The organism is Gilliamella sp. wkB112, assembly GCF_001690685.1.
Lineage (GTDB): Bacteria > Pseudomonadota > Gammaproteobacteria > Enterobacterales > Orbaceae > Gilliamella > Gilliamella apicola_J.
Genome location: NZ_LZGL01000017.1, coordinates 288,358 through 403,700, shown reverse-complemented (window position 1 = coordinate 403,700; position 115,343 = coordinate 288,358). Strand labels below are relative to the sequence as shown.

The window sequence follows — 115,343 nt, the reverse complement described above, 5'->3', positions numbered from 1 at the left end:
AGACATGATAAGAACTTTTTTCAATCTGCCATGGTAACGTTTTTCTACCATATTGCTCGTACCATTGCAGTACTGCTTGCGAAAAATGTTGTGTTGTCACAATAATTATATTACCGCCGCAATCGAATCACTTGGGTAACAACCTAACACTTTTGAAAATAAAGTAATTGCTGATAATTCTTTTAACGCAGTTTGCATTTCATAAGAATTTATATTGCCTTGTAAATCGATATAAAACATCTCTTCCCAAGGGTTACCATGAATTGGACGAGACTCAAGTTTAGTCATGACAATATTATGTTCACGCAGGACTAATAAAGCATCGACCAGCGCACCTGCTTGCTGTCCGGTTTTCATTAAAATAGTGGTTTTTGCTGGTATTTGATCGGAAACATCAACTGGTTTACGGGCTAGCACAATAAAGCGAGTAATGTTTTCTTTTTGATTAGCTAAATTATGTTCTAGCACTTGTAAACCATATAATTCACCGCCGTCTTTATTGCCCATAGCAGCAACTTTAGGGCTATTCAATTTAGCCACTGTTTCCATGGCTGATGAGGTGCTATCACAATAGACAATCTTCCAATGAGGGAAACTTTCTAAAAAATGACTGCATTGTTGAAAAGGTTGGGGATGACTATAAACGGTATCAATTTGTTCAAGCTGAGTATTTGGTATTGCCAATATGCAGTGATCAATAGGTAGTGAAAGTTCGCCGATTATATGCAAATTAGTTTTTTGTAGTAAATCATAGACCTCGTTAATAGAACCAGAGCTTGAATTTTCAATCGGCAAAATACCATAGTCAACAAATCCCTTTTCAACTTGTTCAAAGATATCTTTAAAAGTGGTACAGCCAGATTCAATCATTTTTTCTAAGTGTGTACTAGCATAACGACGAGCAGCTGAGTGCGAATAAGACCCTTTTGGTCCAAGAAAAGCCACTTTAGCGGCAACAATCGCACCATGATTCAGTTTTTCTTGCAGAATTTTTTGTTGCAAAAGCACGGAATCTTCAATGATGATCTGATATAAACGTTTAATAAATAGTTCATCGAGATGATATTCTTTGCCTTGATTAATTAAGGTTTTTATCAATGAACGTTCACGTTCTGTATCACGAACAGGAATGTTAGCAGCAATTTTGGTATGAATTACCTCAGTAGCTAGTTCCCGTCGTTTTGCTAAAATAGCTAACAAGGATTTATCAAGTTCGGTAATTTTGTCTCGTAATGGTAGTAAAGGATTAGCAGTCATTTTTGATTTATATTATTAACAAGCGATGCAATATTATAACAAGCAAAAAAATAAAGGCACTCTTAAAGTGCCTTTTTAAATTAAATTTATTGGTATGATCTAAACTATTCTTCTTCAGCTACCGCTCCTTTAATGCTGTCAAATGCACGGCGAGATTCACCTTTATGTTGAAGTTTATTGAGCTGTTTTTCAAGTTTACCAATAAGATCATTAATTGCAGCATACATATCAGTATGCTTGGCAGAAGCAACTAATGGAGATCCTTTTGTAGCAATCGTTGCATCAATAATAAATCCATCAGGTTCTTTAGATAAAATAAAGTGAGGATTTATTAACTGTGCTCTCCATTTATCTAATTTAGTAAATTTATCTTCTAGATAACTACGAATTGCTGGAGTTATATCCATTTGTTTACTGGTAATACTTAAAGTCATAGTAGATCTCCTTATAGTTGTTAACCAATATTGCTAACATGTTTAATGTTGCTTGTGACTACATTGGCAAATTATTTGTATTTCGTCAATAAAAAAATTATAACAATCTGATTATTATATAATTAAAGTGAAAACTGTTTTGTTAATTTGTTATATATATTAAATATAATATTGTTTTAAAAAAAGCAGCATCAATAAATAATTATTACTATAAGTAATATCGTACAAATGTGGCCTTGTTTTAGTATATACTAGCTAAAATTAGCAGTTTTAAGCGTGATAAATGAGGATAATGTGCATTATTTAGATAATATCAAAATAGTTTTAGTTGAAACATCTCATACGGGCAATATGGGTTCAGCCGCAAGAGCTATGAAAACTATGGGATTAACCAATCTTTGTTTAGTAAACCCGATTATTAAGCCTGATTCTCAATCAATTTCGTTAGCAGCAGGCGCTAGTGATATTATTAAAAATGCGCATATCTTTTCATCACTAAATCAAGCGATTGCTGATTGTAATCTCGTGATAGGAACCAGTGCTCGTTCTCGTAGTTTACAATGGCCTAATTTAACCCCCAAACAATGTGCTGACAAAATTGTACAACAAGCAGTTAACAGCAAAGTAGCTTTGGTATTTGGTCGTGAACGCGTAGGGTTAACTAACGATGAACTACAAAAATGTGATTATCATGTTAGTATTCCTGCTAATCCTGATTATAGTTCTTTAAATTTGGCTATGTCAGTTCAAGTGCTTTGTTATGAAATTCGCATGTCGATGTTAAATACTCAAGAACATACCTGTAAGTCGATTGAAGCTACCGAAGTTGATTTCCCTGCTAATGCTGATATTGAACGCTTTTATAAGCATTTACAACAGACTCTATTAGATACAGGTTTTATTAATGCTAATCACCCCGGGCAAATTATGGGGCGTTTGCGGAGGTTATTTAGTCGTGCACGTGTTGAACAGCAAGAATTAAATATTTTACGTGGAATTTTAACTTCAATTGATAAGAAATTGCGATAATTTTTAATAACAACACCCACTGGAATGTGGGTGTTTTAATATCCATATACTAATGGATATTTATTAATTTTTTTTACGCCAAGTAGTGCCATTGGCACCATCTTCAACAATAATATTCATGGCATTTAATTTGTCTCTGGCATCATCAGCTAAAGCCCAGTTTTTATCAGCTCGGGCTTCATTACGTTGTTTAATCAAAGCTTCAATTAAGTTGGCATCAACATTATCTTGGTTTTCACCTTGCAAAAATTTAACAGGATCTTGCTCGAGCAGTCCAAGAACTGAAGCTAAATAACGTAATTCAGCGGCTAATTCATTGGCTGATGACATATCATTATCAGCTTTAGCCTTATTAATCTCTCTAGCTAAATCAAATAGGGTTGAATATGCTTCTGGCGTATTAAAGTCATCATTCATAGCATTACAGAATTGCCGATAATAATTGCTATCTGGAGTAGTGTGAGGGTGGTTAGCATCGGTATCTCGTAATGCGGTATATAAACGTTCAAGTGCTATTCGGGCTTGTTTTAAATTCTCTTCAGTGTAATTTAATTGGCTACGATAATGACCTGATAGTAAAAAATAACGGACAGTTTCGGCATCATAATGTTTTAACACATCCCGGATAGTGAAAAAATTATTTAATGATTTTGACATCTTTTCTTGATCAATCATTACCATGCCAGAGTGCATCCAATAGTTAACATATTGCCCGTCGTGAGCGCAGGTTGATTGGGCAATTTCATTTTCATGATGCGGAAACATCAAATCAGAACCACCACCGTGAATATCAAAATGGTGACCTAATTGGTGACTGTTCATAGCAGAACATTCAATGTGCCATCCGGGACGACCTTTACCCCATGGTGAATCCCAACTAGGTTCATTGGGTTTGGACATTTTCCAAAGTACAAAGTCCATTGGATTACGTTTTACATCAACCACATCTACGCGAGCACCGGCTTGAAGCTGTTCTAAATTTTGACGCGATAAAATTCCATAATTGGGATCACTATCTACCGCAAACATAACATCACCGTTATCGGCAATATAAGCATGATCTTTTTTAATGAGTTCATCGACTAGCTGAATAATTTGGGGCATATGGCGAGTAGCTCGTGGTTCAGCATCAGGACGTTTAATATTGAGTGCGTCAAAATCGGCATACATTTCTTGTAACATACGGTCAGTTAGTTGATCACATGTTTCACCATTTTCAAGTGCACGTTTAATAATTTTATCATCAACATCGGTAATATTACGGACATAGGTTAAATCATAACCTAAAAAACGCAAGTAGCGAGTGATGACATCAAAAGCGACAAAAGTACGGCCGTGACCGATATGACAAAGATCGTAAATAGTCACTCCACATACATACATCCCGACTTTATTGGGAGTAATAGATTGAAATAGTTCTTTTTCACGAGTGAGAGTGTTATAGATCTTAAGCATAAAATATCCTAATGATAAATTGACATATTTACGGAATATGAAATTGTTGGCAATATAACAAAAAAAGGATATTTACTCAATCAACTTGCAATTACAGATAATAATAATATAGAACAGTAGTAGGTTAATTTTAGGTAAAAAAGAAAATTTAACTGATTAATCACAGTTTATTGAATTAGTATTATATAGTGCTGAAATAGTTTAATATTGATTCCGTCGGCGGATACTGACGGAATCATTGTAGCTAACAAGCATTAAACTTATTTTTCGAAAATATTGTGATGCAATAATTTTATAATAGTATCTGCTTCATTATTTTTTACTAAAAAGCAAGCATTATGGGTACTTGCTCCATAGCAACAAAGGCGAATACTGAAGTCATCTAAGGCGCCAAAGACTTCTTTGGCAACACCTTTAGTGGTTGTAAGGTTATTGCCTATAATTGCAACTAATGCCAGATCTTCTTGTACTTCAACAAGACAAACTGTAGAAAGTTCATCAAAAAGCGCTTTGGTTAATAAGCTATTGCCATTGGTATTAGTACCAGTAGTATCGATTGTTAATGCGACACTTACCTCAGAAGTAGTAACTAAATCTACTGAAATATTATGTTTGGCTAAGATGGTAAATACATTAGCTAAAAAACCTTGAGCATATAGCATATTTAGACTTGTTAGGGTCAGTAATGTTTGTTTGCGTCGCAGTGCCAATGCTCTAAATGAAGGCAATTCTGAGGTAATACTATTGGTATTGTAAACAATTGTGCCTCCAGCTTGCGGGGCTTTACTGGAACCTACAAACACCGGAATATTACTACGCACAGCAGGGACTAAAGTGGCTGGATGTAAAACTTTGGCACCAAAAGTTGCCATTTCCGCCGCTTCGGCGAATGAGATTTCATCAATACGCTTAGCTGCTGGTGTTATACGAGGATCGGTAGTATAAATACCTGCTACATCAGTCCAAATATCAATTTGTGTTGCATTTAATGCTTCGCCAAGTAACGCGGCAGTATAATCACTGCCACCTCGTCCTAACGTGGTGGTTTTACCTGAGCTTTCACTACCTATAAATCCTTGCGTAACAATAATGCTATTATTAGTTAATGATTTAAGATGGGCACAGCAAAGCTGTTTAATTTCTTCAATTTTAGGTACAGCTTTGCCAAATTTATTATCAGTACGCATTACTTTACGAACATCAAACCAAATAGCATGTTTTTGTTGTTGTTTCAAAATTTCGACAAAAAGCTTAGATGACATTATTTCACCATGACTGACAAGTTCATCAGTTAATGCTGGTGAAGTAGCAAGGCTAGCTGCCTCAGAAAGTGAAGCAATATTGGCGATGATCTGATCAATTTCAGCACGTAATTGTGGGTTTTCGGGTAGTTGTTCTAGGATGCTGTATTGTATAGTTTGAATTTTAGCAAGATGTTGTGCGCGAACATCAGGGGTTCTCCCTTCTGCTAGTGCAACTAATAAATTAGTTATACCCGCGGAAGCTGATAACACCACAACTTTAACGTTAGGATTTGCTATAACAATGTTAGCGCTATTTACCATTGCAGAGTAATCTGCAACACTAGTACCACCAAATTTGGCAATTACAAATGATGTTTCCATGGATTCCTCATATTAAAAATTTTTATTTTTAAAAGAGATAGAGCGAGAGGAATGTGCAATTTGCAGATGAAAAAGTACAAACCATGAAGCGCTCCACCTGTTAGGGTGACAACCCAAGGGATTCAGCCCTTGCAGTCGATTTGATTGGTTGCTGGATTAGCAATCAAACCTCGGCATTACATCCCCTTAATCATTTGTCAGCGGTTCCAGTCCCTAAAATGATCTACCTGAGTAATGCGCCTCTTCGTTTTTATAAAATCTCATTTATTTGAGTAATCATAAGATTAACTGTTTTGTTAACTATGTCAATAGATTACATATCAAAAATTATTTATTATTAGGCTGTTTTTTACGCATATCTATAATTCACGTTCAAATAATTCGATGATAGTTTGATATAACTTTTTGACAGTGCATTCTTTTGTTGGTGTACTAAAGATGGTGTCATCGCCAGCAATTGAACCCAAAATACCTTCAGATTTACCAATTGAATCAAGCAATCGAGCAATTAATTGTGCCGCACCAGGGCTGGTTTTTATAACTACCATGGAACTATTATAATCAATATCAATTACTAAATTTTTTAATGGGCTACTAGTCGTAGGTACGCTCATTTCAGCAGGTAGGCAATATACCATTTCTGATTTAGCATTTCGGGTACGGACAGCTCCAAATTTAGTTAACATTCTTGATACTTTGGATTGATTAATATTATCAAATCCTTGTTCTTGTAAAGCTTGAACTATTTCAATTTGTGAACTGAACTTTTCTTGTAAAAGCATTTCTTTGAAAGTTTTTGTGAGTTCATCTTGTTTCATAATATTCCTTGGAAGGTTCTTACTTATTCTTTTCAATAAAAAATGTAATGTCGTATATTTTATTAGTAATAGCAAATAATACTAAAAAGATATTGATATGTAATTATACAATAATATTACATAATTATGCATTAAATCTGCATAAAATTATAAGTTCTATTTATGTGCATTTTTAGGCCGAAAAGCTTTAACGATTTGTTCGTGGGTTTCTATATATGGTCCATCTAACAATTGGATACAATAAGGGACACTGGCAAAAATTCCACTAACAATTACATTCCCTTGCTTATCTTTAACACCTTCAAGTGTTTCTTGGATCGATTTAGGTTGACCTGGAAGGTTTAAAATCAGGCATTTATTGCGGATGACTGCAACTTGTCTTGATAAAATCGCTGTAGGTACAAAATGTAAGCTAATTTGCCGCATTTGTTCACCAAATCCAGGCATAACACGATCAGCAATAGCTAATGTTGCATCTGGCGTCACATCACGCAGAGCAGGTCCTGTACCACCGGTAGTTATAATGAGATCACAGTGTAAATTATCAACCAGATCACATAATGTTGTTTCAATGATAGTTTGCTCATCAGCAATGACTCGATTTTCTGTTATAAAAGGGGTTATTAACGCGGTTTGTAACCATGTTATTAGTGTTGGAATACCTTGGTCTTGATAAGTACCATTCGATGCCCGATCTGATACAGAAATTAATCCAATTTTAAGCATACTATTTAGTCCTTAATAATCTTATTCACTTTTAAATTTATTACCAAACTTAAGTTATTAATACCGTGTTATAAAATTATGATTGGCATAGTTTTATTTTAGTTACTTTCAATAATACTAAAAATACCTTTACAACAATAGATTAGATTGACTATATTGGTAAATTTATTAAAAAACGAACTCAAAAATTATTAGCAAATTATTCATTTAGGATAAATTTATGTTAGTCACTCCAGCGTTAGAATTAGTCGCGCTCAAAAAAGTTTATAAAAATGGTGTACAAGCATTAAAAGGTATCAATTTGACAGTTCAAGCTGGCGATTTTTATGCTTTGTTAGGGCCAAATGGTGCAGGTAAATCCACTACAATTGGTATTATTAGTTCTTTAGTTACTAAAACTTCAGGTCAAGTGAAAATTTTCGGTTATGATTTAGATACTGATGTAGTAAATGCTAAAAGGCAATTAGGGCTTGTGCCACAAGAATTTAATTTTAATCAGTTTGAAGAAGTGATACAAATAGTGGCTAATCAAGGTGGTTATTATGGTTTGCCGCGTAAGTTAGCTTTAGAGCGAGCGGAGAAATATCTAAAAATATTAGATTTGTGGGATAAGCGTCATAGTCGAGCCGGTATGTTGTCTGGTGGCATGAAAAGGCGTTTAATGATAGCCAGAGCTTTAGTCCACGAACCTAAGTTATTGATTCTTGATGAACCTACTGCAGGAGTCGATATTGAGCTCCGTCGGTCAATGTGGGATTTCCTGCGTAAAATTAACCAACAAGGTATAACTATAATTCTTACAACACATTATTTAGAAGAAGCGGAAATGCTTTGTCGCCATATTGGTATTATTCAACATGGTGCATTAATTGCTAATTCGTCTATGCGAGATTTGTTAGCTAATAGTCAATCAGAAACAATTATTATCGACTATTTACCCACTCCAACTCCAGTTGTATTAAACGATTATTGTTTTTCTGAAATTGAACCCGGTGAATTAGAAGTAAAAATTGATAAACAGTTGGGATTAAATTATTTATTTGAACAACTTAATCAGCAACAAATTAAAGTAATTAGTATGCGTAATAAAGCTAATCGATTAGAAGAGTTATTTGTAAGTCTTTTGCATGATGACAGTCAAGGAAAAGGGGAATTTCATGAATAATTTATACTGGATAGCCTTAAAAAGTATTTGGCGTAAGGAAGTTACGCGATTTTTAAGGATATGGATTCAAACTTTGATTCCACCTGTTATTACCATGTCACTGTATTTTATTATTTTTGGAAATTTAATCGGTTCACGAGTTGGGAATATGGGGGGCTTTAGTTATATGGCATTCATTGTGCCGGGACTGATTATGATGTCGGTGATAACTAACTCTTATACTAATGTTTGTTCATCGTTTTTTAGTGCAAAATTTCAGCATAATATTGAAGAGTTATTGGTTGCGCCAGTGCCAACACATATTATTATTTGGGGATATGTTGGCGGTGGTGTTATGAGAGGAATTTTAACAGGAATTTTAGTTACTGTAGTATCCTTACTTTTTGTTAGCTATCAAGTTCACTCATGGTTTTTTGTTATTTGTACTCTATTATTAACTTCCATTTTATTTTCATTAGCGGGCTTACTTAATGCAGTTTTTGCCAAAAGTTTTGACGATATTAGTATTATACCAACCTTTGTTTTGACACCTTTAACTTATTTAGGTGGGGTATTTTATTCAATATCTATGTTACCAGATATTTGGCAGTGGATATCTAAACTTAATCCTATTGTGTACATGATTAATGGATTTCGTTATGGATTTTTAGGTATTAGTGATGTGTCATTATGGGTAACATTTTCGATGTTAATTTTATTCGTTTCAGTGCTTTATTTGTTAGCTTGGCAGCTAATAGAGAAAGGCAAGGGATTACGTAACTAATGGGAATTTACAGCATTGATAATCTATTATACCGCTGATACTTCTCAGCGGTATTAATTCTTATTGTGCGCCAGCAACTGCTTCTTTAGCCATTTGAGTGATTTTGGCAAAGTCACCTTTAGCAATAGCATCAGTTGGGATAAACCAAGTACCACCTACACAAAGTACATTATTTAATGCTAAATAATCGCGGTAATTTTTAGAGTTTACACCACCCGTTGGGCAAAACTTCATATAGCCACAAGGACCGGCAAAGGCTTTTAATGCGGCTACGCCACCATTTATTTCTGCAGGAAAGAATTTTAATGCGGTTAAACCGTATTCTTGAGCAGTTAATAGTTCAGAAATAGTCGCAATACCTGGAATAACAGGTACCGAACCTTCAACAGCTGCTTTTAAAATTCCATCAGTAATGCCTGGAGTAATTATAAATTCTACGCCAGCTTCGGTGACTTGTTTTAATTGTTCAACAGTAGTCACAGTACCAGCTCCTACAACGGCTTCAGGAACTTCTTTTATGATTTTCTTGATGGCATCTAGTGCACATGCAGTTCTTAATGTAACTTCTAAAACTTTAACTCCACCAGCGATAAGAGCTTTAGCTAATGGAACAGCATCTTCTAAGCGTTCAATTACAATAACAGGAACCACTGGGCCCATAGTTAAAATTTCTTCAGCACTTTTTTTCCAGTTTTTCATTTCTTCTTTATCCATATTTTATTGAGAGTTAAATATCTTATTAATCCATAATAAAAGAAATTATTTGATTACTCATAAATGCCTAATTTCTTTTCCAAATAGTGAATATTAGTGCCACCCTTTTGGAAATTTTTATCATTCATTATTTCAATATGAAGTTCAATGTTGGTTTTAATACCATCAATAACAAGTTCAGCTAGTGCATTTTTCATGCGTGCAATTGCAACAGCTCGAGTTTCACCATAAGCAATTAATTTACCAATCATTGAGTCATAATAAGGTGGTACAGCATAACCTGCATAAATATGGGATTCCCAACGAATTCCAAAACCTCCAGGTGCATGGAAACGAGTAATTTTACCAGGAGAAGGCATAAATGTTTTTGGATCTTCAGCATTTATTCGACATTCAATGGCATGACCTTTAATATGAATATCGCTTTGTTTTATTGACAGCGGTTTACCTGCTGCAATTAAAATTTGTTCTCTAATTAGATCTACACCAGTTATCATTTCTGTAACTGGATGTTCTACTTGAATACGAGTATTCATTTCAATGAAATAAAATTCACCATTTTCAAATAAAAATTCAAAAGTACCCGCACCACGATAACCGATTTCAATACATGCATTTACACAGCGCTCACCAATAAATTGACGCATTTTAGCTGTTATACCCACAGCTGGCGCTTCTTCAACAACTTTTTGGTGGCGTCTTTGCATTGAACAATCACGCTCACCCAAATAGACAGCATGACCTTGCCCATCGGAAAGAACTTGTATTTCAATATGACGTGGGTTTTCTAGAAATTTCTCCATATACACCATGTCATTATTAAAAGCGGTTTTAGCTTCTAATTTGGTCATTTTAATTGATTGTTCTAGCTCTTTCTCTTCACGAACAATGCGCATTCCACGACCACCACCACCACCTGAAGCTTTGATAATAACCGGATAGCCAATTTGTTTTGCAATTTGCTTATTGGTTTCCATATTATTACTTAGTGGACCGTCAGAACCAGGGACACAAGGAACACCAGCTTTTTTCATGGCATGAATAGCTGAAACTTTATCCCCCATTAAGCGAATAGTATCTGGTTTTGGACCAACAAATATAAAACCTGAACGCTCAACTTGTTCCGCAAAATCAGCATTTTCAGATAAAAATCCATAACCGGGATGAATAGCTGCTGCGCCAGTTACTTCAGCTGCTGAAATTAACGCAGGAATATTAAGATAACTTTTAGCTGAAGCTGCCGGACCGATGCAGACAGTTTCGTCAGCTAGTAATACATGTTTTAAATCTTTATCTGCCGTTGAATGAACTGCGACAGTTTTAATACCAAGTTCTTTACATGCTCGTAAGATGCGTAGAGCTATTTCTCCACGGTTTGCAATAAGAATTTTATCAAGCATATTCAATCTCTTAATCGTATAAGTAAATAAATTTGTATTATTCAATAATGAATAGTGGCTGATCAAATTCTACTGGTTGACCATTTTCAACTAAAATAGCTTTGACAGTACCAGCTTTTTCCGATTCGATTTGGTTCATCATTTTCATTGCCTCAACAATGCAAAGTACATCACCAACATTTACAGTTTGGCCTACTTCAACAAAAGCTTTTGATTCTGGACTTGGGGTACGATAAAAAGTTCCAACCATTGGTGATTTTATGGTATTACCTGATGTTGTAGCAGGATCTGCAGGTTCACTAACAACTTCAGTTGAAGTGTTAGGTGCAACAACGACTGGCGCGGCTTGAGGAATTTGAATATTTTGTATTGGCGCAGAATAGTTTGTTGTTGGAACAGTACGACTGATTCTAACTGATTCCTCTCCTTCAGAAATTTCAAGTTCAGAAATACCTGATTCTTCAACTAACTCAATTAATTTTTTAATTTTGCGTATATCCATGAATTACACCGTGTTTGTTTGATATAAATAACAATTATTGTAATGCATCCTTTTTATACCAAAAAGCATTGCTCTAGATGGTAATAAGGCTATAACTAAGCATTACCGCGGAAGGATACACTGTTAAACACAATTTGTCATTATATATCTCCTTTACAAACTATTGCTATACTATTTTCTAGGTATTATTTTATAATTGCGATACAATATGAACCCTCAATTATTATTGGGGTAGATGATGGCATGAAAGCACTGAATAGCATATATTTGGTGTAATTAATAAAATTGATAATAAGTCGTTTTTATTCCATATTCTGCTTCTGAGTAGTCAAATAGACTTAAACAAGATTAATTCTAGGAAGAGTTTTTATTATGTTCAAAAAAGTTCGTGGCTTGTTTTCTAATGATTTATCGATAGATTTAGGTACAGCTAATACACTTATTTATGTAAAAGGTCAGGGTATTGTTCTAAATGAGCCTTCAGTTGTTGCCATTCGTCAAGATCGCACCGGGACACCGAAAAGTGTTGCTGCTGTAGGGCATGCTGCGAAACAAATGTTAGGGCGTACACCTGGTAATATTGCTGCAATTAGACCGATGAAAGATGGTGTTATTGCTGACTTTTCTGTAACTGAAAAAATGTTGCAATATTTTATACGCCAAGTACATAGTCATAGTTTTTTAAGACCTAGTCCACGGGTACTTGTTTGTGTGCCTGTAGGTGCAACTCAAGTTGAACGTCGAGCTATTCGTGAATCAGCGTTAGGTGCAGGAGCTCGTGAAGTATATTTAATTGAAGAGCCAATGGCTGCGGCAATAGGGGCAGATTTGCCAGTTTCTGCACCAACAGGGTCTATGGTTGTTGATATTGGTGGTGGGACAACAGAAGTTGCCGTTATATCACTAAATGGTGTGGTTTATTCTGCATCTGCGCGCATTGGTGGTGATCGCTTTGATGAAGCAATTATCAATTATGTTCGTCGTAATTATGGCGCATTGATTGGTGAAGCTACGGCTGAGCGAATTAAACATGTGATCGGCAGTGCCTATCCTGGTGATGAAGTTCTTGAAATTGAAGTTCGTGGTCGTAATTTAGCTGAAGGTGTTCCACGTAGTTTTAATTTAAATTCAAATGAAATTTTAGAAGCATTACAAGAACCACTAAGTGGTATTGTAAGCGCTGTTAAAGTTGCGCTAGAGCAATGTCCTCCAGAACTTGCTTCTGATATATCAGAACATGGCATGGTATTAACTGGTGGTGGTGCTTTATTACGTAATATTGATAAATTATTGTCAGCTGAAACAGGTATTCATGTAGTTGTTGCTGAAGATCCACTTACCTGTGTTGCAAGAGGTGGAGGAAAAGCTTTAGATATGGTTGATATGCACGGTGGTGATCTCTTTAGTGAAGAGTAAACTTTAACCCAACTCAATATTAATTTAGTTACAATTAATTCCGTGGTTGGTATTTTAAAACCTTACTATCTTTCCCGTCGATATTAACGACGGGTTCATATTTTCATTTAATTAGAGCTTGAGTTTAAAACAGGTAAATATTGAACAATGAAATTACTTTTTTCTAAGCGTTCGCCTTTAAGTGTGCAATTATTTATTTCTTTACTGTTGGCCCTAGTTTTGATTGTTTTAGATGTAAATTATCGCCCTTTCAAAGATATCCGTTATTATTTAGATACAATTATTTCGCCAATTTATCATATATCTAATGCACCAAAAGCTACATTTGATCAACTTTATGAAATGTCTAAAACTCGAGATACGTTAGTTAATGAAAATACAAAATTGAATGAAGTGTTACTGCAAAAAAAAACTGATCTTTTATTATTGGAACACTTAAGACATGAAAATAATCGTTTGAGAGAATTACTTGGCTCGCCGTTGCGACATGATGAACATAAAATGGCAGCTCAAGTATTATTAGCCGATACCGATCCTTATGTTTATCAAATTGTTTTGAATAAAGGTAAAAGTGATGGTGTTTATATTGGGCAACCAGTAGTAGATGAAAAAGGTATTGTTGGGCAGATTTACGAAACAGCCCAAACAACTAGTCGTGCGATTTTAGTGTGTGATTATCAGCATGCTATACCAGTACAAGTTTTAAGAAATGATATTTCTATGGTAGCGGTGGGTAATGGTTGCAATAATGATTTAACTTTGGATTTTTTGCCAAATAATGTTGACATAAAAGTAGGTGATATATTAGTTACCTCAGGTCTTGATGGCCGTTTCCCTGAAGGATACCCTGTCGCAGTTGTTAGTTCGGTTAAACTGGATATTAGCGATTCAACTCCTATTATTTCAGCAACACCGACAGCAGATTTAAAACGATTACGTTACCTATTATTACTATGGGGCGATCAAGGAGTAAAACATGAGGGGTCGTAACCGAATTTTAATTATATGGCTAACATTAGTAGTTGGTTTATGTTTGCAAATAATACCGTGGTCGGCAGCTTATTATATGTTTAAACCTCATTGGCTAATGTTAATTTTAGCTTATTGGTTAATAGCTTTACCACATAGGGTCGGTATTGGCACTGCATTTATTTTTGGCTTTCTTTTAGATTTATGTACAGGAACCATACTTGGTGTGCATGCATTTATTTTTTCTTTAATTGCCTATTTGCTTGTATTCAAGTTTCAATTGATCCGCAATTTAGCATTGTGGCAACAGTCGTTTATCTTATTTGGTGTTTCGGTATGCTACAATTTGTTAGTGTTTATATTTCAGATTAGTATTTATCATACAATAACTATGTCACTACTTATATTATTGTCGAGTTGTGTTGATGGTTTTTTATGGACAGGAATATATCTATTGTTACGACAAATAAGACGGAGTTGTGCAATTAATTAAAAGGAATATTTATGTCTGTTGAATTATTAATGAATGTCACACCGTCCGAAACACGAGTAGCATATATTGAAGATGGTGTATTGCAAGAAATTCATGTAGATCGTGAATCAAAACGGGGTATTGTTGGTAACATCTACAAAGGTAAGATTATTCGGATTTTGCCTGGTATGCAGGCCGCATTTGTTGATATAGGACTTGAAAAGGCAGCTTTTTTGCATGCATCCGATATTATGCCTCATACGGAATGTGTGTCCGATACTGAGCAGGAACAATTTCAAGTAAAAGATATTTCTGAACTTGTTCGCCAAGGGCAAGACATAATGGTTCAAGTAGTTAAAGATCCATTAGGAACTAAAGGGGCTCGATTAACCACTGATATAACTTTACCTTCACGTTATTTAGTTTTAATGCCGGGACCAAACTCAGCTCATGTGGCAACTTCACAACGAATTGAAAGTGAAGAAGAAAGAGAAAGACTTAAACAAATTGTTGCACAGTATGTTACTGATGAAGGTGGATTTATTGTTAGAACAGCTGCCGAAGGTGCTCACGCTTATGAGTTAGAACAAGATGCTAATTTTTTGAAGCGGTTGTGGGCAAAAATACAACAACGCATGGCTCGCCCTGTTAGTAAAAATCTTGTTTATGGCGAGTTAGAATTATCACAACGTGTACTCCGTGATTTTGTTGGCGATCCGATTGAAAGGATTTTAGTTGATTCAAAATTAACTTATGATCTTTTGGTTGAGTTTACGCAAGAATTCATGCCTGAAGTTACCAGTAAATTATCGCATTATCGAGGTAATATTCCCATTTTTGATCTCTATGATACCGAGAATGAGATTCAACGTGCACTAGATCGTAAGGTAAAATTGAAATCGGGTGGTTATTTAATCATTGACCAAACTGAAGCGATGACGACAATTGATATTAATACAGGGGCGTTTGTTGGCCATCGAAATTTAGAAGAAACGATATTTAATACTAATATTGAAGCCACAATTGCTATTGCAAGGCAATTAAGATTGCGCAATTTAGGTGGAATAATCATTATTGATTTTATTGATATGCAAGAAGATTTACATCGAGAAAGGGTTCTACAATCATTGAATGATTGGTTAGCAAAAGATCGAGCAAAAACTACGATTAACACTTTTTCTGGATTAGGTTTAGTGGAGATGACGCGTAAGCGCACTCGTGAAAGTATTGGTCATATTCTGTGTGAAGAGTGCCCTGCATGTAAAGGTCGGGGAATTGTTAAATCTGTTGAAACAGTTTGTAATGAAATTTTACGTGAAATTGTACGTATTTACAAAGCTCACCGTTCAGAATACTTCTTGGTTTATGCCTCAGCTGCGGTAGCTAATGCATTAACCACTGATGAGTCCCATGCCCTTGCCGAAGTTGAAGTATTCGTTGGTAAACGTGTGGAAGTTAAAATAGAACCACTGTATATTCAAGAACAGTATGATGTGGTGTTAATGTAGTGTAACAAGCTTTGTTAAAATGTTTCAGGTCAGCTATATGTTTCAGTATAAAATATTTTTAATACAAGGTTATGAGTTAAGGAATCTATGATAATAACAGAGGTGAGTGAGCGTTTGCTTGATGCAAACAATCTAAGTCAACACGATCTTTCTAATTTATTAGATACATTAAGTTCTAGACAAATTGACTTTGGTGATTTTTACTTTTTATCTGGCTATTATGAAAGTTGGTCACTTGAAGATAGTATTATTAAAAATGCATCATTTCACCGCGATCAAGGTGTTGGTGTACGGGCAATTGTTGGCGAAAAAACAGGATTTGCCTATACAGATCAGCTTTCTTTGGCTCGTTTAGAGCAAAGTGCGTTAGCTGCTAACTCAATTACTAAACAAACAATCCCATTAGTTATTACACCTTTTAAAACATCTGAAACTATTTCTATATATCAATCAGTTAATCCAATTAATAGTTTTACTCAGGAACAAAAAATTGCTTTATTACGGCAGATTGACCATTTAGCTCGTTCGATTGATTCACGCGTTATAGAAGTTACTGCAAGTTTAATTGGTAGTTACGAAGATATATTAATTGCAGGTACTGATGGCACTTTGTGCGCTGATATTAGGCCATTAGTACGCTTGTCTATTTCAGTGTTAGTAGAACAAGATGGTAAACGTGAACGAGGTAGTAGTGGTGGAGGTGGTCGTTTTGGTTATGAATATTTTTTAACTACCGAACCCAAAACCAATGAAAGTTATGCTGATAGTTATACCCGTGAAGCGGTAAGATTGGCATTAGTTTCTTTATCAGCTAAACCGGCACCAGCAGGAACTATGCCTGTAGTGTTAGGTGCAGGTTGGCCGGGAGTGTTATTACATGAAGCAGTAGGGCATGGATTAGAGGGCGACTTTAACCGTAAAAATAGTTCCGTTTTTTCTGGTAAAATAGGTGAACAAGTGACCTCTGAACTTTGTACTATTGTTGATGATGGAACTATTCAAGATCGTCGTGGTTCAATCTCTATTGATGATGAAGGCACTCAAAGCCAAAAAACCGTACTTATTGAAAATGGTATTTTAAAAGGCTATATGTTTGATAAATTAAATGCCAAATTAATGAATTGCTATTCTACAGGTAATGGTCGTCGTGAAGGATATGCTTATTTACCAATGCCAAGAATGACTAATACTTATATGTTAGCGGGTACATCAAGTTTTGCTGATATCATTAGCAGCGTTGATTATGGTCTTTATGCACCTAATTTTGCTGGTGGGCAAGTAGATATAACTTCCGGTAAATTTGTATTTTCTACCTCTGAGGCTTATTTAATTGAGAAAGGTAAAATAACTACACCAGTAAAAGGTGCCACCTTAATCGGATCTGGAATTGAAACTATGCAACAAGTGTCAATGGTGGGGGACGATCTAGAATTGGACTCTGGAGTCGGTGTTTGTGGTAAAGCTGGTCAAAGTGTTCCTGTTGGTGTGGGGCAACCGACTTTAAAAGTAAATAATTTAACCGTTGGCGGCACAATTTAGCTGCTAACAAATAAACCTATATTGATGGGATTTTAAAATCGATGGAAACAATACTTACAATTTATCATGCTTTTCTTGGTATGGATATGGCTGTATTAAAGGATCCTAGCATAGTCTGGATCCTCTATAGTATGCTGTTTGTTATTCTTTTGTTAGAAAATGGTGTATTACCTGCAGCATTTTTACCAGGTGATAGTTTACTATTTTTGACCGGCGTATTTATCAGTGAAGATGTATTCCACTTTGGGTTAATCAATATAGTGTTAATAGCTGGTGCTGCAGTTGGCACCTGGTTAGGCTATATACAGGGATTATGGTTAGGCAATACCAAGATGGTACAAGGCTGGTTAGCTCATTTACCAGTTAGATACCATGATAAGGCTAAGATGCTTTTTCATAAATATGGTTTACAAGCATTATTTATAGGTCGTTTCATTGCTTTTGTACGAACATTACTGCCAATAATGGCAGGACTTTCAGGATTACATAGTAGACGTTTTCATATTTTTAATTGGATTAGTGCAACACTCTGGATTTTCTTTATTACCGGTTTGGGGTATCTTTTTGGCTTATCTCCTTTATTTAAAGCTTACAAAGAACAATTTATGCTGATCCTTATGATGATCCCTGTGATTTTAATAGGAATTGGTTTAGCCGCGTCAATTTTATTAGTAATAAAACGTGCAATTAATAAAAAGAAAAGAACTAAAAAGGTTAATACTAAAAGTTAGAAAAATAAGTTATCAATATAAAAATTTGACGCCTTAAGGCGTCAATTTATATATAGATGAAATTAACCGATAAGCCGGGTTCTGTCGTGGACAATCATTCCTCTAGGCTAACACTCACGCATTAGCTCAAGCAGTCTACCCGGATCCAACGCGGGCCACGTCAATGGATCCCTATTTGACCTTGCTCCGAGTGGAGTTTACCATGCCACAATTGTTGCCAATTGCGCGGTGCGCTCTTACCACACCCTTTCACCCTTACCTGATCTTATAAAATAAGCCATCGGCGGTATACTTTCTGTTGCACTGGTCGTAAATTTTAGCTCTCGCCAAAACTCCCCAGGTGTTACCTGGCACTCTGCCCTATGGAGCCCGGACTTTCCTCCCCTCTGTTTGTCTCCTCATTTTATAAAGGACAACAACAGAGCAGCGATTGTCTGGTTAATTTCGTTGATGAGTATAACTTAAAGTAATATTTTGTCTACAACTAGCTTTTATTTAAATTGTAACAGGGTAATCTATAAGCGATTTTGATTTGCTTATTAAATATCTTTATGATCTATTAGATACTAAATTAGTAGTAATATTGGTTTTTCATTAGGGATTTTATAAGAACTAAACATAGTTTTTATAAAATATAACTACCTTATTAAGGTACTATTAAAATACCTTAATAAGGTAAATTAGTTAATTGTTACCATTTTTTCTGTTTGTGATTTTCATCATAGTTGAACCATGTCACAACACCTTTAGATATTAATATATCTAGTGTCCCTTCAATAATATTATATTGAGTTTCACCAATTAATATATGACTAGTAGAATTTTTCTTTATGTAGGTATAAGTCCACTGAGTTTCATTTGTATTAATTACTTTTTTAGTAGTTGGCTCACCAAACAGATTAAGTATTTGTGATTCAGTAGTTGAGCCTTCTACTATTTTACTAACCTTTTCTTTATTTAATGGTGTGCCTTGTTCTACAAGATTAGTTTGTGAACATGCGGTTAACATTGTAATTAAACATAATGTCATCATGATTTTATTGATTATTTTCATTGTATTACCTGTGGAGGTTAAAATAAATTAATTTAAACATTAATCTTAACATAAGTTGATGAACGTTCAAGACTAAGTGAGATAGTAAAATATTTAGCAAAAATACTATTTATCAATATAAATACTAGAATAATTTATACAAGATCATAAAAAAAATGAAAACTTTTTTAAATTTCGGTTTCTATGTTTCCATATTTCTATATTGTTTCTATTTTTGGCTTTATCTGTTTTTTATTGCTTCTTAATACTCTTTTAATTGGTTGATTAGTATTTGAATTAATATAGCGACTAGGCCAAATTTCAGATGGTTGTAAATTTAAAGCGTTTGCAATAATAACCTCGCCTTTAGTCCAAGGTCTAACTAATGCATTACTAAGAGTTGATGAACTAAAGCCTGATTGGCGAGATAATTCAGCAAGTGTTGTACCTCTTTTTTTTAGAGCTGCAATAATGTCTGCTTTATGCCAGTCATTAGATTTTATTTCCATTTTTTATTCCTTCTTAGTTTATAACCTTGTTTAACTATGTTATGCTTTTTAGTTATTAGAACAAGTAAGTTCTTTATCGTTAGTAATTTTTGTTTCTTATTGATTGTATCAAAATTTCTTTAATTTCTATAACTTTTTCTAGTTATTTGTGAGTGGGATGATTAAAATGAAGGAATGGTTCTCACCGAAAGAGCTATCAAGTATTGCTGGGATGCCTTCAACAACACAAGGTATTAATCGAAAAGCGCGAGCTGAAAATTGGACCGTCCGTAAACGAACCGGTGTGCGGGGTAAGGCTGTTGAATATTATATTGGTAGCTTACCTTTTGATGTGAAAAAGGCTTTATTTTTTGAAGAAGATAGTGCAACTTATATGGTTTCGCCGATTGAACCATTACAACTGTGGATGACTGCTTTTGAACAGCTTACTGGAGATGAAAAATCTCTAGTTGCTGCATGGTTAATGCGAAATGGTATTAAAGATTTTATTAGTTTTATTAATGAACAGCAAAAAGATAATTAGTGTTATTGTATAAGCTGATATATACTTTAACGTCAGAAAAATTTAGTAGCTACGGAAAAACGAATGCAAAGTCAGTTAACAAATAGTAAAGAGATCATTGTTTATTTAGCTCAACAATTTCCAAATTGTTTTACCCTTGATGGGGAAGCTAAACCATTAAAAATTGGTATTTTTCAAGATATCTTGTTGCATTTAGAAAATAACGATTTGTTAAGTAAAACTAAATTGCGAGTTGCGTTACGAGCCTACACAATAAGTTGGCGCTATTTATATAGCATTAAAGAAGGGCTTTATCGTGTAGATTTAGATGGTAACCCAACTGATGTGATTACTAAAGAACAAATGGAACATGCCCAACAACTGTTAAAAGATAGCAAGCAAAAAGCTAAAGAACGGTTTAAACAGAGAGAGAAAGAAAAAACCAAAAATTCTCGGTCTCCATTAAAAAAAGTAAAGGCATTACAATTAGGTGACTTTGTTAAAGTTCAGTTAGGTAATAAATTGCTAAAAGTACAAATAATAAATATTGAAAAAGAACATATTAAAGTTAAAGTTGGCTCTGGTATGGAATTAATGGTTAAACCTGAGCATATCATTAATAGATAGAGGGTTTGAATGAATAAATTACTGAAAGGTATTATTAAATTAAGCCTTGTATTGTGTATTGTTAATCAAAGTGCTCAGGCTAAGCAGCCCACTACGGAACAATTACCAGTATTAAAACAAGATGAAATCCATCAAGTTGTTGCTAAACGGGTTACAAATTTTTTTACCCAATCACATTATCGTAATTTTGCTTTAGATGGTGCATTTTCAGCTAAAATTTTTGATCGTTATTTCAAACTGCTAGATGGTAATAAAGCTTTATTTATCCAGAGTGACGTAGATAGTTTCAGGAATAGACAAGAGCAATTAGGTCAAGAGTTAACTAATGGCAACCTTCAGACTGCTTATGAAATTTATAATCTTTCAATGCAGAAACGTTATAATCGCTATACATATGCCCTTGAAGTTTTAAAACAACCAATGGATTTCTCAGCAAATGATGAGATCGACTTTAAGCGTGATGATATAGCCTGGCCAACAACCGAAAACGAGTTAGATGTATATTGGAATAAGAGAGTTAAATTTGATGAACTTAGCTTATCTTTATCTGGAAAAAATGAAACTGAAATCAGGGATATATTATCCAAACGCTATAATCGTGTTTTAAAAACTATAATACAATCCAATAATGAAGATGCTTTTCAAGTATTCATGAATGCATTTGCTCGGGAAATAGATCCTCATACTAGCTATTTAGCCCCGCGTAAAAAACGTGATTTTGATTCGGAAATGAGTTTATCCTTTGAGGGAATTGGGGCGACACTTAGCCAGCAAGATGATTACACGGTAATTATGTCTTTTGTTACCGGAGGACCAGCTGAAAAAAGTAAATTATTATCTGTAGGTGATAAGATTATTGGTGTGGGACAAAGTAATTCAGCGATTGAAGATGTTATTGGTTGGCGTTTAGATGATATTGTCGATAAAATTCGAGGACCTAAAGGAACAGTTGTAAAATTAGAAATCTTACCAACTGGTAATAAGAGTAAATCTAAAATTATCGAACTCACACGTGATAAAATTCATTTTGAAGATCGTGAAGCCAAATTAAAAATTATCAATAATGCTAGAGGAAAAATCGGCGTTCTTGAAATACCAAGTTTTTATATGGGATTGACCGAAAAAGTTAGCTCTTTACTATTAGAAGCCAATAAAGAAAATGTACAAGGTCTTTTGATTGATTTACGTGATAATGGCGGTGGTTCGTTGGCAGAAGTTATTGCCTTAACAGGTCTTTTTATTGATGCTGGCCCTGTTGTTCAAGTTCGTGATAATTTACAAAAGGTCACGGTTTATGATGATAAAAACTTAGGTATTGAATTTTCTGGCCCTATGGTTGTTATGGTGAATCGTTATAGTGCATCAGCATCAGAAATCTTTTCAGCCGCTATGCAAGATTATGGACGAGCAGTAATTGTTGGTGAAACCACTTACGGAAAAGGCACAGTACAAACCTCTCGTAATATATCTTATCCTGTGGATGCGAGATTACACCCTAATTGGCCAGAACTTGGTGGAGTACAATACACTGTTCAAAAATTTTATCGTATCAATGGCGGTAGTACTCAGCTAAAAGGTGTAGAACCTGATATTGAAATGAGTAAAACTAAATATGTTGATGAAACTGGTGAGCGTTTCTTAGATAATGCTATGCCATGGGATAAAGTACCATCAGCAGATTACCTTACTGCGGCCAATGTACAGCCATTGTTATCTGATTTACGTTCTCAGCATTTAGCGAGAATTGCCAAAAATCCTGAGTTTATCTATATTGAAGAAGATATTAAGCAATTTAATGATAAAAAAGATCGCCAATATATCGTTTCTTTGAATAAAAAAATACGCGATGCAGAACAAAAAACAAATGATAATCGGGAACTGAAAAGAATGAATGAGCGTTTAAACCGAGCAGGTTTATCGCCTATTACCAAATTGGATGATCTACCTAAAAATTATAAACAGCCTGATGCTTATCTGGATGAAGCCGTTGAAATTCTTTTAGATCTTTCAACTAATTATCCAAATATTCAAAGTCGTAGAACTAATAATGGTATTAAGTCATTTGATATTTCGGTTAAATAGTATTAATAATTAATGATGAAATTATTCGGAAGAAGGTAAGAAAAATGAGTACAAATCTAAAATATTCTTTAATGACCGTAACTGCAATATTAGTTGTTTTAGCTAGCTTTGGTGCTATTGTTGTGATGAATTAAAACTTGATTATTTATCTTATGATCATTATAGTATGCGACCTGTTTGTAAGAACAGGTTATAAAAATTAGGTGAGGTGTCCGAGTGGTTGAAGGAGCACGCCTGGAAAGTGTGTATACGGCAACGTATCAAGGGTTCGAATCCCTTCCTCACCGCCAAATCCTTTAAAGGCTAAGAATAGTTAAGTTTGAACATTACTTTAATAATTGGTCTCAAAATTAGCTATCGACAGTGATAAATAATACCTTCCTCTCCGCGATCATTTGGAGTTACTATGGAGAACTTAAATACCGTTCAGGACTTTATCCGCTGGACAACATCTCGAATGTGTCAATCAGATATTTATTTAGGACATGGCACTGATAATCCGATTGATGAAGCTAAGCAACTTATTTTAGCAACACTAGGTTTATCGTTATTTATTCCTCCTGAATTTTATGCAGCAAATCTTACCAATGACGAAAAACAGCAGTTGTTTGATATTATACAAAAACGTATTGTAGATCGAGTTCCCACACCTTATTTGACTAATCAGGCTTGGTTTTGTGGGCATCGTTTTTATATTGATGAAAGGGTGTTAATTCCTCGTTCTCCCATCGGTGAATTAATTAGTGATAACTTTCAAGAATTACTATCTTGCAACCCTAAAAATATTTTAGATTTATGTACCGGAAGCGGTTGTATTGGTATTGCATGTGCTTATGCTTTTCCTGAAGCTCAAATTGATATTACGGATATTTCCTTAGAAGCTCTTGATGTCGCTCAAACCAATATTGATTTGCATGAAATGACTTATCAGGTAACCCCAATTTTATCAGATTTATTTAACTCGATGCCAGTGAAGCAATATGATTTAATTGTGTCAAATCCGCCTTATGTTGATGATGAAGATATGAGTGATTTACCTGATGAATTTTTATATGAACCTAAATTAGCTCTTGAAGCGGGTTTAGATGGTTTAGATATAGTAAAACGTATTTTGCTCGATGCGATAAACTATTTAACTCCACATGGAGTGTTAGTTTGTGAAGTAGGTAATAGTTGGGTCAGTTTACAAGAACAATATCCTGATGTGCCTTTCAATTGGATTCAATTTGAAAACGGTGGACACGGAGTTTTTTCTTTAACATGTGAAGAATTAATTAAATATCGTTATTGTTTTGAATAACTAGTTTGCAATAATTGGAATAAAATTATTATGTCAGGAAATTCAATCGGAAACTTATTCAAAGTTACTACATTTGGTGAATCACACGGTGTTGCATTGGGTTGTATTGTCGACGGAGTTCCCCCTGGACTAGCTTTGGCTGAAACAGATATGCAACATGATCTCGATCGTCGTCGCCCAGGTTCGTCTCGTTATACCACCCAGCGCCGTGAAGCAGACCAAGTAAAAATACTTTCAGGTGTATTTAATGGATTAACTACTGGTACTAGTATTGGTTTACTAATTGAAAATACGGATCAGCGTTCACAAGATTATAGCCAAATCAAAGATATTTTCCGTCCGAGTCATGCTGATTATACTTATCAAACAAAATATGGAATTCGTGATTATCGTGGAGGAGGGCGTTCTTCCGCTCGTGAAACAGCTATGCGTGTTGCTGCTGGTGCTATTGCGAAAAAATATTTGCAAGAAAAATTAGGCATAACTGTACGTGGTTATTTAGCGCAGATGGGGGATATTGAATGCCAACTTAAAGATTGGCAATTAGTTGAACGAAATCCTTTTTTCTGTGCAGATGAAAGTAAACTAGATGAACTAGATCAATTACTAAGATCGCTAAAAAAGGATGGAGATTCAATTGGAGCTAAAGTTTGTGTGCTAGCTGAAAATGTTCCTGTTGGATTAGGTGAACCAGTATTCGATAAACTAGATGCTGATCTTGCTCATGCATTAATGAGTATTAATGCGGTAAAAGGTGTCGAGATAGGTGATGGTTTTAAGGTGATAAATAAACGTGGTAGTGAAAACCGTGATGAAATGACTAAACAGGGTTTTTTATCTAATCATGCGGGTGGTATTTTGGGTGGTATTAGTTCAGGTCAAACTATTTCAGCTAGTATTGCTCTTAAACCAACACCAAGTATCGAAAAAGCTGGTAAATCCATTAATATTTATGGAGAAACAGTCGAGGTGTCTACTCATGGAAGGCACGATCCTTGTGTAGGTATCCGAGCCGTACCAATAGCTGAGGCTATGATGGCAATTGTACTTATGGATCATTATCTTCGTTATCGGGCTCAATGTGGTGATGTAAATTAGTGATGAATTATGAATTATTAGTTTTACTTTTTGCTGTTGCAACTCTGGCTGGTTTTATTGATTCAATCGCTGGTGGTGGTGGTTTATTAACAGTCCCTGCATTGCTAGCTGTTGGTTTACCTCCAGCTAGTGCATTAGCCACCAATAAACTCCAAAGTTGTGGTGGATCTTTTTCTGCGAGTCTCTACTTTATTCATCAACGGATGGTTGATTTAAAACAACAAAAATGGGCGATTTGTTTTGCTTTTATTGGTTCTGCACTAGGTACAATATGTGTGATGCATATTAAAACTGATTTTTTACGGTTGCTACTGCCCGTGTTAACAATTAGTGTTGGGCTATATTTTTTGCTTTCCCCAACAATTGGGGAAGGAGATCGTAAAAGCCGGCTTTCTATTTTTCAATTTGCCTTAGTAGCAGCTTTAACAATAGGTTTTTATGATGGTTTTTTTGGTCCAGGGGCTGGTTCTTTTTATGCTTTAGCTTATATTACTCTTGCTGGTTTTAATCTTACCAAAGCAACAGCTCATACTAAAGTGTTAAACTTTACTTCTAATTTTGCTGGTTTACTTTTTTTTATTATTGGTGGCGAAGTTGTTTGGTCAATTGGTTTGGTTATGTTAATTGGTCAATTTATTGGTGCAAGGCTTGGTGCTAAAATGGTTATTGCTAAAGGGCATAAATTAATTAGACCAATGTTAATTACCGTTTCCACCATTATGAGCATTAAATTAATTTATGAGAATTTCTTTTAAGTGCATAATTGTAATTATTACTTCTATTGGAAGAATTTATAATTTATTAGATAATTAATCTCATATTCCTAACTTAAACAGTATTATGAAACTTCAACAATTACGTTATATTATAGAAATTGCCCGCTCAGGTTCAATTAATGAAGCTGCAAAAAATCTATATATTACCCAACCAAGTCTTTCAACTGCCGTTAAAGATCTTGAAACTGAATTTGGTATAGAAATTTTTGTAAGGACGTCTAAAGGTGTTTCTTTATCTAGCGATGGTGTTGAATTTTTAGGTTATGCCAAACAAGTTTTAGATCAAGCTGAGCTGTTAGAGCAACACTATTCTAAAAAAGAACCTTCTAAACAATTGTGTAGCATTTCCACTCAGCATTATGCATTTGCTGTTAATGCTTTTGTTAATCTGATAAAAAAAAATAACACTGATGAATATGAGTTTACACTCAGAGAAACAAGAACTTATGACATCATTACTGATGTGGCTAATTTACGTAGTGAAGTTGGAATATTATACCTTACTGATTTTAACCAAAAAGTTATCTTAAGATTACTTAAAGAACATAAGCTAACTTTTAATCCATTATTTGAAGCTGATCCACATGTATTTATTAGTACACATCATCCATTAGCAGCGATGAAGTCCTTGACGCTTATTGATTTAGAAAATTATCCATATTTATCTTTTGAACAAGGTGAATATAATTCTTTTTATTTTTCAGAAGAGATTTTAAGTACCGTTTACCATAAAAAAAGTATTCATGTTAGTGATAGAGCAACATTATTTAATTTGTTACATGGTTTAAATGGTTACACTATTAGTACAGGTGTGTTAAGTACAGATTTAAATGGCTCAGATATTTTATCTATACCATTGGATGTGGATGAAAAAATACTGATTGGTTGGATTACTTCACAAAAAGTTCAATTAAGCATGTCAGCGCAAAATTATATAGAGGCACTCAAAAAGTTAATTCAAGAAGAGTATGGTTTTCAACTCAAGTAAATCTAGTGTGATAGTAATAAATCAAATTGCTATTTTAGTAAATTTCAGTATAATTGCGCACAATTCATATCATATGGTATGGATATTGAGGAGTATCTGAATTAGAGATCGGACACTCCATTTTTTAAATTAATTTTAAGAGGTTTATTATGTCTCTAACTGTAGAAGCAAAAGCGAAGATTGTTGCTGAGTATGGCCGTGGAACTAATGATACTGGATCAACTGAAGTTCAAGTTGCACTTTTAACAGCACGTATTAATGATTTACAAGGTCATTTTACTGAGCACAAAAAAGATCACCATAGCCGCCGTGGTTTATTACGTATGGTGTCTAGTCGTCGTAAATTATTAGATTATTTACGTCGTAAAGATATTGAACGTTATAACCAATTAATTCAAAGACTAGGTTTACGTCGCTAATTATTAATCTACTTGAAAAGAGGCTTAGGCCTCTTTTTCGTTGTGAAAAAATAGGGCTTTGGTATAATGCAGGGCCTAAAAAGTTGCATTAGTAATTTTAGTAAATCAACAAAAATATAGGATTATCTCTCGTGTTTCGCGCGACTAATGAGAACTCTATAATTTATAGATTTGTCATTAGTCGTGACAGTGAAATAATCTTTTGTTGAGTATTTTCATATTGTTGAATGTTTAATTTCTTGATTTGGAGTATGTAAAATATTCTATATCGAAATTAATACTTTTAGCATATTTAATTGCAAGAGGACATTATTTTGTTTAATCCGACATATCAAAAATTTCAATATGGTCGTCATACTGTAACATTAGAAACAGGTATCATGGCCCGTCAAGCTACTGCTGCAGTGATGGTAAATATGGATGATACATCTGTATTTGTGACAGTTGTAGCTAATAAAAAAGTCAAAGAAGGTCAAGACTTTTTCCCTTTAACTGTAAATTATCAAGAACGTAGTTATGCAGCTGGTCGTATCCCCGGTGGTTTTTTTAAACGTGAAGGTCGTCCAAGTGAAGGTGAAACTTTAATTGCGCGTTTAATTGATCGCCCATTACGCCCATTGTTCCCTGAAGGGTTTGTTAATGAAATTCAAATTATTGCAACTGTGGTTTCTGTTAACCCAGATGTTAGTCCTGATATAGTTGCAATGATTGGTGCTTCAGCAGCACTATGTTTATCGGGAGTTCCATTTCATGGCCCGATAGGAGCAGCTAGAGTTGGTTTTATCAATGATGAATTTGTATTAAATCCATCAGTAAAAGAACTGGTAAATAGCCGTTTGGACTTAGTGGTTGCCGGCACTAAAAGCGCCGTATTAATGGTTGAATCTGAAGCAGATCTCTTAAGCGAAGAGCAAATGCTTGCAGCAGTAGTTTTTGGTCATCAACAACAACAAATAGTGATTGATAATATTAATGAATTTGTTGCTAAGTCTAATTGTCAAAAATGGGATTGGACCGCACCGGAAAAGAATGAAGCATTGTATAATGCTGTGGCTGAACTGGCTAAAGACCGTATAGGTGAAGCTTATCGAATTACTGAAAAACAAGCTCGTTATGCACAGATTGATTTAATCAAAGAAGATGTATTATCTACTTTAAAAACACAAAATGAAGAACTTGATGAAACTGAAATTATCAATATTATAGTTGATTTAGAGAGTCAAATTGTTCGTAAACGTGTTATTGCAGGTGAACCTCGAATTGATGGACGTGAAAAAGATATGATTCGCGCACTTGATATTCGTACTAATGTATTACCAAGAACTCATGGAAGTGCATTGTTTACCAGAGGTGAAACGCAAGCATTAGTTACTGCAACATTAGGTACTGAACGCGATGCGCAAATAATTGATGAATTAACTGGTGAATACACCGACCGTTTCTTATTACATTATAATTTCCCTCCTTATTCTGTCGGTGAAACAGGTATGGTTGGCTCCCCTAAACGCCGGGAAATTGGTCATGGTCGCTTAGCAAAACGTGGTGTTGCAGCGGTAATGCCTAGTCCAGAAGAGTTCCCATATACTGTTCGAGTAGTATCAGAAATCACTGAGTCAAATGGTTCATCCTCAATGGCTTCTGTATGTGGTGCTTCCTTGGCTCTTATGGATGCAGGTGTGCCAATTAAATCATCTGTTGCAGGAATTGCAATGGGATTGGTTAAAGAAGGTGACAATTTTGTTGTATTATCTGATATTTTAGGTGATGAAGACCATCTTGGTGATATGGATTTCAAAGTGGCAGGTACCAGTGAAGGTGTAAGTGCTTTGCAAATGGATATCAAAATTGAAGGTATCACTAAAGAAATTATGCAAGTAGCATTGAATCAAGCTAAAGGTGCACGATTGCATATTTTAGGTGTCATGGAACAAGCAATAAATAAACCACGTAAAGAAATTTCAGAGTTTGCACCACGCATTTATACTATGAATGTTAATCCAGATAAGATCCGTGATATTATAGGTAAAGGTGGGGCAACTATTCGAGCATTAACTGAAGAAACAGGAACCACGATTGAAATTACTGATGATGGTACCGTAAAAATTGCTGCTTCTGATGGTAATAAGGCAAAAGATGCCATGAGTCGTATTAATAATCTAGTCGCAGATGTAGAAATTGGTAAAATTTATTTAGGTAAAGTGACAAGAATTGTTGATTTTGGCGCTTTTGTTGCAATTATTGGTGGAAAAGAAGGGCTGGTTCATGTTTCTCAAATAGCTGATCATCGAGTTGAAAAAGTTGCTGATTATCTAAAAGTTGGACAAGAAGTGAACGTTAAAGTATTAGAAATCGATCGCCAAGGTCGAATTCGTTTAAGTATGAAAGATGCTATTGAACCAACAACTGATGTTCTACCTATAACTGAATAAAATGTTATTCACTGGGAGTTCGAAATGAGATTATTCAACCTGAGGATTGTATGCAGTTTATTAGCTGTTATTCTTTTATCGGGTTGTTCTAACTCTCAACCTTTACTCGCAGTGCCTGAACAAGTTTCTTATGATGATGAATTGAAAATTGCTCAGCTAAGTCAGCAGTTGTCACGCAGAGATATTGACACAGTGACACGAATGCAACTAATTTTTGAACGTGGTACAGTGTATGACTCTTTAGGGTTTAAAGCTTTTGCGCAAAGTGATTTTTCTCAATTACTTAGTTTTAATCCAGAAATTCCTGATGTTTACAATTTTTTGGGAACTTATGCATTAAGAGACGGTGATTTTGATAATGCATTAATGTCGTTTAATACGACTTTAGAACTAGATCATACATATGCTTATGCTTATTTGAATCGAGCAATTACTTCATACCGCACAGGACATTATCAAGCAGCACAAAGTGATGCTCTACAGTTTTATCAATTTGATGTAAATGAACCAATCAGAATTTTATGGCTTTATTTGATTGAAAAAGAAATTGATAATAAAGATGCTGGAAACATGCTACAAAAACGTTATGATCTTATGACTGATAAAACGATTTATAGTAGCGATATCATTGCATTTTATTTAGGTAAAATTAATGAATCTAAATTAATGCAAAACCTTCAAAAAGGTGTAGAAAACAATCGGCAATTAGCCGAACGTCTTTGTGAAGCCTACTTTTATTTAGGTAAATATTATCTAAATAAAGGTGACAACGAGCGTGCCAAAATGTTATTTAAATATGCTTTATCCAATAATATTTATAACTTTGTTGAACATCAACAGGCACTATACGAAATAAAGTTACTTGAAACTAAGTAACAAGGGTCATGTCAGTTTTAAAAGTGAAAATATTGTTATAGCGTAGTTCTGATTTGTCAATATTGCATTCTTAAATAATATTATTAGTTAATTTCATGTTTAATTAAAATATATGTTATTTCGGTAGAGTTTTCATTGACAATTAGTTATTGGGGTGAGTTGTAAATTTTCAATTTAGTGAGCTGGCATTATATTCATATATACTTTCTTTAATTTGAAATGCATCAAATAAGTTAAATTATTAAGTCTTGCTTAGTAATTCTTGTTTAGTGTGGATTATTGTCAATGGTATGACAATTAAAAAAGTTAGTTTATATAGATAGAAATTATAAGCGAGTTTACATGACAACAGAAGTTTCTTTTATTGACCTTGGATTATCTGAGGAAATTCTTAAAGCATTAAGTGATCTTGGTTTTAATAAACCATCACCAATTCAATCAGAATGTATTCCACTATTATTAGCGGGAAGTGATGTATTAGGAATGGCACAAACCGGTAGTGGAAAAACTGCCGCATTTTCAATTCCTTTCTTAATGAATATTGATATTAATCTGAAAGCCCCGCAACTTTTAGTTTTAGCACCTACCCGAGAACTTGCTATTCAAGTTGCTGATGCCTGTGCTGAATATTCAAAATATATGAAAGGTCTAAAAGTTTTGCCACTGTATGGTGGGCAACGTTATGATGTACAACTTCGTGCTTTGAAACAAGGCCCACAAATTGTAGTAGGTACACCAGGTCGTTTACTTGATCACTTAAATCGTAAGACGTTAGATCTTTCTAATTTAAAAGGTCTGGTACTTGATGAAGCAGATGAAATGTTAAGAATGGGCTTTATTGATGATGTTGAAAGCATTATGGCAACGATTCCAGATGATCATCAGACAGCATTATTCTCGGCAACAATGCCAGCACCAATTCGTCGTATTACTAAACGATTTATGCACAATCCTAAGGAAGTGCAGATTAAGGCTACTAATCAGACTGCTCCTGATATTGATCAAAGTTATTGGTTGGTACGAGGTATGCGTAAGAATGAAGCGATTATTCGTTTTCTTGAGGCAGAGGATTTTGATGCAGCAATTATTTTCGTACGTACCAAAACAGCTACTTTAGATGTAGCAGAAGTTCTAGAAAAACATGGCTATAGTTGTGCTGCACTTAATGGTGATATGACTCAACAATTACGAGAACAAACATTAGATCGCTTACGTAATGGACGATTAGATATTTTAATTGCTACCGATGTAGCTGCGCGTGGTTTAGATGTTGAACGCATTAGTTTAGTTATTAATTATGATATTACGTTAGATTCCGAATCTTATGTGCATCGAATTGGGCGGACTGGTCGCGCTGGCCGTGCAGGAAGAGCAATTTTATTTGTTGATAGTCGTGAGCGCCGCTTACTTAAAAATATTGAACAAACAATTAAAAAACCAATTCCTGAGGTGGGATTACCATCCAAAGAATTATTAGAAAAACGTCGTTTAGTTAAATTTACTGAACAAGTACAAAAGCAACTTGAAAGTAGTGATTTAGATCAATATCAAACATTACTTGAGCAAATACAAGCAGGTTGTGGTGCAGATCTTGAAACTATTGCTACGGCTTTATTAAAATTAGCCCAAGGAGAACGTTCATTAATTCTTCCTCCGGATCCAGTCTTTAAACCATCTAGAGAAAATCGAGATCAAAATGGTCGTAGCGGTGAACGTCGATTACGAGGTGATAACCGTGAAATACCAAAACGACGTGAACGACGAGATGTTGGTGATATGGATATGTATCGTATTGAAATTGGCAAAGAAAATGGTGTAGAAGTACGCCATATCGTTGGTGCTATTGCTAATGAAGCGGATATAAGTAGCCGTTATATTGGTAATATTAAACTGTATGAAACCTATTCGACAGTAGAGTTACCAAAAGGAATGCCAAAAGATATATTAAAACACTTTGAGAAAGTAAGAGTGCTTAATCAGCCTATGAAAATGAGTTTAGTAACTGGTTCTTCCGAAACAAAACGTGGACGAAGAAGTAATAAATCTGATTCAACTGGAACATCTACACCTAAAAAGCGAAGTAGTCGCCAAACAGGAAGTGGTCGTTCGTCTGCGCCACAATTTTAATATAAACTCCTCTACCATTATGGTAGAGGTTTCTATATCTTTTTTTGTTCGATAGTCAATTCTTCCAACAACCGCGTTAAAATTAAATAATATTAACAACTCTTAGAGTTTTGCCCTTAAATCTGTTTAAGAGTATACTATGTCTAAATCCATCGGTAAGTAGAGGTATAATATGGCAGATTCTATAAATAAATGTAAGGCAAACGAAACTCCTGCGTGTTGTTGTGTAGATGTGGGTACAATTATTGACAATGAGGATTGTAGTGCTGAGTATGAGCGTGTGTTTGCAACTGAATCTGAAGCCCAAGCTAAATTAACATCATTGACTCAAGCCGCAAAAGAAGTAGAAACAGAGCCTTGTGAAATTAATAGTAGCATTGAACAAGTCAATAATGGCTATAAATTATCTGCAAAATTTACTTTTTGCTGTGGTGCTGAATGCATGATTTTTCAATTAAAATTACGTTAATAAACAGTTAAACACAAATGAAAATTTGTATTATGAGACATGGTGAAGCAGGGTTTTCTGCTTCATCTGATTCTGGCAGGTCGCTTACTTCCAATGGTATAAAACAATCGCAGCAAGCAGCTCAATGGTTGAGGCAGTTAGATTTCCAATTTGATTTAGGATTAGTTAGTCCTTATTTACGAGCTCAGCAAACTTTTGCTGAAGTGACATCACAAATTGTAGTTTCCTATGTTGAAACCAATAATTTACTTGTTCCTAGTGGTGATCCTTTAAATATAGTAAATTTATTAGCAATGTTACCATCAAATGGTATTAACAATGTAATTATAGTATCTCACCTCCCATTAGTAGGGTATTTAGTGAATGAACTTTGCCCTGAAGTCTCTCCTCCAATGTTTGCTACTGCAGCAATTGCTTGTATTGATTTATCCCTTGATATTGTAGGAAAACTTGAATGGTTTCATCAAGTGGAGTAAAAAAACTTAATCTTTTTGATTTACCTTTAACGGGGCGTTCATTAATTGAAGCATCAGCAGGAACAGGTAAGACTTATTCACTTGCTTTTATTTACCTTAGATTACTACTAGGTATTGGGAAAAATAGTTATCCTAGGCCGTTAGATGTTAGTAAGATTTTGGTAGTGACGTTTACTAAAGCGGCGACGCAAGAGCTGCGGTCACGTATTCGGCAAAATATTCAAGAATTAAAATTAGGTTTGTTGCAAGGCCAACACTCAGATCCCATTTATCAACGATTAATTGAATTAATAAGCGATCCTAAAATTGCAATCCAAAAGTTAACCGAAGCACAACAGTCAATGGATGATGCTGCTATTTATACTATTCATAGTTTTTGTCAACGGATACTGACAAGTCATGCTTTTGAATCAGGCGTTCTATTCGAGCAAACTTTAGTTACAGATGAGCATCAATTGCATTTGCAAGTTGTTCAAGACTTTTGGCGCTTTTATTTTACCCCATTAGAAAAACGTCTGGCTTATTTAGTGCTTGATTGTTGGCAAGATCCCGTCTCATTATTGGCTGATATTAAACCTTATTTAAATGTAGATTTGCATAATTCTACGGAATTTAATTCCGATGTAGTAACTAAGATTAGTGATTTTTATAACAATAATTTCAAAAAAATTAATGCAATAAAAAAAATTTGGCTAGCATCAATTGCAGAAATTACTAGCATCATAGCGCAATCAGATGTAAGCAAACAATCCTATAGTAGTCGTAATTTACCAAATTGGCTTAATAAAGTATCTTTGTGGGCGGAGACAGAAACCAATACTTTTGAATTACCTGATGAACTTAAAAAGTTTAGTCAAACCATATTAACTTCTAAAACAAAACCAGACAAAATTGCTCCTGCACATGTTGTTTTTAAATTAATTGAAGACTTGTATACACACCCGCTTGATTTACGCAATCAGATTTTAATGGATATCGTTGCCATAGTTCGACACGGTATTTATGCTGAAAAAATAAACCGTGGTGAAATAAGTTTTGATGATTTATTGTTGCAGCTTAATAGGGCATTGGGTGTTAATACAGGAAACAGATTAGCTAAAAGTATCGCTACAAAATATTGTGTAGCATTGATTGATGAATTTCAAGATACCGATCCTATTCAGTATCAAGTTTTTGATCATATTTATAATAATCATAATAAAGAAACTGGATTGTTATTTATTGGTGATCCTAAACAAGCAATATATAGTTTTCGTGGTGCTGATATTTTTACTTATTTAAAAGCTAAGCAATCAGTAGGTGAAAACTATTTTACTATGGATGTTAACTGGCGTTCATCATCATTGATGGTAAATGCAGTAAATCAGCTATTTGCACATCATGAAAATCCTTTTATTTTTGAGAATATTCCTTTTTTACCAATGAGCTGTGCGGATAAGAATTTGCATAAAAACTTGGTAATTAATAATCAGAAAATTAATGCATTAACCGCTTATCTATTGCCTGATGAAATATCAACTATTGCTGATTATCAAGAGCATATTGCCAATTGTTGTGCCAAGCAAATTGTAACTTGGCTTTCGGATGCTTCAATTTTGATTGAAAATCAAAATGAACAACGACCCGTTACTTCTGCTGATATTGCTATTTTAGTTCGTACTGGTCGAGAAGCTGAAATTATGCAACAAAAATTGACTGAAGTTGGTATCAAAAGTGTTTATTTATCCAATCATAGTAGCGTTTTTGCGTCGCAGGAAGCTAAAGATGTTCTTTGCATTTTACAAGCGGCATTAATGCCCGAAAATGAATCCACATTACGTTTGGCATTAATGACTTCATTATTAGGTCAAACTATGGTGCAACTAGAACAAATGATAGATGATCAAGATAAATGGGAAAGTTTAGTCGAAGAATTTAAGCAATATCAAGTTATTTGGCAATATTATGGTGTATTAGTTATGTTGCGTAGAATGATGAAAAAACGCCATTTAGCTGAAAATATCTTATCCCGTCAAGATGGTGAACGCACGTTGACTAATTTGATGCATTTAGGTGAATTATTACAAGAAGCAGCAAGTGAATTAGATAGTCCAAATGCTTTAATTCGGTGGTTGACAAAACAGATTGTTAATCCTGATTTGAATTTGGAAAATCATGAGCAACGCTTAGAAAGTGATGCTGATCTGGTGAAAATTATTACAATTCATAAATCAAAAGGGCTTGAATTTCCATTAGTTTGGCTCCCATTTATAGCACAGTATCGTTCAGCAGATACTCAATTTTATCATGATAAAGATAACGATTATCAACTTAGTTATGCTTGGTTATTAACTGAAGAAATTAAACAACAAATTGAGGATGAACGTCTTGCTGAAGATTTGCGCCTATTATATGTCGCCATGACTCGTTCTATCTATCATTGTAGTATCGGTCTCGCATCGTTGAAAAAAAATCGATCGGCGATTAATCATTTACTTAAAAATGAATTAACAGTTATCGCAAATTTTGCTGACTTGATAAATGTCGAGTTACCAATTGTAAGTGAGCCGTATGCCACTCCAAAATTAATTAACCAAACTTTATCCGCAAGGGTTTTTCAGCGTAAACTTGCAAACTGTTGGCGAGTGACTAGTTATACTGAACTGCAAAAACATCATGCAATAATGACTTTAAATGCTGATATTATTGATGACTGGGATGAAAATCATCCTGAATCGGCAACAACTGAAATTAGTCATATACAGTATAATATTCATCATTTCCCTAAAGGGGCTCATGTTGGAACTTTGTTGCATAAAGCGATGGAGAAAATATCATTAGATAATATTGAACAGTTATGTTTGGAAATAGTCAATAAACTTAATTTAGAGTCACCATGGTTAGAAGTATTAACTAATTGGATGCAACAATTATTAGCTACAAAACTTAATCACGGTGATTTAATTTTATGGCAAATATTAAGAAGTAAATGTATTAATGAATTACAATTTTATTTACCAATTCGGCAGACAGTTACTAGTGAACAATTAGATAAACTTTGTAAAGAGTATGATAGCTTATCAAAACAATGTCCTATGTTAGAGTTTGAGACAGTTCAAGGTATGTTAAAAGGATTTATTGATTTGGTGTTTGAGTTTGCAGGTAAATACTATATTGTTGATTACAAATCAAATTGGCTAGGTAATTCTGTCGATAATTACAACTTGGAATCCTTACAACAAGTGATGTGTGAACACCGTTACGATTTACAATATCAGCTCTATTCATTAGCTTTACATCGTTTTTTACAAAGCCGCTTACCAAATTATCAATATAATAAACATTTTGGTGGGGTTTATTATCTTTTTTTACGTGGTATGCCTAATAATGGTGTTTTTTACCATTTACCTAACCAGCAGTTTATTGAAAAGTTAGATAAGTTATTTGATGGCGAAAGTACAAAACACTAAGCCATAAAAAAGAACATAAAGATCATAATATTATTTAAAGTGAATAAAAAAAGAAGTACAACAAATTCGCGTGTACTTCTTTTTTATTGATATGAACAATTAATTTTAATGCCTAAGCTTTAAAAATTAATTGGTAGGCATAGTGTTTATTTGTCAATAAAAATTCAGGATGCACACTTGGTGTCCATGAATCATCTCCTCCGATTCCCATATGGTAGGCATCAATACTTACATAAGCACTCGGTCTAGGCTCTAATTGATGGCGATGTGTTTTTTCAGCTAATTGTGCAGTACCATATTGATTAATATTGAATTTAAATTGATGACCAGTAACAGTCATGTCATTAATTTGAAGTTTTTTAACTTCACAGCGAAGACCATTTTCACAAGGATAAATATATGGAGTGTACAGTTCAGAAAATGGTAATGACCACAATCCAAAAATGGCTGAGCTTTTTCGGTCAGGATAATTTTCGTGTGGACCAAGTCCAAGCCATTTAACTTGTTCTGGTATTGTTTTTAGTTGATAAGTTAAGCCAATGCGGGCCGGTGCTGGCATATCATTAGCAAGATCAACTTCTATAGACAATAATAAAGTCCCTTCATGATTGATCTGATGCAACCATTTACTTTGGATAACTTTTTGTCCTTTTACAAAATATCCGTGAATTGCTTCAATAATAATGTTATTAGGGGATTTTATTGCATGTATACCTAAACATTTATGCTCTAAGTTAAAATAACCAGCAGCTTTCCATTGCTCTACCCATGCAAAAGGATTATTGTTGCTGTCAAAATCACCACTGATACCAATATCATTATCTATTGGAGCTCGAATGAATTGATCAGCAAATGGTGCTGCTAATATTTCATTATTAGATTTAGACCATTGGCATAATTGCCCTGTTGATTTATTAAATTGCCAAGATTGGTTTTGATAATTCACTAAGTAGTTTTCTTGATTTTCAGTTAACACAAGCTCGTTCGTTGTTTGACTTAATGTTAGTGGTGAAATAAATTTATTAGATAATTGCCATTGCTCCCAAGCCACTAGATGTTCGGCTGGAGACCAAGTTGTTGCTTCTTTCTGAATTACTTTCACCGTAACGTGTAAATCTTCACAATTAAGATTATCAGGAATATTGTCAAGCAATGTCATTTTTATGGTGCTACAAGGTTTTATATCAAGAGTAAATTGTCCATGTTGTTGTTTTTCACCGTCGATTAATAATTCCCACTGTAGAATTTCATTATCTGAATGACGGAATAAATATTCATTAGTAATTTCAATTTGTAACGGTTGCTGACTGATTAATTTAAATTGAAATGGTTGTTGTACTTTTTTAGCTTCAATTAAACTAGGGTGTGGTTGGCGATCAGGAAATACTAATCCATCTAAACAAAATTGTCTATCGTGATAAGCCTCGCCAAAGTCACCACCATAGGCCCAATAACTTTCACCAGTTTTTGTTTTACAACGGATCCCATGATCTGCCCATTCCCAAATAAAACCACCTTGTAAGCGAGGATATTGCCTAAATGCTTGCCAGTATTTATAAAACGTACCTAAACTGTTCCCCATTGCATGTGCATATTCACATAAAATTAATGGACGATTTTCATCAGGCATGGAGATCCATTTTTTTATAGCCCATTTAGGTACATTAGGATGAGGTTGGTCTTGTTCTGTGCGCGCATACATTGGGCAAATAATATCTGTAGCAGCAGTATTTGCACCTCCACCTTCATATTGAACCAAACGAGTTGGATCATTACTTTTTATCCATGTATAAAGAGCATCATGTGTAGCACCATGACCTGATTCGTTACCAAGTGACCAAATAATAATAGATGCATGATTACGATCACGTTGTATCATCCTTGTTACTCGTTCACTATAGGCTGCAAACCAGTTAGGATCATCAGATAATCGTGACATTGGGAACATACCATGAGATTCAATGTTGGCTTCATCAATTAGATAAAGTCCATATTGATCACAAAGTTCATACCAACGGGGATCATTTGGATAGTGACTGCAACGTACGGCATTAAAATTATGCTGTTTAATCAACTTGATATCATGCAGCATCGCTTTTTCAGTTACTGCATAACCCTGATCAGGATAAAATTCATGACGATTAGTACCTTTAATAAGTAAAGGTTTGCCATTTAAGCACAGTTGACCATGTTTGACTTCAACACAACGAAAACCAATATTATAGGCTTCAGATTCAATTAATCCTGTATTTTTATTATATAAACTAACAACTAAACGATACAGGTTCGGTATTTCTGCACTCCATAATTGTGGTGCTAAAATAGGAATGTTACAAGATAAACGGTCATGATAACCACCTTTTTCATCAATGGCTTCAGTACCCATTGATTGAGTATGTTCAACGATTAAATTGTTCTGATTCCATAATTCAATTCCAACATTAAGTTGATCCATATCATCATCATGATTAACATCAATTTGTAATGAGAGTGTTGCATTATGGTAACAAGCATCAAGTACTGTTTGAACTTGAATATCGCACAAATGAGATTTTGGTTTATTGAGTAAGAAAACACCTCGAAAAATGCCACTTAATCGCCACATATCTTGATCTTCAAGATAACTACCATCACACCATTTTAAAACTAATATAGCAATACGATTATTACCAACTTTTAGATATGGAGTTAGATCGAATTCAGCTGCGATTCGGCTATCTTGTGAATATCCTACCCATTGTTCATTACACCAAATATGGAAAGCAGAGCTTACACCATCTAAAATAATTCGAGTGTCTCCTTTGGCAATCCATTCCTCAGTAATATTGAAATAACGGGAATAACAACCGGTTGGATTTTCATCAGGAACAAATGGTGGATTGTAGGGAAATGGATAACGGATGTTAGTATAAACTGGTGCATCATAACCTTGAAGTTGCCAGTTAGATGGTACTGGAATTGTGGTTGTATCTACCTCTTTTTGTAACCATGATTCAGGTACCTCATTCGGGTTGTTAAAGTAGCTAAAAAACCAATCACCATTTAAGGATATAATTGTATCTGGATTGATGTTGTTTTTAGCATCTTGTTTATTTCTCCAACTATGAAATTTAGGGTGTGTTGTAAGCCGATTAATGCTTAAAACTGATAAATTATTCCAATCACGTCGATTTATAATTTCTTTGAAAGAAGGATTCATATGTTCACCGTTTTATTCTAGTTACAACTAATTTTGTATTAATATTAGTTAATTGAATTTACCTTTTAATTGTTTTTATTATAGAGAAGTTAGAATTAAAAACAGTGATCAACTTAACAATTATGTAATCGTATACATATAGATATTTATAAATTTATTTGCATTAATTATATGTTATTTAAGTATCCGATTACATTGATTTTATACTAAAGCGTTAGTGTGACCTGAAACTTCTTGTTATGATGTTAATATTTATGATACAGAAAGCAAAATGATAGTTAATTTTTATTTTTAACTTAGTTTGGCTATTAAAAAGGACTATTTAATACAGTTTACTGAATAGCGTTTAGTAAGCGTTGGTACAAAAACATTTATCAAATTTTGTGGGGCTGTTTCACCTTTTGCTAATCTTAATGCTAGTTCAGCTGCTTGTTCCGCCATTGTTTGTAATGGGTATCGTATTGTTGTTAACTTTGGATGTAAATAACGGGCAAGAAGTAGATCATCAAAACCAATAATTGAAATTTCAGCAGGGATTTTTATATCATTATCATAGAGGACAGACATTGCGCCAGCAGCCATAGAATCATTGTAACAAGCGATAGCAGTAAGTTTACGATTGCGTTCTAATAATGACATCATAGCTTGTTCACCCCCCATTTCATTGGGTACAGAAAAAGCAATAAGATTTTCATCAAATTTTAGATTATGCTCGGCTAAAGCATCCTTATAACCTTGTAATCGGTCAGAAGAGTCGGAAATTTCATGATTAGAGCATAAATAACCAATTTTTGTATGGCCATTTTGGATTAAATGTTTAACTGCCAAATAAGAACCATAACGATCGTCAAGAGCAATACAGCGTTGTTCAAAACCTTTTATAATGCGATTAATTAAAACCATCCCTGGTACCTGTTGCATCAATTTTTTCAAGGTATTATCAGACAATACTTTTGCATGTACTACTAGTGATGAACAACGGTGTTCAATAAGTTGAGTTATGGCATTGTATTCTTGCTCTTCTTGGTGATATCCATTACCGATTAATAAAAAATTTCCAGTTCGATATGCAACTTTTTCAACAGTACTCACCATAGCACCAAAAAAGGGATCTGATACATCTGCAACAACAATACCTATTGTATTAGAGTTTTGTTGTGATAAAGCTCGAGCATTTGCATCTGGATAGTAGTTTAATTTTTCCATGGTATTTTTTACTGTATTACGAGTTTTTTCACTCACATTATTTGCATTATTAATAACGCGAGATACTGTTGCGACTGATACTTTAGCTATACGTGCAACATCTTTGATTGTAGCCATAGAAAACCTTTTATTAATTACTATAAATAAAATTATCTGCATTCAAATAATTTTATATTCGAATTCATCTTATATGTAACGCTTACTGCCTACTTCAAACTAATAAAGTTCAAAAAATTAAGGTTACATAATAAAACATCTTTTTATCCATATGTTCAGATGGACTTGGCATATAGTACTCTGACTGCTTGGACTGATTAGTCATCATAAGCGAAAAAATAATATTTGCCAATAACACGATTAAAGCTTGAATCGTTTCAGTAAAATTATTGTTAATAAAGGAATAGGGGGACTATTCCTTTATTTGAATAACTGATTATTTTTATTGTTAATATTCACTAAATTTGTTTAGCAATAATTCTAATTAGCATAGCGGTTGCAGGATCTAACACAGGAAGAGGTAGACCTACATTCATTAACCAATCTCCAGAAAGAATAGTATTTTGAGTCATCCATTTTGGTAATGATTTCATCGCGTGCCCATTTGTTTTTGGATCAATATTATCAGGCATATCCAGTACTTCAATTTGATATTCTTGATTTGATAATAAACCTGTTAATCGCAGGTTTCCACTCAAAGCATAAGTAGGTAATGTTAATTGTGCAATTATAAAAGACGCTTCATTTTTATCTTGGCTAACGACCCCATAACTTTGCATCGAATGGCTGTCATCAACATCTAGCCGTACAGTATTACCACTATGTAGTAAAGGACGCAATTTTTTATGCAAACTAATATAGTGTGCAAAGGCTTGTTGTTCTTGTTCCGATTCTTTTACTGGATCAAGTTCAACTCCCATATGGCCAAATAAAGCAGTTAATCCTCGTAAATTCATATGGAGATCGCGGAATGTAGTATGGCATAAAGCACCACCAATGTGAGCTCCCATTACTTCTGGAGGGAAGAAGTAACTCATACCGCGTTGAATTGTTTGCCGATCTAATGCATCGTTAGAATCTGATGCCCAAAAACGTTGGGTTCGTTTCAAAATTTCATAATCAATTCTACCGCCACCAGATGAACATGATTCAATTTCAACATTTGGGAATTTATTGTGTAAAATATCAAGTAGTTTATATACAGCTTCTGTTTGCCCAATCGCTGCAGGGTTACCATTGTGACCGGCTTGAACAATTTCTCGGTTCATATCCCATTTTATATAGTCAATATCATAACTTCCGAGTAGCCATGTTAATCTTTCTAGCAAATAATCAAATACGGCTGGGTTTTGCAGATCAAGTAAGAATTGATGCCGCCCAGCAGGTTGCTGATAACCAGATAATTGAAGTAACCAATCAGGATGAGCTCGATAAAGATCTGAGTTTTTGTTAATCATTTCAGGTTCAACCCAAATGCCGAACTCCATACCAAGGCTTTTTACATGATTAATAACTGGTTCTAAACCATTTGGATATTTTCGCTCGTCAAGATACCAATCACCGAGTCCTTGATAATCATCATCGCGTCGTCCAAACCAACCATCATCAATGATAAACCGTTCAACACCAATCTGTGCGGCTTTTGTTGCCATTTTCATAATATAATCAGGTTTATGATCAAAGAAGATCCCCTCCCACGTATTAAGATGAACTGGGCGAGTCTGGTTTTTAGGAAACTTAATAATGTTATCACGCAGATATTGATGGAAGTGATGGCTCATTTTATTTAAACCTTCATCACTATAAGTGGCATATAACCAAGGAGTAGAAAGGCTTTCATCTTTCGCTAAGGATATTTCACCTGCTAGATATAAGGCTTCAGCTTGAATAAAACGTTTACCATTACTTTTTACAGCGACTTGAATACGGTGATTACCACTCCAAGCTAAATGGATCCCCCATACTTCACCTGTCTGTTCTTTAAATCCTTCGGTTCCAACAACCATTCCCGGGAAATATTCATGAGAAGTACGACCGCGTCTATTTTCTTGTAAATAACCACAATGCTCTATTTTTGTTCTATGGGGATAAAATTCTTTGATCCAGCGACCGCTGAATGCCATTAATTCTTGAGCTCGTTCTGGTATTGGTAATGTAACAGATAAACGATTTACTTGGTAAGGTTCATCTCCTAAGTTAGTTAAAGTATTTTTGCATTGTAAAACTCCGTTTTTATCTAATATAAGGTGACTTGTTAATCGAAGTTTTGCAATAGTATCATCACTAATAATAGTGATATCATTATCAGTTTTGATAACTTCTTTAGTAATGAAAATGGGTGACCAATCTTTGCCATTTCTATGACCTTCAAGCCCGGGTGTGCTGAAATTACCGAGGCCTTCTTCAGGACAAAGCGTAAAAGGTACATTAACATCTATTCGAGAGTTAGGTACTGCGGGTGTAAGCATTTCGATCGAATCAAGTTGAATGTTGTGTAATCGTTTACCAAAATAACAAACCTCAGGGTAAGGATTTGTTTGTAAAAGAATATCTAAATTATCATTGCAAAGACGGAAGTTCATATGTTCTCCAAAAGTTAATCTAACTCAGATATAAGAGTAATAATAATTAAATAAAATTAGTATCTTTAATTTTTTATTTTGTGATTTAGATCTCATAAAATGTAATCGATTTCATTTTTTAAAATAGATAACTAAATAATGTGATTTACTTATAGATAACTTAAAATCATTATGCGAAAAGCTATTTTTTTATGCTATTATGTAATCATTTATTAATGATTGTTTTAAATATCATGAAAAAACAAAATATTATTACCTTACTTTCTTTTTTTATGCTGGTTTTTCAGGTTAATGCTATAGATAAATATGTAACAGACGATGTTGATGTTTTTTTACGGCGAGGACCAGGTTCGCAATATGCTTTTTCAAATTCAGTTAAAGCGGGTGAAAAAGTTGCTGAATTAGAAAAAAGTGCCGATGGTAAATATACTAGAATTCAAATTAGTAATGGCAGTGTGGCTTGGATAGAAACTTCAAAACTCAAAGAACAACCAAGTTATAAAGAACTTTTTCCGTCTCTAGAAGCTAAACTTGCTGAATATAAAGATAAAGTAGACAATGCTGATCAGTACCATCAAAATCTTTTAAATGAATCTAATCAAAAATTACAAAATAATGAGAAATTAATTGAAAGCCTTCAAAATAAAAGTAATGAATTAGAAAAACAAGTTAAAGAACAAAGCAAACAAATTGATTCAATGATGAATCAGGTAGATGAGAAGCGCCGAGATCTTATTGTTACATGGTTTACTTATGGTGGTCTTGTAGCGGGAGGTGGCTTTATTTTAGGTCTTATTCTGCCAAGCATTATTCCTAGCCGACGCAAAAGAGATCGTTGGATGCGTTAGATGAGAAAAACTTATCTTGTTGGTGGTAGTGTCCGGGATAAATTATTACATCTACCGGTTGCGGATCGAGATTGGGTAGTTGTTGGTGCGACTCCCGGTGAATTAATTTCCTTAGGCTATCAACAAGTAGGTAAAGATTTTCCCGTTTTTTTACATCCAATCACTAAAGAAGAATATGCATTAGCACGCACGGAACGTAAGTCAGGTAAAGGTTATACAGGTTTTATTTGTGATTTTGGCAAAGAAATTACTTTAGAGCAAGATCTTCTACGCCGAGATCTTACTATTAACGCCATTGCCATGGATGATAAGGGCAATATTGTTGATCCTTATCATGGTGTTGAGGATCTTAATCAAAAGATTCTTCGCCATGTTTCTCCAGCTTTTCGTGAAGATCCTCTACGCATTCTACGTGTGGCTCGTTTTGCCGCCCGTTATTATCATTTAGGCTTCGTTATTGCAGAAGATACGATGTTACTAATGAAACGAATGGTATTAGCGGATGAAATTAGATATCTTACACCAGAACGGGTTTGGAAAGAGACCGAGAAAGCCTTATCAACTCAAAATCCTCAAATTTATTTTCAAGTTCTTGCACAATGTGGCGCGCTTGCTTATTGGTTTCCTTCATTAACGTTGACAACAAATATAGTTGATGCTTTAAAACGCTCAGCTGTATTAACAGAGGAGTTAACGGTACGTTTTGCTGTGTTATGTGGAGAGATGATTACTAAAACAGCCGTTGAATTACTTTGTAACAAAATCAAAGCACCTAATAATTATACTAAAATTGCTATTATGGTTCAGCAATATCATGAAAAAGTAGATTTTATAGAGCAACTTACCGCTGAACAAATTATTGATTTACTCAATAAAATCGATGTTTGGCGTAACCCTCATCATCTTCACCAATTGATTATTGCAAGTCAGGCGTTTGTAAAAACGAAAACATATCCTCAAGCAAAATATATTTCCGAAGCCTATAAAATAGCGCAGAAAGTAAATGTACAAAAGATTATCGCTCAAGGGTTTGTTGGCAAATTTATACAACTTGAATTGCAGAAACAGCGAATTGAAGCGTTATTAAACTGGATTTGATTGCATCTTAAGCAATTGCGACTTTTTTTTAAAATATCCCAAAAAAAGGGTTGACGATTTGGTGTAACACAAGCATAATGCGCCTCGCAGTGTTGGTTATGACGTTGCGAATGAAATGGCTACGTAGCTCAGTTGGTTAGAGCACATCACTCATAATGATGGGGTCACAGGTTCAAATCCCGTCGTAGCCACCATTAAGATTAAAGTTGTACTTTTACCGAAAGTATATATTGCGGGTGTGGCGAAATTGGTAGACGCACCAGATTTAGGTTCTGGCGCCGCAAGGTGTGTGAGTTCAAGTCTCTCCACCCGCACCATTTAATCTTAATATCCAATAACTCTATTGGGGTATAGCCAAGCGGTAAGGCAGCGGGTTTTGATCCCGCCATGCCCAGGTTCGAATCCTGGTACCCCAGCCATTCCAATCTGCATGTTTTATTATATTCTAGTCCAAACTATTTAGATTTAAGCAAATAACTTATTTTCAGTATTCTAAGCGGGTATGGCGGAATTGGTAGACGCGCTAGATTCAGGTTCTAGTTCCGAAAGGTGTGCGAGTTCAAATCTCACTACCCGTACCAGATATCTTTTTTTCTTTATATTGGGGTATAGCCAAGCGGTAAGGCAGCGGATTCTGATTCCGCCATTCCAAGGTTCGAATCCTTGTACCCCAGCCAATGAAAAATTAATTTAAAATTGAAAATTATTCCTAGTTAGATTAATTAGTTTTTAATATATAAAAAATCTCACTTTAAATTCTTATAATATTGCTGATTTAATCAAAAAAAGGATTTTTATAATCAAATAACTTCACTGCAAAGAAAACCACATCGCAATCCATATATTTCCCACGTGCTTTAATATTTACTTTGCACGTGGAAAAATTATGAATAAAAACTAAAATTATCTATATAGGTTTACATAAACAGTTTGAGCCGTACCAGATGAATTTGCTGAAACTTCTTTTACAAAATAAAAATGTGCGCCATTTGCAATAGCTTGTTTTCGTGCAGCAGTACTTATTTCTGACGTATTATTAAATGTTCCATGGAAGCTAATTGTTTGATATGGTTGCATCTTTTTAAATGCATCACTACTAATTTCATATGCATCTTGATCTTGTTGAGAAGTTTTTACTATATATTCTCTGACTGGAGCATCTTTTTTATAGAGGGCAACATCAATATTTTGTGATTGATTTTTTACATCTGCAGGTGAAATTGAGTAAACATAAAAGGCATATGCTTTTTTATCCGCAGCTAATTTACTTGCAGAATTAATGATTTCAGAAGTGTTATTGTAATTTCCTTTAAATTTAATTATTTCAAATGGTAAATAATAAAGGGCTTTATTACGTTCATATGCAACAATTCCATTATAAGTAATTTCTTCTTTTTTAATAGCTGTAGGTACATTATATGCATAAATATCTGCGTAAACAATAGCACAGTCTGCAGAATTAGCTGTAGTTGCATTTTCAATTGCTTTGATGTGGTAAAATTTAGCACCAGCTTCGTAAGCAACTCTTGAAATATCTTGAGCAGCATTATCAGCTTGTAAATATTTACCTGTAACTGCGATTTCTTTCATTGGTATTAGTTGGCTACTATCTTCAGCTGATAGAGGTTCTGCTGCATAAAGATTAGCAACAGGTAATGATAATAATACTGCTAATGCAATAGATGACCTATTTAAACCTTTCATAATAAATCCCCTTATTTTCTAAATGGTTGAGATTAAGAATTTATATTTCCGCTATTTTTAATATAAAAATACAATCGTATACTATTGATAGCATTCAAATCTTTTTCTTCAAATAATTAATTTATCTGCAATAGATTAAAAGCAGGTAGACATGTAGTTGTTTAATACAAATATCAATCAATTTATATATAAAATATATGACTGTTTATTTGATTCCCAAGCTGTTTTTTAGGGCTAAAAATATTTTTTAGCACCAAATGTGTAAAAAGCTATTTTTTGCTAAAAATAGCTTTTTATGCTCATTATTATTAATGGTTTGATAGAGTGACTTATCAAAAGTGCATGTTTAATTTATTGGATCACTAATATTGCTAATGGCTTTTATAAAATTCAAGGTTATTTGTGCTGTTAATCCCCAAATAATATATTCATTATAGTTATAATAAAATACTTTATGTTCAGATCTTTTTTGCCAATCTAGTGAACGGTTAGGTATTAAATCGAAAGGGAAATTACTTGCTGGTTTATGTCCAACTGCCATAGTTGTTTGCTTCGGAGAATTATTTATAAACCAGTCAATCGGAACCGTAAATATTTTATCGACTTCCTTAGTATTAAGTTTTAATGTATCTAACGATGAAATCTGAGCAACAAAAGGGTAAATAATCAAACCAAGCGTTGCTAAGAATTTAGGTAATTGGCCTAATATAAAAATATTTTGTTCAGGAATACCTAATTCTTCGTATGTTTCTCTTATTGCTGTTTGTTCCGGAGATCTATCAATTAGCTCAACACGGCCGCCAGGGAAACAAATGTCTCCTGGTTGCCATTTTAATGTTTGTGAACGGATCTGAAATAATAATTGAAGTTGCCCATTAATTTCGATAATAGGTATTAATATTGAAGCTTTATTTGCAATTGTTTTTTTTGAGTTTTTTTGTGCAAGTTGTTGAGATATTTTATCAATAGTAATCATAATAATTATTTAGTTTGGTTTTAAAATTGACTTTCTATTTACCTATATGCAATAAAATGTTAGATTGAAATTGTACGTTGTTAGTACACTTGTTTCACCTAAAAGATACTATGCGATATTATATTAATAGAATAAAAAAAGAACTTAAAGATCTTGCTCATCTAAAATGTCAACGTGCTCAAGATGGAATGTCTATTGAATTCCAGCGTGTATTTTCGCTGTTACCAGCTCTTTTTCATTTTCATAGTCCAGAATTACCAGGTTATCTTGAAGAAGATAGTCCCACAGGTATTGCATATTATCAACCCACAGATTCGGTTTATGAACAACTCAAACAAGAGTTTAATTTCATCTCTTCTCCGATTACAAAATATGATATTTCTGCATTATATTCTATGGGGAGTACTTGTTCTATTGGACAATCGGTAGAATCAGATCTTGATATTTGGATCTGTATTGAAAATAATCTATCGGCAACGCGTAAACAAACATTAATAAAAAAATGTCGCTTAATTGAACAATGGGCAGATGGGCTTGGAGTGAAGTTAACATTATTTGTTGTTGATGTAGATCGTTTTATTAATCAACATCATGAATGTTTAATGGGTGAAAATTGTGGTTCAGCTCAACATATATTGCTACTTGAAGAATTTTATCGTTCTGCAACCCCCTTGGCAGGAAAATTGCTATTATGGTTCGCGGTGCCAATTAATCTAACCGTCAATAATATAACTTATCCAACATATGATGAATGTGTTCATGCTTTAACTAAACAAAAAATTATTAAACGTGAAGAATGGATTGATTTTGGATCTTTAAATAAATTATCTGCAGAAGAATATTTTGGTGCTAGTTTATGGCAATTATATAAAAGTATAGATTCACCCTTCAAAGCGGTGTTAAAAACTTTATTGCTTGAAGCTTATTCTTGGATATATCCTGAAAACCGGCCTATAGCTCTTGAAATCAAGGAATGTATACAGAATTTTAAAATTCAAAGTAGCCATTTAGACTCTTATTATATCCTGTTGCAGAGAATTACAGATTATTTGACTGAAATTAAAGACTTTCAACGACTTGAACTAGTAAGACATTGTTTCTATTTGAAGGTGAAAGAAAAATTATCAATTCCTACAGCATCACCATCATGGCGACGTGATATTGTCAGTGATTTAGTCAAACAATGGGGATGGAATCAACAACTTATTGCCAAATTGGATGTTAGTGATACTTGGAAGATAGAGCAAGTACGGGAAATCCACGAAATATTATTGAACGCGATGATGACAGGTTACCGTAATTTACTCAATTTTGGTCGACGGAATAATTTAGATTCAATAATTAGTCCACAAGATTTAGCCATATTAACTCGTAAACTTTATGCCTCTTTTGAAGTATTACCGAGTAAAATAACTGAATTAAAACTCAATATTTCTAATAATCTTCAAGAAGATGCATTAACATTTATTCATGTTAAAGAAGATCGAATCAATCGTGCTGGTTGGTATGTGTATAATCAAAAACCTAGGTTGGATTCAATCATTAGTCATCAATATTTGGAATATAGTAAGTACCTTATTAAATTAGTTGGATGGTGCTATTTCAATAGATTAATTTCTGATTCAACAGCATTTTTTTGTCGTGATGGTGATGATCGTAGTAATCGGAAAATTACTAAATTAATCGCTGATTTAAAAAAATATTTTCCAATTGATGTGCCTGCTGCAACTGAACAACAGTTATATGGTCCATGCGAGATTCGTCACTTAGCTATTATTTTGAATTTAGAAAATGATCCTACTTCTAACTTAGAATATGATGATGAAATTAATACCAATGCGCTAAATTATGGTAAAAAAGAAATTAGTCTAGTTGGTTCTATTGATCTCCTTTATCGAAATTCGTGGAATGAAATTAGAGTATTACATTTTAGTAACCCATTATGTGTACTAGAAGCAATTAAAGCATTATTAAACCGCATGCATAAAGATGCTGATTTACCTCATTCAATGGAAATTTTTTGTTATAGTCAGTATTTGGATATTGAAATTAAGAACCAAGTAAAGAAATTAATGGATGATTGTATTGAGTTACGTTTAACAACAACGCAAAATAACTCAACCCAAGTAAAACCACTTAGAATAAATGGTTCATCTTGGTATCTATTTTTTGAACGCTTAGGGGTTTCCTTCCATCAATTTGATAATGCAATAGATTTTTATGGTGCTGTTTCGAATAATAAAGTACAAGGTAGACCTTTAAATATTTTGGATGAAACTAATGAATTGCCCAAAGAGATTGATAGTGTTGCTTATGAAGGTATTATTCAATTCTTTTTTGAAGATACAGAAACTGGGTTTGATCTTTATATTTTAAATGAACATAATCAGGTCGAAATATATCGTAATTGTAATGGTTCAAAGGAAAACATGGTTAAAGATGTAAATAATTTTTATGCATTATCAGATGATCGTTTTACTTTCATAACCAGTAGTTCGGTAAATTTTAACCTGCCTCAATTTTACCATATCACCTATAATCAAGAAGGTCAGCGAGAAATCTTTTTATTAAATTAAAAGATTTACTTTGTGTTAAAATGACCATTCTTTGTAATAAATTTTAAGAAAAGTATTACATTTGAGTATGAAAATAGTAAAAAATTATTTTTAATAGAAAAAATAATTAAATTTCTATTAAAATAGTGGGAACTTTTTTTAATTTTAAGAATCTAATTGTCTGATAGCATAATTTTAGGCCAAATGACAATTATCAACATAATGAGGAATGGCCTTCAATGAGGGAGCAAGTAACAGACCAAGTATTAGTTGATCGCGTACTTAGAGGAGATAAGAATGCGTTTAATTTACTAGTGGTCCGTTATCAAAATAAATTGGCTCATTTAGTTTCTCGTTATGTACAAGCGTCAGAAGTACCTGATGTTGTGCAAGAAACTTTTATAAAAGCTTATCGCTCCTTAAGCTTATTTAAAGGTGAAAGTATTTTTTATACTTGGCTGTACCGAATAGCAGTAAATACGGCGAAGAATCATTTGGTTTCTCAGGGTCGAAGACCACCTTCTTCAGATATTGATGCTAGTGAAGCTGAAAGTTATGAAGGTGCTGATTCATTAAGAGATTTTGATAACCCAGAAAGTTTAGTGCTTTCTAAAGAAGTTGAAAAAGTAGTATTTGAAACAATTGAAGCTTTACCAGATGAATTAAAAACAGCTATCACCTTACGTGAAATTGATGGTTTGAGTTATGAAGAAATAGCTGAAATTATGGGTACTCCAGTTGGAACTGTAAGATCGCGAATTTCCAGAGCTCGTGATGTTATAGATGGAAAAATTAAACCATTAATTAATGGTTAAAAAAATTAAATAGAGCAGTTGTAAATTTAAGGTATCTACTATGTTAAAAGAACAGAAAGAAAAACTTTCGTCATTTATGGATGGTGAGTTTACAGATGATCATATAATTAATGATATCTCAGACGATGAAAGTTTACGATTATGTTGGCATCGTTACCATATTGTAAGAGGAGCCTTACATGGTGAATTGCATAATAGTACATTAACGTTAGATGTTTCTAATCAAATTGCTCAAGCTATAGCTAATGATAATTTATATAACCAACTGGATGAACAACCTATTCCACGTGAAATTACTCTTCCAAAAGTAGGCAATTTGCTTTGGGTTCGTATGAAAGATGTTGTGACTCACCTAAGCCAAGTTGGTTTAGCTGCTTGTGTAACCTTAGCGATTATTGCTGGGGTACAGTACCATCAAGATCAAACTAAAGAAGTTAATGGGGCTCCTACTTTAAATACTGTTCCTGTCGGCGTCAATGTTGCTCCTGTTGGCGGTATTCAACAAAAAAATGATCAGCAATTACTAGAAAAAAGACAATATGATAAAATTAAATTACTTGTGCAAGACTACGAATTGCAAAAAAGGTTAAATGCTCATTAATCTAAAATGAAATTTCAACGTAATTTAATAATTTTTCTTATTAAACAGAGTAAAAAATATATTTGCACTCTGTTTTTTATTTTGTTCCCTTTATTCACGTATGCTGTTGAGTCTGATGATGGCTTAATGCTATTAAATAAAATGACCCGAGCAGTACAAACGCAAAATTACCGTGTTAATTTTGTTTCCCAAAATAAAAATGATTATGTAACTACTTTTGAATATACTCATTTAGGGGCAGCTAAAAAAGAAGATATTAATGCTTATTTACTTTATCTTGAAGGTCCTGCCAAAGAAATTATTTTACATAACAGTATTACTAGTTATTTTCAACCTGATAGCCCATCATTTTCTATAACTAGTCCCCGAATTGTCGAAGCTTTTCCTGATGTCATTTATAATGATTTTTCAAAACTGACAGACATATATGACTTTATTTTGCTAGGCAAAACAAGAACAGCAAATCACAGCGTGCAACTTGTCAGAATAATCGCAAAAGAAAAAGATCGTTACAGCTATGTTATATGGATCGATGATGATACCTGCTTGCCAATGCGTATAGACTTATTAGATCAAAATAATGAGATTATTAGTCAACTAAAAGTCGTTTTACTAGATAAAAATTTTGATAAGAAAAAAATAGCGGATTATATTAATAGCCGGACTTATCCAATTTTATTGGCGATCGACAAACAAAATGATGTTTTAGACGAATGGCAATTAGCTTGGTTACCAAAAGGATTTAAAGAGATTGCTGCATATAATGTAAATTTTTATAATTCAGATATTGCTACTAAATTGTTTTCAGATGGTGTTTTTTCTTTCACGGTGAATGTTTCATCTGAAGCTACTAAACAATCTAATCAATTCATACAGCAAGGTGGCAGATCAATATTTTCAACTAATATTGCTAATAAAAATATTATTATTATTGGTAACTTACCCCTAGTAACCGTTGAAAGGATAGCTCAAAATATTGTCGAAAAAACAGCGGAAACATCTCGATAATACTATGCTTAGAGGTTATTAATGTGTAAAATGTTTCTTTTCTATTTTCTTTCGTGATTATTTAAAATATTATTTTTATAAGTGGTATTTTAGATAATTAACACTATATAACTAAAATACAAATTATAATTTATTGATATGAATAAAAATATCCGCAATTTTTCAATCATTGCTCATATTGACCATGGTAAATCAACGCTTTCGGACCGTATTATCCAAATTTGTGGCGGTCTTTCAGATCGTGAGATGGAAGCGCAAGTTTTAGATTCAATGGATCTGGAACGTGAACGAGGCATAACAATTAAAGCACAAAGCGTTACCTTAGATTACCATGCTAAAAATGGCCAAACATATCAGCTCAATTTTATTGATACGCCAGGTCATGTCGATTTTTCTTATGAAGTTTCACGTTCACTTGCTGCTTGTGAAGGGGCTTTACTCGTTGTTGATGCTGGTCAAGGTGTGGAAGCGCAAACTCTAGCTAATTGTTATACTGCTTTAGATATGAATCTTGAGGTGGTGCCTGTTCTTAATAAAATTGATTTACCTGCCGCAGAACCTGAACGTGTTGCCGAAGAGATTGAAGATATCGTCGGTATTGATGCCAGCAATGCCGTTCGTTGCTCAGCTAAAACTGGTGTTGGTGTAACTGATGTCCTAGAGCAATTAGTTAAAGATATTCCACCACCAGAAGGTCATACCGATGCCCCATTACAAGCACTGATTATTGATTCATGGTTTGATAATTATTTAGGTGTGGTTTCCTTAATTCGAATAAAGAACGGTGAACTCCGAAAAGACGATAAAATTAAAGTGATGAGTACAGGCATTACTTATAATGTTGATCGCTTGGGTATTTTCACACCTAAACAAGTGGATAAAGATTGTTTACATTGTGGTGAAGTAGGTTGGGTTGTTTGTGCAATTAAAGATATTTTAGGCGCTCCTGTTGGTGATACCTTAACTTTAGCACGTACACCTGCCGATAAACCACTTCCTGGATTTAAAAAGGTAAAACCTCAAGTGTACGCGGGTTTATTCCCGACTAGTTCAGATGATTATGAATCCTTTCGTGATGCACTAGGTAAATTAAGTTTGAATGACGCATCATTATTTTATGAACCAGAAAATTCTGGTGCTTTAGGTTTTGGATTTCGTTGTGGTTTCCTTGGTTTACTGCATATGGAAATCATCCAAGAACGCTTAGAACGTGAATATAACTTGGATCTCATTACCACAGCACCAACCGTGGTTTATGAAGTATTAACCACATCAAATGAAATAATTTATGTTGACAGCCCAGCAAAACTACCGGCTGTGAATAATATTCAGGAATTACGAGAACCTATTGCTGAGTGTAATATACTCGTTCCTCAGAATTATTTAGGCAACGTGATTACTTTATGTGTTGAGAAGCGAGGTGTACAAACTCACATGGTTTATCACGGTAACCAAGTTGCCTTAACATATGAAATACCAATGACAGAAGTAGTATTGGATTTTTTTGATAAATTGAAATCTACTTCTCGGGGTTATGCGTCCTTAGATTATAGCTTTAAGCGTTTTCAAGTTGCCGATATGGTTCGTCTGGATGTGCTTATTAATGGTGAACGTGTCGATGCTTTAGCTTTAATAACGCATAGAGATAATGCTGCTTATCGTGGACGTGAATTAGTCGAAAAAATGAAAGATCTTATTCCTCGTCAACAATTTGATATCGCAATCCAAGCAGCTATTGGTAATCATATTATTGCTCGTTCTACAGTTAAACAGCTACGTAAAAACGTTTTAGCCAAATGTTATGGTGGTGACGTTAGTCGTAAAAAGAAACTTTTACAGAAGCAAAAAGAAGGTAAAAAACGCATGAAACAAGTTGGTAATGTTGAGTTACCACAAGAAGCATTTTTAGCTATTTTGCATGTAGGAAAAGATTAATCAGTTAAAGAGGAAAAAAAATGGCTGGAACATTTGCCATCATATTAACATTAGCTACATTTATTACCGCAATTTTTTGGTTTCTAGAAAAGTTCAAATGGAAACCAGAAAGACAACGTAAAGTTGAAGCCGTACGTCAACAAACTAATGGTGAAGTTGATGGGAAAGTACTTGCTGAAGTCGGTAAACCTAAAGGTTGGGTAGAAAGTTTAGCCTCTTTTTTCCCTGTTTTATTTGTGGTATTTGTGATTCGTTCTTTTTTATTGGAACCTTTTCAAATTCCATCCGGTTCAATGATTCAAACATTGTTAATTGGTGATTTTATTGCTGTGCAAAAATATTCATATGGCTTACGTGATCCGATTACCAATACTGTATTGATTTCTACCGGGCATCCACAACGTGGTGAGGTGGCAGTATTTAAGCATCCCAATGATTCACAGTTGGATTTGATTAAACGCGTGGTAGGAATCCCTGGTGATAAAATTGTTTACCTTGTCAAAGAGAAAAAGCTTGTTATCTATCCAGCTTGCCAATCATCAGATGAGAATTGTGTGGGGCAACAATCAATGCCTCTTGATTTGCATTATAGTGATCCGGAAATGAGTAATTGGAAAGAGGTACATAAAAATTATAGGTCAAATCCTAGTTTCTATACCTCAGAACAGTATGCAAGTAAAGGTATTGCAGCTTCAAATCCTTTAGCAACACTGAATATGGAAATACAAAAAGAAACCTTAGGTAATGTGACTCACGATATTTTAACAACTCAAGGGACACAAGAAGACATTAGTCGTTTTTATCATCAAAATGGTCAACCAATAGCTACGTGGGTAGTACCTGAAGGTCACTATTTCATGATGGGTGATAATCGCGATAATAGTGGTGACAGCCGTTACTTCGGTTTTGTCCCTGAAGGTAATTTTGTTGGTAAAGCTGTAGCAATTTGGATGAGTTTTGAAAAACAACCTGATGAATGGCCAACGGGTATTCGATTTAACCGTATTGGTAGCATACACTAGTTGTGTAACTATTATGAAAAAATTTAGTCAAATACAACAAGCATTAGGCTATAAATTCAAAAACCTTACATTACTTGAATTAGCACTAACTCATCGTAGTGCTAATAAAATTCATAATGAGCGTTTAGAATTTTTAGGCGATTCTATTTTAAGTTTTGTGATAGCTGATGAACTTTATCACCGTTTTGTAAAACAAGATGAAGGTGATTTGAGCCAAATGCGAGCTACCTTAGTTTGTGGCCAAACCTTAGCAGTGATAGGGAAAAATTTTAAACTAGGTGATTATTTAATCCTTGGTCAAGGTGAATTAAAAAGTGGTGGATTTCGCCGTGAATCAATTATTTCTGATGCGGTAGAAGCAATCATTGGTGCTATTTATTTAGATAGTGATATTGAAACTATACGTCAATTAATTTTATCTTGGTACCAGTCTCGATTGGATGAAATAAAACCAGGAATTAAACAGAAAGACGCCAAAACCCGTCTGCAAGAATATTTGCAAGGTATTCATCATCCACGCCCATGTTACTTGATTCTTGAAGTCACTGGTGATAATCACGAACAAGAATTCTTGATCCAATGTAAAATTGACAATGATAGTCATGAATATTTGGGACGGGGTTTAAGTCGTCGTAAAGCAGAACAAGCTGCTGCTCAAGAAGCACTAAACCAATTAGGTATAAAATGACAGATATAAAACAACATTGTGGATTTGTTGCCATTGTTGGTAGACCAAATGTAGGTAAGTCAACATTATTAAATCAACTATTAGGTCAAAAAATTTCGATTACCTCTCGTAAGGCTCAAACTACCCGTCATCGAATTATTGGCATTGATACCCAAGATAATGATCAGGTGATCTATATTGATACTCCTGGACTGCATATCGAAGAAAAACGAGCAATTAACCGACTCATGAATCGAGCAGCAAGTAGCTCGATAGGTGATGTTGAATTGGTTATTTTTGTCGTTGAAGGTACTCATTGGAATGATGACGATGAAATGGTGGCTAATAAATTAAAAGGGTGTAAATGCCCAGTGTTATTAGTTATTAATAAAATCGATAATGTCATCGATAAAACCCAATTATTACCACATATTCAAGAAATTAGCCAAAAAATTAATTTTCTGGATGTAGTACCAATTAGCGCCGAAAAAGGTGAAGGTATAGATATAATCAAAGATATTGTAAAAAAACACTTACCCGAAGGGGAACATCATTTCCCTGAAGATTATATTACCGACCGCTCACAACGCTTTATGGCATCAGAAATTATTCGTGAAAAACTAATGCGTTTTTTAGGGGATGAATTACCTTATTCTGTAACCGTTGAAATAGAACAATTCAAAGTTGATGAACGAACCGGCATGTATCGTATTAATGGTCTTATTTTAGTTGAACGTGATGGGCAAAAGAAAATGGTCATCGGCAATAAAGGCGAAAAAATCAAAAAAATTGGTATTGAAGCACGTAAAGACATGCAATCCTTCTTTGATAATAAAGTCCATTTAGAACTTTGGGTGAAAGTGAAAGCAGGATGGGCTGACGACGAGCGTGCTTTACGTAGTTTAGGTTATAGTGATGACTAGTAAATAGGAATAATCATTAGCAATTATTATCAATTAGATACAATAAATATATTAATAAAATTAATACTAATAGCAAAGTTAAAATCGAATTATAGTTAGTAAAATATTACTCATTTTTTATAAAAAATTACTTTGAATACCTTTCAAAAAAATCAACTAATGGGTAATAATTTGCGTAAGTAAGGAAACATAGTAAACGTATATTTAAAATAGATAGTTGTATGTTTATTTACAATAATTACTAGTTTTTATATTAGATCATATTAAGTAAAACTAAACATCCATTGTTGTTTTATATATAATATTTATTTTCTAGAATTGGATGTTAACTATCAACTTCGGAGCCTTTTCATGCAACAGTATCGTCCTATTCGTCGAGTCTTACTTAGTGTGTCCGACAAAACTGGAATAATAGAATTTGCCCAAGCGTTATCTCAACGAAATGTAGAACTCTTATCAACAGGTGGTACAGCTAAGCTACTAATGGAACATCAAATCCCAGTGATCGAAGTAGCGGATTATACTGGCTTTCCGGAAATGATGGATGGCAGAGTAAAAACTTTACATCCTAAAATCCATGGTGCTATATTAGGGCGACGAGGCGTTGATGATGCAATAATGCAGCAACATCAGATTAAACCAATTGATATGGTTGTGGTTAATTTGTATCCGTTTGCTCAAACAGTAGCTAAAACCAATTGCACATTAGAGGATGCCGTTGAAAATATAGATATTGGTGGGCCCACAATGGTTCGATCCGCGGCAAAAAACCATAAAGATGTAGCCATTGTCGTTGATTGTAATGATTATACCAATATTATTGCTATGATGGATGGTAATCAAAACTCCCTCTCCTTAGAATATCGTTTTAATTTAGCGATCAAAGCTTTTGAACACACAGCAAAATACGATGGCATGATCGCTAATTATTTTGGTCAATTAGTTCCACCTTATTTTGGTGAAACAGACAAGCTGGCTGGTGAATTTCCGAGGACATTAAATCTGCAATTTATTAAAAAACAGAATATGCGTTATGGCGAAAATGCTCACCAAGGAGCAGCTTTTTACATTGAAGATGGTGTAAAAGAAGCTTGTATTGCCACAGCTAAACAGCTACAAGGTAAAGAGCTTTCTTATAATAATATTGCTGATACTGATGCTGCACTTGAATGTGTGAAAACCTTTAGTGAACCAGCCTGTGTGATTGTAAAACATGCTAACCCATGCGGTGTGGCAACTAGTGATACAATCTTAAATGCTTATTTGCGTGCATTTAAAACCGATCCAACTTCAGCTTTTGGTGGCATTATTGCATTCAATCGCACTTTAGATGCCGAAACAGCGCGAACCATTGTCGACCAACAATTTGTTGAAGTAATTATTGCACCATCGGTTAGCCAAGAAGCATTGGCTATTACAGCTGCTAAAAAGAATGTCAGGGTGCTTGAATGTGGCGAATGGTCGAATTCATCCATAAAAAGTTTAGATTTTAAACGTGTAAATGGTGGATTATTAGTTCAAGATCGTGATTTAGGAATGGTGTCTGAAGCAGATTTAAAAGTGGTTACTAACCGGCAACCAACAAGCAAAGAACTTGCTGATGCTCTGTTTTGTTGGAAAGTTGCTAAATTTGTTAAATCCAATGCGATTGTGTATGCAAAAGATAACATGACAATTGGAATTGGAGCAGGGCAAATGAGTCGGGTTTATTCAGCAAAAATTGCTGGCATAAAAGCTACTGATGAAAATTTAGAAGTAGCAGGTTCAGTGGTTGCTTCAGATGCCTTTTTCCCATTTAGAGATGGTATTGATGCCGCTGCAGCAGTTGGAGTTACTTGTGTGATCCAACCAGGGGGATCTATCCGTGATGATGAAGTAATTCAAGCTGCAAATGAACATAATATTGCCATGATTTTTACGAATATGCGTCATTTTAGGCATTAATATTTTGAGATTGGTTTAATTAATTGGTATCAAGAAACAACATAAATTTCAGTACCTAGTTTTATAAAACTCTATCTATTTATTTTCTCTGGCAAAGGGAAGTATTTAAAGGATCTTGTATGAAAGTATTAGTTATTGGAAATGGCGGTCGTGAACATGCACTTGCTTGGAAGGTGGCACAGTCCCCATTAGTTACAAGAGTTTTTGTTGCCCCGGGTAACGCCGGTACAGCGCTTGAACCAACACTAGAGAACATCAATATTAAAGCAACTGATGTTGGTGGATTGCTAAATTTTGCCCAACAACAGCAAATTGATTTAACCATTGTAGGTCCGGAAGCTCCCTTAGTTATTGGTGTGGTTGATAGTTTTCAAAAAGCAGGCCTGAAAATTTTTGGTCCGTCAAAATCAGCCGCTCAGCTAGAAGGTTCTAAAGCCTTTACCAAAGATTTTCTGGCTAGACATAAAATCCCTACGGCAGAATATCAAAATTTTACCGAAGTAGATCCTGCAATTGCTTATATTCGTGAAAAAGGTGCGCCAATTGTTATCAAAGCGGACGGACTTGCTGCTGGTAAAGGTGTTATAGTTGCCACAACACTTAAAGAAGCTGAAGAAGCAGTACATGACATGTTGGCAGGCAATGCATTTGGAGATGCGGGACATCGAGTTGTTGTTGAAGAATTTCTTGATGGAGAAGAAGCCAGTTTTATCGTCATGGTTGATGGTAAACATGTTGAACCTATGGCAACCAGTCAAGATCATAAACGAGTTGGTGATGGTGATACCGGATTAAATACCGGTGGTATGGGGGCCTATTCACCGGCACCAGTAGTAACTGATGAAGTTTTTACTCGAGTGATGGATGAAATTATCTATCCTACCGTCAAGGGTATGGCAGAGGAAGGCAATGTGTATGTTGGTTTTTTATATGCCGGTTTAATGATTGACAAACAGGGCAATCCCAAAGTTATTGAATTTAATTGTCGTTTTGGTGATCCAGAAACCCAACCAATCATTATGCGATTGCAGTCGGATTTGGTTGAACTTTGTTTAGCAGCAGTTGAAGGTAAATTAGATACAGTAAAATCCCAATGGGATCCAAGACCAGCTTTAGGCGTTGTTATGGCTGCTGGTGGTTATCCTGGTGAATATAACACCCAAAACGTAATTATTGGTTTACCGGAAGAATCAACTGCTGATTGTAAAATATTCCATGCTGGGACTAGCTTAGAAAAAGGACGAGTATATACCAATGGTGGTAGAGTGCTTTGTGTCACGGCATTAGGTAATACTGTTTATGAAGCACAACAAAGAGCCTATGAACAAATTAAACATATTTATTGGCATGGTTGCTTTTATCGTCATGATATTGGCTATCGTGCAATTGACAGGGAAAAAAGACAAGCATAAAAATATAATTGTTATTAATCAATTAAATAACTTAATGGCGCTATTTAGCGCCATATTTTTTGTAAAAATGTTTCAGGAGTGGTATACGTTTAAGTATTGTTAACCTGTTTCAAGCATATTACTAATAGTTAATAAATTGAATGTAGATTTTAAGTTATCTAACTCTATGCTATGCTTAATCTAATATTTGCTCAAAGGAAATTGCTCATGATAAAAGATCCTTTTTATGATCGAGAAGCTAAGAAATATGAATCTCCAATAGCTAGTCGAGAACTTATTCTAGATTATCTCACTAAAGAAGCAAAACCTGCTAATTTAGAAAAAATTGCTCAAGCGATGTCAATCAACAATGACGTACAAAAAGAGGCTTTACATCGCCGCTTACGTGCTATGGAACGTGATGGACAAGTGGTGTTTACTCGGCGTAAATGTTATGCCTTACCTGAGAAATTTGATATGGTGAAAGGCAGTGTAATAGCCCACCGTGATGGTTTTGGATTTTTGCGGGTTGAAGGTAAGCCTGAAGATTACTATTTATCACCAGAGCAGATGAAAAAGGTGTTACAAGGTGATGTTATTTTAGCGCAACCGATAGGAAGCCAATATCGAGGTAAAACAGAAGCCCGTGTGGTGCGTATTTTAGAACCGCGTAGCAATCAAATCGTTGGCCGATATTTTATCGAACAAGGCATCGGTTTTGTAGTGCCGGATGATAGTCGTTTAAATTTTGATATATTAGTAGCGGGTAAGCCAGACCGAACTGTGCGCATGGGTTCGGTAGTGGTCATTGAATTACAACAACGACCAGAACGTCGACAAAAAGCTGTAGGTATAATTAAAGAAGTACTTGGCGAAATAATGGGCACTAATTTAGCCATTGATATAGCTTTACGTAATCATGAAATTCCTTATGAATTTCCTAAAGCAGTTGAAAAAGAAGCTAGTAAATTCACCGAACAAGTCCCGGAAAGTGCCAAAAAAGGACGCAAAGATCTGCGCGATTTACCGTTAGTTACCATCGATGGCGAGGACGCACGTGATTTTGATGACGCTGTGTTTTGCCAAAAAAATCGTGGTGGCGGTTACCGTTTATGGGTCGCTATTGCCGATGTGAGTTATTATGTTAGACTAGGTAAGGCAATCGATAAAGAAGCTTGTGCACGAGGAACATCAGTTTATTTCCCATCTCGGGTTATTCCAATGTTACCTGAAGTATTATCTAACGGTCTTTGTTCTTTAAATCCACAAGTTGATCGTTTATGTTTAGTTTGTGAAATGACCGTGTCTAATAAAGGTCGTTTGACTGGCTATCAATTTTATGAAGCAGTAATGAACTCGCATGCGCGCTTGACTTATACTAAAGTCGCCAAAATCTTACAAGGGGACGAGGAATTACGTCAACATTACCATGATTTAGTCCCGCATCTCGAAAATCTATATGGATTATATAAAGTACTCGATAAAGCGCGTGTGGTGCGTGGTGCTATTGCTTTTGAATCGCAAGAGCCGAAATTTATATTTAATGCTGATAAACGTATCGAAAGTATAGAAATGGCAGAGCGCAATGATGCGCATAAAATTATTGAAGAATGCATGATTTTAGCCAATGTTGCTGCAGCTAAATTAGTCATAAATGCCGAGATACCTTCTCTATTTCGTGTCCATGATAGGCCGGATGAAGAACGTATGAATAATTTACGTAATATTCTAAGTGAATTAGGACTAACACTGGATGGTGGAGCTAAACCTCAACCTAAAGATGTGGCGCAATTAATGCAAACAGTAGAAACTCGTCCGGATTGCGATATGCTACAAACCGTTATTTTACGCTCAATGAGGCAAGCTATATATGACCCTGAAAATCGCGGGCATTTTGGTTTGGCACTCGATGAATATGCGCATTTCACTTCCCCAATTCGTCGTTATCCGGATTTATTGTTGCATCGCGCAATTAAATGGGTGTTAGCTAATGAAAAACATAAGACCAGCAAAACCGGTGGTCATCGTTATAATACCAGCGAGATGCTCTATTTTGGTGAACATTGTTCAATGACTGAACGTCGTGCTGACGAGGCGGTTCGTGACGTTGTTGATTGGCTCAAATGTGATTATATGCAAGATCATGTTGGTGAAGTGTATAATGGCACTATTTCTAGTGTGGTTAATTTCGGCTTTTTTGTGCGTCTTGATGATTTGTTTATAGATGGACTGGTACATGTGTCATCGTTAGAAAATGACTATTATAGCTTTGATGCTTCACGTAACCGTTTGCTAGGTGAAAATACTCATTTTAGTTACCGTTTAGGTGATAAAGTAAAGGTGAAAGTGGATAACGTCAATCCTGAAGAGCGCAAAATTGATTTTTCATTAGTTGATAGTAATAATAAACCACAACGCCAAGGTAAAACGGCAAAAGATAAAAGCAAACAAAATGCAAATAAGAATAATGTTGATGCTGTTATAAAACGTAAAAGTAAAGCCGCTACTAACAAAAAAAGTGTAAAATCAGGTAGTAAAGCTAATAGTAAAACTGACAACAAAAGTAAAAATAAAAAACGCGTAAAAAGCAAACAAAGTAATAAAAAGACAAAGAGTAAAAAATAGATGAGTGAAACTGTTTATGGTATTCATGCGATTGAGGCATTACTCGCGCGTGCACCAGAAAGGATTATTGAAGTATTTATCGCTAAAGGTCGTGAAGATAAACGTCTTACAGCCGTTGTGTGTGAACTTGAACAACTCGGTTTGCCAGTTAAAGTGACTAATCGCCAATGGTTAGATGAAAAAACGCGTAATGGTGTGCATCAAGGTATTTTAGCTTTAGTAAAACAAAGTCGCGGCTATCAAGAAAACGATATTCCATTACTTATGCAACAAAGCAAACAGCCAGTTATTTTAATTTTAGATGGTGTTACCGATCCGCATAACTTGGGCGCTTGTATTCGTACCGCCGATGCCTCAGGGGTTGATTTGATCATCGTACCCAAAGATCGTTCAGCACCACTTAATTCGACAGCCCAAAAAGTAGCATGTGGCGCAGCCGAGAGTGTGCCGGTAGTACGGGTAACTAATTTGGCACGTACTATGCGCATGTTACAAGATGAGTTTCAAGTATGGATTGTCGGTACAGCCGGTGAAGCAGATAAAACACTTTATCAAACCGATTTTTATAAAACATCATCAATACCACTAGCTTTGGTTATGGGCGCCGAAGGAGAGGGCATGCGCCGCTTGACTAAAGAACACTGTGATGAGTTAGTTAGTATCCCTATGGCGGGCATTGTGTCATCCCTTAATGTGTCAGTGGCAACAGGAATTTGCTTATTTGAAATAGTTAGGCAAAAAAATAAATAACAAGGAAAATTAAATGCTAGGATTGCTAAAAAAAATTTTACCCCAAAAACAAAAGAATCGACAATTATCAGAACGTGATTTAAATGGCCGTGATCATGTTGGTTACCCGACCCTTCAATTATCACGTGAAATTGATGATTTGGTGAAAAAAAAGTATAGCTCAATAAAACCTATTATAAAATTGTATAAAGAAACACTATTTTTTAAATGGGGACCAAATATTATCAATAATGCACTTACTGATGAGCAGTTAGCTAATTTATCAGGACGTAATGTGCAAATGGTTTATTTGTTACTTTTTCGTGATATGTTAAGGCATGTTTCTAAAATAGTTACACCTAAATATGCAACTGAGAATTGGTCGGAATTATTTGCACAAGAGATATTAGATGCTTGTAAAATGCTTAGTGATACAGATGATAATGATATTACAATAAAGCAGCAACTCTTTGCTAGTAACGAGTTATTTACAGTTGATACTCCTATAGATGATCAGAATCCAGAAAATACCGAAATTCCTGCATGGGCTGCGCCAATTGCTGAGTTAATTATGTTGCCACCAGATATGATTTATAAGTGCCATCGCCCTTTAATGACAGTAATTTTGGAAAAATTGAAAAAAAATAAAAAGAAATAATCGCTTAACTATTAAGCTGTTACTCGATTAAACATGCCGACTAAACTTAGTCGGCATGTTTATAGTACTAATTAGCTTTTGATTAACGAAACATCAATACCTAACCCTTGGGCAATGCCTTGTCCATAATCGGGATGAACTTTGTAAAAGTGTTTTAGCTGTCTAATTTGAATATCACGATCAACATTTCTCATCGATCCAATAATATTATCAATTAACAACTGTTTCTGTTCAGGTTTCATTAAATTGAATAGTGCGCGCGGTTGCGAATAATAATCTTCATCGACACGATGATTATGGCGATCCATAGTACCATTTGGAATTGTTAATGGTGGTTCGGCAAATTGTGGTTGTTGTTTGGGTGCACTATCAATACTATTGGGCTCATAGTTAGGTGCATTGTCAGGACTATAAAAATGCATAGCACCGTCACGTTGATAATTATGTACCGGGCACTTAGGCGCATTAATTGGTAATTGTTGGTAATTAGTACCAATACGGTAGCGATGAGCATCGGCATAAGCAAAAAGTCGGCCTTGCAACATTTTATCAGGTGATAATCCTATGCCTGGGACTACATTACTTGGTTCAAATGCTGATTGTTCAACTTCGGCAAAATAATTTTCTGGATTGCGATTTAATTCCATTACACCAACTTCAATTAATGGATATTCTTGTTGTGACCAAACTTTAGTAACATCAAACGGGTTTTCCGGATGATTATTAGCTTGTTCTTCGGTCATTATTTGCATATAAAGTCGCCATTTTGGAAAATCACCATGTTCAATAGCTTTAAATAAATCTTCTTGGGCCGAATCAGGATTAGTACCGTCCAATTCTGCTGCTCTTTTTGGATGAATATTTTTGATACCTTGTTCAGTTCTAAAATGCCATTTAACCCAAAATCTAATACCGTCAGAATTAATCACACTATAGGTATGACTACCATAACCATGCATATGTCGATAACCATCAGGTATACCTCGATCTGAAAACAGGATAGTTACTTGGTGTAGCGATTCAGGCGATAATGACCAAAAATCCCACATCATTTGCGGATCTTTCAAATTAGTTTTAGGATCACGTTTTTGGGTATGAATAAAATCAGGGAATTTTAAAGCATCGCGGATGAAAAATACCGGAGTATTGTTACCAACAATATCCCAGTTACCTTGATCGGTATAGAATTTTACGGAAAATCCTCGTGGGTCACGAGCGGTATCAGATGAACCGCGTTCACCACCAACAGTTGAAAATCTTGCAAAAACAGGCGTTTTTTTACCGATATTGGCAAATAGACTAGCATAAGAATATTTGGTGATATCATTTGTTACTGTGAAGATTCCATGGGCACCGGAACCTTTAGCATGTACGCGGCGTTCAGGAATATTCTCACGATTAAAATGAGCTAGTTTTTCGATTAGTTGATAATCATCAATTAACACCGGACCACGGGGACCAGCACTACGAGAATTTTGATTATCGGCGATTGGAGCACCATTATTAGTGGTTAGTACTTTTTTTTCTGACATTGCAACACTCCTTTTTTTATTAAAAGAACCTTAATAGAATTGAATACTCAGTAAATTGAATATTAAATTCCTAAGGCTTAGGTATAGAAAAGTAGAGAGTGGTAAAAAAAGACAATTTCGAATTATTATGTTGTATACTGTAAAAAATTATATCTTAATTTTCAAGAACTATATTATTTATTTACAATAGTTAATTTTATCTTACTAAATTAGGTTTTAATTTTAGAAAACTATGGTTATGGTTTGTTTAATAACAGTAAAAATGCGAATTATTTTTAGCTAGCTATTAGTTAGGTGATAGGATTTAAACCTAAATAATTTTAGGTAATTATACATGCCAAGGTTTACTCGCTGCTTTTCTAATTCTCGCTAGCTAACCTCGGCAATTTTTAATTTTAAAGTAATTAACGGAAGACAATTTAACAAAATCTGTATAAAAGTGGCATAAAACAGAAAGTGGAACTTTTATTCCACTTTTTGCTTTTTTTAATTTTTCAGGCGATTAAATCCTTGAGCTAAATCTGATTTGAGATCATCCATATCTTCAAGTCCGATTTGTAATCTAATTGTTAATCCACCAGGATTCCATTTAGTTACAGTGCGATAGCTACTACAATCAAATGGAATAATTAAACTTTCAAAACCACCCCATGAGAAACCAAGCCCAAATATTGACATATTATCCAGCATATTTGCTAAATTTTGATGTGTATATTTAGGATCTAATACAACCGAAAATAAACCTGATGACCCAGTAAAATCGCGTTTCCAAATTTCATGTCCTTGGCAATCAGGTAATGCAGGATGAAGAACTTTGAGTATTTCTGGGCGATCTTTTAACCAATGAGCCATTTCAAGTCCGCGTTTTTCAGCTTCTTTGAGTCTTAAATGCATCGTTCGCAAACCACGAAGTGCTAAAAAGCAATCTTCAGCACCCGGAAGCATTGACATATAATCATAAGTTGCACGTAGTGCTGGCCAAGTCTCTTTATTAGCAGATACAACTCCCATCAATAAATCGGAATGCCCACCTAAATATTTTGTTCCAGCTTCCAATGATAAATCTACACCATGCTCATGTGCTTTAAAAAATAGTGGTGTAGCCCAAGTATTATCAATAATAGTTTTAATACCATATTTTTTAGCTACACTGACAATTGCTGGTACATCTTGAATTTCAAAACTTTGTGATCCGGGAGATTCTAAAAATATTGTGGATGTGTTAGGTTTGATTAAAGTTTCAATATCCAAACCTATAAGTGGATCATAATAGCTGACTTCAACCCCATATTTTATCATCATATTATTACAAAAATTTCTTGATGGACGATAAACACTATCAGGCATCAATAGATGATCACCCGCTTTTGTTGTGGTAAACAGTGCTAAAGCAATTGCCCCAAGTCCTGATGGAGATAACACCGTTCCAGCCGCACCAGCAAGTTCACTCCAAGCATTTTCAAGATTAGCAATTGTTGGTGTACCTGCAGTACCATAATTGAAAACAGCATTATCGTTTTCAATGTCGCTTACAGTATTAAATATAACAGTTGACCCACGATAGGTTGGGCAATTCACAAAACCATATTGTTCATTAGGATTACGTCCTAATTGTGTCAATTTAGTACTGACTTGAAAATTATTCTTCATTTTATACTCCATAATATTTTATTGTTGTTCTATTTATTCGAAAAATTTTAAAAATGGTGAAAAGCATAGTAATACACCAAAAAAAGCTATAAACCAAATAGAGAATCCTTTAAATTTATTTAGTTTTTCGACTTTGTAAACTAAATAACAAGGGATAAGGCATGGTACGATACCGAATAGTGGAGCACCTAATTGCATAAAAAATAATATTGAAAAACGTGTGGAAACCCATAACCATAAAGCAAGGATTACAAAAATACACACAGAAATATGTAAAATTCTTTTGTTGATTTTTTCTTTTGGTATAAATCGGCTGATGATATTAATTGCGAGTCCTTTTATAGATTCTTGAAATCCTAGATAAATACCTAAAAATGCAGTTAAAACAGCAAAAATATTCAATAATGCTGTCATTATTTTCACTATAGATCCAGGAATAACTTGGGCAGCAATAGCCAAAGCTGAAATATTTTGTTCAAACGCAGATACGGCTTGTTCGTGACTAATTGAAAATGTAAAAGAAAAAGCAAAAAATAGCACCGCAATAGCAAGTATGATATAAGCAACTCTGTTAGCTCTAATGGCACGATAAGTGGCTATTTGCTTATTACTTTCTATTTTTCGATAAGCTATATTCATTGGACTTAATATTTGAACAAAAAGTATAGAGAAAAGTGCAAATGGCAGAGTTAATAAAACATCTCTAAAAAAGTCAAGAATAGGTGGAAATGCAGTAATATTATTAAAGTTCCAATGTGGAACCATAACAACACCAAGTAATACTATAATACCAAATTTTACCACCACCATTGGACCAGAAACTTTAAATAATAAACGTTCTCCTTGTGCTGCAATGGACACTAAAATAATTAAGATAACTAATCCATACCAGATATGGTCGGATAATAATTCTTCTGTAACCCCAAATGTTTTCAAATATGAAGCACTATCAAAGGTTACGGCTAAAGAATATGAGAACATGCCGTGTAATAGCATTAAAAAATAAGCAATTCCCAATATCATGCCTACATTTTTACCTAAATATTGAGTTATGACACTAGTATAATCTTCACAATCATCTGTTTCTGATAAGGTTTTTAAATATAAATTTTGTAATAAATAAAGAGCGGGATAAGCTATAACAATTGCTGCAATAAATACCCATATTCCTTTAATACCTATTTGTACTGGCATAAAAACAATCCCCGAACCGATTGCCATACCAATACATAAAATTACCCATCCAATATCATAGGCGGTAAAAGGAATTTTCTCTTTCGTTTTTTGGCTTATGGTATTATTTGGCATGTTATTCTCCTTTTCCCATTTAATAATTTTAGTTTCCTTCAGTAACATAATAAAAAATAACAATAAATAAAGTTTGTGTACAATGTCAATTATTAAAAACACTTTTGCGTTCAAAGCAAAAATTGATGGTGATCACATTTAAAAATGAAAATTATTGTAACTGTGAACTTTTATTTTTAAACAATTCAAAAATACTCTATGCTTATGTTATATGAAAACTATTAATTGATACCAAGAACTACAATGACAGGAACCACCAACACTTTTGCATTAAAAACAAAAATTGATAACTATTCAATTTTCAAACAATTAGAAGTATTTATTAAAATTGTCGAATGCAATAGTTTATCTGTCGCCGCCCAAAAATTAAACTTGACTCCATCAGCAATTAGCCGAACTTTAACTAAATTAGAAGAACAATTAGGGGTTATGTTACTTAAACGAACTACTCGTAATATTATTCTCACTGATGCAGGAAATTATTTATATAATCAAGCTAATAACTTATTAGCTAATTTAGATAAGTCATTAATTAAAACAGCAAGTTTTTATACTCATCCTCATGGTCAACTAAAGATTACCTGCTCTATAGCATTTGGTACCTTGCATTTAATGCGCTTATTTGGTGAGTATAAAGCTAACCATTCTGAAGTTAGCTTGTCTGTGGATTTAAATGATCAATTAGTAAATCTGAATGAAGAAAATTTCGATATTGCATTGCGAATAACTGCAACACCACCAGATAATTTTGCACTACGAAAAATTTGTCCGATTAATTGGGTTTATTGTGCAAGCGCTCAGTATTTAGAGCAAAAAGGCATACCAGAAACTATAAAAGATTTAGATGATTATGATTGTCTGATTAATCCAAATATTTCTCATGCATGGCAATTCAAAGATGAGAATAATAATGTTATTTCAGTAAAAGGAAATAATACGATTTTAGCTAATAGTACTCTAGCATTAGTTCAAGCGGCATTAACTCATCAAGGAATAGTTTACTTACCTACTTATATGTTAGGTGAACATTTAAAAGCGAAAGAACTTATTCCATTATTTTTACCTAAATATGATAAAGAGAATACTACTTATAATCTTTACGCACTTTATTGTCCAAGCAAATACCATGATCCTAAAATACGTAGCTTTATCGATTTTTTAGTAAACCAATTCGAAAATGATGTGTTTTGGGATGAATGGATGCAAGATTATTGAAATAATATAAGTATATGTTAATTGTTATCATATCACTATGAATACGTAATCAGGGTCACTCAAACGGACAATATAGTTTTGTATTTCAGTAAAATAAAATTATGATCTGCGTTTGATATGGGATTTAAGCATAAATAATTTCAGGTAACTGCACATCCCAAGGATTATTTGCTATTTTTTCTACTTTTTGACAAGCGAAGGCAAGGCCAATTGGTAAGATTTGTTGTTGTTGATAATTAGCCAACATACGATCATAGAATCCCCCCCCCATTCCCATGCGATAGCCTCTATCATCAAAGGCAACTAATGGGGTGAAAATAATGTCCAGATCTTGATAAGGAATGACATCTAGCACATTTAAAGGTGGTTCTAGTATACTAAATTGATTTTTAACTAAAGTCGTTTGATTTGTGTATTTTAAAAAAAGTAAATGTGTGGGTACAAATGGGTGAATTATTGGTAAATAAACTGATTTATTTTGTTGCCATAAGTACTCAATAATAGGTTGGGTATTGACCTCACCATCAAATGATAAAAATATGGCTATATTTTTTGCTAGATGCACATTGGGATGAGCAGTAATTTTTTGATAGATGGTCTGTTGAGCAACTTGCCGTTGGCTTGATGATAGCTGACGCCTATTTTGACGCATGGTTTGACGAATATTCATTGGTTTTCACAATAAAAATTAGATAGGCTCTCCAAGATGTCGTTGGGGTCGTAACCCTTGAACCCAAGGTTCAAGGTGAACTAGTGCTTTAATTTTTAGGTTTCCTTACAAGTAAGGCATACTCACCAATCAAAAATCACTTCGTTCTTAAGTTTAGAATATCGGCTCAGGGGACTAACCCTCATCGCGAACATCCCAGAGATATATATCATAATACAAAATTTGGAAAATCATACAATAACATTTTTCGTAAATTTACAATTTAAAGCGTTAATTGTTGGTATTTAAAGCAGAATCAAGTAATTGTTGTAGCATTTTCAATCGATTACCAAATTCTTCATTTTTTTCTTTTTCTTTTGTGAGTTCATACGAAATATTTAGTGCTGCAGTCATAATCAGTTGTTCACCACCAACATGGGGTGATTTCTCACGCAAATTAATTAGGCGCTTATCTAAATCTTTTGCTGCAGTACTTAATGCCTCTACTTCATCAACTGGACAATTGAACTTTAAAGTTCGTCCGAAAATTTGAATAGTGACAGCTTGAGTTTCCATAATTAACCTATTGTTTTATAAATTCATTAATTTTTTTAATAATTTGTTCACAGTTTAATCCAATCTCTTTTCTCATCTCACATTGAGACCCTTGCGGAATAAACTCGTCAGGTAATCCGATGTTTAAAATATCACATTTTATTTTTCTCGATAATAAAAATTCGCAGACTCCACTGCCAGCGCCACCTTTAATACTATTTTCTTCAACAGTAACAAGTATATTATGTGTTTGACTAATCTGCAAAATTAGTTTTTCGTCTAATGGCTTAACAAAGCGCATATCAATTACTGTAGCATTAAGTTGTTCAGCTGCGTGTAAAACTTCAGGAAGTAATGTGCCAAAATTGAGTAAAGCTATGGTATTGCCTTCTCGACAGATTTTAGCTTGTCCTAATGGGATTGCTGACAGTGGCATTAAAGCCACTCCAAGTGCATCGCCACGAGGGTAACGTACTGCAGCAGGCCCATTATGTAAATACCCGGTATAGAGCAATTGTCGACATTCATTTTCATCACTTGGTGTCATAATGACAAAATTAGGTATACAGCGTAAAAAGCTAAGATCGAAAGATCCTTGATGAGTTTCACCATCAGCACCAACAATACCAGCACGATCAATAGCTAATAAAATTGGCAGGTTTTGAATCGCAATATCATGGATCACTTGATCGTAAGCACGCTGCAGAAATGTCGAATAAATAGCTACGATTGGTTTGAAACCGCCAATAGCAAAACCTGTTGCTAATGTCACTGCATGTTGTTCAGCAATAGCTACATCAAAGAATTGCTCAGGAAAACGTTTAGCAAACTTAGTCATACCTGAACCTTCACTCATTGCCGGCGTAATGGCAATTAGACGTTGATCGTTTTCTGCCATTTCACACAGCCAGTCGCCAAAAACTTGTGAATAAGTTGGTATTGATTTAGGGAGTGCAGGGATCACGCCATCAATTGGATTAAACTTAGGTACACCATGCCATAATGTTGGATCTTTTTCAGCAGGAGCATAACCTTTACCTTTTTGCGTTATTACATGTAATAACTGTGGACCTTTTAATTGACGAACTTTTTGTAATGTCGCCACCAAACTTTCAATATCATGCCCGTCAATTGGGCCAATATAATTAAAACCAAGTTCTTCAAATAAGATGGCGGGAGTTACTAAACCCTTTAAATGTTCTTCCGTTTTTTTTAAAAATTCTTTTAAAGGAGGAATATTTGATAGCACTTTTTTGCCACTTTCACGGAACGAGGCATAGGCTCTGCTAGATAAAATTTGGGCCAAGTGTTGATTTAGCGCTCCGGTATTTTCAGAGATTGACATATCGTTATCGTTAACAATTACTAACATGTCAGGTTTTATGTGGCCGGCATGATTCATGGCTTCAAATGCCATGCCTGCAGTTAAAGCGCCATCACCTATTACAGCAGCAATTTTATGACCAGTATGTTTTTTTTGTTCACTAATTGCTAATCCTAGCGCAACACTAATGGATGTTGATGAATGACCAGTAGTTAGCACGTCATACTCACTTTCATTCCGGTGTGGAAATGGGTGTAACCCGTTCTTCTGCCGTATAGTTAGCATTTGGTCTCGGCGGCCAGTTAATATTTTATGAGGATAAGCTTGGTGACCAACATCCCAAATAATTTTATCTAATGGAGTCTGATATACATAATGAAGTGCAGTGGTTAACTCAATTACTCCAAGCCCTGATGCTAAATGACCACTGGATTGACTTACGCTAGCTAATAGAAATTGCCTTAGCTCGTGACAAATTGCTGGCAACTTTGACTGAGGGTAACGCCTTAAGTCCTCAGGCGAATTTATTTGCTTCAATAATGGGTAATTATCTAAATTCATTATGTAAATTTATCTTTTAGTTAATTGTTAACTATTTCGATTAATAATATAACCAGCAAGATCGAGTAATGGTTGACTATTATAAGGTATTTGTTCAAGACTAGCGATAGCTTGTTGATAAAGTTGTTGGGTCATATTTATGGCATTCTCAAGGCCAATTAATGCTGGATAAGTACTTTTTTGATGCACGATATCAGAACCTCGCGGTTTACCCATTATTGCTTGTTCTCCAATAATGTCTAAAATATCATCCTGAATTTGAAAAGCTAGTCCAATAGCTTCAGCATAGCTATCTAAAGCATGATAATAAGGTTTGGCAATATCGCCACTAGCAATTGCTCCTAAACGTATCGCCGCTTTGATTAAAGCCCCTGTTTTATAGCAATGAATTTTTTGCAGTTGCTCTAAACTAATTGATTGATGCTCAGCCTGTAAATCCAGTGATTGTCCTAAACACATGCCAGCAAGACCACTGGCTTGAGCAAGTTCCTTAATCATATTGATTTTTGATTGATCATCAATTAGTTGCGTTTCTGATAATAATGTAAAAGCTAAACTTTGTAAGGTATCACCAGCCAAAATAGCTTCGGCTTCATCAAATTGGATGTGACAAGTTGGTTTACCTCGGCGTAACTCATCATTATCCATCGCTGGTAAATCATCATGAATTAATGAATAAGTATGAATGGCTTCAATTGCGGCAGCTGGAAAATCGAGTTTAGCTAATGGACAATTAAACATTTGGCCTGTTAGATAAATTAGAATAGGGCGGATGCGTTTGCCACCAGCAAGCAAACTATAACTAACTGCTTGTTGTAGTTTGGAATTAGGATATTGCGCAATAGTTACTGCTAAAAAAGCGTCAATTCGTTGTTGTAATAATTTATGGTTATTCATTATTATCAGTTAAATATTCGGATAATTCAGCATCACTATTTTCAGTTAATAGAATTTGAATACGCTGTTCAGCTTGTTGCAATTGTTGTTGACTCGTACGCGCTAATTTTACACCTTTTTCAAATTCATTTAATGCTTCATCTAGCGGTAAGTCACCACTTTCTAATTGAGCTACAATGGTTTCAAGTTGCTTAAGTGTTTCTTCGAAATTAAGTTCTTTTTCTTGTTTTTTTACCATGTTGTATTCCTTTTGGTATTAGATAAGTATACTCGCATTTTACTTAATGATGAATCAATAATTTTATATTGAGACATATACTTGACCTGAAACATCTTTACAATAAATTTAATTATCATCGTAGCTGTTAACTTTAACTTTGAGAGTTTAATTCGTCGGTAGCTAACAAGGCAATATCCGGATTAATTGGTTTTTTTACTTCAACACCTAATTCACGAAATCGTTCAATTTGTCCAATCACATTACCTCGCCCTTTAGATAATTTATTCATTGAGCTTTGATAAGTTTGCTGTGCTTTATCTAAGCAATTACCTAAGTTTTCCATGTCTTCAACAAAACCTCGGACTTTATCATATAATTTACTGGCTTTATCAGCAATGAGTTCAGCATTACGATTTTGATATTCATAGCGCCATAAATTATGAATAGTGCGTAAAGCAACCATAAGAGTCGTTGGGCTGACAATCATAATGTTATTTTTCAAAGCATCATTAATTAATCCTGGATCATGATCAATAGCACTTAAAAAAGCTGGTTCAACTGGAATGAACATCAAAATATAATCTAATGAATTAACACCAACAAGTTTGTGATAGTCTTTTTGACTTAATTGCTTTAAATGATTACGTACAGCAGTTAAATGTTCAGCCATTGCTTTAGTTTTAATAGTTTCATCATCACTATTAAAATAACGTTCATAAGCTACTAAGGTAACTTTAGAATCTATAATGACATCCCCACCTTGCGGTAAATGGACAATGACGTCTGGTTGCAAGCGTTGATTATTTTCATTGGTTAAACTAACTTGAGTTTCATATTCATAACCAGCTCGTAGTCCTGAATTATCAAGGATCTGGCTAAGGATAAATTCACCCCAATTGCCTTGAGTTTTATTATTACCTTTTAAAGCATTAGTGAGGTTAGTTGCCTCTTTGGTCATTTGCTCATTAAGTTGTTGCAAGTTACGAATTTCATGAGTTAGTGTATGCCGTTCTTTGGCCTCTTGCCCAAAACTATCTTGAACCTGTTTTTTAAAGCCTTCCAGCTGCTCTTTAAGAGGCGCAAGCAAAAAATCAAGGCTTTGCTTATTTTGTTGCTCCATTTTTTTACCACTGTGCTCAAAAATACGATTAGCCAAATTTTCAAACTGGGTAGTTAGTCGTTGTTCACTTTGCTCAAGGATTGTTTGGCGTTCTTGTGTGGAAGTTAATGTTTCTTCTAAGCGAGTTTTTAGTTCACTGATTTTAATATTCTGATCTAAATTTTGTTGTCGATACTGATTTAATTCGTTTTCTAACCGCGTCACTTCATCAATTAACGTTTTATTTTCTTGGTTTTTCTGTTCCAATTGTAAATCGAATAATTGCCTGCTATTGTTATGGGCAAATTGGGATTTCAATAACATAACAACTAAAACTAATGACACTAAAGCAATAATAATCGCAATCCATTGAGTTGAATCTAACCAAGCAAACATAATTAAGCCCTATCAAAAGTGAATGAGATTACATCATCTAGTGTCATAGTATTAAGCGCTAACATTATTAAGCGGTCCAAGCCAACTGCAACACCTGCACAATCAGGTAAACCAGCTTCCATAGCAGCTAATAATGTAATATCAATATTTTGTGTCGGTAAGTTTAGACTAGTCCGAGCTTGATTATTTTGTTCAAAACGTAATTTTTGTTCTTGAGGATTAGTTAATTCTTTAAAACCATTAGCCAGTTCCACACCTTTATAATAAAACTCAAAGCGGCTAGCAACCCGGTGATCTTCGGGACTAATTGCCGCTAATGCTGCCTGTGAAGCAGGAAAGTTAAAAACAGCAGTTGGTTTATCTTGGCCTATATGCGGCTCCACCCCAAAAGTAAATAAACACTGTAATAAGGTATCTTTATCACAATTTTCTGTGTTAAAACCGATATTAAGTTGATTTATAGCATTGGTTAAAGTCGCCTGATCAGCTTCAAGCGGATCAAGGTTAAGATGACGTTGAAATACTTTTTGATAGGAGACGCGTTCAGCTGGCTCACAATCCAAAATATTTTGTAGTAGATCGTCAACTTCATTAATCATTTGCATCATGTCAAACTGGATGCGGTACCATTCAAGCATAGTAAATTCGGGATTGTGATAACGACTAACTTCTTCATGGTTACGAAAACACTTACACATTTGATAAATAGGGCCACTACCAGCAGCTAATAACCGTTTCATGTGATATTCAGGGCTAGTAATAAGGGACATCTTTTGCCCTTGCAGTTCATCCACTTCTCCTGGTTTAAAAAATAGCGTGTGGAATGAACTTAAATGGACATCAGTAACGGCATATTGACTCATGGCAGGTGTTTCCACTTCTAATATACAGCGATCAGCAAAAAATTGCCTAACCTGGGAAATAATTTTTGCGCGCTTAAGTAAATTATCTATAGATGCAGTTGGTTGCCAAGTCATAAAAATATCCGTGGATGCTAATTAATTACTAAAAAGAACAGAAATAGGGCCGTAACCCTATTTCTTATTGCTACTGTTCATTTTGCCATATTGTGAACAAATTGTCGTATTTTTCTTGTTCCAGCCAAATATGATCGTGTAAAGCGGAAAGAAGGATAGGATCTTCTAAAATTGCTAATTGTTGTTCTTTGCTGATTTTAGTTAAATCAACTTGTTGATAATGTGCAATAAGTTCTAATCGTCGTTGTTGAATTTTATCATTAATTAAATGTCTGGAAGTGGATAAAGCACAAGCCAAGGCATTATAAACAGGATCAACTAATGCCATAATAAAACCATGATCAACAATATTAGCTTCGGTGTTGACTAAATATTCGCCGGTTAGAGTTACGGCTCGAGCAGGATGAGTTTCTTCAGGCGTTAAAAATAATCCGGCTTTTTTAGCTTTCATACCAATGCTAGAAAGTCCTGATACGCGCACCACAAGTGGAGAAATAGTTAATGGAATAAGAATAGCAATATACCAGTAAGTAAATTGTGGATTTAACCAAATAATTATCCATAGCCATATAATGCCTAATAGAGATAGTGACCAACAGAAATAAAAAGATTCACCCCAAGTCAATACGTCATCATTTCTTGATGGTGACTTCCATTGAATTTTGCTACCTAACCAAGCTTTTAATACGAATTTACTATGAAAAATCATTCGAATTGGTGCTAAAATCATGGACCATACCATTTCAACTAAGATCGATAACGTTAATTTAAAAATACCACCCACATCTTTGGCTCCAGTCCTAGCAATAATAATACCGTAACTAAAGAATTTTGGGGCAAACAGTAATACCATGGTAGTAGATAGCAGTTGGATAGCTAAATTTTCATCCCATTTCGGCCAAGTTGGATAGAATTGGTTTGGTTGGAAAAAATATTGTTGATCTGAAAGATTAAATACTAACAACAACAAAGTGGAGAAAAATAAAAATACCAACCACAATAATGACGAAATATATGCCATACCACTAGTAGCAAACATTACTCGGTGGGTTAAGGTAATTCCACTTTTGAAAATTAATTTTAGATTAATTAAATTACCCATACACCAGCGGTTATCACGCTTAAGATCCTCAATCATATTGCCCGGAAGTTCTTCATAACTACCATTCATATTATAAGCAATCCAAACGCCATAACCTGCTCGGCGCATTAACGCCGCTTCTACCAAATCATGTGATAAAATATGTAACGGAGTTTTACGTTTTTTTAGTGGGGATAATATACAGTGTTCAATAAATGGTTTTAAGCGAATCATGGCATTATGGCCCCAATATTGAGCCTCACTTAATTGCCAAAAATGTGTTCCCGAACAAAAAATATCACTATAAATTTGGTTAGCAAATTGTTGAATACGTCCATATAGAGTTTTCATTCTGACCGATTTCGGTGGGGATTGTAAGATCCCAGCTTTGGGTGTCATTTCCATCATGGCAATCATGCTTATAATACAATTGCCGGTCATGATGCTATCGGCATCGAGAATCATCATATATTCATATAAATGCCCCCAACGCCGACAAAAATCGTCGATATTACCACTTTTACGTTTTACGCGGCGTTTACGATGTCGATAAAAAACATTGCAGCCATTATCTGTTTTTTGTGCATTAAAATCCGCCCAAGCTTTTAGTTCATTAACATAAAGATCAGGATCGTTGGTATCACTTAAAATATAAAAATCGCAAGACTCAGCATGTCCGGTTTCTACTAATGATTGATAAGATGCTTGTATCCCTGCAAAAACACGCGCTACATCTTCATTACAAATTGGCATAACTAGTGCAGTACGGTGTTTAGCGTCAATATGTGCAGCAGGATCTTTAGGGATCGAAATGGTATAACGGTCTTTGCCCATTACCGCCAGAATTAACCCCATAATACTAGTCCAGAACCCAATTGATATCCAAAGAAACAAAATGGCAAATAGTGCGACTATAATCCATTGTATAATATAAGGAATGATACTATAAACTGCTAACTCAGGGTTTATGTTCCAATTATTCATAAAGTTGATTTGTTGCCAACTTTGATAGGGTAATAAGGTTGATAGGTAACTAGTGGCATAGTATGTTTGCACTACAATGAATATTAACATAATAAGTCTGCGGATTAATGCAATTATATTAATATTTAACTTCGATTTAGCTTGGTAACGCTTATTCCATTTTTGTGGTTGTACGGCAACCCGATCAACATTAGGGTAACTAGGCTGTTGCATTCTATCATCGTTAAATGACGAAGTGTTACCAATATGGCTTAAGCGATATTTTAAAAAAGCTAGTTTATCGGTTATGGTAGCATTGTTTTTAGCTTTCTGACGCCAACTTTCAGCGTCAGAAAGGTTTACAAAGTAATCTTTTTTCATGATGTTATCGTTTTATTATAATTATTGCGCAGGATACTGCCCACTCCATGTTTCAGACAAAACTTCATTAGTTTTTTCTGACGCCAATTGTATGCGTATATCAGTGGCTTTTTTGTTATCTTCAACATTAAAGCGTACAATAACTCGCCAGCCTTTAATAACTGGGTTGTATTGAGCTTCACAACTAACTATAGAACCATTATTAATGCTAGAGATTACTTTAACTGGTATTTGTTCAGATAATTGCGGACCAGCGAAGTCAATAACATAAGCATTAGAACCATCAAGTTTACGGATTAAGTTAGCTTGTTTAATATCACCTAATGATAAACGGGTACTAATTGCTCTAGCTATATTATCAGGATAGCGTTGCAAATCGTTTAAAGAATAATGTAAGCGATATTTAATGTCTAAAGTATCACCTGCTTCATATTGTTTTTTAGGTACCCAATAAGTAACTATGTTATCGTTAGTCTCGTCAGCTGTTGGGATTTCAACCAATTCAACACGACCTCTTTGCCAATCACCTAAAATTTCGGCCCAAACACTAGGACGTTGTTCATAATGATCATCGAGATCTTGATAATCATCAAAACCTTTATCACGTTGGATCAAACCAAATGCTTTTGGGTTATCTAAACTGTATGAAGAAAATGATAAACGCTTAGGATTATTTAAAGGGCGCCAGATCCACTCATTATTATTAGCTAAAATAGATAAACCATTAGAATCATGCATTGCCGGGCGATAGTTTAAAATAGGCGATGGCATATTTGGTCCATATAAAAACATACTAGTTAAAGGCGCAATACCCAGTTTTTTAACAGGATTGCGGAAAAAAACTTTTGCTTCAACAGTGATAGTGGTATCAACACTTGGTATTAAAGTGAGCTTATATGCTCCAGATACGCTGGCTGAGTCAAGTAAGGCATAAATAACTAAATGTTTTTGATTAGGTTCAGGCCTTTCGATCCAAAATTCTTTAAAGCGAGGAAATTCTTCACCTGACATTTCACCAGTATCAATTGCTAACCCGCGAGCTGAAAGACCATATCTTTGATCCTTACCTACAGCTCGGAAATAACTACCTCCCAAAGCGGTAAAAATTTCATCATCGGTTTTGGTTGGGTTATTAATTGGGTAATGGACTTTAAAACCAGCAAATCCTAAATTCTTAGTATCAAGATTCTCTAAATTTACTTTGCTTAGATCAAAATAACTAGGATCAAATTTGATTTCATGAACTTGATTATTGATTATTTCATTAATCTTAACAGGGGTATCAAAATACATACCTTCATGATAAAACTCAAGTTTAAATCGACTTTTGCGATCACCCCAATAAGCTTTGGAATGATTAAATAAGATTTTCTGATAATCAGCAAATTGCAATGATGCTAATTCATTAGGGATGTTTTTTTCTGGGTGTGCATAAGCTTGTTTAGATAGTTTTTCTGCTTGCGTCACGACATCATTAAACGAAAAAGCCCATGAGGAAAAACTAATACAAGCAATGGAACATGCTCCTAGTAACTTATAAGCTATCGTTTTACTAAAATGACTAGTTGGTAATAAATTAAGCATAAAATACTCGCGTTAGTATTATCTAAAAAGGTTGAAGTAATTGATGATGTTATCCTTTGGATCATCCAAACATTTTTCCACATAGTCTGCTTTTATTTCTTGAAGCATACTTGGGTTTTCATCAATTAAAAAATGAGAATAGCTGTCTCTGGAAACCTTGGTATATAGTGACGACATATTTTGTTCAGACATTCTAAATAATGGTTTGAAATGTTTAGAAATGTTCGCTTTATCATTAGTGTAAATCGCGGCAACAAAATCAGCTGATAGTTGGCAATATTTATCAATATTTATTTGCGTTGCTTCGATTTTACTTAATTCAATATTGTGTTCTGTTTGGTTTTCTTCAATTACTCTTTTTATTTGCACATCATATTTTAGTTTATAGTATTCTTGAAGATAAAAATTTAAAACACAGGATGTTTGGTTTTCATCACCGCTACAAGCTAATATACCGCGTTTAGTAATATAATCATCAAAATTTTTATCGTTCACAAATTGTAGCAACCTATTTTTGGCATCAACAACAAAAGGGTTATTATGCTCTGTTTGTTGTTTTAAAGCTGTCAATTGATCTATTTCCACCGGTTGTTCTTTTTTTACAGATTGTGAAATAGGTTTCTTGGCGCAACTTATAACAAGAATAGAGACGATGGCACATGTAAGGATATTACTTATTTTCATATATAAAATTCCATGAACATATTCTTGAGTGGTAATTTCAGTTAAAGCTACAATACCTATAGCAGTAGCGCGAAATTATATACTCATATTCTTATAAATACACTAGGTTAATTAATTAAATTTATAAAAATGCAATGCAAAATAATTGTCCTAATCATTTAATGGTTACATATTTTTTTAGTATCGACCGTAAACTTAGTTTCATTAGAAACAGCGGGCTTAAATTTGCCTCTTTCTTTAAGAAAATTTATTAGTTGCTGTGCATTCATATCTGATTTTGAGCAGGTGTGGAATTTGGCATCTTTTCCAAAGCGCTGTTCAATAGCTTGAAGTAGGGAAGATTCTGTATAATTATTTCCATCCATCATATGTAAAACTTCATGCCCATGAACTGATAACATAATTCCCTCTAGCTATTGTTAATCAAGTGATAATACTTATTTTTAATGAATTGAGAAAGATAGCAGATCTAATTAAGAAAAAAAAGAGTCTAATTGTTAAAATATAGTCAAATATTGGTGGCTTACCTCTATAATTAGAGGTAAGTAGTAATTGATACTTTGAATAGATTAATGTCGAAGGTATAGTATTGTGCTCGGGCTATTCATTTATCGCTATTTTGGCAATAATGGTCTGATTTTCATTTTTGACTTGGTGAATTGATATAGGAATAGTGTCAGCAAGCTTATAACAGATATCATCTTTAATTTTTATGCTTCCGGCATCCGGGAGTGCCAAGATTTCATCGCGTACTGCATGAATCATCGACAGTGGCACAAACGCAAAGGCTCCAATATCCGTTAAGCGTACACGTGCGCCACCACGATTAATATCAATAATTTCAGCGTTGTAACTGTCCCCAATTTTATTGGTTAAATATTGTGCATAAAGATTTTCAGCAATATCACGTTCAGCATAACGTAGCATTTTACGTCTTTCATTCATGATTTTGAGCTGTTCTTGATCTGGTTCTATTAACTGTTGTGAGCGAATGTATGCTTTGATTAAGCGATGATTAACCATATCACCATATTTACGAATAGGCGACGTCCAAGTTGCATAAGACTCAAATCCCAAACCAAAATGTGGTTGTGGTGTAATGGAAAAATCCGCTGGGCATTGAAATTTACGTAACCGAGCAGTTAAAAATGCATTATCTTCAATCTGACGCCGTAGTTGCAAATAACCTTCAAAAGATAACAATGAATCTTTATCAAAATCAGTTATACCGTTATCAGTCAAAACTTTTAAAATTTGTTCGATATATTTATTATCAAACCCTGAATGAATATTGAAAATGCCAAAGCCAATATGGTTTTTTAATTGCCAAGTTAAAGCTTGATTGGCTATTACCATAGCTTCCTCAACTATCCGGTGAGCAATACGCCGAGAATCCTTAATAATTGTTTTAACTTGGCGATTCTCATCGAGAATAAAACGATAGTCATTATTGTCTTTGAATACTAAAGCATGGGTTTGTCGCCAATTCATTCTTATTGTAGCTAAACTAGATAGTAGTTTAAGTTGTTCGGGTAATGTTGGTTGATCGGCTAATAATTCACTGCCATTTTCCAAAAAATCAGACACATTGTTATAAGAAAGTTTGGCTTTAGATTCAACCCATGCGGGCATAAAACAAATATCATCATAGATAATATTACCACTGGCATCGAGATTAATTTTGCATACCATGGCCGGACGTTTTTGATTGGCATGTAATGAACATAAATCATTAGCTAATTTGCTAGGTAGCATTGGGATGTTAAAATCAGGCAAATAAGTAGTGAAATTCCTGATTTTTGCAATTTCATCAATTTGACTATCAGGTAAAACATAAGCAGTTGGATCGGCAATAGCTACCATAAGTTGATAGTTACCTTGCTCATCTTTTGCTAGTGAAATAGCATCGTCCATATCTTCAGTATCTTCGCTATCTATAGTAAAGAAGTTAACATCAGTTAGATCTACACGATTTTCAATTTCACTTGCATGCATAGTTAAGGTTTCAGCTTGTGGTGACTCCGATTCTAAATCGTAACGCGCCAAGGTTTTTAACCATAATTGTAAAGGAGAAGTACTTTCAGCAATAAAACGAGTAATTTCAGCTAAAAAAACATTTTCTTCCTTATCTAATGGGTGAGTAACTAGTGTGGCAACCACCCAATCACCTTCTCGCAATTTTTCTGATACTTGTTTATTAACTTTGCAACGGATGGCAAAATTAGCAGGCATATTTTCCGGATAGATAACCATAGCCCGATCTTGAAAACCAATTTTACCAATAAATTTTTGTAAACAGCTTTCGATTAATAGTTCTGGCTCGAATGATTCTTTGTCTTTATTATTGATGATTGAGCCGGATACTTTATCGCCATGACAGACCAGTTTCATTTTAGAAATTGGGATAAAATAGCTGGTTTTATTATCAACATCTAAAAATCCAAAGCCTTTGTCATGGGCGCGAACAACGCCTTCAACCCGAGGAGTTTGTTCATGGAGTTCTTGCTTTAATTGTGCGAGTAGAGGATTATTTTGAAACATGTAACTTAATATCATTAATAAAATGAGTCTTGAATTCTATCACAGTTATTTAGATTGTGAACATTGAATTAATTCAAGATAAGTATTAAAAAATACGTATACTTGATGGCATTAATATAACTAATAGAGTGGTTTTATGAAATTAAACTATAAGCTACAAGGTAGCGGGGCTGCAATTTTTTTTCTGCATGGTGTTTTTGGAAGTTTAGACAATTTGAATATGTTGGCTAAAGATTTACAATTAAATTATCAAACTATTCAAGTCGATATGCGTAATCACGGGCTTTCACCATGGTCTGATAAGATGACATTTCAAGCGATGGCTGATGATATTGCTGAACTGTGCCATGATTTGTGCTTGCAGAATGTTATTTTCATAGGACATTCAATGGGAGGTAAAGTCGCTTTGCAATTGACGCAAATAATTCCTGATATTATTGAACGAATTGTGGCGATCGATATTGCCCCTGTTAAATATCCAGTTTCAACTAATGCCTTGGTATTAAAAGCGTTAGCACAATGCTGTAATATAACGGATAAAAAACAGATTATCAATATAATGAAAGCTAATGGTTTGTCTGAACCAACTATCATGTTTTTACTAAAATCTTACAAAAATGGCCAATGGTTATTTAATATTGATGTTATTATTAAACAATACGCTAGCCTCTGTGATTGGTCGTCGATTTCACCCTGGTTAAAACCCACATTATTTATTAAAGGTGGTAACTCTGATTATATTTGCGAAGCCGATTATGAGAAAATCTTTCAACAATTTCCTTATGCTAAAATAGAGACAGTTATAGGGGCAGGACATAATGTTCATGCCGAAAAAACGACTCAAGTTTTGCAGATCTTACACCATTGGTTAAATAATCACAGTTGATTTTACTGTTATTTATCAATCAATTACAAAATAGTCGCTGTTGCATAATCTTTTTATGTTGTAGTGGAATAATACTAACCACTACCATTTTACAATGAAAATCAAGAGATTTACTGTCGATATTATATTGCCAGTCTGGTGGTAAAAGTTGATTATTAATTTGTGGATAGCTATCAAGTAGCTGATAAGCTATCTGATTCGCACTGAGTTTTATTGATAAGTAGTGATATTTATTTAATAGAACTTGTTGATAATTAATAAAGCCAACTAGAATGATTGCCAACAGTACTACTGCAACCATTACTTCGATCAAACAAAATCCATTAATATTCTTTTTATTCACAATCGATACTCTTTTTTTCTGGACAATAATCAAGCCAGTGCCCCTTTTCAACCACTAATTGGTTATTATCAAAATGAGCTAAAGTATAAAGAAAAAAATCCTCAGCCTCACCACGCACTAATACATAATTATCAATAGTTAATAAAGATTTTTTTATACACGCTTTTAGTTGATACGTTGCTTCATTGGCACATTGCCAACTTGCTGTTGGGACCGCCCAATGTTGGTTGAGAGCCCAAGTTAATGATGAACTAGCATGATTAAATTTTTGGTAATAGAGATTTTCCATAACAACTGTTTTTTGCCATGAATTAATTAATAGATTAAATCCGGTTAATAATATCAATCCAACCATCATCAAGACAAACACCATCACTATGGTACTAAAACCAGAAAATGTAGTATTGTCTGCATCAGAATAAATTTTCATTTTTAACTATTTTAGTAATCTGATAATTGATTTGCTTATTATTAATTAGTTCGGCAGCTAATAAAATTTCAATACTGTTTGTTCTCTGTTTTATCACAAAACGAGTGATTTTAAATTTAGATGGATCAAATAGTTTTTCCCAATTACTGCCTTGGCAATCAAGCGTTCCTGTTTTGTATTCAAGATTATTTTTATGATAACGATAAGCAAATATATCTGAGTTTTTTTTATAAAATGGATCATAAATCCAATCACTGCGAATTTCATTATCATAACGAATAATGATGCAATTTTGTTGGGAATTAATTTCTAGAGCTTTGGTGGTCATTTTCATTGGATCATTGGCAATAAACCCAGCTCGGCGAATATCTTTGGTAACCCCTATTAATGTTTGATGAATAGTATTGCGTAACTGAATTTTTTGATTATATTGCATTATATTAGTTTGCAATTGTACATAAAATGAATTGCAGCCAATAATTATTAAACTCGATAATATAATACTGATTAACATTTCCAGTAATGAAAAACCTGATACTTTTAACATTGAGGTAAGCCTGCTAAAAAATTATTTTGGCTACAAAAGCGAATGCGTCCGCGAAAAGATATAATGACTTTAGTCATCCCTATGTCATTTTTGAGTTGAAATGACATGGTTTGTGCCATATTTCTTCTTCCCCAAAAAGAGATTGTTTTTTTGTCGGTTAATCCATTTATAACAACTGATGCATATGGTTTATTAAATTTAAGCAACCCTTGTTCGCAATTATTTGGACGTTCCTCTTTGGTTACAGCTAAGCACCAAGGTGATGAAAAATGGTAAAGATTATAAGTATCATTATGCGTATAAGCCATGACTTGAACTTCATTTAAAAAATAGGCTAGTTGTTGAGTGGTGACAATTAATTCATTGCGAAGTTGTAATGACTTCCATTGTTGGATCCCAATAGTTGCTAAAATTGTGGTAATACAGGTGAAAACCAATACTTCTATTAAGGAAAATCCTGCGTTTGGCATAATTATGTTCTTTAGAAAAAATTAACATATCATGATGTTATCAATAAGTTACCAATTGGCAGGAGGATTTTTATTATATTGGGAACAGCATCGCAAATTTTTAGGTTTTTACTAGCTGAATTTTGTAGATATGACAAACCGCTTAAAAAGCGTTACATATTATATTATACTGTAACCTTATTTTATTGGTTAACTGACACATAAGTTAAAGGAAACTTTAGATGCAACAATTACAAACTATTATTGAAACAGCTTTTGAACATCGTGCAGATATTACACCAACAAGTGTAGATGCAAGAACTCGTGATGCGATTAATCAATCTATTGCATTATTGGATAATGGTAAAATGCGAGTTGCTGAAAAGATTAATGGTGAGTGGGTTACTCATCAATGGCTAAAAAAAGCGGTGTTGCTCTCATTCCGTATTAATGAAAACCAACTAATTGATGGCGGTGCCACTAATTATTATGACAAAGTACCATTAAAATTTGCTGAGTATGATCAAGCAAGGTTCCAACAAGAAGGTTTCCGTGTGGTGCCATCAGCTATTGCTCGTAAAGGAGCCTATGTTGCGCGCAACACAGTGTTAATGCCATCTTATGTAAACATCGGTGCCTATGTTGATGAAGGTACTATGGTTGATACTTGGGTAACCGTTGGTTCATGTGCACAAATAGGTAAAAATGTGCATTTATCTGGTGGTGTTGGAATCGGTGGTGTATTAGAACCATTACAAGCTAACCCAACTATTATCGAAGATAACTGCTTTATTGGTGCGCGTAGTGAAATTGTTGAAGGTGTCATTGTCGAAGAAGGTTCAGTTATTTCGATGGGTGTCTTTATTGGTCAAAGCACTAAAATTTATGACCGAGCAACTGGAGAAGTGTATTACGGACGAGTTCCAGCCGGTTCGGTAGTGGTTTCAGGTAATTTACCGACTAAAGATGGCAAATATAGCCTTTATTGTGCGGTTATCGTTAAAAAAGTGGATGCTAAAACTTTAGGTAAAGTTGGTATCAATGAATTATTGCGTACTATTGATTAATAGTATTATTTAGATTTTTGCGCTACTTCAATTAGTGGGTAGCGCATTTTTTTAGTTATTTTAAAATAATTAGTTATATTGTTTATAACAATTAAGAAGAGGAAAGTTTATGCCTTCTTTTGATATTGTATCTGAGATCCAAATGCCCGAAGTTAAAAATGGTGTTGATAACGCCATACGTGAGTTAGCAACTCGTTGGGATTTCAAAAATGTTGAAGCTTCATTTGAATTAAATGAAAAAAATGAAACCATTAAAGCAACCAGTCAATCTGATTTCCATGTACAGCAGTTATTAGATATTCTCCGTGATAAACTAGCTAAACGCGGTATTGATAGCGGAGCTTTAGAAATTCCTGAAGAGATGGAGCACAGCGGTAAACTCTATAGCATTACTGTTAAGCTTAAACAAGGAATTGATAAAGAATTGTCCAAGAAAATAGTTAAATTAATTAAAGACAGTAAAATTAAAGTGCAAGCTCAAGTTCAAGGTGAACAAGTACGGGTTACCGGCAAATCTCGGGATGATTTACAAGCAACAATGGCTTTAGTTAAAAATGCAGAATTAGGCCAACCATTTCAATTTACTAATTTTAGAGATTAGCCCAATACATAATCTGTTACTTGGCTAGCTAATACTGGTGAAGTGACAGAATTAATGATTTTCTATAGCTATTTTTCTTTAAAACTAACAATCTTTTTAAAGTTCGAGATTTTTTTTAACGAATACGTTATTCTATAAGCTTGTCTATCCTCTTAATTATAACAATATTTATTATGATGAAAAAATTAGTTTTATTTTTTATGGCAATGGTTTTTTCCGGGTTATTGTTTGCTGAAAATCCAGATAATCCAGAAAAAAAAGCATTTATTGATGATCTATTAGCAAAAATGAGCATCAAAGAAAAAGTCGGGCAATTACGATTAATCAGTGTAGGTGGCGATTTAACTTTAGACAAAGCGTTGGAACAAATCGAAGCAGGTGAGATTGGAGGCATTTTTAATACCGTGGTTGAACCTGATTTATCTAATATGCAAGACCGAGCTTTAAAAGCACCCAATAAAATCCCTTTGTTTTTTGGATTTGATATTATCCATGGTCACCGCACCGTATTCCCAATTAATTTAGGTATTGCCGCTACTTGGGATCGTAATGCAATAGGTAAAGCTGCTGAGGTTTCGGCTGATGAAGCTACATCTGATGGATTAAATATTACTTGGTCACCGATGGTTGATATTACTCGTGATCCAAGATGGGGACGAGTTTCAGAAGGGTTTGGTGAAGATCCGTATTTAACTTCTGAAGCCGGACGTATTTTTGTAGAAAAAATGCAAAAACAAGTCCTATCTGACAAAAAGTCATTAGTAACTACCGTAAAACATTTTGCGCTTTATGGCGCGGTAGAAGCAGGTCGTGAATATAATTCAGCTGACATGAGTGAACGTAAAATGTTCCAAGAATATCTGGTTCCTTATAAAGCCGCTATTGATGCAGGTAGTAAAGCGGTTATGGTTTCGCTTATATCAGTTAATGGTATCCCTGCTACCGGTAATCATTGGTTGTTAACTGAAGTGCTACGTGATAAATGGCATTTTGATGGTGTGGTGATTAGTGATCATGGTGCCATTCGGGAATTGATTAATCATGGTGTTGCCAGTGATGCTAAAGATGCAGTTAGAGTTGCTATTAAAGCTGGTATTGATGTGAGCATGAATGATGAATATTTTTTAAAATTTATTCCCGAGCTGGTTAACGAAGGTGTGCTTACTGAAGAAGAAATTAATAAGGCGTGCCGTCATGTATTAGAACTTAAATATGATATGGGACTTTTTAAAGAACCACATCGTAATTTAGATCCTAAATTAGATATTGATACCATGTTTGCTGATAATCGCTTACATCGTGAAGAAGCCAGAGATGTTGCGCGCCAGAGTATAGTATTATTAAAAAACAAAAACAAAGTGTTACCATTAAGGAAAAACAAAAAAATTGCTGTTATTGGACCACTTGCTGATTCTAAAAGGGATATTCTTGGTAGTTGGTCTGGTGCCGGACGAGCTAATTTAGCCGTTACTCCGTTAGAAGGAATAAAAAAAGCAGCTAAAACAGCGGATTTAATTAGTTATGCATTTGGAGCCAATTTATCTGATGATCAGCAATTATACAGATTTTTAAATCTCTATGAAGAAACCACCAAATTTGACGAACGCCCAGCAGATAAAATGATTGCTGAAGCGGTTGAGAAAGCTAAAAAAGCCGATGTAGTCGTTGCTTTTGTTGGTGAAGCCGAGGGTATGGCTCATGAATCATCTAGCCGTACCGATTTATCACTACAAGCTAGCCAAAAACGCTTAATTAAAGCATTAAAAGCCACGCGCAAACCATTAGTTATTGTGCTAATGAATGGTCGTCCGTTAACTCTATCTGAAGAGTATCAACAAGCGGATGCCATGTTAGAAACTTGGTTTTTAGGTACTGAGGGCGGCAATGCGATAGCCGATGTTTTATATGGCGATTATAATCCATCAGGTAAATTACCAATGACATTCCCTGATAATGTTGGGCAAATTCCGATTTATTACAGCCATTTGAATACAGGTCGACCACATGGTACTGAAAATATGGGTAAATATACAACTTCTTATTTTGATAGTCCTAACGAACCGCTATTTCCATTTGGTTTTGGATTGAGTTACACCAATTTCACTATCAATTACTCGCTTTCAAGTAATGAAATGACTAAAGATGGCGAAATTGTGGTAACTGCTAATGTAGAAAATATTGGTGATAGGACGGGTGTTCAGACCGTGCAACTTTATCTGCAAGATGTAACAGCATCTGTAAGTAGGCCGGTTAAAGAGTTAATCGGTTTTGAAAAAATTAGTTTAAAACCTCTTGAAAAAGGTGAAGTTAAATTTGTTATCAAACCGGAAATGTTAAAATTCTGGAATGATAAAATGCAATATGTGGCTGAACCAGGTAAATTCAATGTGTTCGTAGGAACCGATTCTACCACCGAGGATAAACAAACATTTACTTTGTTAGATAAGTAGACTTACATCACACGTGTTATTGATCGTTTAGGTAGTGTTAGTATTTTATTCTTGATTTAAGCCCAACTTAGTTGGGCTTTTTTATATAGGCTAGTTTAAATAGTAACAAGGCAATGGCTTGTTTTTAGCTACAAAAATACAATTAGTGGTTATAGAATTAATTTATGGGAACCCCAATTATTTACTTACCGGTTTGATTGTTAAGGTTAGACCGTCAACTGCTACAACCTCTACTAATTCGCCAATAGCTAAATCTTCATCACATCGAGCTGACCAACTACCATCTTTGATTTTAACGCGTCCAGAACCATTAATAATCGCTTCGGTTACAATAGTTTTAATGCCAATTAAATCTTGTTGAGGTTGGTTAATTTCGCCTTTACTTGCTTTGTCTTTGCCATTTTTTTTAAGCCAAAGCCACCAAAGATAAGCTGTTACTATAGTTAGAATCGCAAATAAAATCCATAAAATTGGCCATGATAAAGGTAAAATCCAAGCGATTAAACCGACTATAATTGCTGCAACTCCAGTCCATAAAGCATAACCACCGGTGCCCAGCAATTCTGCTATTAATAAAATGCCTCCTAAGGCGATAAATACCCAATGTGGTGAATAGTAAATGGCCGCAAAAAAATCATTCATTATGGGAAACCTTTTATTTGATTTTGTTATTGAGTTAATGCTTCTCTTTGTTGTAAAGATGTTTCAGGAGAAGCATATGTTTCAATATAAATTGTTGCTATTGGTTACTTATTTGGTTTGGCATCTTTGATTAATTCAGCAATACCGCCAATACTTCCCATCAAGTTTGCAGCATCAAGAGGCATCATGATGACTTTACTATTATCTGCTGAACCAATTTGTTGTAAGGCATCGGTATATTTTTGTGCCACAAAATAGTTAATTGCATTGATGTTTCCTGCCGCTATCGCTTCCGAAACCATTTGTGTTGCTTTAGCTTCTGCTTCTGCTGCTCTTTCACGCGCTTCGGCTTGTAAGAATGCAGCTTGACGTTCACCTTCCGCTTTTAAAATTTCAGATTGTTTTTCACCTTCAGAGCGCAAAATCGCAGCTTGGCGAACACCTTCAGCTTCAAGAATTTCGGCACGTTTATTACGTTCAGCTTTCATTTGCGCATTCATGGCGGCAATAAGTTCGGCTGGTGGGCGAACATCCCTAATCTCGATACGAGTGATCTTAATTCCCCAAGGACTGGTAGCATCATCCACAATACTCAGTAATTTTGAGTTAATATGATCGCGTTGAGATAGCATCTCATCGAGTTCCATGCTCCCCAGTACTGTACGAATATTAGTCATCATTAAATTAATAACAGCGCGTTCAAGTTGATTAACTTGGTATGCAGCTCGGGAAGCTTCTTGTACTTGAATAAAACAAACTGCATCAATTTGTACATTCGCGTTATCTTTTGAAATCACTTCTTGCGACGGAATATCCAACACTTGTTCCATCATATTGATCTTACGACCAATACCGTCCATAAAAGGAATAATAATATTTAAACCAGGTTCAAGTGTGTGAGTATATTTACCAAAACGTTCAATAGTGTATTGGTAACCTTGAGGAACAATAGTGATTGCTTTGAAAACGGTAACGATAGCTAATAAAACGATAATACCGATTAGGATAAAAAATGGCATAAATCAAATTCCCTTGAAATTATTTATTCGTTGATAGTCCGAGTCATTTTAAAGGCTATTAGATTTTTTGACCAGTTTTAATTGGCAATATAAGGAAATACGCCGTGTAAGCGTATTATTGTTATTTTTAATTAAATATAAAATATGAGTTATTTTTAGTTAATAATAGAACTTTAATCACAAAAATTATGCTCATTTAATTAATCTATTGGTAAATTTTTAACTTATGGTTAAACTGTTAATTAAGATTGTAGGTATCATCAAAGGGATGAGTTTGTTGGCATAATTAAAAACCAAAAAACATTCATAAAAAACACTAACAAACCTTAAAACTATGCCTATAAAAAAACAAATAAATAAATACATTATCCATTTGATGAACATAATGATAAAACCGAATAGGAATTGCAATGGAACAACTCACTATTGAACAACAAATTGCCCAACTGAAAAAAATCACTCTCGAAGATGGTGATGTTGAATATTCACGAGCTCAAGTAGAATTAGGACTTATTTATCTGAATAAAAAAGAAGAAATTGAAGAAGCAGAATCATACCTTAATAAGGTTGAAAAACAAAGTGATCCCCAATCCTATGCGGTAGCTCAATGTCTATTAGGAATTATTTATCAATTTGAAAAAAATAAAATTAAACAAGCTAATCAATTTTTCGAAAATTGTTGTAATAGTACCGATGTGTTTATATCCAATATTGCAAATTGTCAATTAGGGGATAATGTCTTTTTTAATAAAACGACAGCTAATTTAAAACCCGCAGTAGAATATTATCGGAAGGTAGTTTATTCAAATAATTTTAATAAATATGTTATAGCTCAAATTATGTTGACAGTGATTAATAACGGTGATCATTCTTTATTTGAGAATAAAGAACAACGTAATAAGTTAGTTATCGAGCCCATTTGTAAAATAAGAGAATTAACAGAAAAAATTCAGAAGCAATTACTTGTTACATTCAAATTAGACGAATCTAAACAAGATCAACAGCAGCAATTTGAACGACAGATGGCACACTATACCAGAGCGGGTGTGTTATTTAACCTTTTAAAGAATGAACCGAGTGATTTCCGTTTAAATGTGATTGATTTTATGAATGACCCAACTGAAAACCAAGTTTTAACTAGTTGGTTGGGTATTAAAACCGACCCCAATAATGACATCAAAAGCTTTTTAGCTAGCTTTTCGTTTAATCATAATTCACTCAATCAATTTCGCCTTTATGGTAATGAAAATAATATTGTTGGTTCAAGTGTCAGTATGGTCTTTAATCAACAGTTTTTTTGCGAAAATGCGGAACGAAGTATTAATGCAGAGGCTATCAATCTTTTAAGTGAAAAAATTGCTATCCAAAAGGCTAGCAATGATTTTATCGCTAATAGTGATACAGTTGGTTCTAACGATAACATTAACCAAAATAATACTACCAGCATTTATCCATTGCCGTTATTTCGTTGCCTTTATTTTGATCCTAATAGTGAATATATAAGTATTGCCAAGCGTAGTAAGTTTTCCTTCTATTTAGAGCACCAAGGGTGTTCATCAGCAGAGATTGAAGCTAAATGGGCTGAGTATATAGAATTATTAGAAGAACAAAATAAAATTGATGCTATTCGAAACTTATTAAATGAAATAAAAGTAGAAATTCAAAAATTGAAGGCAAGCGAAGAATTAAAAGTATTTACCAATCTTGATCAATTAATTACCTTAGCATTAATGCCAATTTCATGCTTAATTAAGCATGCCGCATTTGAAGACGAAGATGAATGCCGAGTGATTTATATTACCAATATTGCTGATGAAAAAATCCAAGCCCCTACAGATTATGCTTTGGCTAACAGTTTATTTGTGAATTACAACAAAGTGGAAGATTTTCTTGAAAAGATTTATTTAGGCCCACAGTGCCCGCCGTACCATAAATTGTGGATCACTAATCATTTTAGAACATCAAAATCTAAAACCAGAAGCAAAGCTATTAAAGTGGTGCAATCAGAAATGCCATTAAGTTAGTTCTAGTGTTATAAACGGGCGCTTTATTTTTAATTACGTCCTTTGTTAAAAATCTTCATGCCACCTAATATAATTTTATGCCCGCACGCAAAATATTAACTTGAACGAGTGTGAATTAACTACTTATGAATGGTAAAATTGTTACAATTGTCTGAATAATTACAGCTTGTCAAATAGATGGGAACGATAATATTCATTTGAATTAAATGAATTTTTGTATTAAGTCAAAGTACCACTGATGCATAATATTAATATCTTGAACTTCTGTTATTCATATTGATATTTCACCCAATGGGGTAGAGCGAGCTATAAGCAACGCTCTATATTTTAATTGTTAAAAAACGACTTTTATTGTGTAGGCAAAAACAAGATTATCTTTTAGTGATAATGGTAATGGATCAATAATGATGGTGTCATTTTGGACGTTAAATGTGACTGGTATTTCTCCATTATGGGTTAGTAATAAACAAGCTTTCACATTTACTACTTCATTTAATTGTAATTGAATGCTATCAGTAGGCCATGCTGTCATCATTAAATAATTTACATTTTCTTTTTCGGTAACGAATTGATGTGAATCCGATGGAGTTTTTATGCGATGAGTAAATGTGGTGTCATAAATAGCTTCACTATTTATTTCCATCCATTTGCCAATATCAATAAGACGTTCTTGTTGTAATAATGGAATTCTTCCATCTGCAGTAGGACCTACATTAAGTAAAAAATTACCACCTTTAGATACAATTTCGATCATTTGATGTATCAGTTGTTCTGAAGTTCTATAATCACAAATTTGTTCTGCACGGTTAAATCCATAAGATTTGCCTATACCACGACTTTCTTCCCAAGGATGGATTTTACCAAAGCCTTCTTTGTCGTTATATTCTGTACTATAGTAATCACCATGATTACCAGGCATATCAACGCAGAATCTATCGTTCACTACGACTTCATCTTTATTGGGAGCATTATTATAGAGCCACGCTAAAAACTCTTTGGCTTGGCTATATTCTTCGCTTAAATCCCATTCCCCTCCATCTGAAAAAATAACCGATGGTTGGTATAACTCTACCAATTCTTTTAATTGAGGGATTAATATTTCATCAGGATATTTTTGTTCAGAGATACCAAATAGTTTTCTATCTCTTTCAGGCACAAAATAACCACTTTTAGGGCGATGACTCCAGTTTGTTTCCCAATCAACCATGGAATAATAAACGCCCATTTTCATATTTTGATTACGAACCGCTTGTGTCAAAGAACCAAGAATATCTTGTTTAGGACCAACATCACCCACTCGCCAATTTTTCTTATGTTTATTTTTGGTTGGCCACATGCAATAGCCTTCATGATGTTTGGACGTTAATACCACATATTTTGCGCCTGCTTTTTTAAATAACTCCGCCCATTGTTCGGCAGAAAATAGTTCTGCATGAAAACTTTTCGCAAAATCACGGTATAAAAAATCTTTGCCATAAATTCGGCTGTGGAAGTCATCATCATTATTATTGTAGTCACTATAAACACTGGCATAATACCATTCGGCATAAGAACCAAATAGAGCATTATTTACTTTTCTCCAAGCAGGGACTGAATAAACACCCCAATGAATGAAAATGCCAAATTTAGCTTTTTGGAACCATTCAGGTATAACTCTACTATCAAGACTATCCCAGTTAGGTTCAAATTTTTTTACTTTGTTATTCATATGTTATCCTTTTAATCTTAGTAGATGGATTACTCTTTATTTAGTTGTTTCTTTTTTATCATCTATTTTAGCGATGCATTTACCGGTAATCGCATAAATAATTGCAAAGATCAACCCGGCATAACATTGAATAGCCCATGGGAAATATTCAAAAGCATTAACATGTAATGTCGCAGCCATATAAGCCCCTGCTGCAGTCCATGGTAATAGTGGTTCAATTACAGTACCTGCATCTTCAACCGTTCTTGCAATATTCTTACGATGTAATCCTTTCTTTTCATAAGCTTCACGAAATAATTCTGAAGGTAGTAATGAAGCAATATTATTATTACCTGTGGCGGCAATTAAAATCACAGCCGACGTAATACATGAAAGCATAAGACCAGCTGCAGAAGTAATAATTTGCGTAAATTTATTTAAAATGACATTAAGAATTTTTGTGAGAACCAAAGGACCAGCAAAAGAGAATGCGCAAATAATAATTAGAGTTGTAGACATCATGGAGTTAATTCCCCCACGATTTAGTAAAGTTGTAATACCATTGGAAACAGTAATATGATCTCGTTCAATAAAATAATCAACTTTAAACCCAAAAACAATAGATTGCATGCTAGTTTTAAAATCTATACCTTGATAAAAAATAGCAATGAATAAGCCAACTGTTGTGGCTAATAGTAAAACCGGAACCACTGGTTTTTTTATAATAGCACCAACTAATACAATAATAACCGGAATTAATAAAAACCAACTCAAATTATATAAGCTTTCAATCTCTTGAATTGTGTTTTCAACAGTAGATGAAGTTGCGACATCGACGTCACCACTATTAAAACCAATAATGATATAAACAGCTAAAGAAACTAAAAAAGCAGGGATAGTTGTGTAAGTAAGATGCCTAATATGTTCATATAAATTAATATTATTAACTACAGCTGCAAAATTAGATGAACCGGATAAAGGAGAGTATTTATCTCCAAAATAAGCTCCTCCTACTAATGCTCCAGCAACAGCTGCCAGATTAGCATTCATACTTACTGCCACTCCCATCATTGCAACACCAATGGTACCAACCGAACCCCATGATGTTCCCGTCGACATCGATACAATACATGTAACGAGGAATGAAATAACCAATAAGTATTGAGGATTAATTGATTTTAATCCTAACCAAATAAGATACGGAATAGTACCACAACTAACCCAAATACCAATAACACCACCAACACACAGAACTATCATTAACGACGGCATAGCCTGAGCAAATTTATTAACTATTTCATCTTGAATTTGATTGAAGGTATGACCTTGGTATATTGCGACTAAAGAAATTATAATAGCCGAAATAATAAGCAAACCTTCTAAAGGAACTCCCATAAATTCATAACCAAGAATGATGAATGCGAGAATTCCGAAAAGCAATAAACAAGAAAGATGAAGTGAAATGGGTTTATAGTGTTTATTATTATCTATTATAGGTTCTTCTAGTTGCTGCATATTTCCTCTCTTAAATAATTATGCCTATTAATCTTAATGCTATGATATTTTGTTTTATATTATTAATAAGCAATTTATTGGAGATGGTATATTTCGATAAATTGCTTATTTTTATTAAGGTAGTTAATTGATAGCTGCCAATTTTTTGTAAAAAATACCATAAATAGCTACAATTGCAAAACATACTAAAGGCAATATGTATGCTATTGAAGTATAGGCATGGTCGGCAATTTTACCCATAAAATATGGCATAATTGCACCACCGACAATTGACATAATAATAAATGAGCTGCCTAATTTGGTTTTGGAACCAAGGTTTTTTACACTCATAGCAAAAATTGTTGGAAACATAATTGAAATAAAAAAGAAGGTTATAATCACAGCAATAACCGATACATAATTAATGGCAGATGATGCGATTGCAGATAATATTACGCAAGCAACGCCATAAATAACTAACATTTTTTGTGGGGATACCTTGGTCATAATACCTGTACTTACAAATCGACCAACCATTAAAGCTAACATGGCAATTGAAAGTAAAAATGCACCTGTTTGGCTAGTAGCATCAGGCCAACACTCCACAGTTAGATTGATGAAGAAAGCCCCGATCCCAACTTGAGCTGCTACATAAACAAATTGAGTAAATACCCCAAAAATAAACTCTTTATGAGCTAATAAAGACTGTTTTTTACCATCACTAGATTCTTGAGCATCTTGTTCAGCTTCATGACTTCTTAAATCAGGTAATGGTGTTTTAGCTATCAAAAACATTATAAATAATACAATTGCGGCAATAACAACATAAGTGATCATTACTGAAAATTGAGAACTAGTTGCTTCCTCTTGTACATCTGCTACTTTGAAAAATAATAATCCCCCTAGCATAGGTCCCAAAAATTGACCTAATCCATTAAAAGATTGAGAAAAATTTAATCTTGTTTCGGCAGTGTTAGGATCACCTAATGCAGCAGAATATGGATTAGCAGCAGTTTCGAGGCAACCTAGGCCTAATGCTAGAACAAATAATGCAAATAGGAAAAAATAGTAATTATTACTACTAGTTGCCGGGACAAAAAGTAATGCACCTATAGCATAGAGAAATAAACCTAAAATAATGCCTGATTTGTAACCTCTTTTCTCCATAAACATCCCCGCAGGTAATGCAATGATAAAATAGGCACCAAAGTAGGCAGCTTGAATTAGCCCGGATTGAGCTTTAGATACATTAAGGGTTTCTTGGAAATGTTTATTTAATACATCAACTAATCCGTAAGATAACCCCCACATAAAAAACAGGGACGTTACTAAGATAAAAGCTGTTTTATATTTAGGATCGGTGATCCTAGCTTTAATTTGCGTGTTCATTGGGACCTCATTTTATTTTTGTTCATTTAGCTCAAATATTTGCTCCATTAATACCCATTTTTGATTTGCTGGTGTCCAAGGAGTTGCCTTTTGATATTTCCACATTTGGCTTTCCCATTTTTTAATTATCGGATTATTTTTTTCTAGCTCACCTGAACGTTCAAATGAAAAAGTATCATCAACATCCATGATCATGAATAATCGGGTACCAATGCGCCAAATTTGCATGTCAACTACGCCAGAGGTTTTGATATGTTGGTATACTTCAGGCCAAATATTTTTGTGAATAGTTTCATATTCATTAATTAATTTTTCATCATCAACCAAGTCTAATGCTTGGCAATATCGTTTATAATTTTTCATGCTGTTAACGCCCTATCTAAATGTGTATAACCGCCATCAGGAATAATCCATTGTCCAGTTGTATGTGATGAACGAGATGAAAGAGTAAATACTGCGGTATTAGCTATTTCTTCAATGGTTGTCATTCTTTTACTTAAAGGAATATTACGAGTAATTGTTTCTAATTTATCCTGAGGATTATCGAAGGTATTGATCCATCTTTCATACAAAGGAGTCCATACTTCAGCAGGAATAATACAATTAACTCGAATTCCATCATTTAGATAGGATGCAGCCCATTCACGAGTTAATGATAATTGTGCACCTTTTGCTGCGGTATAAGCGCTGGTACCACCTTGGCCAGTAAGAGCGGTTTTCGAACTAATATTTAAAATAGTTCCCTTGGTCTTTTTTAATTCTTCAATACAAAAATGTGCCAGTGTATAGTAGTGAATTAGGTTATTTTCCAGTGATTTTCTAAATTCATCAGGGGAACCTTCCAATGGGATACTATCGTTAGCTCCCGCACAGTTAACTAAACCATCAATGCGGCCAAATTTACTTACTGTTTCTTTTACAGCATTTTCAATACCTTGATCGTTATTAGTTAAATTGACTTTAATAAAATGCGTTTTTGGTTGAATAGCATAGATTTTATCTATAAATTCTGGTTTTAAATCACTACGCCCAAATATAACCGGAATTGCATCTTCTTTGGCTAGTGCTAGCGAAATACCGCCACCAATTCCGGCGCCTCCTCCCGTTACGATATAGACTTTGTCTTTCATTAATAAATCCATAATATTCTCCTTAATATTTTATAAGTTATAAACGCGAGATGCGTTATTACCCCAAATAGCTGCTTGTTCTGATGGTGAAAGATGGTTAATATTTTTTTCAATAAGTTGATAGACTTGAGAATATTCACCGGCAAGTAAACAAACAGGCCAATCCGACCCAAATAAAAGTCTATTAGGACCAAAAGTATTTAAAGCAATATCAATAAAAGGTTCGATTTGTGCCGCTGTCCAATTAGCACCGACTTCGGTAATTAAACCTGATAATTTGCAAGCAACATGAGTTAAATTAGCTAATGGTCGAATTTTCTTTTCCCATTCTTTAGGTGTGCTTTGGCTTATATTAGGTTTTCCAACATGGTCCAGAACTAAAATGCCCTGATCGTGTTTTGCACAAAATTGCGTGGCGGCAGTTAAGTTCACGTCATGAATTAAAACTTCATAAACTAATCCTTGATTAAGGACAACATCAACTCCATGATTGAATGCTTTGAGTTTCATAAAATTATCTGGGTTAGCCTCATCTTGTATTAGATGGCGGTAACCTTTGATAATATTATGTGATTTCAATTCAATTATTTGTTCTTCTATATCTTTATCACAAAGATTTAACCATCCAATAATGCCTAATATCCATGGATTAGATTTGGCAAGTGTAAGCAGAAACTGATTTTCTGATAATGATTGTCTTGCTTGTACAACGATAGAACCATCAAAATTAAATTGTTGCAACAACGGTTGTAAATGCTGAGGTAATCTATCTTGTTTCAGATCCGGCATGCTATCGTTTATCCAAGGATATTGTTCGGCTTCATAACGCCAAAAATGTTGATGAGAATCAATTTTTTTCATCATATTCACCTGTACGTGATTGTGTAAAATTTATAAAGAAACTTCCCGTTTCCAGAATAAAAAGTCATATTGTTCTAATTGATCTGCCTTAACTATGTAGTCACCACTGGCAGTAGCTATAACTTTTTCCAGTAATTGTTCTGCAACTTCCTGTAAAGGCACTCCATCAATAACCGGACCACAGTTAAAGTCGATAATGCTACTTTGGGTTTGTGCTAATTTGGTATTGGTGGCAATTTTGAGTACAGGTACAATCGGATTACCGGTTGGCGTTCCTAGCCCGGTTGAAAAAATAACTAAATTTGCACCAGCTGCAACTTGACCAGTTACTGCTTCTAGATCATTGCCTGGAGTGCATACAAGGGATAAGCCACTGTCAGCCATAGGATCACCATAATCTGCGACTTCGCTAATTGGTGCGCTACCCGCTTTTTTGGCTGCACCAGTGGATTTTATAGCATCGGTAATTAATCCATCTTTAATATTTCCCGGGCTTGGATTATCAGCAATTGATGCATTACATGAATTTGCTTGGTTTTCATAAGTTTTCATTAATGATAGAAAATCTTTTTTATCTTCAACATGTATACACCGCGATACCATTTCACCTTCAGCTCCACATAACTCCGGAAATTCGGCTAATGCTGAACCACCACCTAAGGTAACAATAATATCTGAAACGATCCCCATTGCTGGGTTGGCTGAAATTCCAGAAAATCCATCGGAACCACCACATTTAACGCCTAGTTTTAATTTAGACAAAGGCACTGGTTGTCGGCTGATTTGATTAACTTTAGATAATTGCTCAAATGTTTGTTTAATTGCCTCTTGCATCATTTCCTGTTCGCTATTCCATTCTTGTTGACGGAAAAATACAAAAGGTTTGTCAAAATTAGGATTTTTTAATTTGAGTTGTTGATTAAATATATTGAGTTGTGCTTTTTCGCAACCTAAAGCAAATACAGTAATTCCGGCAACATTAGGGTGATCCGCATAATCAGCGAGTATTTTACACAGAGAAACAGAGTCGTGACTTGTTCCACCACAACCACTATTAACAGTGATTGCACGAATACCATCAATATTTTTAAAGCGTCGATTTGCTTTTATATCTTCGTTTGGAGAATGAATTCCTAACAAATTTTCTGTAACAGTATCATAATTATCCATACTATAACCCAGCGGTTTAGCTAATGCCTCTTGTAACTTTCGTACATTGCGGTTTTGACAAAATACTAGGGGAATAATTAACCAATAATTAGCAGTACCAATGCGACCATCTGCGCGAATATAACCCTTGAATGTTCTTGATTTCCATTTGGACACATCGGGAGCAACCCAATGATAGGGTGTAGCATCATTTAAATTAACTGGGGCAGCATAATGTTTGATATTTTGTGTTGTGATGACTTCCCCTTTTTGAATAGGTTGAGTAGCCTTACCGACAGGTACGCCGTACATATAAACAATGTCATCAATATTTAAATCATGGGTAGCAAATTTATGCTTTGCAGGGACATCGGTGGTTAATGTATAAGTATTTTCATGCCAAATGACTTGTTGATTTTGTTTTAGATCTTGCAGGGCGACCATTAAATTATCATGAGGATTAATCATTAAAACGTTTTGCATATTATGGCTTCCTTATTTTTATTCTATAATTAATAACAATAAAAAAAGTAAGGAAAAGGCGATATGCAAAATTTAACTAGAATTATGCAAATTTTATCAAATGATAATTATTCCTATTTAAAGTATTAAGCCGATCGGTACTCCCGAGGTGTTTGATTTTTAAGTTTGGCAAAATGACGATTAAATGATGAGAGAGAATCAAAGCCTACATCTTGGCTTATTTGAGTAATAGGGATGTAGGTGTTTTGTAATAATTCACATGCTCTTTCTATACGCAAGGTTAATAAGTATTGTGAAAAAGTAGCACCACTCTGCTCATGAAAAAAACGTGAAAAATAATTGGTTGACATATAGAAGTGTTTAGCAACTTCATTTTGTAATAATTTACGATGGGCATTTTTATTAATAAAAGCAAGAATATCTTGGATTTTAGTAATTTTTTTTGAAACGAGTAGTTGATTATTATTTTCAGACAATAAATTAATATTTTTATATGTCGCTAATCTTTTTAACAGAAAAAGTAAATGCATTGCTTGTTCTAAACCTGATTCCGCGAGGATTAGTTTAATAATATCAATTTCTGCTGAAAACATATTTTCACGAAAAAGCATGCCATATCGTGTTTTTTTTAAAAATTCTTTAATTTCCGTGGCAAGTGCTGAATCTAAAAAACCAGGGGTAATGAAGTCGTGGTTAAAAAGGAGTGAAATGGAAACATGATTTTTACTTGTTTCAAGAAATTGGTGAGGAATCCAAGGACCTAATAAAAAAATATCACCTTTATTATATTGTTTTTGATGTTGACCATATTGTAAACACCCGCTACCCGATTCTATATAAACAATTTCGAATTCTCGATGCGAATGCCAAAAAGATTTAAATTCTTGTGTGACCGTCTTAAAAGCTAAACAACAATTGCTCTGAATTTCACGATTATAAACTTGAGCATACGACATATTAACCATTCCTTTTGTAATGGTATTAAGCTAATAATATACAAATTAAATGGCAAGAAAATAAATTAAATAATGTGCGTTACTTCACAATTGTTTATGGTCTTATACAAATTAAATCCAACTTTACTAGAAAAGTTGGTACAAAAATTATTTATGAATCTTTAGATATAATTTTATAAACATAAAAATTAATCGCTTGACAAAGCATCAATGAACTAGTTTAATAGTACAAAATTAATTACTTGGTTTAACTGACTATGAAACGACATTACCCAGTTACTAAATGCATAAAAACAACTGTTTGGGGTTGGTGGCGCATCACTGTTGACGGGTGAGGTGAAGTCGTATTATTTGTTTCACGAAACCCGCTAACTGCGGGTTTTTTAGTTTATGGGTAATAATTAAAAATATTGTGATAAAAATTTAAAAATAGAGAGTCAACAATGAATAAGCCAACATTAACACAGATCACCAAATCAATGGGGTATTATCAAGATCCGACTCAGGTTTTTAATCAATTATGCGCGAGTCGTCCGGCAACATTATTGTTGGAATCTGCCGAAATTGATAATAAACAAGGCATTAAAAGTGTAATGATTGTTGATAGTGCGTTGCGAATTTCCGCAATCAATAATCAAGTAACCATAAGTGCATTAACTAGAAATGGTGAAAAATTATTACCATTATTGCAGCAGGCATTGATTGAAAAAGTTGCTGATAGCCAACTAGCGCAGCAACAACTTGTTTTAGTGTTTCCCGAAATAGATAACCTGCAAGATGAAGATTCAAGACTTAAGTCAGTATCTATTTTCGATGCCTTAAGAACCTTGTTACAAGTAGTTAATATACCAGCCGAATATAGTCAAGATGCTTTGTTTATTGGTGGCTTATTTAGCTATGATTTAGCGGCAGGTTTTGAACATTTGCCAGTATTACCAACCGACCAACGTTGTCAAGATTATTGCTTTTATTTGGCCGAAACCTTATTAGAAATAAATCATAAAGATCATGCTTCTATTTTAAAAGCTACGGCTTTTACATCCGATAGTAATGATATTGCTCATTTAAAGCAAAGATTAGGTGAATTACAAACAATTTTACAGCAACCAAGCAAAGCCATTAATAAGCAGTCACTGGCGCAGGTGCAAGTTACTTGTAATAAAAGTGATGATGATTTCAATACTATAGTTAAAAAGATGCAAGATGCCATTCAACAAGGTGAAATTTTTCAAGCGGTGCCATCACGGCGTTTTAGCTTACCTTGTCCGCAACCGTTGGCAGCTTATCAAGTATTAAAAACTAATAATCCAAGCCCATATATGTTTTACATGCAAGATTTCGATTTTGTCTTGTTTGGTGCCTCTCCGGAAAGCGCACTTAAATATGCTAAAGCTACCAATCAAGTGGAAATTTACCCAATTGCCGGTACCAGACCTCGTGGCATAACTGCTAATGGTAAGATTGATCATGATTTAGATAGTCGTTTAGAACTAGAAATGCGTACGGACAAGAAGGAACTCGCTGAACATTTAATGTTAGTTGACTTAGCTCGTAATGACTTAGCGCGGATTTGTCAGCCAGGTAGTCGTTATACCAAAGAATTGTTAAAAGTCGATCGCTATTCTTTCGTGATGCATTTAGTTTCAAGAGTAGTAGGGCAGTTGCGTGACGATTTAGATGCCCTCCATGCTTACCAAGCAACTATGAATATGGGGACGTTAACGGGGGCCCCTAAAGTTCGAGCCATGCAGTTAATTGCAGAAACGGAAAAGTGCAAACGTGGCAGTTATGGTGGCGCCATAGGTTATTTTACGGCCAATGGTGATTTGGATACTTGTATCGTGATTCGTTCGGCTTATGTCGAAGATGGCATTGCCACGGTACAAGCTGGTGGTGGTGTGGTGTTAGACTCGGAACCTCAATCTGAATCGGATGAGTCACGCAATAAGGCGCGCGCAGTAGTGCGGGCAATTATGGCTGCACATAATGTAGAAGGTGTATTCTAATGGCTAATATCTTATTTATTGATAATATTGACTCGTTTACTTATAACTTAGTCGATCAACTACGCAGTAGCAAACATCATGTGACTGTTTATCGTAATACCCTTCCTGCGGATGTGATTATCGAAAAATTAGCACAGATGCAAAATCCAATTCTATTTTTATCACCAGGTCCCGGTGCGCCAAGTGGAGCAGGGTGCATGCCAGAATTGCTTAAACGTTTAAAGGGTAAGTTGCCAATTATTGGTATTTGCCTTGGGCATCAAGCTATTGTTGAGTCTTATGGTGGTAGTATTGTGCCAGCTGGCGATATTTTACATGGTAAAGCCTCATTGATTGAACATGATGGCCAAGCTATGTTTCAGGGGTTACCTAATCCGTTACCAGTAGCGCGTTACCATTCATTAAAAGGTGAAAATATTCCTAAATCACTCACTATTAATGCAATCTGCAATAATATTGTTATGGCGGTACGTAATGACCAAGATCGCGTTTGTGGTTTCCAATTCCACCCGGAATCAATCTTAACCATTCACGGAGTGAAATTATTAGAACAAACTATTGCATGGGCACTTAATCCTCCGGCACAAAAATCATCAGCACAATCGCAACCAGAAGCCATTGTCGATAAGCAAGAATATAATATTCAACCAATTTTGAATAAATTGTATCTTGGCCAAGTTTTATCTCAGGAAGAAAGTAAAATATTATTTAACTTGATTATTCAAGGAAAGATTGAACCAACGGTTTTAGCCACCGCAATAATTAGTATGAAAGTTCGTGGTGAAAGGCCAGACGAAATAGCCGGCGCGGCTTCAGCTTTACTTGAAAATGCTGATCCATTTACAACGCCAAATTATGACTTTACTGATATTGTTGGTACCGGCGGTGATGGCGCTAATAGTATAAATATTTCAACAGCCAGTGCCTTTGTTGCTGCGGCTTTAGGTTATAAAGTTGCTAAACATGGTAATCGTGGCGTTTCCAGCAAATCGGGGTCCTCTGATGTACTGTCTGCACTGGGCATTAAATTGAATATGTCTGCGGAGTCTTCCCGTAAAGCTTTAGATGAATTAGGCGTGTGCTTTTTATTTGCTCAGCAATATCATTCAGGGTTCCGTCATGCAGCACCAGTTCGCCAACAATTAAAAACGCGTACTATTTTTAATGTACTTGGGCCATTAATAAATCCATCACGACCTAAACGTATTTTGTTAGGAGTGTATCACCCAGATTTAATTAAACCGATTGCCGAAACACTAAAAATGCTCAACTACACTCACGCTTATGTGGTGCATGGTGCCGGTATGGATGAAGTTGCCATTCATGGTGACACCCAAGTTGCTGAAGTTAAAAATGGTGAAATTCGTTACTTTAGTCTTACTCCTGATGACTTTGGTTTGCAAACATTCACTTTAAAAGACATTGAAGGTGGAACACCAGAGATGAATCGCGATATGTTAGTTGCTATTTTACAAGGTCATGGCAAGTTAGCCCATGAGTCTGCTATTGCGGCCAATGTAGCCATGTTAATGAGCTTATTTGGTGAGTCAGATTTAAAACAAAATGCTAAACGAGCAATTGAGATGATGCGCAGTGGTAAAGCCTATCAACTGTTACTTCAATTAGCAGCCAGGCAGTAGCGGGAGAATAATATGGCAATTGAAGCACTAAACAAAAATGTTGCAATGGCAACAGTGTTAAAAAAGATTATTGAAGATAAACAAGTATGGTTAACAGGTCGTCAAGCACAACAACCTTTGGCAACATTTAAATCATCCATAACTGCTAGTGATCGTGATTTTTATCAAGCGTTAGCTAAGCCTAAACCAGTATTTATTTTAGAATGTAAAAAAGCTTCACCGTCAAAAGGTTTGATTCGTAACGATTTTGATCCAGCTGGTATTGCTAAAGTTTATAAAGATTATGCTTCGGCTATTTCTGTGTTAACCGATGAAAAATACTTTCAAGGTAGTTTTGATTTTTTACCTATTGTCCGTAATGAAGCTACTCAACCGGTGCTATGTAAGGATTTTATCATTGATGAATATCAAATTTATTTGGCTCGTTATTATCAAGCTGATGCAATATTATTGATGTTGTCCGTGGTTACTGACGAAGAGTATCAACGGTTTAGCCAACTTGCTCATCAACTAAAAATGGGGGTATTGACCGAAGCCAGTACCGCCAGCGAAGTCGAGCGCGCAATTAAACTTGGTGCTAAAGTAATTGGTATTAATAATCGTAATTTGCGTGATCTTACCGTGGATTTAAATCGGGTAAAAACCTTAGCTAAAAGCATACCTAATGATCGTATTATTATTAGCGAATCGGGCATTTATACACACCAGCAAGTTAAAGAACTGAGTAACTATGCTAATGGTTTCCTAATTGGCAGTGCGTTAATGTCGGAAAATAATTTAGCTTTAGCTATTCGCAAGGTCATGCTTGGCGAAAATAAAGTTTGTGGTTTAACTCGAGCAGAGGATGCACTAAGCGCTTATAAAGCTGGAGCTATTTATGGTGGCTTAATTTTTGTTAATCAATCCCCACGGTATATTCAGCCAGTTAAAGCTCGTACGGTTATTGCTGCGGCACCACTTAATTGGGTAGGCGTATTTAAAAATGCCGAAATTGATGAGATATCGCGGATTGCCAAACAGCTGTCATTGTATGCGGTGCAACTTCATGGCAGTGAAGATGACGATTATATACAAACATTGCGCCATAATTTGCCTGAACAATGCCATATATGGAAAGCGTTAAGTATTGCTGAAAACATTCCTGAACATAATAATCCACTTATTGATCGTTATGTGTTTGATCATGGTAAAGGTGGTAGCGGTAAAAGTTTTAACTGGTCATTGTTAAATGACCAAAATCTTGAAAATGTGATTTTAGCTGGTGGTATTAATCCACAAAATATTAAAGCAGCATTAGCAACTGGCGTTATAGGCGTTGATCTTAATTCCGGGGTGGAAGTATCACCGGGAATAAAAGATCCACAAAAAATAGCGGCCGTATTTGCACAAATTTAATCGAATAATTTAAATTAAAAGGTAATATTTATGTCTAAATTAAATCCGTATTTTGGTGAGTTCGGTGGGCAATATGTTCCCCAAATATTAATGCCTGTACTTGAGCAGCTTGAGCAAGCCTTTTTAGCCGCTAAAGACGATCCTGCCTTTCAAAAAGAGTTTAACGATCTGCTAGTGAATTATGCTGGTCGCCCTACAGCATTAACCTTATGTAAAAACTTAACTGCCGGAACTAAAACTAAGCTTTACTTAAAGCGTGAAGATTTAGTCCATGGTGGTGCCCATAAAACTAATCAAGTATTAGGGCAAGCATTACTAGCTAAGCGTATGGGGAAAACTGAAATTATTGCTGAAACTGGTGCTGGTCAGCATGGAGTTGCTTCGGCTTTAGCTTGTGCATTATTAGGATTAAAATGCCGAATTTATATGGGTGCTAAAGATGTTAAACGGCAAGCTCCAAACGTATTTAGAATGCGTTTAATGGGGGCAACGGTAATTCCTGTAGAAACAGGTTCAGCTACGTTAAAAGATGCCTGTAACGAAGCTTTGCGTGATTGGTCTGGTAGTTATGAAAAAGCGCACTATATGCTCGGTACTGCTGCAGGACCACACCCTTTCCCAACTATTGTGCGTGAATTTCAGCAAATGATTAGCCGTGAAGCCAAACAACAGATCCTCGAAAAAGAAGGACGCCTGCCAGATGCCGTCATTGCTTGTGTGGGGGGGGGCTCAAATGCAATTGGCATGTTTGCCAATTTTATTGATGATAAATCTGTGAAGTTAATTGGGGTTGAGCCTGGTGGTCATGGCATAGAATCAGGACAACATGGTGCCTCGCTTAAACATGGTAAATTAGGTATTTATTTTGGTATGAAAACACCAATGATGCAAACTGACGAAGGCCAAATCGAAGAATCTTATTCTATTTCTGCAGGATTAGATTTTCCGGCAGTTGGGCCTCAGCATGCCTATTTAGATAGTATTGGCCGTGCCGATTATGTGTCAATTACTGATGATGAAGCCTTGGATGCATTCCAAGAATTGTCGCGTCATGAAGGGATTATTCCGGCACTTGAATCATCCCATGCCTTAGCATATGCCTTAAAGATGATCAAACAAAATCCGAATAAAGAACAGTTATTAATTGTTAATCTATCTGGTAGAGGAGATAAAGATATCTTTACCGTTTATGATATTTTAAAAGCAAGAGGAGAAATAGAATGAACCGTTATCAACAACTGTTTAATCAATTAACAGCAAAAAATGAAGGTGCATTTGTTCCCTTTGTGCCAGTTGGTGATCCTAATCCCGATCTGTCCTTGCAAATTATTCAAACTATGGTGGATGCTGGGGCGGATGCGTTAGAATTAGGTATTCCATTTTCTGATCCTATGGCCGATGGTCCAACCATCCAAAATGCCAATATCCGTGCCTTTAATGGTGGTATTAGCGTAGAAAAATGCTTTGAAATCTTAACTAAAGTAAGAGCTAAAAATGCTAATATCCCAATAGGATTACTAATTTATGCTAATTTAGTGTTTAAAAATGGCATTGATAATTTTTATGCTAAATGTGCTAAAGCGGGTGTCGATTCGGTATTGATTGCCGATTTGCCAGTGGAATACTCACCCGAATTTACCGGAGCTGCTAATAAATATGGTATTGCACCGATTTTTATTTGTCCGCCTAATGCCGATGATAATGTAATTAAAAACATAGCCAAACATGGGCAAGCATACACTTATTTAGTGTCGCGAGCTGGTGTTACTGGCACTGAAAATCGTGCTAATAAACCATTAGCTCATTTATTAACTAAACTAACAGAGTTTGGTGCGCCACCGGCAATTCAAGGTTTCGGTATTTCAGAACCGGATCAAGTAACAGAGGCGATTAAAGCTGGTGCTGCTGGTGCAATTGCTGGTTCGGCAACAGTTAAAATTATCGAGAAAAATCTTAATAATCCGGAAAAAATGTTAACTGAATTAGCAGAATTTGTAAAAACCATGAAAGCAGCAAGTAAAAAATAAAATATTAATCCGCTGATTACTCAGCGGTTTTGTTATTTTTTGGGGGTGATGCTAGCAATAATTAGTCAGGCTTTACTGTAATTAGTTATAAGCAATTATTGAAAATTAAATTTCAAATTAGTATGTGAAATTTATCAATAACTTCAAGAATAATTAATAAAAATTGTATACTGCACAGTTGCATTTTATTCAAAATGCAGTATACTCGTCACCCATCTATCGCGGGGTGGAGCAGCATGGTAGCTCGTCGGGCTCATAACCCGAAGGTCGTTGGTTCAAATCCAGCCCCCGCAACCACTTAACTTTTCACTAACAAATCATTTTTTCCTGTTATTGTATGAAAGTTCGAATCAAGTGGCTTCATTATATTAGTTTTGAATGTAGCCTCGCTTGTCGAGGTTTTTTTTTGCGTGTAGGGAACTAAACGTAAGTTTTAAAGGAATATTGGGCTTCATGCCCTTTTTTTATTTTCTACTATGGAGGTTTGTTTGGCTAATATAGAACAGCAATTAACCGCAATTATTCAAGATCCAGTTAACGCACTTGGTTTTGAATTAGTTGGACTCGAATATATTCGAGGCCGTTACCCAGTATTACGTGTTTATATAGATAGTGAAAATGGGATTACTGTTGATGATTGTGCCGACGTTAGCCGACAAATTAGTGCCGTACTTGACGTCGAAGATCCGATTAAAGATGCTTACAATCTTGAAGTATCATCCCCAGGCATGGACCGACCATTATTTACGCTTGAACATTACCAACGTTTTATCGGTGAAGAAATTACCGTAAGTTTGCGTATTCCTGTCGCCAATCGTCGTAAGTGGAAAGGAAGAATTAAGTCAATTGATAATGAGATGATTACTTTGACTGTTGATAATAATGATGAGGTATTTGCTTTTAGCAACATTCAAAAAGCGAATATTGTACCTAATTTTAACCTTAATAAATAAAAAAACGAGTGTAAAGGATGAATAAAGAAATTTTAGCTGTAGTGGAAGCAGTATCAAATGAAAAAGCATTAACTCGAGATAAAATCTTTGAAGCGTTAGAAACTGCACTTGCGACTGCCACTAAAAAGAAACATACTGTTGATATTGATGTGGTTGTAAAAATTGACCACAAAACTGGTGACTACGACACCTTCCGTCGTTGGCAAGTTGTTAATGAAGTTACCCAACCAACTAAAGAAATCACCTTAGAAGCGGCTCAATATGAAGATCCTTCTGTACAACTGGGTGATTATGTTGAAGAACAAATAGAATCAGTGGCGTTTGACCGTATTACCACGCAAACCGCCAAACAAGTAATCGTACAAAAAGTGCGTGAAGCCGAACGCGCCATGGTCATTGACATGTTTAGAAACCGTATCGGTGATATTGTTACCGGCATTGTCAAAAAAACCAATCGTGATAGTGTTATTCTTGATTTAGGTAATAATGCTGATGCCATGATGTCTCGCCACGATATGTTACCGCGCGAAAACTTTCGTATTGGTGACCGTGTACGCGGTATACTATACTTAGTTGAACAAGATAATAAACCAGCACAATTGTGTATTAGTCGTTCAAATCCGGAAATGATGGAAGAATTATTCCGCATTGAAGTGCCAGAAATTGGTGAAGAGATGATCGACATTAAAGGTGTTGCTCGTGATCCTGGTTCTCGTGCTAAAATTGCGGTAAGCAGTAATGACCGTCGCATTGACCCAGTTGGTGCTTGTGTGGGCATGCGTGGTGCACGAGTACAAGCTGTATCCAATGAATTTGGTGGTGAACGTATTGATATAGTATTATGGGACGACAATCCGGCACAATATGTAATTAATGCTATGGCACCAGCAGATGTTGTATCAATAGTTGTTGATGAAGATAAACATACAATGGATGTTGCCGTAAATGCCGAAAATTTACCGCAAGCCATTGGCCGAAATGGTCAAAACATCCGCTTAGCTTCACAGTTAACTGGCTGGACATTGAATGTAATGAGCACAGATGATCTGCAAGAAAAACACCATGCAGAATCTTTTGCGGCAATTAATAATCTGATGAAACATTTAGATATTGATGAAGGTCTTGCACAACTGCTAGTTGAAGAAGGCTTTACATCACTAGAAGAACTTGCTTATGTACCAGTAGATGAACTGCTTGAAATTGAAGAGTTAGATGAAGAATTGGTCGAAGCATTAAGAAGCCGAGCCAAAGATGCTTTAACCACTATAGCACTAGCACATAGCGGTGATAAAAGGCCTGCACAAGATTTATTGAATTTGTCAGGTATGACACAAGAATTAGCCTATCAATTAGCACAACATGATATTATTACCTTAGAAGATTTGGCTGAACAAGGTACCGATGATCTGGCAGATATTGAAGGTTTAACAAGTAAACAAGCTGGCGATTTTATTATGGCTGCACGTAATATTTGTTGGTTTGCAAATGAATAATTGAGGGAAAGTAATACATGACCAAAGTATCAATAGAAACACTGGCTCAAGAGATAAATACTCCAGTGCAAACACTTTTGCAACAGTTTGCTGATGCAGGAATAAAGAAATCTGCATCTGATACTGTTAGCCAAAAGGAAAAAGAAGCTTTGCTTGCGCACTTAAATCCTCAGCAAGGCCCTACAAAATTAACGTTACAGCGTAAAACCCATTCAACACTTAATGTGTCCAGTGGTGGTGGCAAAAGCAAAGAAATTAAAGTCGAAGTTCGTAAAAAACGTACTTTTGTAAAACGTGATCCAGCTGAGATAGCGGCGGAACAAGAAAAAGCACGTCATGAAGCCGAGCAAAAGGCTAAACAAGAAGCCGAAATTAAAGCCCAAAAAGAGGCTGAGAAAAAGGCAAAATTAGCGGCAGAAGAGGCTAAAAAGCGCCAAGA

99 protein-coding genes, 7 tRNA genes, 2 other RNA genes and 1 riboswitch (2 of these 109 only partly in view) are annotated in these 115,343 nt (G+C 34.6%); of the genes, 60 read left to right on the top strand and 48 right to left on the bottom strand.

Annotated elements, in window-relative coordinates; genetic code table 11:
- The 3 genes from mutY to raiA form a co-directional block, all read right to left on the bottom strand.
- Positions 1-103 carry the beginning of an A/G-specific adenine glycosylase gene (gene mutY, locus A9G12_RS08535; protein ID WP_065565406.1) on the bottom strand. 944 nt of this gene lie to the left of the window's left edge, so the window shows 103 of its 1,047 coding nt (coding positions 1-103); the start codon lies at positions 101-103; its stop codon lies beyond the left edge, outside the window.
- Between the two features lie 2 nt (positions 104-105).
- Complete coding sequence (pheA, locus tag A9G12_RS08530; protein ID WP_065565405.1) at positions 106-1,257, bottom strand: bifunctional chorismate mutase/prephenate dehydratase; 1,152 nt, start codon at positions 1,255-1,257, stop codon at positions 106-108.
- Positions 1,258-1,361: 104 nt separating this feature from the next.
- Positions 1,362-1,691, bottom strand: coding sequence for a ribosome-associated translation inhibitor RaiA (gene raiA / locus A9G12_RS08525; RefSeq protein ID WP_065565404.1), 330 nt, complete (start codon positions 1,689-1,691; stop codon positions 1,362-1,364).
- Positions 1,692-1,985: 294 nt separating this feature from the next.
- Between raiA and trmJ the strand changes: the two genes are divergently transcribed.
- Positions 1,986-2,720 carry a tRNA (cytosine(32)/uridine(32)-2'-O)-methyltransferase TrmJ gene (gene trmJ, locus A9G12_RS08520; protein ID WP_081299721.1) on the top strand — a complete coding sequence of 245 codons (735 nt, stop codon included), beginning with the start codon at positions 1,986-1,988 and terminating at the stop codon, positions 2,718-2,720.
- Positions 2,721-2,783: 63 nt separating this feature from the next.
- On the opposite strand, the gene cysS is transcribed toward trmJ, so the two are convergent.
- From cysS to mog, 4 genes are all read right to left on the bottom strand, one after another.
- Positions 2,784-4,175 (bottom strand): cysteine--tRNA ligase, encoded by a 1,392-nt coding sequence (gene cysS, locus A9G12_RS08515; RefSeq protein WP_065565403.1) that lies wholly within the window; start codon positions 4,173-4,175, stop codon positions 2,784-2,786.
- Positions 4,176-4,435: 260 nt separating this feature from the next.
- Entirely contained in the window at positions 4,436-5,800 is a 1,365-nt protein-coding gene (gene lysC, locus A9G12_RS08510; RefSeq protein WP_065565402.1) for a lysine-sensitive aspartokinase 3, read from the bottom strand.
- 78 nt (positions 5,801-5,878) lie between these two features.
- A riboswitch (Lysine riboswitch) is annotated at positions 5,879-6,053 on the bottom strand.
- Positions 6,054-6,159: 106 nt separating this feature from the next.
- A complete protein-coding gene (argR, locus tag A9G12_RS08505) occupies positions 6,160-6,618 on the bottom strand; it encodes a transcriptional regulator ArgR (protein WP_065565401.1) in 459 nt (152 codons plus the stop codon).
- A gap of 156 nt (positions 6,619-6,774) precedes the next feature.
- Positions 6,775-7,344 carry a molybdopterin adenylyltransferase gene (gene mog / locus A9G12_RS08500; protein ID WP_065565400.1) on the bottom strand — a complete coding sequence of 190 codons (570 nt, stop codon included), beginning with the start codon at positions 7,342-7,344 and terminating at the stop codon, positions 6,775-6,777.
- 220 nt (positions 7,345-7,564) lie between these two features.
- On the opposite strand from mog, the gene A9G12_RS08495 reads away from it, so the two are divergent.
- Together A9G12_RS08495 and A9G12_RS08490 are read left to right on the top strand one after the other, a co-directional pair.
- A complete protein-coding gene (locus A9G12_RS08495; RefSeq protein WP_065565399.1) occupies positions 7,565-8,509 on the top strand; it encodes an ABC transporter ATP-binding protein in 945 nt (314 codons plus the stop codon).
- Positions 8,502-9,272 carry an ABC transporter permease gene (locus tag A9G12_RS08490; protein ID WP_065565398.1) on the top strand — a complete coding sequence of 257 codons (771 nt, stop codon included), beginning with the start codon at positions 8,502-8,504 and terminating at the stop codon, positions 9,270-9,272. The genes A9G12_RS08495 and A9G12_RS08490 overlap by 8 nt, the downstream gene beginning before the upstream one ends.
- A 60-nt stretch (positions 9,273-9,332) precedes the next feature.
- Here A9G12_RS08490 and A9G12_RS08485 read toward each other — a convergent pair whose 3' ends face one another.
- The 3 genes from A9G12_RS08485 to accB all read right to left on the bottom strand — a co-directional run bounded on the left by A9G12_RS08485 (position 9,333) and on the right by accB (position 11,888).
- Positions 9,333-9,971 carry a bifunctional 4-hydroxy-2-oxoglutarate aldolase/2-dehydro-3-deoxy-phosphogluconate aldolase gene (locus A9G12_RS08485; protein WP_065565610.1) on the bottom strand — a complete coding sequence of 213 codons (639 nt, stop codon included), beginning with the start codon at positions 9,969-9,971 and terminating at the stop codon, positions 9,333-9,335.
- A gap of 68 nt (positions 9,972-10,039) precedes the next feature.
- Entirely contained in the window at positions 10,040-11,386 is a 1,347-nt protein-coding gene (gene accC, locus A9G12_RS08480; RefSeq protein WP_065565397.1) for an acetyl-CoA carboxylase biotin carboxylase subunit, read from the bottom strand.
- 37 nt (positions 11,387-11,423) lie between these two features.
- Positions 11,424-11,888 carry an acetyl-CoA carboxylase biotin carboxyl carrier protein gene (gene accB, locus A9G12_RS08475; protein ID WP_065565396.1) on the bottom strand — a complete coding sequence of 155 codons (465 nt, stop codon included), beginning with the start codon at positions 11,886-11,888 and terminating at the stop codon, positions 11,424-11,426.
- Positions 11,889-12,260: 372 nt separating this feature from the next.
- On the opposite strand from accB, the gene A9G12_RS08470 reads away from it, so the two are divergent.
- The 6 genes from A9G12_RS08470 to A9G12_RS08445 all read left to right on the top strand — a co-directional run bounded on the left by A9G12_RS08470 (position 12,261) and on the right by A9G12_RS08445 (position 18,523).
- On the top strand, positions 12,261-13,304 hold the full coding sequence (locus A9G12_RS08470; protein WP_065556307.1) for a rod shape-determining protein: 1,044 nt from the start codon (positions 12,261-12,263) through the stop codon (positions 13,302-13,304).
- A 147-nt stretch (positions 13,305-13,451) separates the two neighbouring features.
- On the top strand, positions 13,452-14,294 hold the full coding sequence (gene mreC / locus A9G12_RS08465; protein WP_065565395.1) for a rod shape-determining protein MreC: 843 nt from the start codon (positions 13,452-13,454) through the stop codon (positions 14,292-14,294).
- Entirely contained in the window at positions 14,281-14,766 is a 486-nt protein-coding gene (mreD, locus tag A9G12_RS08460) for a rod shape-determining protein MreD (RefSeq protein ID WP_065565394.1), read from the top strand. The genes mreC and mreD overlap by 14 nt, the downstream gene beginning before the upstream one ends.
- A gap of 11 nt (positions 14,767-14,777) precedes the next feature.
- On the top strand, positions 14,778-16,253 hold the full coding sequence (gene rng / locus A9G12_RS08455; RefSeq protein WP_065565393.1) for a ribonuclease G: 1,476 nt from the start codon (positions 14,778-14,780) through the stop codon (positions 16,251-16,253).
- Between the two features lie 87 nt (positions 16,254-16,340).
- Positions 16,341-17,792 (top strand): metalloprotease TldD, encoded by a 1,452-nt coding sequence (tldD, locus tag A9G12_RS08450; RefSeq protein ID WP_065565392.1) that lies wholly within the window; start codon positions 16,341-16,343, stop codon positions 17,790-17,792.
- A 41-nt stretch (positions 17,793-17,833) separates the two neighbouring features.
- On the top strand, positions 17,834-18,523 hold the full coding sequence (locus A9G12_RS08445) for a DedA family protein (RefSeq protein ID WP_065565391.1): 690 nt from the start codon (positions 17,834-17,836) through the stop codon (positions 18,521-18,523).
- A 54-nt stretch (positions 18,524-18,577) separates the two neighbouring features.
- Here A9G12_RS08445 and rnpB read toward each other — a convergent pair.
- The 3 genes from rnpB to A9G12_RS08430 form a co-directional block, all read right to left on the bottom strand.
- An RNA gene (gene rnpB, locus A9G12_RS08440) (RNase P RNA component class A) lies at positions 18,578-18,969 on the bottom strand.
- Between the two features lie 245 nt (positions 18,970-19,214).
- Positions 19,215-19,577: an outer membrane protein assembly factor BamE domain-containing protein gene (bamE, locus tag A9G12_RS08435; RefSeq protein WP_065565390.1), complete on the bottom strand. Its 363-nt coding sequence runs from the start codon at positions 19,575-19,577 to the stop codon at positions 19,215-19,217.
- Between the two features lie 197 nt (positions 19,578-19,774).
- Positions 19,775-20,065 (bottom strand): helix-turn-helix domain-containing protein, encoded by a 291-nt coding sequence (locus A9G12_RS08430; protein WP_065565389.1) that lies wholly within the window; start codon positions 20,063-20,065, stop codon positions 19,775-19,777.
- Between the two features lie 166 nt (positions 20,066-20,231).
- Here A9G12_RS08430 and A9G12_RS08425 point away from each other — a divergent pair, with 166 nt between their 5' ends.
- From A9G12_RS08425 to recB, 16 genes are all read left to right on the top strand, one after another.
- Positions 20,232-20,588 carry a DNA-binding protein gene (locus A9G12_RS08425; protein ID WP_065565388.1) on the top strand — a complete coding sequence of 119 codons (357 nt, stop codon included), beginning with the start codon at positions 20,232-20,234 and terminating at the stop codon, positions 20,586-20,588.
- A 63-nt stretch (positions 20,589-20,651) separates the two neighbouring features.
- Complete coding sequence (proQ, locus tag A9G12_RS08420; RefSeq protein ID WP_065565387.1) at positions 20,652-21,194, top strand: RNA chaperone ProQ; 543 nt, start codon at positions 20,652-20,654, stop codon at positions 21,192-21,194.
- 9 nt (positions 21,195-21,203) lie between these two features.
- Entirely contained in the window at positions 21,204-23,276 is a 2,073-nt protein-coding gene (gene prc, locus A9G12_RS08415; RefSeq protein ID WP_065565386.1) for a carboxy terminal-processing peptidase, read from the top strand.
- A gap of 44 nt (positions 23,277-23,320) precedes the next feature.
- Entirely contained in the window at positions 23,321-23,410 is a 90-nt protein-coding gene (gene cydH, locus A9G12_RS12210) for a cytochrome bd-I oxidase subunit CydH (RefSeq protein WP_141674130.1), read from the top strand.
- A 68-nt stretch (positions 23,411-23,478) separates the two neighbouring features.
- Positions 23,479-23,566, top strand: a tRNA-Ser gene (locus A9G12_RS08410).
- Positions 23,567-23,682: 116 nt separating this feature from the next.
- Positions 23,683-24,576: a 50S ribosomal protein L3 N(5)-glutamine methyltransferase gene (prmB, locus tag A9G12_RS08405; RefSeq protein WP_065565385.1), complete on the top strand. Its 894-nt coding sequence runs from the start codon at positions 23,683-23,685 to the stop codon at positions 24,574-24,576.
- A 30-nt stretch (positions 24,577-24,606) separates the two neighbouring features.
- Positions 24,607-25,674: a chorismate synthase gene (aroC, locus tag A9G12_RS08400; RefSeq protein WP_065565384.1), complete on the top strand. Its 1,068-nt coding sequence runs from the start codon at positions 24,607-24,609 to the stop codon at positions 25,672-25,674.
- A 2-nt stretch (positions 25,675-25,676) separates the two neighbouring features.
- Positions 25,677-26,429, top strand: a complete 753-nt coding sequence (locus A9G12_RS08395) for a TSUP family transporter (protein WP_065565383.1) — start codon at positions 25,677-25,679, stop codon at positions 26,427-26,429.
- A gap of 85 nt (positions 26,430-26,514) precedes the next feature.
- Positions 26,515-27,438, top strand: coding sequence for a LysR family transcriptional regulator (locus A9G12_RS08390; RefSeq protein ID WP_065565382.1), 924 nt, complete (start codon positions 26,515-26,517; stop codon positions 27,436-27,438).
- A gap of 149 nt (positions 27,439-27,587) precedes the next feature.
- Positions 27,588-27,857, top strand: coding sequence for a 30S ribosomal protein S15 (rpsO, locus tag A9G12_RS08385; RefSeq protein ID WP_065556292.1), 270 nt, complete (start codon positions 27,588-27,590; stop codon positions 27,855-27,857).
- 314 nt (positions 27,858-28,171) lie between these two features.
- Complete coding sequence (pnp, locus tag A9G12_RS08380) at positions 28,172-30,286, top strand: polyribonucleotide nucleotidyltransferase (protein WP_065565381.1); 2,115 nt, start codon at positions 28,172-28,174, stop codon at positions 30,284-30,286.
- Positions 30,287-30,310: 24 nt separating this feature from the next.
- Entirely contained in the window at positions 30,311-31,162 is an 852-nt protein-coding gene (gene nlpI, locus A9G12_RS08375; RefSeq protein ID WP_065565380.1) for a lipoprotein NlpI, read from the top strand.
- 342 nt (positions 31,163-31,504) lie between these two features.
- The gene (locus A9G12_RS08370; RefSeq protein ID WP_081299707.1) at positions 31,505-33,289 is read left to right on the top strand and encodes a DEAD/DEAH family ATP-dependent RNA helicase; all 1,785 of its coding nucleotides are present in this window, start codon (positions 31,505-31,507) and stop codon (positions 33,287-33,289) included.
- Positions 33,290-33,461: 172 nt separating this feature from the next.
- On the top strand, positions 33,462-33,758 hold the full coding sequence (locus A9G12_RS08365; RefSeq protein WP_081299706.1) for a YfcZ/YiiS family protein: 297 nt from the start codon (positions 33,462-33,464) through the stop codon (positions 33,756-33,758).
- Between the two features lie 17 nt (positions 33,759-33,775).
- Entirely contained in the window at positions 33,776-34,234 is a 459-nt protein-coding gene (sixA, locus tag A9G12_RS08360) for a phosphohistidine phosphatase SixA (protein ID WP_065565379.1), read from the top strand.
- A complete protein-coding gene (recB, locus tag A9G12_RS08355) occupies positions 34,213-37,683 on the top strand; it encodes an exodeoxyribonuclease V subunit beta (RefSeq protein ID WP_065565378.1) in 3,471 nt (1,156 codons plus the stop codon). The genes sixA and recB overlap by 22 nt, the downstream gene beginning before the upstream one ends.
- 112 nt (positions 37,684-37,795) lie before the next feature.
- On the opposite strand, the gene A9G12_RS08350 is transcribed toward recB, so the two are convergent.
- The 3 genes from A9G12_RS08350 to A9G12_RS08340 all read right to left on the bottom strand — a co-directional run bounded on the left by A9G12_RS08350 (position 37,796) and on the right by A9G12_RS08340 (position 44,667).
- Positions 37,796-40,882 carry a beta-galactosidase gene (locus A9G12_RS08350; RefSeq protein WP_065565377.1) on the bottom strand — a complete coding sequence of 1,029 codons (3,087 nt, stop codon included), beginning with the start codon at positions 40,880-40,882 and terminating at the stop codon, positions 37,796-37,798.
- A gap of 318 nt (positions 40,883-41,200) precedes the next feature.
- Positions 41,201-42,205 (bottom strand): HTH-type transcriptional regulator GalR, encoded by a 1,005-nt coding sequence (gene galR / locus A9G12_RS08345; protein WP_065565376.1) that lies wholly within the window; start codon positions 42,203-42,205, stop codon positions 41,201-41,203.
- 338 nt (positions 42,206-42,543) lie between these two features.
- Complete coding sequence (locus A9G12_RS08340; protein WP_065565375.1) at positions 42,544-44,667, bottom strand: alpha-galactosidase; 2,124 nt, start codon at positions 44,665-44,667, stop codon at positions 42,544-42,546.
- Positions 44,668-44,858: 191 nt separating this feature from the next.
- Between A9G12_RS08340 and A9G12_RS08335 the strand changes: the two genes are divergently transcribed.
- From A9G12_RS08335 to A9G12_RS08305, 7 genes are all read left to right on the top strand, one after another.
- Positions 44,859-45,515 (top strand): TIGR04211 family SH3 domain-containing protein, encoded by a 657-nt coding sequence (locus A9G12_RS08335; RefSeq protein WP_065565374.1) that lies wholly within the window; start codon positions 44,859-44,861, stop codon positions 45,513-45,515.
- Entirely contained in the window at positions 45,516-46,613 is a 1,098-nt protein-coding gene (locus tag A9G12_RS08330) for a hypothetical protein (protein WP_065565373.1), read from the top strand. It abuts the gene before it with no gap.
- 117 nt (positions 46,614-46,730) lie between these two features.
- Positions 46,731-46,807: transfer RNA gene (locus A9G12_RS08325), tRNA-Met, on the top strand.
- 38 nt (positions 46,808-46,845) lie between these two features.
- Positions 46,846-46,930 (top strand) — tRNA-Leu (locus A9G12_RS08320).
- A gap of 27 nt (positions 46,931-46,957) precedes the next feature.
- A tRNA-Gln gene (locus A9G12_RS08315) sits at positions 46,958-47,032 on the top strand.
- 77 nt (positions 47,033-47,109) lie between these two features.
- Positions 47,110-47,194: transfer RNA gene (locus A9G12_RS08310), tRNA-Leu, on the top strand.
- A gap of 21 nt (positions 47,195-47,215) precedes the next feature.
- Positions 47,216-47,290 (top strand) — tRNA-Gln (locus A9G12_RS08305).
- Between the two features lie 226 nt (positions 47,291-47,516).
- Here A9G12_RS08305 and A9G12_RS08300 read toward each other — a convergent pair.
- Both A9G12_RS08300 and A9G12_RS08295 read right to left on the bottom strand, forming a co-directional pair.
- Complete coding sequence (locus A9G12_RS08300; protein WP_065565372.1) at positions 47,517-48,317, bottom strand: YdgH/BhsA/McbA-like domain containing protein; 801 nt, start codon at positions 48,315-48,317, stop codon at positions 47,517-47,519.
- Between the two features lie 346 nt (positions 48,318-48,663).
- Entirely contained in the window at positions 48,664-49,293 is a 630-nt protein-coding gene (locus tag A9G12_RS08295) for an NUDIX hydrolase (RefSeq protein WP_065565371.1), read from the bottom strand.
- Between the two features lie 110 nt (positions 49,294-49,403).
- Between A9G12_RS08295 and A9G12_RS08290 the strand changes: the two genes are divergently transcribed.
- The 13 genes from A9G12_RS08290 to A9G12_RS08230 all read left to right on the top strand — a co-directional run bounded on the left by A9G12_RS08290 (position 49,404) and on the right by A9G12_RS08230 (position 66,166).
- The gene (locus A9G12_RS08290) at positions 49,404-51,869 is read left to right on the top strand and encodes a class I adenylate cyclase (RefSeq protein ID WP_065565370.1); all 2,466 of its coding nucleotides are present in this window, start codon (positions 49,404-49,406) and stop codon (positions 51,867-51,869) included.
- A 218-nt stretch (positions 51,870-52,087) separates the two neighbouring features.
- Positions 52,088-52,663, top strand: a complete 576-nt coding sequence (rpoE, locus tag A9G12_RS08285; protein ID WP_065565369.1) for an RNA polymerase sigma factor RpoE — start codon at positions 52,088-52,090, stop codon at positions 52,661-52,663.
- A 40-nt stretch (positions 52,664-52,703) separates the two neighbouring features.
- Positions 52,704-53,264: an RseA family anti-sigma factor gene (locus tag A9G12_RS08280; protein WP_065565368.1), complete on the top strand. Its 561-nt coding sequence runs from the start codon at positions 52,704-52,706 to the stop codon at positions 53,262-53,264.
- Positions 53,265-53,390: 126 nt separating this feature from the next.
- A complete protein-coding gene (locus tag A9G12_RS08275; RefSeq protein WP_176701754.1) occupies positions 53,391-54,272 on the top strand; it encodes a MucB/RseB C-terminal domain-containing protein in 882 nt (293 codons plus the stop codon).
- A gap of 138 nt (positions 54,273-54,410) precedes the next feature.
- A complete protein-coding gene (lepA, locus tag A9G12_RS08270; protein WP_065565366.1) occupies positions 54,411-56,207 on the top strand; it encodes a translation elongation factor 4 in 1,797 nt (598 codons plus the stop codon).
- Positions 56,208-56,227: 20 nt separating this feature from the next.
- Positions 56,228-57,229, top strand: a complete 1,002-nt coding sequence (gene lepB / locus A9G12_RS08265) for a signal peptidase I (RefSeq protein WP_065565365.1) — start codon at positions 56,228-56,230, stop codon at positions 57,227-57,229.
- A gap of 10 nt (positions 57,230-57,239) precedes the next feature.
- Positions 57,240-57,917 carry a ribonuclease III gene (rnc, locus tag A9G12_RS08260; protein ID WP_442903481.1) on the top strand — a complete coding sequence of 226 codons (678 nt, stop codon included), beginning with the start codon at positions 57,240-57,242 and terminating at the stop codon, positions 57,915-57,917.
- Positions 57,914-58,819 (top strand): GTPase Era, encoded by a 906-nt coding sequence (gene era / locus A9G12_RS08255; protein ID WP_065565363.1) that lies wholly within the window; start codon positions 57,914-57,916, stop codon positions 58,817-58,819. Before rnc ends, era begins: the two co-directional genes overlap by 4 nt.
- Positions 58,820-59,170: 351 nt before the next feature.
- A complete protein-coding gene (gene purH, locus A9G12_RS08250; RefSeq protein ID WP_065565362.1) occupies positions 59,171-60,763 on the top strand; it encodes a bifunctional phosphoribosylaminoimidazolecarboxamide formyltransferase/IMP cyclohydrolase in 1,593 nt (530 codons plus the stop codon).
- Positions 60,764-60,882: 119 nt separating this feature from the next.
- A complete protein-coding gene (gene purD / locus A9G12_RS08245; RefSeq protein ID WP_065565361.1) occupies positions 60,883-62,175 on the top strand; it encodes a phosphoribosylamine--glycine ligase in 1,293 nt (430 codons plus the stop codon).
- Positions 62,176-62,382: 207 nt separating this feature from the next.
- Positions 62,383-64,779, top strand: a complete 2,397-nt coding sequence (gene rnr / locus A9G12_RS08240; RefSeq protein ID WP_065565360.1) for a ribonuclease R — start codon at positions 62,383-62,385, stop codon at positions 64,777-64,779.
- Positions 64,780-65,529, top strand: coding sequence for a 23S rRNA (guanosine(2251)-2'-O)-methyltransferase RlmB (rlmB, locus tag A9G12_RS08235; RefSeq protein WP_065565359.1), 750 nt, complete (start codon positions 64,780-64,782; stop codon positions 65,527-65,529).
- A gap of 13 nt (positions 65,530-65,542) precedes the next feature.
- The gene (locus A9G12_RS08230) at positions 65,543-66,166 is read left to right on the top strand and encodes a hypothetical protein (RefSeq protein ID WP_065565358.1); all 624 of its coding nucleotides are present in this window, start codon (positions 65,543-65,545) and stop codon (positions 66,164-66,166) included.
- Positions 66,167-66,237: 71 nt separating this feature from the next.
- Here A9G12_RS08230 and A9G12_RS08225 read toward each other — a convergent pair whose 3' ends face one another.
- The 3 genes from A9G12_RS08225 to A9G12_RS08215 form a co-directional block, all read right to left on the bottom strand.
- Positions 66,238-67,698: a catalase gene (locus A9G12_RS08225; protein ID WP_065565357.1), complete on the bottom strand. Its 1,461-nt coding sequence runs from the start codon at positions 67,696-67,698 to the stop codon at positions 66,238-66,240.
- Positions 67,699-68,184: 486 nt separating this feature from the next.
- Positions 68,185-69,348 (bottom strand): cystathionine beta-lyase, encoded by a 1,164-nt coding sequence (gene metC / locus A9G12_RS08220; protein ID WP_141674129.1) that lies wholly within the window; start codon positions 69,346-69,348, stop codon positions 68,185-68,187.
- A 33-nt stretch (positions 69,349-69,381) separates the two neighbouring features.
- Positions 69,382-70,656 (bottom strand): amino acid permease, encoded by a 1,275-nt coding sequence (locus A9G12_RS08215; protein WP_065565355.1) that lies wholly within the window; start codon positions 70,654-70,656, stop codon positions 69,382-69,384.
- A 243-nt stretch (positions 70,657-70,899) separates the two neighbouring features.
- Between A9G12_RS08215 and A9G12_RS08210 the strand changes: the two genes are divergently transcribed.
- Positions 70,900-71,871, top strand: coding sequence for a LysR family transcriptional regulator (locus A9G12_RS08210; protein ID WP_065565354.1), 972 nt, complete (start codon positions 70,900-70,902; stop codon positions 71,869-71,871).
- 124 nt (positions 71,872-71,995) lie between these two features.
- Here A9G12_RS08210 and A9G12_RS08205 read toward each other — a convergent pair whose 3' ends face one another.
- From A9G12_RS08205 to A9G12_RS08145, 13 genes are all read right to left on the bottom strand, one after another.
- Positions 71,996-72,541, bottom strand: coding sequence for a 5-formyltetrahydrofolate cyclo-ligase (locus tag A9G12_RS08205; protein WP_065565353.1), 546 nt, complete (start codon positions 72,539-72,541; stop codon positions 71,996-71,998).
- Between the two features lie 24 nt (positions 72,542-72,565).
- Positions 72,566-72,746: non-coding RNA, 6S RNA (ssrS, locus tag A9G12_RS08200), on the bottom strand.
- Positions 72,747-72,811: 65 nt separating this feature from the next.
- Positions 72,812-73,096, bottom strand: coding sequence for a cell division protein ZapA (zapA, locus tag A9G12_RS08195; protein WP_065565352.1), 285 nt, complete (start codon positions 73,094-73,096; stop codon positions 72,812-72,814).
- Positions 73,097-73,103: 7 nt separating this feature from the next.
- Positions 73,104-74,960, bottom strand: a complete 1,857-nt coding sequence (dxs, locus tag A9G12_RS08190) for a 1-deoxy-D-xylulose-5-phosphate synthase (protein ID WP_065565351.1) — start codon at positions 74,958-74,960, stop codon at positions 73,104-73,106.
- A 27-nt stretch (positions 74,961-74,987) separates the two neighbouring features.
- A complete protein-coding gene (gene ispA, locus A9G12_RS08185; protein WP_065565350.1) occupies positions 74,988-75,857 on the bottom strand; it encodes a (2E,6E)-farnesyl diphosphate synthase in 870 nt (289 codons plus the stop codon).
- Positions 75,850-76,095 carry an exodeoxyribonuclease VII small subunit gene (xseB, locus tag A9G12_RS08180; protein WP_065565349.1) on the bottom strand — a complete coding sequence of 82 codons (246 nt, stop codon included), beginning with the start codon at positions 76,093-76,095 and terminating at the stop codon, positions 75,850-75,852. The genes ispA and xseB overlap by 8 nt, the downstream gene beginning before the upstream one ends.
- Positions 76,096-76,228: 133 nt before the next feature.
- Entirely contained in the window at positions 76,229-77,572 is a 1,344-nt protein-coding gene (rmuC, locus tag A9G12_RS08175; protein ID WP_065565348.1) for a DNA recombination protein RmuC, read from the bottom strand.
- A 2-nt stretch (positions 77,573-77,574) separates the two neighbouring features.
- Positions 77,575-78,549: an elongation factor P--(R)-beta-lysine ligase gene (epmA, locus tag A9G12_RS08170; protein ID WP_065565347.1), complete on the bottom strand. Its 975-nt coding sequence runs from the start codon at positions 78,547-78,549 to the stop codon at positions 77,575-77,577.
- A 70-nt stretch (positions 78,550-78,619) separates the two neighbouring features.
- Complete coding sequence (gene mdoH, locus A9G12_RS08165) at positions 78,620-80,974, bottom strand: glucans biosynthesis glucosyltransferase MdoH (protein WP_065565346.1); 2,355 nt, start codon at positions 80,972-80,974, stop codon at positions 78,620-78,622.
- Between the two features lie 21 nt (positions 80,975-80,995).
- Positions 80,996-82,558, bottom strand: a complete 1,563-nt coding sequence (locus tag A9G12_RS08160) for a glucan biosynthesis protein G (protein WP_065565345.1) — start codon at positions 82,556-82,558, stop codon at positions 80,996-80,998.
- 18 nt (positions 82,559-82,576) lie between these two features.
- Positions 82,577-83,242: a hypothetical protein gene (locus tag A9G12_RS08155; protein WP_065565344.1), complete on the bottom strand. Its 666-nt coding sequence runs from the start codon at positions 83,240-83,242 to the stop codon at positions 82,577-82,579.
- Between the two features lie 158 nt (positions 83,243-83,400).
- On the bottom strand, positions 83,401-83,643 hold the full coding sequence (locus A9G12_RS08150; protein ID WP_065565343.1) for a YecH family metal-binding protein: 243 nt from the start codon (positions 83,641-83,643) through the stop codon (positions 83,401-83,403).
- 199 nt (positions 83,644-83,842) lie between these two features.
- A complete protein-coding gene (locus A9G12_RS08145; protein WP_065565342.1) occupies positions 83,843-85,783 on the bottom strand; it encodes an exoribonuclease II in 1,941 nt (646 codons plus the stop codon).
- 136 nt (positions 85,784-85,919) lie between these two features.
- On the opposite strand from A9G12_RS08145, the gene A9G12_RS08140 reads away from it, so the two are divergent.
- A complete protein-coding gene (locus tag A9G12_RS08140) occupies positions 85,920-86,669 on the top strand; it encodes an alpha/beta fold hydrolase (RefSeq protein WP_065565341.1) in 750 nt (249 codons plus the stop codon).
- A 19-nt stretch (positions 86,670-86,688) separates the two neighbouring features.
- Here A9G12_RS08140 and A9G12_RS08135 read toward each other — a convergent pair whose 3' ends face one another.
- The 4 genes from A9G12_RS08135 to A9G12_RS08120 are packed head-to-tail and all read right to left on the bottom strand — an operon-like array spanning position 86,689 to position 88,459.
- Entirely contained in the window at positions 86,689-87,012 is a 324-nt protein-coding gene (locus A9G12_RS08135; RefSeq protein WP_065565340.1) for a prepilin-type N-terminal cleavage/methylation domain-containing protein, read from the bottom strand.
- Positions 87,005-87,442 carry a DUF2509 family protein gene (locus A9G12_RS08130; RefSeq protein ID WP_065565339.1) on the bottom strand — a complete coding sequence of 146 codons (438 nt, stop codon included), beginning with the start codon at positions 87,440-87,442 and terminating at the stop codon, positions 87,005-87,007. The genes A9G12_RS08135 and A9G12_RS08130 overlap by 8 nt, the downstream gene beginning before the upstream one ends.
- Positions 87,426-87,989 carry a prepilin peptidase-dependent protein gene (locus A9G12_RS08125; RefSeq protein WP_065565338.1) on the bottom strand — a complete coding sequence of 188 codons (564 nt, stop codon included), beginning with the start codon at positions 87,987-87,989 and terminating at the stop codon, positions 87,426-87,428. The genes A9G12_RS08130 and A9G12_RS08125 overlap by 17 nt, the downstream gene beginning before the upstream one ends.
- Positions 87,983-88,459: a hypothetical protein gene (locus A9G12_RS08120; RefSeq protein ID WP_065565337.1), complete on the bottom strand. Its 477-nt coding sequence runs from the start codon at positions 88,457-88,459 to the stop codon at positions 87,983-87,985. Before A9G12_RS08120 ends, A9G12_RS08125 begins: the two co-directional genes overlap by 7 nt.
- A gap of 221 nt (positions 88,460-88,680) precedes the next feature.
- On the opposite strand from A9G12_RS08120, the gene dapD reads away from it, so the two are divergent.
- The 3 genes from dapD (at position 88,681) to bglX (ending at position 92,556) form a co-directional block, all read left to right on the top strand.
- Positions 88,681-89,505: a 2,3,4,5-tetrahydropyridine-2,6-dicarboxylate N-succinyltransferase gene (gene dapD / locus A9G12_RS08115; protein WP_065565336.1), complete on the top strand. Its 825-nt coding sequence runs from the start codon at positions 88,681-88,683 to the stop codon at positions 89,503-89,505.
- A gap of 109 nt (positions 89,506-89,614) precedes the next feature.
- Positions 89,615-90,106: a YajQ family cyclic di-GMP-binding protein gene (locus A9G12_RS08110; protein ID WP_065565335.1), complete on the top strand. Its 492-nt coding sequence runs from the start codon at positions 89,615-89,617 to the stop codon at positions 90,104-90,106.
- A 173-nt stretch (positions 90,107-90,279) separates the two neighbouring features.
- Positions 90,280-92,556, top strand: a complete 2,277-nt coding sequence (gene bglX, locus A9G12_RS08105) for a beta-glucosidase BglX (RefSeq protein WP_141674127.1) — start codon at positions 90,280-90,282, stop codon at positions 92,554-92,556.
- A gap of 177 nt (positions 92,557-92,733) precedes the next feature.
- Here bglX and A9G12_RS08100 read toward each other — a convergent pair whose 3' ends face one another.
- Positions 92,734-93,198, bottom strand: a complete 465-nt coding sequence (locus A9G12_RS08100) for an NfeD family protein (RefSeq protein ID WP_065565334.1) — start codon at positions 93,196-93,198, stop codon at positions 92,734-92,736.
- A gap of 104 nt (positions 93,199-93,302) precedes the next feature.
- Complete coding sequence (locus A9G12_RS08095) at positions 93,303-94,217, bottom strand: SPFH domain-containing protein (RefSeq protein ID WP_065565333.1); 915 nt, start codon at positions 94,215-94,217, stop codon at positions 93,303-93,305.
- A gap of 410 nt (positions 94,218-94,627) precedes the next feature.
- Between A9G12_RS08095 and A9G12_RS08090 the strand changes: the two genes are divergently transcribed.
- Positions 94,628-96,241 (top strand): tetratricopeptide repeat protein, encoded by a 1,614-nt coding sequence (locus A9G12_RS08090; protein ID WP_065565332.1) that lies wholly within the window; start codon positions 94,628-94,630, stop codon positions 96,239-96,241.
- A 334-nt stretch (positions 96,242-96,575) separates the two neighbouring features.
- On the opposite strand, the gene A9G12_RS08085 is transcribed toward A9G12_RS08090, so the two are convergent.
- The 8 genes from A9G12_RS08085 to A9G12_RS08050 all read right to left on the bottom strand — a co-directional run bounded on the left by A9G12_RS08085 (position 96,576) and on the right by A9G12_RS08050 (position 105,390).
- Positions 96,576-97,949 (bottom strand): alpha-L-fucosidase, encoded by a 1,374-nt coding sequence (locus tag A9G12_RS08085; RefSeq protein ID WP_065565331.1) that lies wholly within the window; start codon positions 97,947-97,949, stop codon positions 96,576-96,578.
- A 36-nt stretch (positions 97,950-97,985) separates the two neighbouring features.
- Positions 97,986-99,443 (bottom strand): Na+/H+ antiporter NhaC, encoded by a 1,458-nt coding sequence (gene nhaC, locus A9G12_RS08080; RefSeq protein ID WP_065565330.1) that lies wholly within the window; start codon positions 99,441-99,443, stop codon positions 97,986-97,988.
- A gap of 123 nt (positions 99,444-99,566) precedes the next feature.
- A complete protein-coding gene (fucP, locus tag A9G12_RS08075) occupies positions 99,567-100,811 on the bottom strand; it encodes an L-fucose:H+ symporter permease (protein ID WP_065565329.1) in 1,245 nt (414 codons plus the stop codon).
- Between the two features lie 12 nt (positions 100,812-100,823).
- The gene (locus A9G12_RS08070; protein WP_065565328.1) at positions 100,824-101,174 is read right to left on the bottom strand and encodes an L-rhamnose mutarotase; all 351 of its coding nucleotides are present in this window, start codon (positions 101,172-101,174) and stop codon (positions 100,824-100,826) included.
- Positions 101,171-101,953 (bottom strand): SDR family oxidoreductase, encoded by a 783-nt coding sequence (locus tag A9G12_RS08065; protein ID WP_065565327.1) that lies wholly within the window; start codon positions 101,951-101,953, stop codon positions 101,171-101,173. Before A9G12_RS08065 ends, A9G12_RS08070 begins: the two co-directional genes overlap by 4 nt.
- Positions 101,954-101,971: 18 nt before the next feature.
- On the bottom strand, positions 101,972-102,802 hold the full coding sequence (locus A9G12_RS08060; protein ID WP_065565326.1) for an amidohydrolase family protein: 831 nt from the start codon (positions 102,800-102,802) through the stop codon (positions 101,972-101,974).
- 30 nt (positions 102,803-102,832) lie between these two features.
- Positions 102,833-104,434: a UxaA family hydrolase gene (locus A9G12_RS08055; RefSeq protein ID WP_065565325.1), complete on the bottom strand. Its 1,602-nt coding sequence runs from the start codon at positions 104,432-104,434 to the stop codon at positions 102,833-102,835.
- 125 nt (positions 104,435-104,559) lie between these two features.
- Positions 104,560-105,390 (bottom strand): AraC family transcriptional regulator, encoded by an 831-nt coding sequence (locus tag A9G12_RS08050; protein ID WP_065565324.1) that lies wholly within the window; start codon positions 105,388-105,390, stop codon positions 104,560-104,562.
- 443 nt (positions 105,391-105,833) lie between these two features.
- Between A9G12_RS08050 and A9G12_RS08045 the strand changes: the two genes are divergently transcribed.
- From A9G12_RS08045 to infB, 9 genes are all read left to right on the top strand, one after another.
- A complete protein-coding gene (locus A9G12_RS08045; protein ID WP_065565323.1) occupies positions 105,834-107,396 on the top strand; it encodes an anthranilate synthase component 1 in 1,563 nt (520 codons plus the stop codon).
- Complete coding sequence (gene trpD / locus A9G12_RS08040; protein WP_065565322.1) at positions 107,396-109,036, top strand: bifunctional anthranilate synthase glutamate amidotransferase component TrpG/anthranilate phosphoribosyltransferase TrpD; 1,641 nt, start codon at positions 107,396-107,398, stop codon at positions 109,034-109,036. The genes A9G12_RS08045 and trpD overlap by 1 nt, the downstream gene beginning before the upstream one ends.
- Positions 109,037-109,048: 12 nt before the next feature.
- The gene (trpCF, locus tag A9G12_RS08035; RefSeq protein ID WP_065565321.1) at positions 109,049-110,431 is read left to right on the top strand and encodes a bifunctional indole-3-glycerol-phosphate synthase TrpC/phosphoribosylanthranilate isomerase TrpF; all 1,383 of its coding nucleotides are present in this window, start codon (positions 109,049-109,051) and stop codon (positions 110,429-110,431) included.
- Positions 110,432-110,461: 30 nt separating this feature from the next.
- Complete coding sequence (trpB, locus tag A9G12_RS08030; RefSeq protein ID WP_065556240.1) at positions 110,462-111,655, top strand: tryptophan synthase subunit beta; 1,194 nt, start codon at positions 110,462-110,464, stop codon at positions 111,653-111,655.
- The gene (gene trpA, locus A9G12_RS08025) at positions 111,652-112,458 is read left to right on the top strand and encodes a tryptophan synthase subunit alpha (RefSeq protein WP_065565320.1); all 807 of its coding nucleotides are present in this window, start codon (positions 111,652-111,654) and stop codon (positions 112,456-112,458) included. The genes trpB and trpA overlap by 4 nt, the downstream gene beginning before the upstream one ends.
- 220 nt (positions 112,459-112,678) lie before the next feature.
- A tRNA-Met gene (locus A9G12_RS08020) sits at positions 112,679-112,755 on the top strand.
- Between the two features lie 191 nt (positions 112,756-112,946).
- Positions 112,947-113,411, top strand: coding sequence for a ribosome maturation factor RimP (gene rimP / locus A9G12_RS08015; RefSeq protein ID WP_065565607.1), 465 nt, complete (start codon positions 112,947-112,949; stop codon positions 113,409-113,411).
- A gap of 17 nt (positions 113,412-113,428) precedes the next feature.
- Positions 113,429-114,904: a transcription termination factor NusA gene (gene nusA, locus A9G12_RS08010; RefSeq protein WP_065565319.1), complete on the top strand. Its 1,476-nt coding sequence runs from the start codon at positions 113,429-113,431 to the stop codon at positions 114,902-114,904.
- 17 nt (positions 114,905-114,921) lie between these two features.
- A protein-coding gene (gene infB / locus A9G12_RS08005; RefSeq protein WP_065565318.1) for a translation initiation factor IF-2 crosses the window boundary here: on the top strand, positions 114,922-115,343 show its start. It continues 2,239 nt past the right edge of the window; 422 of the gene's 2,661 nt are visible here — the first part of the coding sequence; it begins with the start codon at positions 114,922-114,924; its stop codon lies beyond the right edge, outside the window.

Coding starts and splice junctions, on each gene's coding strand:
- pheA (WP_065565405.1), bottom strand. CDS start 1,257: ATGACTGCTAATCCTTTACTACCATTACGAGACAAAATTACCGAACTT.
- raiA (WP_065565404.1), bottom strand. CDS start 1,691: ATGACTTTAAGTATTACCAGTAAACAAATGGATATAACTCCAGCAATT.
- cysS (WP_065565403.1), bottom strand. CDS start 4,175: ATGCTTAAGATCTATAACACTCTCACTCGTGAAAAAGAACTATTTCAA.
- lysC (WP_065565402.1), bottom strand. CDS start 5,800: ATGGAAACATCATTTGTAATTGCCAAATTTGGTGGTACTAGTGTTGCA.
- argR (WP_065565401.1), bottom strand. CDS start 6,618: ATGAAACAAGATGAACTCACAAAAACTTTCAAAGAAATGCTTTTACAA.
- mog (WP_065565400.1), bottom strand. CDS start 7,344: ATGCTTAAAATTGGATTAATTTCTGTATCAGATCGGGCATCGAATGGT.
- A9G12_RS08495 (WP_065565399.1), top strand. CDS start 7,565: ATGTTAGTCACTCCAGCGTTAGAATTAGTCGCGCTCAAAAAAGTTTAT.
- A9G12_RS08490 (WP_065565398.1), top strand. CDS start 8,502: ATGAATAATTTATACTGGATAGCCTTAAAAAGTATTTGGCGTAAGGAA.
- A9G12_RS08485 (WP_065565610.1), bottom strand. CDS start 9,971: ATGAAAAACTGGAAAAAAAGTGCTGAAGAAATTTTAACTATGGGCCCA.
- accC (WP_065565397.1), bottom strand. CDS start 11,386: ATGCTTGATAAAATTCTTATTGCAAACCGTGGAGAAATAGCTCTACGC.
- accB (WP_065565396.1), bottom strand. CDS start 11,888: ATGGATATACGCAAAATTAAAAAATTAATTGAGTTAGTTGAAGAATCA.
- A9G12_RS08470 (WP_065556307.1), top strand. CDS start 12,261: ATGTTCAAAAAAGTTCGTGGCTTGTTTTCTAATGATTTATCGATAGAT.
- mreC (WP_065565395.1), top strand. CDS start 13,452: ATGAAATTACTTTTTTCTAAGCGTTCGCCTTTAAGTGTGCAATTATTT.
- mreD (WP_065565394.1), top strand. CDS start 14,281: ATGAGGGGTCGTAACCGAATTTTAATTATATGGCTAACATTAGTAGTT.
- rng (WP_065565393.1), top strand. CDS start 14,778: ATGTCTGTTGAATTATTAATGAATGTCACACCGTCCGAAACACGAGTA.
- tldD (WP_065565392.1), top strand. CDS start 16,341: ATGATAATAACAGAGGTGAGTGAGCGTTTGCTTGATGCAAACAATCTA.
- A9G12_RS08445 (WP_065565391.1), top strand. CDS start 17,834: ATGGAAACAATACTTACAATTTATCATGCTTTTCTTGGTATGGATATG.
- bamE (WP_065565390.1), bottom strand. CDS start 19,577: ATGAAAATAATCAATAAAATCATGATGACATTATGTTTAATTACAATG.
- A9G12_RS08430 (WP_065565389.1), bottom strand. CDS start 20,065: ATGGAAATAAAATCTAATGACTGGCATAAAGCAGACATTATTGCAGCT.
- A9G12_RS08425 (WP_065565388.1), top strand. CDS start 20,232: ATGAAGGAATGGTTCTCACCGAAAGAGCTATCAAGTATTGCTGGGATG.
- proQ (WP_065565387.1), top strand. CDS start 20,652: ATGCAAAGTCAGTTAACAAATAGTAAAGAGATCATTGTTTATTTAGCT.
- prc (WP_065565386.1), top strand. CDS start 21,204: ATGAATAAATTACTGAAAGGTATTATTAAATTAAGCCTTGTATTGTGT.
- cydH (WP_141674130.1), top strand. CDS start 23,321: ATGAGTACAAATCTAAAATATTCTTTAATGACCGTAACTGCAATATTA.
- prmB (WP_065565385.1), top strand. CDS start 23,683: ATGGAGAACTTAAATACCGTTCAGGACTTTATCCGCTGGACAACATCT.
- aroC (WP_065565384.1), top strand. CDS start 24,607: ATGTCAGGAAATTCAATCGGAAACTTATTCAAAGTTACTACATTTGGT.
- A9G12_RS08395 (WP_065565383.1), top strand. CDS start 25,677: ATGAATTATGAATTATTAGTTTTACTTTTTGCTGTTGCAACTCTGGCT.
- A9G12_RS08390 (WP_065565382.1), top strand. CDS start 26,515: ATGAAACTTCAACAATTACGTTATATTATAGAAATTGCCCGCTCAGGT.
- rpsO (WP_065556292.1), top strand. CDS start 27,588: ATGTCTCTAACTGTAGAAGCAAAAGCGAAGATTGTTGCTGAGTATGGC.
- nlpI (WP_065565380.1), top strand. CDS start 30,311: ATGAGATTATTCAACCTGAGGATTGTATGCAGTTTATTAGCTGTTATT.
- A9G12_RS08370 (WP_081299707.1), top strand. CDS start 31,505: ATGACAACAGAAGTTTCTTTTATTGACCTTGGATTATCTGAGGAAATT.
- A9G12_RS08365 (WP_081299706.1), top strand. CDS start 33,462: ATGGCAGATTCTATAAATAAATGTAAGGCAAACGAAACTCCTGCGTGT.
- sixA (WP_065565379.1), top strand. CDS start 33,776: ATGAAAATTTGTATTATGAGACATGGTGAAGCAGGGTTTTCTGCTTCA.
- recB (WP_065565378.1), top strand. CDS start 34,213: ATGGTTTCATCAAGTGGAGTAAAAAAACTTAATCTTTTTGATTTACCT.
- A9G12_RS08350 (WP_065565377.1), bottom strand. CDS start 40,882: ATGAATCCTTCTTTCAAAGAAATTATAAATCGACGTGATTGGAATAAT.
- galR (WP_065565376.1), bottom strand. CDS start 42,205: ATGGCTACAATCAAAGATGTTGCACGTATAGCTAAAGTATCAGTCGCA.
- A9G12_RS08340 (WP_065565375.1), bottom strand. CDS start 44,667: ATGAACTTCCGTCTTTGCAATGATAATTTAGATATTCTTTTACAAACA.
- A9G12_RS08335 (WP_065565374.1), top strand. CDS start 44,859: ATGCTATTATGTAATCATTTATTAATGATTGTTTTAAATATCATGAAA.
- A9G12_RS08330 (WP_065565373.1), top strand. CDS start 45,516: ATGAGAAAAACTTATCTTGTTGGTGGTAGTGTCCGGGATAAATTATTA.
- A9G12_RS08300 (WP_065565372.1), bottom strand. CDS start 48,317: ATGAAAGGTTTAAATAGGTCATCTATTGCATTAGCAGTATTATTATCA.
- A9G12_RS08295 (WP_065565371.1), bottom strand. CDS start 49,293: ATGATTACTATTGATAAAATATCTCAACAACTTGCACAAAAAAACTCA.
- A9G12_RS08290 (WP_065565370.1), top strand. CDS start 49,404: ATGCGATATTATATTAATAGAATAAAAAAAGAACTTAAAGATCTTGCT.
- rpoE (WP_065565369.1), top strand. CDS start 52,088: ATGAGGGAGCAAGTAACAGACCAAGTATTAGTTGATCGCGTACTTAGA.
- A9G12_RS08280 (WP_065565368.1), top strand. CDS start 52,704: ATGTTAAAAGAACAGAAAGAAAAACTTTCGTCATTTATGGATGGTGAG.
- A9G12_RS08275 (WP_176701754.1), top strand. CDS start 53,391: ATGCTATTAAATAAAATGACCCGAGCAGTACAAACGCAAAATTACCGT.
- lepA (WP_065565366.1), top strand. CDS start 54,411: ATGAATAAAAATATCCGCAATTTTTCAATCATTGCTCATATTGACCAT.
- lepB (WP_065565365.1), top strand. CDS start 56,228: ATGGCTGGAACATTTGCCATCATATTAACATTAGCTACATTTATTACC.
- era (WP_065565363.1), top strand. CDS start 57,914: ATGACAGATATAAAACAACATTGTGGATTTGTTGCCATTGTTGGTAGA.
- purH (WP_065565362.1), top strand. CDS start 59,171: ATGCAACAGTATCGTCCTATTCGTCGAGTCTTACTTAGTGTGTCCGAC.
- purD (WP_065565361.1), top strand. CDS start 60,883: ATGAAAGTATTAGTTATTGGAAATGGCGGTCGTGAACATGCACTTGCT.
- rnr (WP_065565360.1), top strand. CDS start 62,383: ATGATAAAAGATCCTTTTTATGATCGAGAAGCTAAGAAATATGAATCT.
- rlmB (WP_065565359.1), top strand. CDS start 64,780: ATGAGTGAAACTGTTTATGGTATTCATGCGATTGAGGCATTACTCGCG.
- A9G12_RS08230 (WP_065565358.1), top strand. CDS start 65,543: ATGCTAGGATTGCTAAAAAAAATTTTACCCCAAAAACAAAAGAATCGA.
- A9G12_RS08225 (WP_065565357.1), bottom strand. CDS start 67,698: ATGTCAGAAAAAAAAGTACTAACCACTAATAATGGTGCTCCAATCGCC.
- metC (WP_141674129.1), bottom strand. CDS start 69,348: ATGAAGAATAATTTTCAAGTCAGTACTAAATTGACACAATTAGGACGT.
- A9G12_RS08215 (WP_065565355.1), bottom strand. CDS start 70,656: ATGCCAAATAATACCATAAGCCAAAAAACGAAAGAGAAAATTCCTTTT.
- A9G12_RS08210 (WP_065565354.1), top strand. CDS start 70,900: ATGACAGGAACCACCAACACTTTTGCATTAAAAACAAAAATTGATAAC.
- A9G12_RS08205 (WP_065565353.1), bottom strand. CDS start 72,541: ATGAATATTCGTCAAACCATGCGTCAAAATAGGCGTCAGCTATCATCA.
- zapA (WP_065565352.1), bottom strand. CDS start 73,096: ATGGAAACTCAAGCTGTCACTATTCAAATTTTCGGACGAACTTTAAAG.
- dxs (WP_065565351.1), bottom strand. CDS start 74,960: ATGAATTTAGATAATTACCCATTATTGAAGCAAATAAATTCGCCTGAG.
- ispA (WP_065565350.1), bottom strand. CDS start 75,857: ATGAATAACCATAAATTATTACAACAACGAATTGACGCTTTTTTAGCA.
- xseB (WP_065565349.1), bottom strand. CDS start 76,095: ATGGTAAAAAAACAAGAAAAAGAACTTAATTTCGAAGAAACACTTAAG.
- rmuC (WP_065565348.1), bottom strand. CDS start 77,572: ATGTTTGCTTGGTTAGATTCAACTCAATGGATTGCGATTATTATTGCT.
- epmA (WP_065565347.1), bottom strand. CDS start 78,549: ATGACTTGGCAACCAACTGCATCTATAGATAATTTACTTAAGCGCGCA.
- mdoH (WP_065565346.1), bottom strand. CDS start 80,974: ATGAAAAAAGATTACTTTGTAAACCTTTCTGACGCTGAAAGTTGGCGT.
- A9G12_RS08160 (WP_065565345.1), bottom strand. CDS start 82,558: ATGCTTAATTTATTACCAACTAGTCATTTTAGTAAAACGATAGCTTAT.
- A9G12_RS08155 (WP_065565344.1), bottom strand. CDS start 83,242: ATGAAAATAAGTAATATCCTTACATGTGCCATCGTCTCTATTCTTGTT.
- A9G12_RS08150 (WP_065565343.1), bottom strand. CDS start 83,643: ATGTTATCAGTTCATGGGCATGAAGTTTTACATATGATGGATGGAAAT.
- A9G12_RS08145 (WP_065565342.1), bottom strand. CDS start 85,783: ATGTTTCAAAATAATCCTCTACTCGCACAATTAAAGCAAGAACTCCAT.
- A9G12_RS08140 (WP_065565341.1), top strand. CDS start 85,920: ATGAAATTAAACTATAAGCTACAAGGTAGCGGGGCTGCAATTTTTTTT.
- A9G12_RS08130 (WP_065565339.1), bottom strand. CDS start 87,442: ATGAAAATTTATTCTGATGCAGACAATACTACATTTTCTGGTTTTAGT.
- A9G12_RS08125 (WP_065565338.1), bottom strand. CDS start 87,989: ATGTTAAAAGTATCAGGTTTTTCATTACTGGAAATGTTAATCAGTATT.
- A9G12_RS08120 (WP_065565337.1), bottom strand. CDS start 88,459: ATGCCAAACGCAGGATTTTCCTTAATAGAAGTATTGGTTTTCACCTGT.
- dapD (WP_065565336.1), top strand. CDS start 88,681: ATGCAACAATTACAAACTATTATTGAAACAGCTTTTGAACATCGTGCA.
- A9G12_RS08110 (WP_065565335.1), top strand. CDS start 89,615: ATGCCTTCTTTTGATATTGTATCTGAGATCCAAATGCCCGAAGTTAAA.
- bglX (WP_141674127.1), top strand. CDS start 90,280: ATGATGAAAAAATTAGTTTTATTTTTTATGGCAATGGTTTTTTCCGGG.
- A9G12_RS08100 (WP_065565334.1), bottom strand. CDS start 93,198: ATGAATGATTTTTTTGCGGCCATTTACTATTCACCACATTGGGTATTT.
- A9G12_RS08095 (WP_065565333.1), bottom strand. CDS start 94,217: ATGCCATTTTTTATCCTAATCGGTATTATCGTTTTATTAGCTATCGTT.
- A9G12_RS08090 (WP_065565332.1), top strand. CDS start 94,628: ATGGAACAACTCACTATTGAACAACAAATTGCCCAACTGAAAAAAATC.
- A9G12_RS08085 (WP_065565331.1), bottom strand. CDS start 97,949: ATGAATAACAAAGTAAAAAAATTTGAACCTAACTGGGATAGTCTTGAT.
- nhaC (WP_065565330.1), bottom strand. CDS start 99,443: ATGCAGCAACTAGAAGAACCTATAATAGATAATAATAAACACTATAAA.
- fucP (WP_065565329.1), bottom strand. CDS start 100,811: ATGAACACGCAAATTAAAGCTAGGATCACCGATCCTAAATATAAAACA.
- A9G12_RS08070 (WP_065565328.1), bottom strand. CDS start 101,174: ATGAAAAATTATAAACGATATTGCCAAGCATTAGACTTGGTTGATGAT.
- A9G12_RS08065 (WP_065565327.1), bottom strand. CDS start 101,953: ATGGATTTATTAATGAAAGACAAAGTCTATATCGTAACGGGAGGAGGC.
- A9G12_RS08060 (WP_065565326.1), bottom strand. CDS start 102,802: ATGAAAAAAATTGATTCTCATCAACATTTTTGGCGTTATGAAGCCGAA.
- A9G12_RS08055 (WP_065565325.1), bottom strand. CDS start 104,434: ATGCAAAACGTTTTAATGATTAATCCTCATGATAATTTAATGGTCGCC.
- A9G12_RS08050 (WP_065565324.1), bottom strand. CDS start 105,390: ATGTCGTATGCTCAAGTTTATAATCGTGAAATTCAGAGCAATTGTTGT.
- A9G12_RS08045 (WP_065565323.1), top strand. CDS start 105,834: ATGAATAAGCCAACATTAACACAGATCACCAAATCAATGGGGTATTAT.
- trpD (WP_065565322.1), top strand. CDS start 107,396: ATGGCTAATATCTTATTTATTGATAATATTGACTCGTTTACTTATAAC.
- trpCF (WP_065565321.1), top strand. CDS start 109,049: ATGGCAATTGAAGCACTAAACAAAAATGTTGCAATGGCAACAGTGTTA.
- trpB (WP_065556240.1), top strand. CDS start 110,462: ATGTCTAAATTAAATCCGTATTTTGGTGAGTTCGGTGGGCAATATGTT.
- trpA (WP_065565320.1), top strand. CDS start 111,652: ATGAACCGTTATCAACAACTGTTTAATCAATTAACAGCAAAAAATGAA.
- nusA (WP_065565319.1), top strand. CDS start 113,429: ATGAATAAAGAAATTTTAGCTGTAGTGGAAGCAGTATCAAATGAAAAA.